The organism is Nocardia mexicana NBRC 108244, assembly GCF_001613165.1.
Classification (GTDB): Bacteria; Actinomycetota; Actinomycetes; order Mycobacteriales; family Mycobacteriaceae; genus Nocardia; species Nocardia mexicana.
Window position 1 is genome coordinate 1 of record NZ_BDBV01000036.1, and the last position, 115,343, is coordinate 115,343.

Genomic DNA, 115,343 nt, shown 5'->3' on the forward strand with positions numbered 1-115,343 from the left:
GCCGACCCGTCGAACGCGTAGATGAGCACTCCGGCGACGACGGCGAGCAGGATGATGCCGTTGGAGAAGGCCAGCCGGTCCCCGCGAGTGTGCAGCTGGCGCGGCATATACCGGTGTTGCGCGAGGATCGAATTGAGCAGCGGGAACCCGTTGTAGGCGGTATTGGCCGCAAGGATCAGGATCAGCGCGGTGGTCACCATCAGGTAGTAGAACGCGATGCTGTGGCCGCCGAACACCGCGGCCGCGATCTGCGCGATCACGGTGCGTTGCGGATCGCTGGTGCAGTCGCCGGGGAATCCGATGATGTCGCAGGTGTTCTCGGTGACCCTGGTGTCGGAGATCATCGCCAGCGCGGTGACGCCGGAGAACATCGTGATCGAGATGGCGCCCATCGCCGCCATGGTCAGACCTGCACACTTGGTCGTGGAAGTTGCGTCCGATGCTTTCTTCGGTCGTCAGGTCGTGACGCCGGCGGTCAGGGCGTCGATCGTCAGATCCAGTACGCGAGAGTAGGTGGGGCCGAACTCTTCTGCGTGCATGACCAGTAGCAGCGCGGTACGTAGCGCGCCCACCACCACCCAGGGATCGTCCCCGACGATCTCGCCGGCGGACTGTTTCGCCGCGATGAACTCGGCCAGCTCTGTCCCGCCACTATTTCCCGCGGCGGCAACCGCTTCCGGAGCCAGCTTGCGTCGCAACAGTGCGTTCTCGTCCGGATGCGACATCAATCTGCGGTACAGCGGGTCTTCGTCCAGCACCTGCACCACCGCCCGCAGATAGCGGCGCAACGCGTCGACGGTGTCGTGTCCCCGGTGCAACCCCTTGTCGATGGTCTCCACTTTTACGCGTTGGGCATGAGTCAGCAGCAGGTCGAGGTACAGGGCTTCCTTGGAATCGAAGAAGGCGTAGAAGGTCGACTTCACGATCCCGGCGTCGGCGACCAGTTCCGCCAGCGATGTCTTCTTGAGCCCGACTGTCGAAAACAGCCGCTGCCCCGACGCGCGCAACGCTTCGGTGATGTGTGCGCGCTCCTGCTCGGTGAACGCTACAGGCAAACCGACCTCCTACGGTAAAAACGATCCGATTCAATGTTTTCATGCTGAGCTCCGGCCGTCGGAACGTGGCCGGGCGTTACCGCGCCCGGCGCGAATCCGCAGCGAACTGCTGGGCTCCGCGCCGGTTCGGGTTTTCCAGGCGAACGCTGTCCTTCGTGCGCTACATCAGGCCGATTCGCGCGTCACCGGGGAATTCTTCCCAGAGCAGTCGTTCCTCCTCATAGGGTGCCTTCGCTACGTCCCAGTCGTCGCCGATCAGCATGGTCTCGCGGGCGGCGCCGTAGGTCGGCCAGTGCCCGATGCTCGCGCACGACGGATCGCCGGTCGCCGCGAAACTTGTCCAGGCATCCTGCATGCGCTCCGCCAACCGGTCGGCGACCGGACCTTCCCCGTTGAACACCTTGGCCTTTTCGTCGGTGTAGGTGCCGAACAGGAAGCCGAGTTCCAGAGCGTGTGCCGCGCCCAAGCGTCCGCCCATGGCTGGGGACTCGTAGGTGAAGATGAACTGATATCCGGGGCGGCGCCGTTCGTCGAGGGCTTCGGACAGTTTGATCGACGGATAACGCAGTACCCGGTCGGTCTCGAGGGCGAACATGACGTCGGTCGGGCTCGCCGGCTGGCCGCGCCTGGTGCGAAGGTCGGTGTAGGCGGCCATCATTCGCTCTGCCTCGTCGCCGAGGAAGACGCGGCACGCGGCGAGCGCTTGGGCGTAATTCAGCTGCAGTGGTGGCTCGGAGCCCAATGCCAACCGGGTCTCGTCCAGGGTGGTGCCGACCATGATCGAGATATCGTCTGCGGCACCGCCGCGCACCGCGTCGTAGGGGCGCATGGGCAGGAAGTCACCGTCGACGACCGGGTTGAAGTGCATTCTCCCCGAGTTCGGGTCCTCCTGTTTCATCCGGGCGAGCAGGTCGGTGGATGCCTGGACCAGCCGCGACGGTTCCACCGCCCGGAGTGCGTCGGTATCGCGAGGGTCGACGCCGAGGATGTCGAGGAACAATTCGCTCATCCGGTTGGCGTTGTCGATGGTCTGGGACGAATGGGTGGCGGTGCTGTGCAGCACAGCCCGCCGGAACAACCCCTTCGCCGGGGTGATCGAGAGCAGGGCGGCCACCTCGATGGACCCGGCCGACTGCCCGAAGATCGTGACATTGTCCGGATCACCACCGAACGCGGCGATATTGTCGCGTACCCAGGTCAACGCTGCGATCTCATCCATCCGGCCCTCGTTGCCGGTGGACGGGATCCCCCCGCCGGTGAGATCGGTCAAGCGGAGGTAGCCCAATGCGCCGAGCCGGTAGTTGATGGTCACCACGACCACATCTCGGGTCGCGGCGAGTGTGGTGCCGTCGTAGAGCGGTTGCGATCCCGACCCGTACTCCAATCCACCGGAGTGGATCCAGAACAGGACGGGACGCTTGGCGTCGTCGAGCCCGGGGGTCCACACATTCAGATACAGGCAGTCCTCGCTGTGCCTGCCGGGAACGTCCAGGATGCCCGTGTGGATCTCCGACGGCGGTAGCGGGTGTTGCGGACTGACCGGCCCGAAGGCCCGCGCCGATCGCACACCATCCCACGGCTGGACCGGTTGCGGTGCCCGCCAACGCAGTTCACCGACCGGCGGCGCCGCATAGGGGACTCCTCGAAAGACATTGACACCATTGCATGACTCGCCCTCGAGCTTGCCGTAGGTTGTCGAGACAATGACCGATTCGGTCGACACAGGTCTTCTCCTTCGCCGATGTTCAGCAACGCACTGAACTGGTGATATGGGGTGGGATTGAGCGGCTCGCTCGTCGTTCGGCCGGAACGCCTGAGCGTCACTACATTTCGGATCCGAGACGTCAGCTCTGGGGTGCGTCGGCGCGGACGGCGCTGTCGTAGATAGCGACGAAGCGGTCGATCTGCCACAGCTGGGAAATGAAGACCAGGGTCCAGCCGAAGACGGTGGGCCAGATCTGGACGCTCACCAGCCCCCACCCGATCAGCGGCAGCCCCACCCCGGCGATACCGATGATCGCCGAGATCGCACGCCGGTGCGGTTCGGCGGCCGGCGCCTTCTCCGTCCACAGGCGCTCCCCGTAGATCCCCCTCTCGTCCCAGCGGCTCGGGACATCGATGGGCCGGAACATGCGGGTGTTGGCGAACATGAACGCGACGCCGCCGACCAGGACGGCCAGGGTCCACCAGCCCAGCACATCACGCAGGTAGATCGCGGCGAGCATGACCGCGAACGCGGCCATCCGGCTCCACACGCTCCACGGGTTGGCGTGCTTGCGCCAGTTCTCGTCGTTGAGGCCGAAGGTGTTCGCAGTGATCTGGGTGGTGCTCATGGTTCCTACTCCTCGTTCGCGGGCTTCCTCCGCCCGTCTGAAACCATAAAAACACATTGGGATGTTTGTTTTCAAGTCCGCGCGTTCATAGAGGGGCGCCGGCGCACCGGACAGCTCGTCTATCCCAGGACGAAGTAGCGCAGCCACAGGTACGGCGCCGCGACCGCGATCGTGATCGCGGAGACAACGGCGCCTTTGCGAGTGAACTCCCAGAACGAGATCGGGGTCTCCGCGCGTTTCGCGATGCCGAGCATGACCACATTGGCGCTGGCGCCGACAGCGGTCAGATTGCCGCCGAAATCCGCGCCGGCGGCCAGCGCCCACCACAGCGTGTTCGCGTGGTCGTTCATGCCGCCCACGAGCTCGGCAACCAGCGGGCTCATCGTGGCCACGTACGGAATATTGTCGATCACTCCCGACAGCAGCGCGGACACCACGAGGATCAGCATGGTGGCTACCAGGGCATCGCCGCCGGTGGCATCGACCGCAAGTCGCGAAAGGTCTTCGATCACACCGGTTTTCACCAGCGCACCGATCATCACGAACAGCCCCGCGAAAAACAGCAGCGTGTCCCACTCCACCGCCGACAGGTAATCCCGCTGCGGCACACCGGAAATCAGCACCAGCACCCCGGCACCCAGCAGCGCCACCACCGACGGGTCGACATGGAACAACGCGTGCCCGACGAACCCGGCGAACACCCCGGTCAGCACGAGACCGCATTTGATCAGCAGTTTCGGGTCGCGGATCGCCTCCCGCTCGTTCAGCGACATGACGTCGGCAGCGCGGTCGGGATCGACGGTGAAACTGCCGCGGAACAGCCACGGCAGCACCAGCGTGAACACGATCAGCTCGACGATCACCAAAGGTGCCAGGTGCACCAGAAAGTCGTTGAACGCCAGGCCCGCCCGGCTGCCGATGATGATATTCGGCGGATCACCGATCAGCGTCGCGGCACCGCCGATATTCGACGCGAGCACCTCCGCAATCAGGAACGGCACCGGATTGATGTCCAGCCGCTCACACACCAGCAGCGTGACCGGCGCGATCAGCAGCACGGTGGTGACGTTGTCCAGGAACGCCGACGCGATCGCGGTGATCAGAGTCAGCAGGATCATCACCCGCAGCGGAGATCCCTTGGCGCGCTTGACAGCCCAGATCGCCGTGAACTCGAACACGCCGGTCTGCCGCAGTACACCGACAATGATCATCATCCCGAGCAGCAGGAAGATGACGTTCCAGTCTATGCCGGTGTCGTGGGAGAAGAAGCTGTCGGCCGAACCGACCACACCCGCCGCCAGCACGATCGCCGCGCCGCCCAGGGCTGCGGTCGTCTTGTGGATCCGCTCGGTCGCGATCAGCACATACGCGACAGCGAACACGACGACCGACATGATCGCGGACGCGGTCATCGGCCGCACCCCCGAACCGGCTCGGTGCGGCGATCTCGGACCGGATTCAGCAGTGCTGCAGCGACGCCTGCAACAATCGTGTCGCGGTGATCACCCCGACGAGCTCCTCGCCCTTCATGACGGCTACCAGCGGGCTGCGGTGCTGTGCCATCAACGCCGCGACCTCGATGATCGTATCGTCGTGCTTGGCCGCCGGCACCTTCACCAGCCGCTCCGGGATCACGTCGCGGACCTTCTTGTGCCGCAGCTTCGACACCGCGTGGTCGCACATCGATTCGCTGAGCACCCCGGCCAGCGACGGGTCGTCCTGCACATACGTCGGCACCAGGAACCGCACCACCTGCGACGCCGGCAGCACCGCCTCCGGACGTCCCTGGCCATCGGTCACGACGATGCCGGGCAGCCGATGCTCGGCCAGCAACTTGGCCGCGTCCAGCGCGTCGGTGTCCATTCCGACCACCGGGTATTCCTCGGCCATCTGTGAAGCATGCACACCCGCAGGATACGACCGAACCGGGCGTGATCACCCGTAGCGAATTCGTCAAGATCAATCCGGTGCTGCTCACCAGCGCGCCCTCCGTCGGTCGGACCTGTCTCACCCGAGGTCACGGGCACGACTCGCCGACCAGACTTCCCGGCACACCCGAGTAGTAAAGATGCCGTAAATGACCACGTCAGGGCAAATCGACGAGCCACGGCATCCGACTACAGTCACGTGTAGGGAGTGCCGGGAAGCCTGGTCGGCGACAGCAGGAACAACGTCGACGACAGGGAGCGACAGGTGCATTTGCGCAACGCACTCGCGGCACACTACGCACATCCACGCGGGACCCTCGGAGCGGTTGCTGGGATCGCGATGGCGCACCACCGCGGCGCCCGCGCCTGCGGACGATGGGTCCTCGACACCCTCACCCCAGGACCCAGGGCCCGCGTACTCGAGATCGGATACGGGCCCGGCGTCACCCTCGCCGAAACCTGCCGCCGGGTGCCTGACGGGCAGATGGCTGGTGTCGACTCGTCGCCGCTGATGCGACGCCAGGCAGCCCGGCGCACCGCCCGTTTCGCCACCACCGGGCTGCTCGACCTGCGCCATGGCGACACTATCGACCTCGACCCCGACCTTCGCGAGTTCGACCTGATCTACGGCATCGACATCTGGCAACACTGGCCAGACCCGGACCGGATCATCGCCGACCTGGCCACCCGGCTGCGAGCGGCCGGACAACTGAGTCTGGCCCACACACGAGCTTCCCCATCCACGCTCACCCCGGGCGCCGCCGCCAAGAGATTGGCCGAAGCCTTCGCCGCCACACAGTTGGTCCACATCGGCACCGAGTGGATGCCGCGCACACCGGCCGCCATCCTGGTCACCGGCCACCGCCCCGCCATCACCTGACCGACCGGACCCGGTCAGCGCCAACGACGTCGAACATTCGAGTCCGATGCGGATGGTCACTTCCGCTGGAAGCCCCGGCTCCGGGCAGTGGAGCCGGGGGCGAAACCGAGATGGGCGAGCACGCCCTCCAGGTCGAGCCGCTGCGGAAGGCGCTGTATCGAGGCTGTGGGTGTATCTTTCGGCTCGGCCACACTGCCGCGCCCTGACAGAGGGATGCCTCGTCCAGACTGGGTGCGCCCGCTGATTGTTACTTCTTGCCGAGCAGGTGGGACGTCGGGCAGCGGTTTCGCGGCGAGGAGAGAGGACAGCGCCCATGGAATCGGTGAGCTTGGTGGGGTTCGGCGCTTGTCTGGTGCTCATTTGTCCGATGTTGCTCGTAATGACGGTGCGCACGTGGAAACGTAGGCGTACTTGGACACACGCAGAGGCAACGGTCACATCCGTGAAGACCAAGCGGCAGAACACAGGTGAAACGCAGACCACCGTCCAATACCGATACGTCGACTCCTCTGGTCAGCAACGATCCGGCACCGATACGCCGTGGTTCCGCGAGCCGAAACGCAACTCCCGTATCGCTGTGATGTACGACCCTGATCGACCGGAGATCAGTGAAGCGTCGTCTATGACGTGGCTGTACGTTCTGCTCGTCTTCTCCGCGGTCCTACTCGTCATCGGAGCGGGATTGATCGTGTCGGGGTTGGGGTGCGACCTTCTCGGTCTGTAGGTGTCCATCAAAACGGACGCCGACGGCGACCGGGCCTACGAGGATTGGACTGCCGTAGCGTTCGTGAGCGCGCCGATGCCCGACCTCGCCGGTGCGCCGGATACCGGCGGCGTCGAGGTAAGCCGCAGTCTCGAGCCTGCGCAGCGACGACGTCGTATTCTCCCCCGACGACACCGCCGAACTGCTGGAAACCATCGAGGAATCCGTCGACCAACTCACCGGGCTCGTCGGCAATCTGCTCGACTCCTCACGGCTCGCCACCGGTGCCGTACAACCACAACCCAAACGCCTCTACCTCGAAGAGGTCGTCCACCGCGCAATCGTCAGCCTCAGCATGGGCAACCACACCCTCCGCCGCGCAGCCATGGACCGCATCAAGGTCGAGGTCGGCGACATCTCAGTACACGCCGACACCCGGCCTGCTCGAACGGGTACTCGCCAACCTCATCGACAACGCACTGCGCTACACCCCACCGACACACCAATCCGCGTCACCGCCGAACACACCGATGACCACATATCCATCACCGTCGTCGACCACGGGCCCGCCATTGACGAAAACGAGTGGATAAAAGCGGCATCAGCTCCGGCGAGCACAGCTCGACTAATACTGCCGCCGCGTTTGTCGACGCAGACTTTGCAGATCAGGACCGAACGAAGCCCGGCGCCACCGGCATCGTTCGAGGTGACGGCGTATTTGACGAGGCCGAGGACTGAGGGCTAACCATGACTCGCATGGACACTTCTTCAGTGTCCAGGAGCACCAAAAATGGGAGCTATTCCCTGATGGCGCACTCGCAAAATGCCCCTGATCAGCGCGAATCACTTCGCAGGGTCAGGGGCATTTCGTATGGGGCGAATTCACATTTGGGGAATCGGGTCTTCCGCGGACTCGTTGCCGAGGGCGATGTGCACATCGGTGACCAACTGCGCGACCAGGCGGGTGTGCTCGCCTGCGAAGTAGAAGTGGCCGCCGGGAAAGGTGCGGGTGCCGAGGAAGTTCGTGGAGTGTGGCGCCCAGTTCACGGTGTCCGCCGTGGACGCCACCGGATCGTCCGCCCCGCAGAATGCCGACATCGGGCGATCCAGTACCGCAGGGGTTCTCGGCCGCCAGCTCTCTGCCGCTTCCAGGTCCGCACGCACCACCGCCTGTATGCGCTCCCAGATCCAGTCGTCCCGCAGGATGCGTTCCGGAAGCCCGCCCATCGCGAGCAATACGCCGCGCAGGTCGTCCGGGGCCAGTTGATACAGCCGCGGACCCGACCGAGTGAGCGAATGAAACGGGCCGGGATGGCCGGAGACCCCGACCCACTCGGGCGGCCGGTGACCGCTCTCCTGCACCCGCAGCGCCGCACCGAATGCGGCGAGCGCACCCATACTGTGCCCGAACAACGCGTACGGTACGTCGTCGTGCCGCGCGGCGAGATGATCGGCCAACGCCGCGTTGACCAGGTCGAGGTCTCGTACCGCAGGATGCGCGGCCGCCTTCCCCCGGCCGGGTGCGACAACGAGCCGGATCTCCCAGGCCGGCGGGAACAACGGTATCCAGGAGCGAAATATCGTGTGCGAGCCGCCGGCGTGGTGCAGCAGGTACATGCACAGTTGCGGATTGTCGACCGGGCGCGGCCGCAGGACCGACAGCATCTGGTCGTTCACGAGGCCCGCCTCAGCTGGATCACGACGTACGACTTGGTCAATACCTTCGAATCACCCAGCCGAACCGACAGCCGGAACCGAATCCGATCCTCACCTAGGTGCTCGGCAACCGTTGCGGTCACCGAGAGGGTGACACCGTCGTCGTCGGGCACGACGACCGGGTTCGCGAAGGAGGCTCGATAGTCGACAACGGTCGCCTCGGGGCCTGCCCATTCGGTTACCGTCCGCACCGCCAGCGACATCGTGAGCATTCCGTGCGCGACCACGCCGGGAAGGCCGGAGCGCCGGGCGATCCGATCGCTCCAGTGGATCGGGTTGTAGTCGCGGGAAGCGCCCGCGTACCGGATGAGGTCGGAGCGCGAAACGACGAATTCTCTGCCCGGCAGCGCTGTCCCCGCTTCGGGCAGCGCGGCGGATCGGTGTGGGTTCATGCCACTCTCGCCTCCGCCGGCGTCGTGGCGACGATCGTGGACTTCGCAGTGCACACATCCGCTCCGCCGGCATCTCGGATATGGATGACCGCGGCGAAGATCGTCTTCTCGCCGACGGTCTCGATGCCTGTTATCTCGGCATCGGTGGTCAGCACGTCGCCGGCCACGATCGGACGTGCGAACGTGAATTGCTGACTGCGGTGCACCACATTCGCGAAATCGATGTCCACATCGCATCGGGATATCGCCTCGCGTATCGCGGGCATCGCGGCGACGATGGCGAATGTGGTGGGCGCACGAAGCCGACCGCTCTCGTGAATGTTCGGCCGCTCACCGATCGCATCGGCGAATTCACGGATATTTTCACTACCAACCTCGAACACTCTATCTACCTCGACCCTCGTTGAATCGGCCCTGCCTCGAAGGTATCCAACCGGTAGCGGCGTCGTGAATTAGTCGATGGATTCAACCGGATACCCATTACGGTTCCTCCGTATGCAACTTTCGATATATTTCGCGCGCGGAGCAAGCGTGCCATCGGCGTCGAGTGTGCGTCTCGATGTGCTCGAGCCCGGGTCAGGCCGAGGTGAAGTACGGTTTTTCCGGTTCCAGCAGCGCCGCCTCCCGTGCTTTGCGGACCGCCGCCATTCGGGAGTCGGCACCGAGCTTCTCGAAGCAATTGTGCAGGTGCCGCTTCACCGTGCCCTCGGTAATCGCCAATTTCTTGGCGATCTGGCGGTTGCTCAGGGCCTCCGCGGCCAGCGCCAGCACCTCGACCTCGCGTGCGGACAGGACGACGGTGTGCCCGGCATCGTTGCCGGCGCTCAACCCACCGGACACGACAACGATCACCGACTGTCCGTCGCGGACGCTGCGGATCGTCGTCACCAAATGCTGGCGGCTGACGTTTTTCGACAGATAGCCGACCGCTCCGGCGTCCAGCAGCTTGCGCACGATGTCGGCGCGGTCGTGCATGGTGACGATGATGATCTTGGGGCTCGGGGTCAGCGCGCGCATGGTCGCGACCGAGCGAAAGGGATTGTGCTGCGGCATGTCGAGGTCGAGCAATACGATATCGGGTTTCACACGCGAAGCGACAGCGAGGACTTCCTCACCGTCGCCCGCGACCCCACAGATCGTGAAGTCGTCCTCGATCTGAAGGGTTTCGCAGAGGGTATCCCGAAGTAGCGTGTGATCGTCCGCAACAACGATTCGAGTGGCCGTGGTGTCAGGCAGCATTGTCGCCCTCTCGGTTGGACACCCAAATGTCGATTCGGGTGCCGTTCATGGGTTGGGTGGACAGCAGTAACACGCCGTCCAACTGCTCGATACGTTCGCGCATCGAAATCAGCCCGGTGCCCGCCGCGGGATCGGGCTCGGGCGGCACGACGAATCCTCGCCCGTTGTCCTGTACTACCGCGCAAATCCGCTCACGGGACACGTCCACCATCACGGTCACATCGGTCGCGTCCGAATGATCGAGTGCGTTGCGCAGGGCTTCGCGCAGCGAGATGAACACTTCCGAGCGCACATGTGCGGGCACCAGGGTCTCTTCGCCTTTGACGAAGACGTTGACCGTCATTTCGTCGGGGTTGGCGGCTTCCACGAAGGCCCGGAGATCGGCCCCGATATTCGACACCGGTGTCGACAGCCTCAGATCGGCCGCGAATCGCCGGGCACCGTCGAACATACCGGCGAGAATGGTGTCGAGTTCTCGCAGATGCGGCCCACCATCGACATCTCCGAGCAGCTGGTAGAGCTCCAGCTTGCGCAACGCGATGCTGAGATTGCTGCCGAACCAGTCGTGGAGCTCGCGCGCAATTCGATTGTGCTCGACCGTTCGACAGCGTTCTATATGTTGGTTCAGCGCGGTTTCGAACCATGCCGAGGACATCCGGTTTCGCTCCGCCACGCTGTGGTGCAGGTACCGAATGCCCAGCATTTTCGCGGATTCGCTCCCGGTCTGCGTGACGATGTGCGGCAGGATGATCTCGAAGAGGCCGTTCCACGCGGACACCAACTGGTCCAGCGGGATCTTCGCCGAGGAGGCGAAGACACCGATGGTCGATGCCAGCGCGACCTTCTTCTCGTGCAGCACTATCTGCCCTTGCCGGAGGCTGTCCGCATACTCGGCCAGTATGTAGCCGATCTGCCTTCGAAATTCCGACTGAATCGCATTGTGATCGAGCAGCGCTTCGGCATGGTCTCGCTGAAAGGTGACGAATTCGATATATATGAGGCGCGCAGTCTCCACGACGTCCCGATCTGCCGAGGACCCGCGCGCGCCCGTTTCGGTTCGGGATTCGCCCGACAATTTCCGGCCGAGCGCCATAATGTTGTTGATCAAGATCATTTTCCGGCCCCCCGGCGATCAAATAACTCTTCGGTCCATCACTACTCTTGCACGATGAACGCCGTCGGTCACCGGTTCGTCTGGGCAGATGGGCCCCGGACCTGACTCACGTTCAGATCCCGAGCCCATCCTCGGTCGCGCCCAGCCGGTGCGCAATCCGTCAATCTGACTTGTTTGCGAATTTTGTCTTGTTTCCCAACGCCCCACGGCATGCCGCGGGTTCTGGCGATCCCGAAGATCTGTTCGTGCAGGTCAGCTGGATTTCGTGTCCTCCAGGGCGTTCGGGGCACCCGACCCGTGCGGAACGCGGACGTCCACCTCGTACCCAGCGCTGATGGCGTGTTGCGGGTTACTCTCGGCCTATGCTGCTGGGGAGGGACCGCGAGCTGCGTGCAATCCGAAAGCTCATCGATGACGCGCGCGGGGGTGACGCGGGCATCATGGCGTTGCGTGCGGAGGCGGGGATGGGGAAGACCGCTTTTCTCGACGCGGCTCGCGACATGGCGGACGGGATGACCGTGCTCGAATGCTCGGGCGTGGAGTTCGAGTCCGGGCTCGCGTTCAGCGGACTGCATCAGTTGTTGCTGCCGATCCTCGATGCCGTGGACCTGTTGCCCGACGGCCAATCGGTTGCCCTGCGCAACGGCCTGGGCCTGGCGGACGGGAACTCCACGGACCTCGCCGTGTGCGCCGCCACATTATCGCTGCTCGCGCTGGCCTCGGAACAGCGGCCGCTGCTGATCCTGGTCGACGATGTGCAGTGGCTGGACGGCTCCTCCCGAGAGGCGCTGATGTTCACCGCACGTCGGCTGCTCGCGGATCCGATCGCGATGCTGTTGGCGGTGCGCGATCCGAGCGAGGTCGATACGTCGTTCCTGCCCGAACTGCGACTGGGCGGCCTGGACCGGGCCGACGCCGCGCGACTGCTCGACCAGGCGGGGTGGGAATCATCGGACATCGTTCGGGATGCGTTGATCGAAGCGACAACCGGTAATCCCCTGGCGCTGATCGAACTCTCGAGGACGGGAGCATCGGGTCAGCTCGCGCTGGACCTCATGCTGCGCGGCACGGTCCCGCTCAGCCTGCGCCTGCAGGAGGCGTTCGTTCGCCGGGTCGACCTGCTCCCGGCCGACTCCAGGCTGCTGGCCCTGGTCGTCGCGGCGGAAGCGAGCGCGGACACCGGGTTGCTGCTGCGCGCGGCGGCGCGGCTCGGGGTGCCGGACGCCGCGCTGGCGCCGATCGAGGAATCCGGCACCGTTCGGGTCGTGGGGCCTCATGTCACGGCAAGTCACCCCCTGATCCGTTCGGCGGTCTACCAGCGGGCGTCGTTTCATGATCGGGCGAGGGTGCATGCCGCGCTTGCCGCAGAGCTCGCCGAACGCGGCGATCGGTTGCGGTCCGCACACCATCGCGTGCTGGCCGCCGATGCCCCGGACGACGCGCTCGCGGCCGAGCTGGAACAGCTGGGCGACGAAGTGATCCGGCGCGGCGGAGCGGCCGCCGCGGCACAGACGATGCAGTGGGCCGCTCAGCTCAGTTCCGATGCCGACGACGCACGGCGTCGGCGCACCGAGGCCGCCTATGCCGCTTGGCGTTCGGGCCAGGCCGACATGGCTCGTTCGATCATCGACCAGATCGGTCGTGACCACGCCGACTCGACCGACGTCGTCGCGGCTCGGCTCGGCCGGCTGCACGGACTGATCGAAACCGATGACGGCGATCCCGTCCTGGCCTACGCGCAGCTGTTTCGCAGCGGCGATGTGATGGCGACCGTGCTGCCCGACGAGGCGATGTGGCTGCTGTTTCTCGCCGTGGACGCGGCCAGTATCAGCGGGGATCTCGAGGGGCAGCTGGCTGCCGCTCGACGGATGGTCGCACTCGACATCGAGGAGGCACTGCGGACTGCCGGGGGTGGGCTGCTCGCTGTCGTCGCCGGAACTTCCGCACCGGAAACGACGGATCCGCACCGCGTTTTCGCCGCGATCCGCGGTGTGCTGCCTTTCGGCGATCCGCGTCCGCAGATGCTCGCCATGGCGATCGGGACCCTGGGATATGACTGGCGGCCGGCTCGCGAGTTCGGCATCGAGCTGTGCAAAGAGCTCCGAGCCCTCGGCATGACCAATGTGCTGACCATCATTCTGAACTGGGTCGCGGACATCGAATACCACATCGGTCTGTGGCACCAAGGGGTATCACATGCCGAAGAGTCCGCCCGCCTGGCCCAGCATTGCGGGCAGCGATCCCGTCGAGCGACCGCGCTCGGGTTGCTGGCGAGGTTTGCCGCCGTGATGGGCGACGAGCACGGCTGTCTCGAGCATGTCGAACAGACGATGGCGCTCGCCTCCCCGCTGGGCAATCGCACCGCGACAGCGCTCGCGCAGTGGTCGCGGGGGTTGAACGATCTGGCAAGGCGGAATCCGGACGCGGCCGTCGAAAGTCTGCTCCGTGTCGCGGCCGCGGATTCGCCGCACTCGAACCAGTTGACCGCCCGGGCCGCGATGGCGGATCTGATGGAGGCCGCCTACTACTGCGGGGGCGATGAGCGGGTGCGTACCGCATTCGAGGATTTCGAGCGATGGGCCGCGGCGTCGGAGATTCCCTGGGTGACTGTCCAACTCGATCGGTGTCGCACCTTCGCGCATTGGGAGTTCGACGAAGAACACGCGCGGCGAGTGCTGGATGACCCCGCGATCGGCCACCTTCCCTTCGAGCACGCCCGGGCACACCTGACCTACGGCGGTTGGCTGCGCCGCAACCGACGGCCGGTCGAGGCACGCGAACACCTGCGGACCGCGACCGAGCTGTTCGGCAGTGTCGGCGCCACCGTGTGGCGGGCGAATGCCGTCACCGAGCTGCGCGCCGCGGGAGGATCCGCCGAACCGCCGGCCAGCGACGTCTCCATGTTGACCCCGCAGGAACTGCACGTGGCGCATCTGGCCGCAAAAGGGTTCAGCAACAAGGAAATTGCGGCTGAGATGTTCATCAGCCCGCGAACTGTGGGCTACCACTTGTACAAGATCTTTCCGAAGTTGGGGATCGCTTCCAGGTCCGACCTGCGCCGGATCGGTTCGTTTGCGCGTGATGTGCCGCTCGCCGAGCGGCCGTGAGCCGCTCGGCGAGTAGTCCGGTCCGTCATGTTCGGACGGCGACCGTTTCCGGCTCGCTCTTCGCCGGACCCGGTGCCGGGCCCGCATCCTCTCGCAAGCCGTTCCGCTCCCACCACCGGGCCAACGGCGCCGGCGCCCACCATGCCCAGCGCCCGAGCAGCTTCATCGAAGCCGGCACCAGCAGGCCTCGAACCACGGTGGCGTCCACCAGGATCGCCACCACCAGCCCGACGCCGACCATCTTCAGCAAGGTGACGCTGGCGAACACCCACCCGCCGATGACCACCAACATCAGGAGGACGGCGCCGGTGACGATCCGCGATGTCTGCTGGACGCCGACGGCGATCGAGGTCTCCACATCCCCGGTGCGTACCCAGTGCTCCCTGATTCGCGCGAGCAGGAATACCTCGTAGTCCATCGCGAGTCCGAACGCGATCGCCACGATGAACACCGGGAAATTCACATCGACCGCACCCACCGGGACGAAACCGAGCTGATCGTGCAGAAAACCGTCTTGGAAGACCAGCTTGATCACTCCGAAGGCCGCCGACAACGACAGGAGGTTCAGCAGCATGGCCTTGATCGGCAACAGCACCGACCCGAACGCGAGGAACATCACCACGAAGCTCACCAGCGCGATATACAGCAGCATCAACGGCAATCGCGAACTGATCATCTCGATGATGCCGAAGCGCGATGCCGGCATGCCGGTGACGAGCACGGTCGCCCCGTCCGGCGGCGCGACCGCATGCACCCCGTCGACCATGGCGCGGGCCTGCCTGGACTGCGGATCGATCGAGTAGTGCAGGGTGATCCGCGTGAGGTCGTCGGCCCTTCCGGTCGCGGTGGCGTCGGCGATGTCCGGAACCTCCGCCAGCCGGCTCGCGTAGCTGTCCATCGCGGACCTGGTCGCGGGGTCCTCGGACGGGCCCGGCGTGCGAACCACCACGGTCATCACCCGAGCGGGATCTTGCTCGAAGTCGCTCGCCAACCGATCGGTGACCGCGCGCGCGTCCGCGGTCGGCGGCAGCACCCAGTCACCGGGGCGCGCCCAGTTCGCGGACAGCACCGGTGCGCCGAGGCCGAGCAGCGCGGCGACGATGACCACGGTCGCCACCACCGGACGCCGCATGATCATCCGGGCGACGCGGGACCAACGCCCGTCGGTGGCGTCGGGGCGACTGCGCAACGGCAGCGGGACCCGCAGCGAGTCGATCTTGCGCCCCACGATCCGCAACAGCGCCGGCATCAGGAACAGGGAGCCCAGCACCGCGAAGAGCGCGACCGAGATGCCGGCGTATCCCATCGAACTGAGGAAGTTCGCGGGGAACAGAGTCAGGCAACCGAACGAAGCGCCGGCGGTGAGTCCGGAGAACAGGATCGTCCGGCCTGCCGTGGCGGTGGTGATCCGGACCGCCTCGTCGACGCTCGACCCCAGGGCCAGTTGCTCGCGGAATCGGCTCACCATCAGCAGCCCGTAGTCGATGGCGAGGCCGAGCGCGAGAACGGTGACGATATTGATCGCGAACGCCGACACGTTCGTGAACATCGTGAACACCCGGAGGGCGACGAACGACCCGGCGGTCACTATGAGCGCGACCGCGAACGGCAGGATCGCGGCGACGAAGGACCGGAACACCACCACCATCAGAATCAGCAGGATGGGGATGGAAAGGATCTCGGCTCGCACGATGTCACGGGAGTTGCGTTCGTTGACCTGACCGGTCATCGCGGTGAGACCACCGAAACGCGTTTGCAACTCCGGCGAGGTCAGTCCCTCCTCGATCGCCCGGAACTGCCGCACCCGCTGGTACTCGTTGGTCGACGGCAACTGGATCGTGACGTAGGAAGCGTGCCGGTCGTTCGAGACGAACGCCGGGTCGTGTCTGGTCCAGTAGGTCTCGAGTGAGACGACGGCGCCGGACGGAACCGTGGCGACCGCATTCGCCACGGCCGTGGCGAACTCGGGCTGATCGACGGTCAGGCTCGGGTGTTCGTACAGCACCACCAGGTCGGCGGTCTGCCGACCGAGCGGGCCCGCGAGCGCGGCATCGGCCCGCCCCGACTCGCTGTTCGGATCCTCGAAGCCGGCTCCCGCACTCAACGAGCCGAACGCCCCGGTCCCCCAGAACGCGGCGAGAATGAAGAACAGAACCGACCCGATGATGACAAGCCGGCGCCGGCGGGCGCCGAATTCACCAATGGCGGAGAACATAATTGCCTTTCCTAGTGTGCGGCAGTGACGGCCTGCTCGATGGTCATGTTCTCGTGAGTCCTCGTCGCCATTCCTCTATGGCATCGTCCGCCTCACAGGGTTGAGGCTACGAGCGCGGGCCCTGCCCGACATCTGTCGAAATGACTGGCGCGCGATCGTCGGAAGATCACGGTCGGCGGTGGTGTCGATCATTGCCATGATCCGGCGGCTCGGAGATGAGAAGGCGGGCACGGCAACGACTCTCGGGCTGTGCCCGCCCCTCGACGACACGCCGCCGGAAGCACCGGATCAACCCTCACCCCATCAGAACATCGGTGTCTTGTACGGTGTCGGGGCCTTGGCGGCGGCGGCCGCGGCGGTCGCCTCGATGCTGTCCACGCGCGAGTACACGCCGAGCTGTTGAAGGATCCTGATCACGTCCCGCGAGCCCCAATGCTCGACGGCCTTGCCGTCGACGACTCGGTAGTAGTGCATCTGGGTGACCGAAACCTGCTTTCCGGTAGGCGCGTAGCCCATGTACTCGCCCAGTTGTGTTCCCGTGAACCGCACTCGAGCGAAGCAGCGGTCGTCGGTGGCGAACAGGTCCTCCGGTTCCCAGGCCGCGTCGGGAAACGATTTATGCACATCCTCCACGACCTTGATGAAACCGTCCGGACCGATCGGCAAATCCGGAGCCGATTCGTGGTCGATAAAGTCCGCGGTCAGGTGCTTGCGAGCACCCTCGAGGTCGGCATTCGCCACTACCTTGGCAATGCCGAATATCAGCTCCCGCATTTCCGGCGTCATCTTCAGTGCCCTCTGCCGGACTTCCTCGCTCACGCCGAGTTCATCTGTCTCCGCGGCCACATTCTCAACCATGGATTTCCCTTCATCGGACTCGCCCACTCCACGAAGCGGGTCGGCTTGCCGGCGAGATACCTCGTCGGCCACGAACATTAAACCCCGAATCACACCCGTAATAAGTCGGCCGCCGCATAGTTGTTTCGCATGACCGACGCCGCATTACACCTCGGTCGCAGTCGAATGTAACTTTCGATGAATATGACCACCCGGCCGTGACCACCGCCGGTAACGTCCTGATCCGGACGGCCGGAGGTGTATTACGAAAAATGCACACGACCATGGCCGGTAATATAGGAGAGTCGGGATGACGGCTAAGAGCAGCCGAGTTCTGTGGGCATTGCTTGCCACATCCATACCCATGTTCATGGTGGCGCTGGACAACCTGGTCGTCACCAATGCGCTCGCGGAGATGGCCGATGACTTCGGTGCGCGGCAGTCGACGCTGCAGTGGATTGTCAACGGCTATCTGCTGTCGTTCGCGGGCCTGCTGCTCGGAGGCGCGGCGCTCGGTGATCGCTTCGGCCGGCGACGAGTATTCGCCGGCGGCATCCTGCTGTTCACCGTGTCGTCCGCGGTCTGCGCGATGGCGGAGTCGGTCGGGATGTTGCTGGCCGCACGTGCGGTGCAAGGCATCGGCGGCGCGATCATCCTGCCCGTCTCGCTCACTCTCGCCGTCGCCGCGGTGTCCGAGAAGCAACGCAACATGGCCATCGGAGTGTGGGGTGGCGTCAACGGCCTCGGCATCGCACTCGGACCACTTGCCGGTGGCGCCGTCGCCGAATATCTGAGTTGGCACTGGATCTTCTGGATCAATGTGCCGGTCGGTCTGCTCGCGCTGCCGATGGTGGTGTACGCGATCGCGGAGAGCCGCGGTGCGGAGCGAAATATCGACGGAGTCGGCGTCGTCCTCGTCACCGGATCGGTGGTGTCGGCCGTTTGGGGAATCGTCGCGGCCGCCGACCACGGCTGGGGCGGGCCTCGCACCGTCGCCGGGATCGCGGTAGCGATAGTCCTGTTCATCATATTCTTGCGCTATGAACGGCACGTCGCAGAACCGCTGGTTCCGCTCCGGATGTATCGCATTCGCGATTTCATGTTGAGCAACGCCGCGTCATTGGCAATGCACTTCGGCGTATTCGGTTCGGTATTTTTCCTCATGCAGTTCTTACAGGGCCCGATGGGATTCGGACCACTCGAGGCCGGATTGAGCACCTTGCCCTGGACCGCCGCGCCCGTTCTGGTCGTGCCATTGGCAAGCTTGCTGATCGAACGCGTCGGGGGCGGCGCACTCCAGGCGTGTGGGTACGGCCTGCAATCCGTTGCGCTCGGATGGCTTGCGCTGACGATCGGACCGGACATGTCATACGGCGTCATGGTGGTTCCGATGGCCCTCGCGGGGATCGGGATGGGGCTGGCGTTCGCGGCGATACCGGCTACGGTGCTCGCGTCCGTGGCCGACTCCGAGCACAACAAGGCGTCCGGAGTGAACAGCACTATTCGGGAATTCGGCGGCGCTCTCGGTATCGCGGTAGCAACCCCGGTATTCACGCACGGATTCGACCGATCTGCGGACGGTTCCTCGATCGGTGATCAAGCAACGGCCTTCAGCGTGGGGACGCAGCACGCGCTGTGGCTCGGTGCGGTAATCGTCGCCGTCGCCGTGCCTGTCGCGCTGCTGATTCGCAGGCCGTCCGGCACCGCCTCGGGAAGTCCCGACGCGGAGGTGGCACCGGCTCGGCACAACCCGCTGCCGGCGGCCGCCGACTGAACAGACCAGCGAAAGGCTGACCAGACATGGCATGTATATCGCGCAGAGCGGCTCTCGCGGGCGCGACCTCATTGGCGGCGATGCTCCTCACGGCCTGCCAGGAGGCGCCCGGACCCGGCCCATCCGCCGACATCGCCGGTTCGTCGATCCGATCCGGCGGCGGTCCCGAGCTGATCACCGCGTCGTCGCCCGGCCTCTTTCCCGAGGGCGCGGCGTGGGACCCGCATCGCCGCGGCTTTCTGATCGGCTCGACCACGCGGGGCAACGTGTCGGTGGTCGGCCTGGACGGCAGCGTTTCCGAACTCGTCCCCAGCCTCGGCGCGGTGTCGACGTTGGGAATCGAGGTCGACCCGATTCGCAATCGCATCTATATCGCCTACAGCGATTACGAACTGCGGAAGGTATTCCCCACCGATCAGCCTCCGGTGTCCGGTGTGGCCGTTGTCGACCTGATAACGGGTGGAGTGGAACGGAAGATCGACACGGCGCTCGGGCGAGCCGACACGTTCGCGAACGACCTGGCCGTCGACACGGTCACCGGTTCGGTCTATCTGATCGATTGCGTCTACGACACCGTTCAAGTGATCGACCCGGCCGGAAGCGTCCGGCCACTGGTCAGTGATCCGAGGTTCCGCAGTCCGAGCGTCGGCCTGAACGGCATCGTCTGGCATCCCGATGGCTACCTGGTCACCGGGCGATACGACACCGGCGCACTGTTTCGAATCTCCCTGCAGGGTGCGGCGCAGGTCACCGAGGTCGCCACCGAGACGACGCTGCGCGGAATCGAGGGTTTCACGCTGCGCCCGGACGGAACCCTGCTGATGGCGCAGAACAGATTGGGCGTCACCGCCGGCGTGGATGCGGTCACCGGGCTCCGCAGCGAGGACGATTGGCGCACCGCGCGTGTGGTCGACCGGACCGACCCCTGGCCCGTCAGCGCGCCGACGTCGGTGGCGTTCGGTCCCTTCGGCGCCTATGCGCTGAGCGGACAGGTGGACCTCGCGATGGCCGGCCGGATGGACGCCACGGCCATCTGGCTGCGTCACGTACCGTTCTGACCCCGGCTACCCTGCCGTGACGAAGGACCGCGAGGCGCCGTCGCACCTCGCGGTCCCATTTCGGGCTCGTATCTCCGTCAGCCGGGCAACCGTCATCCTCGTCGCGATGCGCGCTTGACGTAGCGTCCGTAGAGCAGTTCACGCAGCACGTCGTCGCCGCCCTCGACGATCGCGATGTGCCGCATGTCCCGCAGGCACCGCTGGATGTCGTGGCCCGCGGTGTAGCCCAGACCGCCGAACGCCTCCGACGCCCGACTCGCGACCCGCCAGCCGACCTGACCACAATGCATCTTGGCCACAATCGCCGACTTCAGCACGCCGTCGGCATAGAACACCGCCGCCCGATCGGATCGCTGGTAGATGTCGTCGTATTCGGCCGCGGCGCACCGGCACTGGGCCTTCATCGTTTCGAGTTCCATCTCGAGCTGACCCATGCGGGCGCCGAAGACGGCGTTGCGGTTCAGCGGTTGCCCACCGAGCCGCTTGCTCGCCGCGTAGTCCATGCTCAGATCCCGAATCCGCCGGGTCAGACCGATCGCGATCGAGGCCATCAGGATCCGGCTCGCGTCGAGCCCGACCTCCAGGATCCGAATACCGTTGCCCGACAACCGATTTGCTGCCGGGACGACGCAATCGGTGAAAGTTGCCGGGTACGTGGCAGTACCGTGCAGGCCCGACATCGGCCACCGTTGGCCGACAACAAATCCCGGACTGTCCGACGGGACCAGGATCAGGGCGAAATCTCGGGGGTTGTCGACGTCGCGGGCCAGCACGAGGCAGAACCGCGCGAACGCCAAGTTGGTCGAGAACTGCTTATCGCCGTTGATGTGCAGCACATCGCCGTCGCGGCGGAACGTGGTCTGCGTACGGGCCAGCTCGCTGCCCGCCTCGGCCTCGCTGCCGAGTGCCGCCGCGAAGGATCCATGGGTGGCCATCTCCGCCAAGTAGCGGCGCGCCAACTCCTCGGGACCGTAGAGCTCGAGCATTCGTGACGCGAGGATCGGCAGAAACGCGGCGAACGCGAATCCGGCGTCGTGGTAGGAGAGTTCGGAGACGACGTTCACCGACTCGCACAGTCCGACACCCCGTCCGCCGTATTCGGCGGGCACCCACCAGTCGGCGAGGTCGGCCGATCGGAACTGCTCCCACAGTGGGTGCCGGTCGTCGTAGACGGTTTCGACATCCGGCGCCGGTGCGGCGGCGAGCACGGTCCGCCCGAAATGGCGGGCCTGCTCGACAATGTCGCCCACCGCGTCAACGACTTCCGACTCGGGACGGCTGCGGGGTGTCGCGCGACGATGCCAGCAGGTCGTTGAGCAGGTTCACGACATCGCCGATGGTGTCGACCTCGTGCAGGCGCTCGTCGGTGACCTGCACGTGATATCTCTTCTCGAGATACACCAGGAAGTCCATCAGGTTCAGCGAGTCCATCTCGAGGTCGTCTTCCAGCGACGACGTCGCGGAAATATCGACATTCTCGAGTTCCAGGTCCAGACGATCGGCGATGCTCCGCAGGCCCTCGGCGATCTCGGTTGTAGTTATCGCGTTCATTCGACTTCGCTCCACTCGATTCGTTTCGTTGTCACGATGAGATTCCGTCGGGCCAGCGCAGTACCGTCGCCCCCCAGCTGGCCCCCGCGCCGAAAGCGGTCAGCAACACGGTTTCCTTGCCGACCAGGACGCCGTTGTCGTGCGCTCTGCTCAACGCGATCGGAATCGACGCTGCCGCAGTGTTTCCGATGTCGGCGAGGTCGACCAGTGACCGCTCCGCGGGCACGTCGAGCTCGCGGGCGACCTCCTTCAGAATTCGCGCATTCGCCTGGTGTGCGACGAGCAGATCGACATCGTCCGCGGTCAGTGCCTCGTCCGCCAGCACCGCGCGGCAGCACTCGGTCATCCGCGCGACGGCCCACCGGTACGTGGCTCGACCGTTCATCCGCAGATACGGGTCGTGGGGGTCGTTCGTCGGCTCGTGCGGGGTCCGGCTGCCGCCGGACTCGACGTAGGCGAGATCCCACAGCCGCCCGTCCGACCCGAGCCGTACCCGACCGATGCTGCCCAGCTCGCCCGGATCGCCGCGGCGGATCACCATCGCCGCGGCGCCGTCGCCGAATATCGGTGCGGTGCCACGATCCCGGGGAAAGATGATCGAGGAGTACTTCTCGGCCCCGATCAGGAGCACGGCGTTGGCGTCCCCGGTCGCGATCAGCCCCGAGGCGACGCTCATGCCGGCGAGAAATCCGGTGCAGGCGGAGTTCAGATCGAACGTGGCGGCTCCCGACAGGCCCAGATCCGAGGCCACGATCGGTGCGGTCGCCGGGCATTTCATGTCGGGGGTGGTCGTGGCGACGATGACCGTGTCGACCTCGGTGGCGGCGGTGGCCCGGTCCAAAGCGGCGCGCCCGGCTCGCGTCGCGAGCACCGAGGTCGGCTCGTCGGCACCGGCACGCGACCGCGCACGGATGCCGGTCCGGGTGCTGATCCACTCGTCGCTGGTGTCTATCCGCTGTGCGAGTTCATCATTGGTCTCCCGCGCATCGGGCAGGTGGTGGCCGATGGCGTCGATCACCCCGGAAAAGGTCCTCGGGTCCTGAATTGCATTGTGTGTCATCTGATTTCCTTTCAACGCGGTGCGGTTCCGCCGCCGCCGTCGACCGGAAGCACCGCCGCCGTGACGAAGCTGGCGTCGTCGCTGGCGAGAAACCTGGCGGCCGCGGCGACTTCGTCGGGGGTGCCGGCGCGATTCAGCGAGGCCTTGCCGATGATGTGGGCACGTCGCTGCCCGGCGAGATCGGCGGTCATGTCGGTCTCGATCAAGCCCGGTGCGACGATATTCGCGGTGATCTTGCGCGAGCCGTACTCATGGGCCACCGACCGCGCGAATCCGATCAGGCCGGCCTTCGACGCCGCGTAATTGGTCTGGCCCGGGGCGCCGGTTTGACCGACCGTCGATGAGACGTAGACCAGTCGTCCCCAGCCGGCGCCGAGCATGTCCGGCAGGACGGCCTTGGTCATCCGTACCGCGCCGAGCAGATTGACGTCGACCACGCCGAGGAACTCGTCCTCGGACATGCGCAACAGGAGTTTGTCGTTGACCGTGCCCGCGTTGGAGATCATGACCTGGATGGCGCCCTGCTGCGCGCGGACCTCGTCGACCGCGTCGGCCACCGATTCGGTGCTCGAGACATCGCATCGGACCGCGAACAGGTCCGGCGGCGGTTCGCCCGACCGGTAGGTGATCGCGACCTTGTCGCCGTCGGCGGCCAGCGCCCTGGCGATCGCGAGACCGATCCCTCGGTTACCCCCGGTGACGAGTACCGACCGCGTCATGACACTGCTCCGTTCGAGATCGGCGACTGCAGCATGGGCTCGATCTCGGCCAGCGCCTGGTGCGCGTCGCCGAACACGACGGCCCGCCAGCCCGCCGCTTCGGCGCCCGCGCAGTTGTCCTCGATATCGTCGACGAGCAGGCACTGCTGTGGCGGAACGCCGGCGCGTTCGGCGGCGAGGTCGAACATCTGCCGCTGCGGTTTGCGGTGACCGACCCGGAAGGACAGGAGGACATCGTCGAAGAGTTCGGCGACGTCGACCATCCGCCGCCAATGCGTGTCCCAGGTCGGCACCATGTTGGAGACGAGCCCGACGAAAACCCCCGATGCCCGCAGCGTTCTCAGGGCGGCCACCCATTCGTGGTTCGTCTCGCGACCGTCGAACCAGGCGTCGGCGAGGGTGGAAAGGCCCAGGCGCACGTTGTGGTCCGCGGCGAGGACTTCGTCGACCTGAGCCAGCCACACGTCCTCGGCGACCAGCGGCGTGTCGAGCGGCTCCATGATGTCCTCGGTGCCGTACCGAGCGGTGACCTTGCCGACCGCTGCCATCAGCACCGCCACGTCGATGCCCCTCGCGGCGCAGAACGTGCCCATGGTGTGGCTGATCGGCGGGGTGAGCACACCCCCGAAATCTGTCCACACTGCCGCAATCTTGTTGCGTCCCATCACAATTCTCCTGTCAGTGCAACGAACTCGAGCGATACCTCCGCGACCGTCGAATCGCCCTGCAGGAATGTCACCTGCAGGCGTACGGCGCCCGGACCGGTGGCGTCGCGAACCACCGCCGCAGCGGTCAGCGGCTGGTCCAGTTCCGCGTAGCGTTCGAAGGCGGCGGCGATGCCGACCGCCGCATGACCCTCGAGACCCTGTTCCGTGTCGTCGTCGAGAACGATCAGCGCCAGCTGGCGAGCCGCCTCGGTCAGGACCATCCCCGGCAGGTGGTCGTAGTCGTGGTCGAACAGCGCACGGTTGCCGAAGTCGGGGGCTACCGTCGCGGTGGCGCCGCTGCCCCGCCGATGCAGATCGGCCAGCACGACGTTGCGTCCGTCCCAGCGTCCGACCCGGTGCGGGGGGACCCGGTCTCCGCCGCGCGCTCCGACGTAGTCGGCGGTGCTCGGCGGCGGGGTGCCGCGATGGAAGTCGCGGAGCGTCTTGTTCTCGCTCCCGGACACGATCATCGCGTTGATCTCGTGGGTGCCGATGTGGATCCCGTCGAGGTGGAGCTGTTGTTCGGCGCTGGCCTTGCGAATCCGGCCGCGCCTGTTCGGCGTTCCGAACAGGGTGGTCTCGATGGCGAGTTCGCCGGGATTCGGGCCGATCAGCATGGCGTCCGGGTCGGACACGTCGAGCTTGAACGCGCTCACTGCCATCGCCGACTCGAGTGGCAGCCCCAGCAACAGGTGCGAGCTGAGGATCGCCGCCTGGCGGGAACACTCGAGCAGCAGGAGTGGGTCGTACCGGGGCCGACGCATCGTGCTGTCGCTGTAGTAGCGGTGCGCCACCGGCAGTTGCGCACCGACCACGCACCGCCGCTCATCGAGTTCGGCGACGTCGACCGCGAAGACCTCCGCGATGGACGATCGGTGCACCAGCGATCGATCGACCGTGCGTCGGAAACTCAACGGGCGCTGCCCGGTGACCGGCGCAATGTACTCACTAACAGCCATCGGCAATTTCTCCCAGGGGATCTGAATCAGGTCCGTTCGACGGCGAACGTCGATGGACAAATTCTTACGGCACCGAGGTAGAGGCCGCATCGAATAAGGACCCCATTCGGCGGAAACTATTCGAAGGATCGCCCCGGTCGGATCGCCGGACGCAGTGCCACTACAACTTTGGATAGGCACCAGTTGATCTTCCGGTGCCAAATATTGCGTTGCGGCCCTGACACTAATTACCGTCGCTTTCGTATTCACACCGTCTGGCGAATCGAAAAGAATCGTCATCGCGGACACGGATGAGGGAGAATACTGGTGACTGTAAACCCCGCACAAGAAATGAGCAGCCTGCACATCGCCATTCGCGAAATCGTCGCCGCGGAGTTGGAGATCGACCCCGGCGACCTCGACCCGACGGCCGACTTCGAGAACGAGTACGAGGCGGACTCGTTGACACTGCTCGCGGTGGTGACGCGGTTCGAACGTGAACTGTCGATCGTCATACCCTCCGACGAGACGGTGGAGATGACGAACCTGGAGCGGGTCTTCGAACTCGTCGCACAGCACGGTCACACCGCCGCCACCTCGCCCGGCGGAACGGCGTCCGATGTCTGACACCGGGCATCGGAGGGTCGTCGTCACCGGGCTCGGGGTGGTCAGCAGCATCGGGATCGGGGCAGCGGCGTTCGGTCACGCGATCCGGGCGGGCCGCTCCGGGATGACCCCGATCAGCAGCTTCGACACGAGCCGGTTCCCCAAGCGCATCGGTGGTGAGGTCCAGGACTTCGACGCGGCCGAGCACCTGGAACGGATCGATCCGGCGGACTGGGGCCGCAGCGCGCTCTTCGCCGCTGCCGCGGCCCGGCTCGCGGCCCGTGACGCGGCCATCGACCCCGAGCTGCTGAGCTCATCGGTGTCCGGCTCCGTCATGGGCACCACCAGCGGGGAGTCGGCGGTCACGCAGCGGCTCGCCGAGCAGTCCCTGGCTTCCGGCATCAAGTCGATGGATCCGCGGCTGGTCCGCATGACCCCGGCGAACCGGATCGCCGGCGCCGTCAACAGCGAGCTCGGCCTCACCGGCGAGGCGAATGTCATCGCGACGGCCTGCTCGGCGAGCAACTACGCATTGGGATACGCCTATGACATGGTCGGAACCGGCGAGGCCGACTTCATGCTCGCCGGCGGCGCCGACGCGGTGAATCGGCACACGCACGCGGGCTTCCTGCGGCTCGGCGCGCTCGCCGACGATGTCATCCGCCCCTTCGACGTCAACCGATCGGGGATCATCACCGGCGAAGGCGGCGTTGCCCTGTTCCTCGAACCGCTACAGCATGCGCAGGCCCGCGGCGCGCGCATCTACGCCGAGGTGCTCGGTTACGGAGTCAACTGCGACGCGAAGCACATGGTGCATCCGGACGCGCACGCCCTGGCTCGGTGCATCGAAGCCGCACACACATCAGCGGGCGTGGTCGCGGCGGACATCGATTACATATGCGCGCACGGCACCGGCACGCCGGCGAACGACGAGGCCGAGATGGCCGCGATCCGTGCGGTTTTCGGCACGGACCTGCCGCCGGTCAGTTCCATCAAGTCGATGCTCGGGCACACGATGGGCGCCGCGAGCGGTTTCGGCGCGGCCGCCTGCTGCCTGGCGCTGCACGACGGATTCCTGCCGCCGACGGCGACCCTGGAGCAGGTCGATCCGGCACTCGGTGCGGACCTGGACTGCGTGCCCGGCACTGCCCGGCCCGCCGCGCTGCGGGTCGTGGAGAACCACGGCTTCGCCTTCGGCGGCAACAACGCCATCACACTGCTGGGGAGACCGACATGATCGCAACCGCACCGCTCGCCATCACCGGCTGCGGCGTCGTCTCGCCGGCCGGAACGGGAATGGAGAGGCTGGCCGAGCTGCTCGACGGGCCCGCAGTGACGGCGGCCGCCCCGGCGCCGGTCGATTCGGACACCCCGGACGGCGAGTCGTACCCGCCGATATCGGTGCACATGGTGCCCGAGATCGCGCTCGCCGACCATGTCGGCCGCAAGGGCACCCGGCGTCTCGATCGGATGGTCGGGCATGCGCTCATCGCGAGTCGGCTCGCCCTGGCCTCCGCTGGGCGATCCGACGAGGCCGCGCCGCGATCACGCACGGGCGTCGCGGTGGGCACGAGCACCGGGAGCATCCGCAGCCTCACCGAGATCGCGACCGACACTCTCACGCAGGACGAGCCGTACAACATCGCACCGTCCCGTTTCCCGAACACCGTGCTCAACTCGTGCGCGGGCCAGATCGCGATCTGGAACTCGCTGGGCGGCGTCAACTCGACACTGGCCGGCGGCCACGTCTCGAGCACGTCCGCGCTGCGGTTCGCGCACAATGCGATCCGGCACAACCACGCGACCAGCATGTTGGTCGGCGGAATCGAGGAACTGAGCCCGCAACTGGCGTGGGCGTGGCATCGGTCCGGCGTACTCCGGGCCGACGCGTCGCTGGGTGAGGGCTGTGCGCTCCTGGTCGCCGAGCATCCGGAGGTGGTCGGCGATCGCCGGGTGCTCGCGGAACTGCTCGGCACCGAGGTCGGCTACTTCGGATCCCAGCCGCGGCGCACCAGCATCGCACGCGGTCTCGCGGCCCGGATCGAACGGCTGCTGGCGCGGGGCGGGGTCTCGGCGGCCGAGATCGACGTCGTGTCGTTGGGTGGCGGCAGCCAGATCGGCGTACGCGGAATCGAAGAGCAAGCGGTTCGCATCGCGCTCGGATTCATGCCCGAACGGTCGCGGATCACCGACGTGCTCGGTGAATGCTTCAGCGCCGGCGGTGCGCTGCAGGCCGCTGCGCTGCTGGCCAGGTGGGACGGCGAGCGGCGGCCGAGCGAGCGGCATGCCCTGGTCACATCGCTCGGCCGAGACGGGACCGCGGGCTGTTTCCTGTTGCGCCGCACCGGGTAGCGGCGCGCGCAGGGCCCTGCGAATCCGCTCTTGACTCGGCGTCCTAAGCCTGCGGATAATCTCTACGCGAGAGTAGAAATATTTTCTACTTCGAAGTAGAAGTAGGACGGGGAGGCGTGATGGCGTCGTTGCGTGAGTGGTTGTTCCTGCCGAAGGTCGAGCCCGCGGAGGATTACGGGTTCTTCGGGCCCGACTCCGTCGCATGGAAGGTGTGGAGCTACCCGACCGGGCTGACGATCGGGTTCCAGCGGGCGGTCGTCATCGAGGAGCTCGATCCGGCGCTCGTCGCGTCGGTGGATCGGACCCAGGCCATCTACGACCGTCCTCGGACGCGTTACGACCGCACGCTGCGGTACTTCGCGATGGTCATGTTCGCCGACAGCCGGTCGACGGCGAAGGTCGCCGACGTGCTGGTCAAGATTCACTCCAAAGCCGTTGGCACAGACCCGGTTACGGGACAGCAGTACGACGCGAACGATCCGCACTCGCAGCTGTGGATCCACCTGACCGCCTGGCATTCGATCCTGGTCGCCTACGAGAAGTACGGGCCGGGCCGACTCAGCCCGGCGGAAGAGGGGAAGTACTGGGAGGAGTGCGCCCGCGCCGCCGAACTGCAGACCTGCGATCCGGCGGATGTACCGCGCACCCGCGAGGGGATCCAGCAGTATTTCGAGCAGATGCGGCCCCAGCTCATCGGGTCGGATATCGCGAAGAAGGCGATGCGGCATCTGCTGCGCGCCGACGTGATGCTGCCGCCGATGCCCCTGCTGTTCCGGCCGTTCTTCAAGATCGTCACGGCCTTCCTGCGGCGCGGGACGCTCGCGACGATGCCTCGATGGATGCGGGAGATGTCGGGCCTGCCGACCAACCGGCTCCTGGACCTGCTGGTGACCCCGCTGCTGAGTGCCGCGTTCACCCTGGTCGGTTTCAGTGTGCGGCTGGAACTGATTCTGCTGCGGCTGATTTCGCCTATGACGGTTCCGGTCGCCGCGCCGGTGCTGATGAAAATCCCACCGGTGCAACCGGTGACGATGACGCCCCGGCAGGCACAGGAACGCTACGGCTACGACGTTCCGAGCGAGGCACACCTCGAATTGCGGGAGAAGCAGCGAAATCGCGTGCTGGGCAACGGATTGGCGCCCAGCGACGAGGGCATCGTCGAGTCGCAGCCGATGCTCGGCCAGATCGCCTGAACGCGAGGTCGCTGCCATGATCAAGGAATTTCTGGACCACCGGCTGAGCCTGCGTCAGATCCTGCACCTCGCCGTCGCCGCCGCGCTCGTCATCGGCATCCCCTACCTCGGTATCGGGCTGTACTGGCTCTCGGCACACAACGACCACCTGGCCGAACTGCACGGCTTCGACAGGTTCGTCTCGATCCTCGGTGAGGTGCTCGTCTGGCCGCTGCTGCTCGTCTCGAACATCTCGTTGCGCTGAGGACAGGTCGGCATCATCCCGAGCCGCGGCGCCGGGCACGACGCGCCGCCGATCCCGGCAGAGTGCGGCGGGCCCGAACCAAGGCCACGATCCCGATTCCACCGGCCACGACACCGGTGAGCAGCACGACGACGGCGGTAGCGAGCAGGGCGAGCCACCGCGGCATGACGGTGTCGAGCGCCGCGATACCGAATCCGAGGAACAGTGCGGCACCGCTGAGGAGCGCGATCGCAGCGAAACCGAGAGCGACCCCGGCCAGCACGATGAATCCGAGTTGGTCGCGAAGCCGTGACCGCCAGCGTAACCATCGCTGACGCAGGCACTTTCGGATGGTCGCTGTTCCGGCGGTGTGAACAGTCACAACTGGTCCTCGGTTCTTTGGGGCAGGTCAGGGCCGGATCATCCAGCCGAGCGCGACACGGGCGAAGGGCCGGATGAACAGCGCGGTCCAGCTGAGCGGAAGAAAGGCGAACACGGCCGGACGGCCGCTGACCGTCCACGCGAGATCGGTGCCACCGTCCGAGGTCGGGGTGAGCTCGAAGTCCTGGACGTAGGACTTGGCGAACAGCGGGATCGAGGTACCGATCCCGACGGCGGTGAGGCGCTGGTGCGGGCGACAGTGTGTGACCTGCTCGTCTGCGGCGAACAGCGGGGTGTCGAGTTTGCGCAAGGCCCCTACACCGCGGTCGCTGCCGGTGTAGCGGATGCCGTTGATGAACGGCAGCCAGGAGAACGCGCCGTCTTCGAGTGCGTTCCATACGCGTTGCGGCGGAGCGTGGAGGTGGCAGGTGGTGGTCATCGCGAAGGTCGGACGGGCAGTGAGGATGGCCTCCAGATCCCGATCCGGTAGCGGTGTCGCCTTGTGCGACAACAGGGTTCGAGTGCGCCGCCGCAGTACGACGAGCACGGCGACGGCGATGAGACCGGCCAGGACCGCAAGGGCGACAACGGCCGCGATGACGAGTCGGATCATGATGATGAAGCTCCGTATCAGGATTGCGGGAGTACGGGTGAGTCGACCTTGTTGACCAGCCAGACACCGCTGGCGTTCTGCTCCAGGGACACGGTGATCGACAGTTGCCCCGGACGGGGCTGGTTGCCGGTGCCGACGCTCGTGATGGTCTGACCGATGACGACGACGGCTCGCGCGGTGTGGGCGTCGGCCTTCTCGATGGCGCACTGCACGGTGCTCACCTTCGACACGACCTGTCCCTGCCGCAGCACCTCGCGCAGGTCTTTGCTGGTGGCATCGAATTCCTTCCGCCAGTCGCCGGTCGCGCCGCGCAGGACGCCGGCGAAATAGGAGTCGAGGTCGCCCGCGTCGTAGTTGGCTATGACGGGCCCGTACTCGCAGGCCGCCCGCTGCGCCGCGGCACGGGCGTTCTCGAGGTCCCGGACATGTTCGTGCTGGACGTAGAAATAGGTCCCGGCCGCGGCTCCGGCAATGCCGATCACGCCCGCGACTGTCGGCGCCACGATCCGCAGTCGCCGCCGCATCGGTTGTGCCGCTGGTTCATTCGCGGTCTCGCCGGGGTCGCCGGTGGAATCAGGGTCGCCCATGGCCGGGCCTCCTCTTCGGATCGATGGGTACGCATTCAGTTGGCGGGCAGGGGAACCGAGGCTTCGTCACCACGGATGCCCAGTGGAGGACCCGCGCCGTTGTCGGGTCCCGGCGGGCGGGGCGCATTCGCCGACCCGCGGACCTGCAGGGCGGGATTCGTGGTGACGCAGTAGTTGTAGAGACGGCTGCGGCCGTCGGCGACCGTCGCCGGAGACACCGGAATCGTGTCGTATTCACAGGTCGGACGTGGCCAGATATCCATCATGGTGTGGAAGGCGTTGTCGTGAACGGGAACCCCCATCGCGTCGGTCCCGGCGCGGAGTGCGGGAAACAGCGCCGCCATGGCCGGGGTGCGCAGCCTGGCGGCCCGGGTGATGGCGACGAAGTTGGTGACCAGGTTGGTGACGGGATCGGCGGTCTCAGCGACGACACCGCCGAGCGCGGCCAGCTGCCCGGGGCCGAGGTCCAGCAGTCGGCGAACCTCCTGGTCGGCCGCGGTGAGCTGATCGAACAGTTCGCCGGAGCCGTGGACGAGAGTGGTCAGGTCCGGCTGGGCATGGGAGGTGGTCTCGGCGATGACGCCGAGATTGGCGACGAGTTTCTCGGTCTGCGGCAGCAGTCCGGTCAGCCCGGCCAGCGCTTGGCTGATGCCGCTGATCACCGTGCGCAGCCGATCGGGTCCGTCGGCGAGGGCACGGTCGAGTTCGTCCACGATCACCGTGAGGCGGTGGGGGTTGAGGCCCGAGATCAGCGCGCTGGTGTTGGTGAGGAAGGAGTTGATCGTCACCGGGGTAGCGGTACGGGAGGTATCGATCACGTCCCCGTCGGACAGGTAGGGGCCGTCGTCGGTATCGGGCCGGAAATCGAGATACTGCTCCCCCGCCGCGGACAGTCGTTGCACCGCAACGGTACCCGAATCCGGGATGCGTATCCGCGCGTCGATGTCGGCGACGGCGGTGACACCGCGCGCGGACAGCTGCACGGCCCGGACGGTGCCGACACGGACGCCGCGGAACATGGCGTCGTTGTTGGGCAGCAACCCGCCCGAGACGGTCAGTTCCACACGGACGGTGTAGGTTTCGCGCAGCGGATTGATCCGGACGACGTCGACGAGCAGGTACCCGGTTCCGGCCAGCAGCATGGCGATCATGCCGATCGTAGCGAGGCCGAACACGTGCCTTCGGGCCCAATCCCCCAGCTGGAGTGCGATATTCGCCACGACATCCGAAAGGAAGTCGACAAGCGTGAGCAGTTGTGCGAACAGCGACGGTTTCCCCGGCGGCGGAGCGGTCGGCGGTGTCATCTGTGGCCCCCTTGCAGTCGCCCGATGACGCGCTGGATGACCTCGGCGAGGCTGCCGACGAAGGCGGTGACATCGCTGCCGTCGGGTAGCTTGCTGCCCTGCGGATCGGTGAGCGCGCCGATACCGAGATAGGAGATGGTGGCGCCCACGGCCAGGGAGTTGCCCCGGGTGGTGGCCATCAGCGACGGGTACAGGGTGTGCAGTCCGTCCAGGGTGCCCGCGAGATTGCCACCCATGCGGGTGAAACCGTCCATCAGTTGCTGCACGCTGTTGAAGAGACTGACGAACTGCGGTCCCGTCGTCGCCGTGAAGTCGCCGACCGCGGCCATGGTGCTCGACACCTTGGTCGTGAGATCGGCTATGGCACGGTTGTTTTCGGCCAGGACGCCGATCAGTGGCGAGAAGGTGTCGGCGGCCCGGCCGAGCTCGACCCGGCGCTGGTTGAGCATGGTACTCAGATCCGCGAGGCCGTACAGGAGACCGTCGATTTGAGCGGTACGCGCGTTGAGCGCCGACAGAGTGGCGGTCAGTTCGGTGAACAGGTGCCCCAGCTGCGGGCCGCGCCCCGCGACCATCGAATTCATCTCGCTGGTGATGCGGGCGACCTGATCGAGTGCGCCACCGTTGAGCAGCATCGAGATCGACGCCATCAGCTCCTCGACCGACGCACCGGCGGACGTGTGACTGCGATCGATGAGATCGCCGTCGCGCAGCACGCGAGTGCCCTTCTCCGGCAGGGTTATTGCGACGAAGATGTCGCCGAGTGGGGTGGCCTGCCGCAGTTCGGCGCGGGTGCCCTCCGGAAGAGGGATATCGGCGCGGATGCGCATGCCGACATCGGCGAGGAAGTTGGTCGTCTCGATGCGGTCGACGACGCCGATATCCGTACCACCGATCTTGACACGGGCACGTTCGGGCAGATTCAGCGCGTTGTCGAACACCGCATGCAGCCGGTAGCTGGGGCCCTCGACGCCCGGTTTGGGCAGCGGGACGTTGTCGACCGTGACGGCGCATCCCGCGATCGACAGCGCCGCGAGGGCCGCGGCGAGGATCCTGCAGGGCCCGGTCATCGCGTCAGTCCCAGTACGGCGAACATCAGACCGAAGTCGGGCCCGAAGTCGGCGAGCCTGCCGGTGCGGCAACCGTCGGCGCGCAACTGCACGCGCTCGCAGAAGGTGGACAGGGTTTCGTTGTCCAGCAACGACTTATCGGTCAGCAGGTGCAGCCGGGCCGCCTGGTTCTCACGGCTCATCGAGTTGGCGAAGTTGCCGAAGAACAGCGGCCCGACGTCGACGATCTCGGTGAGGCCGCGCGCGTTGTCGCGCAGCTGCCCGGTGATGCCGATCAGCCGGTTCAACGCGTCGGTCAGCGGCTGCCGATTCTCGGCGACGACGGTGCCGGTGTTGGTGACGAAGTCGTTGACCTGCGCGAGGACCGCGTGCAGGCCCGGCGCCTGGGCGCGCATCAGGTCGACCAGCTCGGTCAGGCGGGCGCTGAAGTCGCGCACGGTCTGGTCGTTGTCGGCGACGATGGTGGTCAGGTCGTTGAGTTCGACTATGGCACTGGAGATCTGGTCCTTGTTGGCCAGTCCCACCTCGAACGCCGAGGACAGCGCGTTCAACGTCTCGCGGATCTTGTCGCCGTTGCTGTCGAGCAGCGGGAACAGGACGCGGCTGGCCATCGGCCCGTCGGTCGAGCTGCCTTTCAACGATGCGCCGAGCTGTTCGAAGTTCTTCAGGATCCGATCCAGATCGACCGGAGTCCGGGTGCGTTCCAAGGGAATATGCATGCCGTCGGCGAGGGTCGGCCCGGTGCCGGAGTAGGCCGGGGTGAGTTCGATGTGCCGATTGGTGATCAGCTGCGGTGACACCAGCGCGGCCATGGCATCGGCCGGTAGCACGACATCGCCGTCGATGGTCATCCGGACCTGCACGTAGTGGCCCTTGGCCTCGATGGCGTCGATCTGCCCGACCGGCAGGCCGAGCACCGATACCTCGTTACCGGAGTACAGACCGGCGACATTCTCGAAGTCGGCGCTGAGGTGGATCTGCTTGCCCAGCAAACGATCCGGTAGGGACGTCAGGGCGTGGGGCAGTACCGAGCAGGCCGCAGCCAGGATCGCGACCGCGCCGATAACCGTCGCGCGCAGCAGCATTCGGGTTCGCGTCATCGGCAGCCCTCCACCACCGCGACCACGCACAGCCAGTTGTCCGGGAACACCCATGGCAGGTACACCTCTCCGTACGGCCCGTTGCCGAAGGCGTTGTTGAATTGCCGCAGTGTCGGCGGCATGATCTGGTAGAGCCGGTCGAGGTTCTCGCGGTTGCGCTCCAGGCCCTGCGACATGGTGTTCAGATTCTGAATCAGCGGAGCCAGCTGCCCACCGTTCTCGATGCCCATGTCCTGCAGCGTTTTCGACACCGCGGCGATGTTGTCGAGCAGTTGCCGGATCAGCTCCCGGCGCTGGGCGACCGCATCGCCGATGGCCTGGCCGCGGGTCAGCAGCATCAGCACGCTGTTGCGATTGTCGGAGACCAGCCTGGATACCGCGTCGACATTTTTCAGCAGTCCGTCGACCTCGTCGCGGCGATCGCTGACCACCTTGGCCAGGACCCCGACCGCGTCCAGGGCCTGGGCCGTCAATTGCGGCGAGTCGCCCATCTGCGCGGCGACCGCGTCCAGCGACTGCCGGAGTTTGCCGGGGTCCAGGCGTTCGACGTGCTCGAACGAATGCTTGTAGGTGGGGTCGTTGACGACCTTGGACAGGTTGTACGGCACCGACGTCTGCGCGAGGGGGATGGTGGTGCCCGCCAGCGGCTCTCCCGTTCCGGGCTCGAGCTCGACGTGCATCTTGCCGAGGATGGTCGACATCTTGATCGCGGCGCGGGCGTCGTGCCCGAGCTCGGTATCCCGGTCGATCGACATCTCCACCACGACCCGGTCGCGTTCCAGGTGCGCGGATTTCACCGTGCCGATCTCGATGCCGGACATGTCGACGCTGTTGCCCGGCCGCAGACCGGCCGCCTGCGCGAACTCGGCCCGCACCACACGGTCGCCGATACCGGCCCGGCTCAGCAGGCTGGATCCGGCCAGCAGCAGGACGACGACGGCACCGGCGGCCATGCCCAGCCAGAAGTGGCGATTGCGCCGATAGGACGGGACCGCGGTCCACATCGCGGGCAGCGTCGGGAGACCGAACCGGCTCAGCAGCCGGTTGACCGGGCCCAGCCGGCGCAGGAATCCGAGGATCATCGGCACACCTCCGAATGCGCGTTGCCGCCGATGCGGGAGAACAACCCGCGCGGGAACAGCACGCCCCACAGCGAGACGTCCAGCCCGCAGACGTAGGAGTTGATGTAGGTGCCGTTGCCGCTGATCCGGGCGAGCCCGGCCAATACGTACGGCAGCTCGACGGCGGCCTGATCCAGGCGAGAACCGTTGGCCAGCAATAGGTCCACGCCAGTGGTCGCGTACCGCTGGGCCTGTGCCATACCCGGCGCGACCTGCGCTATCAGGTCCGCCAGTTGCGTCGTGGATGCCGATACCTGTTCGACGGCCGGTTTCAGTGCCTCGCCCTGTTCGTACAGGCCGGTCACCAGGGCGCGGGACTGGGTGATGAGGGTCTCGAGTTCTCCGCTGCGGTTGGCGAGCCCGGCCACGACGCCGCTGAGGTTGGTGATCACCGCACCCAGAATGTCGTCGCGTTGCTTGAAAGTGCTTGCCAGCCCGGCGGCTTGGGTGATCAGGGCGCTCAATGACACGTTGTCGCCCTGTAGCGCCTGCACGAGTGTTTCCGACAGCGAATTGACGTCGTCGGGTTGCAGCACGCTGAACAGTGGCTCGAATCCGGCGAGCAGGGTCGACACGTCGAACGACGACTCGGTGCGCCCCAGCGGGATCGCGCCACCCGGTGGCAGCGGATCGACGCCGCCGGTTCCGGGCAGTAGCGCCACGTAGCGCTGCCCGATCAGGTTCTGATAGCGGATCGCGGCTTTGGTCGCGGTGGTCAGGTGCTGGCGGGACTGGATCCGGAACTGCACCCGCGCCTTGCGATTCGGGTCGAAGTCGATGGCGTCGACGCGTCCGACCCGCACCCCGGCCATGCGCACGTCGTCGCCGGTGCGCAGGCCGAGTACATTGTCGAATGTGGCCGCGTACCGGTGGGTGTCGCCGGGCACCGACCGCTGCAGGGTGGACCAGATCGTGTAGGACGCGATCAGCGCCAGCGCGACGAACAGACTGAAAACATGCACCGCGGTGCGGGTTTTGATCATCGTCAATGCCTTCCCGAGGGGGTCACGGTGACCGAACCATCGGCCAATACCGGTGCCAGGAGCAGCAATTGGGCCGTGGTGGGCCTACCGCCGACCATCGCGGCGATCGCATCGGCGCCACGCAGCGGCGCAGCGGCCGGTGCCGTGGACTCCGGGACGGGACCCGCCGCGGGCACACCGTCCGCCGAAGGCGGTCCGGGCGGTGCCGGAGGTCCCGGCAGCGCGGGAAGTCCGGGCAGTGATGGTATGCCCGGAAGTGTGAGTCCGAGTGGCGTCGGCGGGCCCGGCACCGGCGGACCCGCCGCCTCCGCTCGCCGGGGCAGCAACTGGGGCGGAAATTGTTGCGGTACAGCGCTATCCGGAACCGACGGACCACCGCAGCGCGGGCCGTACAGGTATTCGTAATGCGGACAGTCCTGAGCCGTGTACTGCTTGAACGGGGTGAAGGTCACGGTGATCGCCCAGTTCATCTGCTTGGACGGACCCCAGTTGAACACCGTGGCCAACTTGCTCAGCGCGACGTTCAGGTTCGCCACCGACTCCGCGATCGCGCCCGGATCCGCGGCCAGCGCACCGAAGGTCTCGTCCAGGCCGGACACCAATTCCTTACCGGCATCGGGATTTCGGGCGAACAGCGAGTTGGTCGCGTCGACGGCGGCACCGGCGCCGGACAGCAGCGCCACCACGCCCGCACGCCGGTCGATGACGGTGCGCGCGGCGGTCACCGATTCGGCGAGCACGTCGACCAGCTCCGGGGTGGACCGGCTGATCGCCGCCGAGGCGGCACCGAGATTGCCCAGCAACTCGCCGATACCCGGGGTGGCGCGGACCGTCGTGGTCCACTGGTCCAGGCGTTCGATGGTCGAGCCGGGCACCCGGGCGGCCGGGTCCAGGGCGTCGGCGAGAGTCCCCAGCACCCGGCCGAGCTTGTCCGGCTGGATGTTGTCGAGGACGGTGCGCAGCGTGGTCAGGGTGGTCTGCAGCTGGGTGGTCTCCGTGCTGGTGTCCTGCCGAATCGTCGCTCCCGCGCGCAGGCCCGCGGCGGGCCCGTTGTCGACCAGTTCGATCGCGGTGACGCCGAAGATGTTGGCGGGCACCACACGTGCGGTCACGGTCTCCGGAATAGACTGCGCGACATCGGCATTCAATGCCAGTCGGACGTTCTGCCGCTCGCCCCTCGCGACGATGTCCGCCCCGTCGGCACGGCCGACGAGCATGCCGCGGAATTTCACATCGGCGTGTTCGGGCAGGCCGTCGCCGGTCCCGGTCATCACCGCGGTCACCGCGACGTCGTCGCCGAAATGCCCGGTGTAGCGCAGGCCCAGCAGGTACACCACGGCGGAGACGGCCGCGGCGACGGCAACACCGCCCAGCACCAGGGCACGAGGCGACGGCCCGCGCCCGGTCGGATCGATCATCATCGAGGCCCCCTACCCGGAGATCCGAATGCCGGGGTCGATGCCCCAGATGGACATGGTCAACAGCAGATTCGCGAAGACGACCACGATGATCGCCATCCGGATCGCGCGGCCCGCGGCCACTCCGACCCCCTCCGGACCACCCGCGGCGACGAACCCGTAATAACATTGGATGAACGTCGTAAGCACCACGTAGACAACGACTTTCAGCGCCGAGTAGGCGATGTCGACCGGGTTGAGAAACTGGTGAAAGTAGTGGTCGTAGGTGCCGAGCGTGGTGCCGCCCAGAAACAGCACCGCCACCCTCGTCGTCACATACGCCACCGCCAGGCCCACGCTGTACAGCGGCAGGATCGCGACCGTCGCCGCGAGCATGCGGGTGGTGACCAGATATGGCAGCGGGCGGATGGCGATCGACTCCAATGCATCGATCTCCTCGGAGATGCGCATGGACCCGATCTGCGCGGTGAATCGGCAGCCGGCCTGTGCGGCGAACGCCAGCGTCGCCAGCAGCGGCGCCAGTTCCCGGGTGGTGGCGAATCCGGATACCGCGCCGGTCAGCGGGCTCATGGTCAGCAGATCGAGCGCGGTGTGCGATTCCATGCCGACGGTGACGCCGCCGAACCCGCACAGGATCAGCACCACGCCGATACAGCCGCCGCCCACCACCAGCGACCCGTTGCCCCAGGTGACATCGGTGATCAGCCGCAGCAGTTCCTTGCTGTAGTGGCGCAGCACGAACGGGATCGCGGCCAGTGCCTGCAGGAACAGCAGGCCCTGATGCCCCAGGCGGGCACTGACTCCGGCCGGCGCCAGCACCATGCCGCGGATCCGCCGGACGGGTCGCGCCAGCGGCGGCACATACTGGGTCATCTCAGATCACCTTGGTCGGGAACAGCGTGTTGTAGATCTGAGTGACGACGATGTTCGTCGCGAACAGCACGATCGCGGAGTTGACCACCGAGGAGTTCACCGCGTTCGCCACCCCGCCGGGCCCGCCCTTGGTGTTGAGCCCGGTATCGCAGGCGATGATCGCCGCCAGCGCGCCGAAGATCATCGCCTTCACCAGTGCCACCGCCAGGTCACTGGCCACGGCGAAGGAGGCGAAGGTGCTGATGTAGGAGCCGGGCGTCCCGGACTGGATGTAGATGTTGAACACATAGCCGGTGGCGAACCCGACGAAGACGACCAGTCCGCACAGCAGCACGCTGACCAGCATCGATGCCGCCAGCCGAGGGGCGACCAGCCGCCGGACCGGATCGACGCCCATCACGACCATCGCGTCGATCTCCTCCCGGATCGTGCGCGATCCCAGATCCGCGCAGATCGAGGAGCCGACCGCGCCGGCGATCATGAGCGAGGTCACCAGAGGCGCGCCCTGGCGAATAATGCCCAGCCCGTTGACGGCGCCGATGAACGTGGTCGCGCCGACCTGCGAGACCAGCGAACCGACCTGGATCGACACCACCACCGCGATCGGCACCGCCACCAGCAGCGTCGGCGTGGCCGAAACGCTCGCCATGAACGCGCACTGCTTGACGAACTCCTGCCACGGAAACCGGCGCCGCGCAAGGGAAGTCGCCAATTCGGTGGTGGCACGGCCGGTCATGACCACCTGGCGGCCCGCGGTCTCGACCGATCGCTGCGGGTGGTCGCGCCAATAGTCCAGAACGGATCGGATCACCCGAGCCCGATCGGAAAGGCCGCGCTCGATGCCTGTCGACACCGTCATCGGCGTCGCCTCCTTCGTAGCCGCGCCCCCGAACGTGCGGGTGGCGCGGCACCCTCCCTATAACTACGGTTACGTAGAACTTGTTTTCTACGCTCGCGTAGAAGTGTGATCGACACGGTAGCAAGCGGGAGGCAGGGCCGCAGCGGTTTGAGGGATGATTTCTTGGTGAGTGTTGAGCGGAAGTCCTCGGGCGTGTGGCAGGTCTCGCCGGAGGCACGGACCGGTCGCCGGCGGCGCAACGGCCCCCGGCTACCGCCGGACCAGCGGCGTGAGCAGTTGCTCGACGCCGCGTTGGCGGTCGTCGGCCGCGACGGCCTGGCGAACCTGACGATGCAGGCGGTGGCCAAACAGGCGGGCGTCGCGAAGCCGGTGCTGTACGCGATGTATCCGACCGCGCCGGAACTTGTTGCGGCACTGCTGCATCGCGAGCATGCGCGCGGGATGTCGCAGGTGTTCGACGCCCTGCCGCAGCAGGATTTTCACGAATCGGATCCGGATCAGGCGTACCTGGAAGCGGTCATGATGTTCCTCGGCGCTGTCGCCGCCGCCCCGCACCGGTGGCGGCTGATCCTCATGCAGCACGACGGCGCGCCCGCCGACTATCGCGAATTGCTCGCCGATGCCCGCGGCGGCCTGCTCGACCGCTGCGCACAACTGCTCGACGCCGGTATCGCCGTGCGCGGCGGCCCGAAGGACGCCGACGTCGAACTCATCGCCCACGTCATGCTCGGCTTCGTCGAGGTCCTCGGCCGCCTCGTGCTCTCGGATCCCGGCCGATTCCCACCCGAGCGGCTGCGCTCGACGGTCCGGGCACTCATCCGGACGCTGCCCAACGGACCTGCCGAGTCCGCCGGAACGCCGGGCAGGGAATCGGCCTCCCCCGCCGCGGCCGAGTGAAAAATTGAGTCCGCTGCCGACCTCCAGCTCCGCTGGTGATTCCCGGGAAGACCCCGGGAAGGTCCTCGTCGTCGGAGACCTGCACGGCAATGGCACCCATGCCAGGACTCTCCTGCGCATCGCGGCCCGGCGGGGTTGCCGGGCGGTGTTCGCCCTGGGCGACTTCGGCGCCGTCGAACACACCCGCGCCGGGCGCCGCTACTTCGATCATGTCGATCGCGCCGCCGCCCGTCACGATCTCACCGTGTACTTCCTCGACGGCAACCACGACAATGCCGCGCTGCTGTTGACGTACTACCGCGACGTTCGCGACGCGGACGGATTTCTCCGCTGCCGCAACCGGATTCGATATGCACCCCGCGGCCATCGCTGGACCTGGAACGGCACCCGGTTCGCCGCATTCGGCGGCGCCTACTCCGTCGACAAACCCCGCCGATTGGCCGAACAGGCTCGCCGTGCCGCGCGGGCCAGACGGCATCGCCGTCCGCCCGAAATCGACAGTCACACACTGTGGTTCCCCGACGAACAGATGACCGACGACGACCTGAAAACACTGCTGGCCGCCGACTCAGCACCGGTCGACATCCTGCTGACGCACGACAAACCCCGCGCCGCACAGCCCGACCACAACCGCAAGACCGCCCCGGAATGCCTGCCCAACCAGGACCGAATCCAACTACTGGTCGACACCTTGCATCCCGCGCTACTACTGCACGGGCATCTGCACTACCGCTACACCGACCTACTCACCGGCGGTACCGGTCGACCGACCCGCGTCGAGGGCCTGGCCGCCGACCCCGACGTCTCCTGGCACCCGGGCTACCACCCCCGCGACTCCTGGCTGGAACTCCCCCTGCCCTATCCCCCACACACGGCGGGAGCTTGACCAACTCCGGTTGCTGCTCAACGCAACCGAATCGGGCGTTGCTGGCTAAGGTGAAGGTCATGGGTCCCGCGAAGATCGTGATCATCGGCGGTGGTTTCGCCGGCGTCGAGTGCGCTCGCTACCTGGAGCGGCACCTGCGTCCGGAGGAGGCGTTCGTCCAGCTCGTCACGCCGGACGCCGGGCTGCTCTACCTGCCGCTGCTGCCGCAGGTCGCCTCGGGCGTGCTCAATCCGCGGTCGATTTCGGTGTCGCTGCGGCGGGTGCTGCGACGCACCGAGGTGGTGCCGGGGATGGCGGTGGGGGTGGATCCGAAGACCCGGCAGGTCGTGGTGCGCCGGTCGGCGGGCACCGAATGTGCCCTGGACTACGACCATCTGGTGCTGGTCCCCGGCAGCATCACCCGCGTGCTCGACGTGCCGGGCCTGCACGATCACGGATTCGGCATGAAGACCCTCGCCGAGGCCATGTATCTGCGCGATCACGTACTGCAGCAGCTGGATGTGGCGGCCATGCGCGGCGAGGAGGACCTGGACCAGGAGCGGCTCAATTTCGTCACCATCGGTGCGGGGTACGCCGGGACCGAAACGACCGCGGTGCTCAACAAGGTCACCCGGGCGGCCGCGCGCCGGTTCTTCCCGGAGGCAGAATCCCGCATGGTGCGTTGGCATCTCGTCACCCGGGGTGACCGGATCATGCCCGAACTCGGGGAACGGCTGGGCGAGCGAGCTAAACAGAACCTCGCGGAACGCGGCATCGAATTGGTATGCGGCGCTTCGGCGAAGGAGGTCACCGCGCACGGCGTGACACTCACCGACGGACGGTTCATTCCGTCGCGCACCGTGGTGTGGACCGCGGGGGTCGCGCCCAGCCCACTGGCGGGACATCTGGGCGCCGACACGGCGAAGGGGCGCATCGTCGCCGACGCCGATCTCACCGTGCCCGGACTCTCCGGCGTGTGGGCCTGCGGCGACGCGACCGCGGTGCCCGACCTGACCGCCGACGACGGCGCCGTATGCGCGCCCACCGCCCAGCACGCCATGCGGCAGGGCCGCCATCTCGGCAAGAACCTGGTGGCGGAGCTCCGTGGCGGGCGGCGGACGCCGTATCGGCACACCGATCTGGGCATGGTCGTGGACCTGGGCGGCAAGGACGCCGTGGCGCGCCCGCTGAAGATCCCCTTGCGCGGTGTCCCAGCACAATTCGTGACCCGTGGCTATCACCTCATGGCACTGCGGACGATCGTCGCGCGGGCTCGCGTGGCCTTCGACTGGGCCATCCACGGGATCACCGGCGACGACTTCCTGCGCATCGGCTACGGCGACCACGACACGCACACCATCGGCGGCTTCGAACAGACCGACTGCTACCTCCCCGCCGAAGAGGTCCCGCTGGCCCTGAAAGCGCTCTGCCGCACCGACTGACGGCCGCTGCCGCGGCGCAGGGACGCATCAATCCCCGGCGGGGAGTACCGCGAGGTCGAGCCCGCGCAGCCGGACGGGGTCGGCGACGACCTCGTAGGCGGCGATGCGGTTGTCGGCGACGGTGACCCGCAGGGCCAGCAGGAGGCGGCCGCGCGGGGCGACGACGATGCCGACCGCGCCGTCGACGAGCGCGAGGGCGGCCACACCGGAGCGGCGGCGCAGGACGACGGTTTCCTCGGCCACGGCCGCCGCACCGCGCACGACGGTGGCCATACCGGCGGGCAGGGCGGCGGGGTCCGCGGTGCGCACCACGTCGGGCGCCAGAATCTCCAGCAGTCCGTGCAGGTCACCATCGCGGGCAGCACCGAGGAAGGCGTCGACGACCGCGCGCTGGACGGCGAGTTCCGCGGCCGGGAGGTCATCGGCACGACGGACCCGCAGGCGGGCGCGGCTGGCGAGCTTCTTGGTGGTGGCGGCGCTGCGGCCGAGGACCGGGGCGATGTCGTCGAACGAGATGCCGAACAGGTCGTGCAGGACGAAGGCGACGCGCTGGTCGGGGTTCAGCGTGTCCAGGACGACCAGCAGTGCCCGCCCGACCGAGTCGATCAGGACGGCCTCGTGTTCGGGGTCGCCGTCGTACGCGGCGTCACCCACATCGCCCAGCCGGTCGGTCGGGTCCTCGCGGCGCGCGGTCCGGGTGCGCAGCATATCGAGGCAGATCCGGGATACGACCGTGGTGAGCCAGGCGGTGAGGTTGTCGATATCGCGGGAATCGTTGCGGGCCAAGCGGAGCCAGGTCTCCTGGACCGCGTCGTCGGCATCGGCGCTGTCGCCCAGGAGGCGGTAGGCGACGGCCCGGAGTTGGTCGCGCCGCGCCTCGAAGTCCCGCGCCGAGATTTCCTGCTGGTTCACGCGTCACCTTTCTCCGTCGGGATCCGTCGAAGTGGTGACGGAAACAATCACCCGAGGGCCGACGGCGCGCCGCTCCATCGTAGGCGGCGCGGCGGCGAGGGACTCGGGAGGAAATCGAGGAGTGTCATGTTTGCTCTGTACACCGCCTTCACCCTGGTGACCGCCACCGCGGCCGGCGTGGGTTGCTGGATGAACTATGTCCGTCATCCCATTCCGACCGCGGCGGCCGAGGTGGTCCGGGTGCCGCAGTCCTGGATGATCATGCTGGGCACCCTGATGGGCGCCGGAGCGCTCGGACTGCTCGCCGGGTTCGCCCTTCCCGCACTCGGTATCGCGGCCGCGACCGGGCTCGTGCTGTATTTCATCGGGGCCGTCATCGCCCACCTCCGCGTCCGCGACTACGCGCTGGGCCGGGTCTCGGCGTTCCTGGCGTTGACAGTGATCACCCTGGCCGTCACGCTGGCCTACCATCTCGACTGACGGCCATCCCGCCTCGCGCCACGGCCGGATGAGCCAGCGAGCGGGAACGGGCCGGGATGGTCTCGGCCCGTTGGTTTTCCGACATCGAGTCGGCCGGTCGACACCGGCCGCTCAGCAGGACGTATGTCGATCAGCCCGGAACTTGAAGGCCAGGGTGCTAACCCGTGTCGAAGTACCGGATGAACACGCGACCATCGTGCTCGGTGTCAGGACAATATTTCCCGTTCGAGCGCGGTTGCCGGGTTCTCCAGCCCGAGTGTTGCGATGGTGTCGGTTGCGCCTGGGAACGATCGGCCTGCTGACAGCCGAAAGCGCACGGTCCAACGAGAGACGTTGTGGGGCAATAGATTAAGAAGGAGTGAAGAGGATGGTTTCAGACGGTCGCCGGGCTGTTGCCAGCGATCTATTCGCGATAGAATTCGAACATGCATTCGAGCAGAGCGGAAGGTGCGGAGCGGGCATCCGGCCCGCTGCACACCGCCGCCACCACACTGCTCGACCTGCCCCTCACACCCCTGACCGACGACGAGGCCGTCGACCTCATGCGCGAGGTGGAACGGTGCGCCCGGATACTCACCGCGATGCAGCATCGACTCCTGATCGAGGCCCGCGAACGCTGCATCCCCGCCCGCACCGGAGCGAAATCACTGAAGAAATTCCTGATGGAAACCCTGCGCCTGGCCAGCGGCGACGCCGGAGCCCGCGTACACCAGGCCGAATGGGTCGGCGTATTTCACGACATGGCCGGCGAGCCCCTGGATCCACCACTACCGTCCGCCTCGAAAGCCCTTGCCTCCGGCGATATCTCGGCCGACCACGCCCGCGGTATCGCGACCGTCGTGAACCGCATGCCCCGCGGAGTCACGAACGACGACCGCGAAGCGGCCGAACAGATCCTGACCGAATTCGCCCGCTCCGGCTCCCCCGACGACATCGCCAAGATCGGCGACCGCATACTCGCCCACCTCGACCCCGACGGCCGCCTCACCACCGACAACGACCGAGCCCGCAGGCGAGGCGTCACCCTGGGCCGGCAACGACCCGACGGCATGTCCCCCATCCGAGGCGACATCGACCCGACCCTGCGCGCCCTACTGGACCCGCTACTGGCCAAATACGCCCGCCCCGGGATCTGCAACTCCGAAGACCCGGACAGCCCCAGCATCGCCGTCGACAGTGCCGACCCGGCACGGCTCGCCGAAGCCACACGGCGAGACCACCGCTCCACCGCGCAACGCAACCACGACGCACTCACCGCGACCCTGTCCTCCGGTATCGTCGCCGAGGAACTGGGGACGCACCGCGGCCTGCCGGTGACGACCATCCTGACACTGAAAATCGAAGACCTGGAACAGATGTCCGGCGTCGCGACCACCGCGACCGGCGGCACCGTCCCCCTCGGCGACGCACTGAAACTCGCCGAACGCTCCCGCCCATACCTGACCGTATTCGACCACGCCGGACTCCCACTCCACCTGGGCCGCACCAAACGACTAGCCTCCCGAAACCAGCGCCTGGCACTCATCGCCGCCCTGAAAGGCTGCTCCCGCCCCGGCTGCGACGCACCCGCCAGCCTCTCGGCCGTCCACCACACCCTCGAATACCACAACAACGGCGCCACCGACATCGAGAACCTCACCCTCGCCTGCGACACCTGCCACGCCCTGATCCACGACGGCCCAGGCGGCTGGAAAACCCTTGTGAAAGAACCCAATTCACCCTACGCGGGCCGCACCGCATGGATCGCACCCCCACACATCGACCCCAACCAAATCCCCGAGATCAACCACCGCCACCACGCCAACGAACTCTTCGCCGAACTCCTGGCCCGCATCCACCCCCACAACACCCACGAACGCGAAGAACACCCGCAATGGTGGCACGCCCACAACGAAACCCACCGCCCACGACCACAAGCCCGTCAACCGGACGCCGCGGCATAACCCTCGGGCATGGCCCCTGGCCGCCGTGAAATCCCTGTCGCCCAACACCTCCCACACCGACTCCAGCAGCAATCTGTGGTGTTCACGTGGCCATTCGACCCTGTCGCGTTACTGCTCGGGATCGGTAATGTGCTCTGCAGCCACGAGTTCGGCGACACGTGCCCCGTCACCGGAGAAGCAGCGGGTATCAGGCGGCGGCGAACTCACCGGCGCGAATGCCGGACAGGTAGGCGTCCCACTCTGCACGCGTGTAGGACAACGAGATTCCGTCCTGCGTGCGGAGGGTGACGCCGCCGTCGCGGTCGTGCTCGATGACGGGCAGTCCGGGGGTGATATCCGCCAGGCGACCGGTCGCCAGTTGCAGGAAGCTGGGCCAGGCGGCGGCGGTGACCGCGATGATCGGCTGGCGGGACGGGTCATTGACCACGACAGATGGAGCGTGGCGGCGATCCACGCGCGGGTCGAACGTGAGCGCCGCAACCGGTCCGCGTACCTGCGGCACGGCACCGGGCACGGGTAGCCGATGCGGCTCGAACAACTGGGCATCGACCTCGGCCCGGAACGCAGCAACCTCGTCCTCCCCACCGGCTTCGGCCGCCACACTCACGAAGGCCGCTGGTGGGCCCACGCACCCCAACGCGACGAACCGCTACCACCCCTGTCCGAAGTCTTGGCCGCCGGCAAGGGCGTGTCGGAGCCCCGGCAAAGCTGATCACGGTCCGATCGGGTCTCGGCTCCCGGCCGCCGCCTCGCGGCGGATCCACTGGAGCAGGGTGGGGTTGTCGACGGTGGTGATGACGCCGAGGGTGGCGCGGACGTAGCGGTCGTCGTCCAGCAGGGACAGCAGGCTCGCGGCCAGGTCCGCACGCGCGGTGAACCTGCCGTCGGCGTGGCCCTCCACGAGGGTGTAATCGGTGGCCGACGGCAGGTGGTAGAGCCCGCTCGGCCGCACGATCGTCCAGTCCAGATCGCTCGCGCGCAGCAACGTTTCCATCCGGCGCATGTCGTCGTACAGCGTCTTGCCCAGCACCCGCGTCACGTACGGCAGGAGCACCCGGTTGAACAGGAATCCGCCATCGGAATACGGGCGCGGGTCGACACCACTCGAGCTGACCACGGCGAGCCGCCGTATCCGATGCCGCCGCATCGCGGCGACGATATTCGTCACGCCCTGCGAATAGGTGCTGATCGGCGCCTTTCCGGCGGGCACCCCGAGCGTCGACAGCACCGCGTCCCGGTCCGCCACCGCGGCATAGACGGCCACCGGATCGAACACGTCGGCCCCGACCACCTCGAGCCGATCATGCTGCAGCGGAAACGATTCCGGCCGCCTGGTGACCGCGGTGACCTGATGTCCGGCGGTGAGCGCCCGGCCCGTGAGCAAGCGACCGGTGAGACCGTTCGCGCCGAAGATCGTGATCCGCATGGTGGCTGTCCTTTCTCTGGCCGGGCCGAGGTGTCGGCGCGGCGGGATGGACACAAGACGCGGACAGGAGCGTCGTTGTGACAGGTGCGGTGGCGTGATGTACGCCACGGGCGGTGCTGTCAATCGCGTTCGGCCAGGCGGTCGTTCAGGCTGCTCTGGATCCAGTCGCGGATTCGGTCGGATATTTCCAGGACGGTTTCGGCGTCGTCGGCTGCTTCGGGGCCGAGGTGGGCGGTGGGGATGGGCTCGCCGAATTCGATGGTGAGGCGGGAGCGCCTCGGGATCAGGCCGAGCGGGCCGAGCCAGGGCAGGGTCGGTGTGATCGGAAAATACGGCAGGCCGAGGAGTTTCGCCAGGGGGCGGGCCTGCGACAGCATCGGGTAGAGTTCCTCCGCCCCGAACACCGCGGCGGGGATCAGCGGGGCCCCGGAGCGCAGCGCCGCCTTGACGAAACCGCCGCGCCCGAACCGCTGCAGCCGGTAGCGCTGCGAGTACGGCTTGCCCAGTCCCTTGTAACCCTCGGGACATACCACCACGACCTCGTCCGCATCCAGCAGGCGGGACGCGTCGTCGTGACAGGCCGGTACGCAACCCATCCGGTGCAGCACATCTCCGATGTAGGGCACGGCGGCGACCAGGTCACCGCCCAGCACCCGCGCGGTCCTGCGGGCCGGATGCAGAAACCCGACCGCGTAGCCGAGGCCGACCATGTCGAGGGGGAACGTGCCGGAGTGGTTCGCCACGATCATGACGCGTCCCGAGTCCGGGATGTGGTCGAGCCCGACCGTGTCGAGTCCAAGGTAGTCCCTGAATACCGGTGTGAGGAACCACTTTTCGGACGAGTCCAGAAACTCGCGATCCAGTCCGTACTCGTCCGTCTCGTGCTCTCTGCGGATCTGTTCGGCGAGCGTTCGGGGATACCGGCCGACCCTCCGCACCACGTCGGCCGCACTCGGCAGTCCAAGGCGTTTCGCGGCGGTGTCCGCCACCCGCCGGGTCGTCGCCGTCACCTCGTGCGCGTCGGTGAGTCCGGCGAATTTCGCCGCGGTATCCGCCACCCGGCCGGTCGTCGCCAGCACCGTGTTCACGCCGGGTAGTTCGGCGAATTTCGCCGCGGTATCCGTCATTCGGGCCGCCTGCTCCAAGGCCTCGGTCGCGCTCGGCAAGCCCATCCGCACCGCCACGGTGTCGACGGCGCGTCGTGGCGCGACGCCCCCGCCGAGGAGGTCCAGCAGGACCGCCGCGACGGGTTCGGACGTGGGCGGATTGGCGCGGATGTGGTCGTCCACCGCCGCGGGTGTCCCGTAGGCCGGGGTGAATCCCAGCACCCGGCGCGCCCGCGACACATCGAGGCAGCGCCCGAATCGCAGCAGCGCCACGTCCTCGGCCGTCACCTCGCCCACACCCGCCAGTTCGGCGATCCGGGGCAGTAGTCCGTGCGGGACCGCGACGGGCACCCGGCCTTGGCGCAGCGCGACCTGTTTCATCGTGACGATGCCCGGCGCGGCGATGTTGAAGACACCGTCGGCGGATATCGTCGCCGCCCGGGTGACGGCCGCGGCCGCGTCATCGACGTGCAGCAGTTGCAGGCGCGCATCGTATCCGGCCGGTTTCAGGGGAATCGCGGACGCCAGGAGGCGGGCGAGCACGGTCTCGGTGCCCGGGCCGATCACGGGCGCCAATCGGAGGACCACGACCTCGACATCGGGCCGCGAACGCCCGGCTCGCTGCGCCAGCCGCTCGATCTCGGCCACGTCCCCGCCGTTCGTGGAACCCGTTGCCGTCGGGTGCTTTTCGTCGAAGAAGGACGGCGACAGCGGCCCGCAGGGATACACGGCGGCGTCGGAGACCACGACGATCTTCCGCACCGAGGCGGCGCTCCGGCACGCGGACATCAGCCGCATCGCCGCCAGAACCGAACCGACACTGCGCCTTTCGGACCCCACCGCCGGGGGCACCATGACGACCGCGCCGACGTCCTCCCGGACGAGAAGATCCGACCACGTCGGGTACGAGGTGTCTCCGCCTTCGAGTTCGAGCCGGTCGTGCGCGCTGTCCCACCGTCGCTCCCGCCGGGTGGCCGCGCCCAGTGCGCCGTCGCCGTCGTGTCGGACGCACAGCAGCCGATGCAGATCGGACGACGCCGCCATGCGCTCGGCCGCGGCCTCGGCCACCGGACCGCCGCCTACGAGCAGTACGGACAGCCCGCCGGTCGCGCCGTCGATCGGAACCTCGTGCGATGGCGGGTTCGCCGAATCCTGTTGCGCCCCACCGGACACGGTGGAATCCGGGTGAGCCTTCATAGCCCGCCCCGCGAGGTCGCACCGAATCCCCGGGCCGCCGCCTCGACATCCGCGGCCGCGCATGCGCAACGGTCGGCCTGCACGAACAACAGCGACCGCACGTCGTGGAACCGATCGTCGGCGAGATCCACGCCGTCCGCGCAATCACGCAATCGCTGTGCGTGGTCACGCAACCGGGCCGCCGAGGCGGCGGCGAGTTCGCCGTATCGCCCGGGGCGGTTCCCGCGCATTACCAGGTCCTCGACCGACCCGGTATCGAACATCAGCACGGCGCTGTCGCGCGGCAGCGGGTCGCGGGCGATGAATTCCATGCGGATCCGGTCGGCATCCAGTCGCGCCGGGAGGCATTCCGCAGATAACGTCCGGGGCTCGACCAGGGTGGGGTTGCTCGCGGTGGTGATCGTCTCCAGAAAAGCCGTCAGGGTTTCCGAAACCAGCTCTTCGGCAGGGCAATTCGTGGTGCCGCCGCATACGCGCGCCGCCGGGAAGGCGGCCGCGCGGCGCCTGTCCTCGCGGCCGGGGGCGTACCGATCGGGATCGGTGAATGCCCGATCGTCCCGTAGCAGCCACGCGACCGGAACGAGAATCGGATCGCCGCAAGAGAATTCGAATCCGCGCCACCGGAAGGGTGCCGCCACGACGTAGACCATGTGCGACCAATCCGGCCACAGCCGCCCCGATTCGGCGACGGCCGCGGCCGGAGCACCCCCGGCGGTGGCCCACAGCGCCAGCGCCCGGGCGCCCCGATCCAGCGACCTGGTCAGCGTCAGCAGCATATGCGCCGACACCTGGGCCGCCGCGGAGGCGTCGACCACGGCCGCCAGCGTCCCGGCCTCGGGTGCGCGCAGATAGGGTTCGATCCGCTGGTTCAATGTCTGCTCGGCCTGCCCCAGCGCCGTGAGCGGCGCCTGGTAGCGGGCCCGAATGTCCCTGTGCAGCAAGGCGTCGTCGGCCGCCGCGTCGCCGAGAACGATGCGACGGCACAGCCGATCCCACCCGGCGAGCACGATGTCCCAGGGCAGCCTGTCGTCGAACCGCCGCTGCCGCAGCAGCCGTTCGGCCTCCGCCGCCGCCAGCGCCCGGAGGTGGTCGCGCGCGGGCGTCCAGTCCCACCCGTGCGGCGGGCAGGAGTGCCGGACCTGACGGCGGCCGTCGGCGGATACGGCCATCTTCAGCGAGCCGGGTTCGCCGTCCAGCACCGCGCGGGCCAGCTCGTCGGCGTCGTCGATCGTGCACGGCAGCACGACCGGCCCTGCGGGAGTGGGGATTCGGACCGGCGCCCCGTCGTGAGCGGCACCGACACGTTTCAGAAAGGCGCGGGCGAGCCGCGGGGTGCTCGGCGCGAGAGCGGCCAGCGGGCCCAGCGGTGGCCGCGGCAGGCGAGGCCCCGCGGTCAGGGCGTGGAACGCCGCCGTCTCCCGCGGTGACGCGGGCGGCGGGGTGCGCGGCTCCGGCGCGTCGGCGGAGTCGGCATCGACAACGTGCAAACGTCGGGAGTTGGAGTCCCCCAGCGGATCAGGCATCGCAGTCTCCTTCGCGGAGCGGGTATCGGGGATCTACCGGGCAGCGCCTACTTGTCGCGCACCGCGTACGTCCAGTCGGCCACGACGTCGCCGTCGTACGGCGAGATCAGGGCGTTGGTCTCTTCACGGATCTCGGGAACGATGCTGCGCAGGGTGGCCGAGTAGGTCTGCGGCGCGTGGCTGAGCGGAAAGTCGTATGTCTCGTCGCGCCAGGTGAATTCGGACCAGCCGGTGGGGACCTCCACCGGGCAGGCCGGGCCGCGGCCGTCCATGCAGGGGAACACGTCGTACTCGTTGACCAGGCTGATCACCTTCGTCGCCGGGTCGGCGGTGCGCTTGTTGTCGATCGGGGAACCGACCGTCACCACGTGGGACAGCCGGTACATCGAGGCCAGCACCGGATCGCAGGCGAGATTGACCGCGGCGATCCCGCCGAGGCTGTGCCCGATGAGCATGGCCTCCGAACCCTCCGGGACCGCGGCGTCGGCCAGCAGTTTGCCCACGGCGCGGGTGTAGGTGGTGTCGGTGTGCACCAGGTTGTCGAAACAGCCGACGACATCCTGCGGCGTGGCATTGGACAACCGCGCGAACGACGTCCCCGGCAGCAGCACGACATGGCGGACAACATTGTCGCGGCACCGGATTCGCCGTAACAGCACCAGCCCGTGATTTCCCATGGCGGCGATGTTGTTGACGTAGTCGACGATGTCGTTTCCCTGATTTCGCTGCATCGCCACGCGCAGAATGCGATCGGGTTCCACCCGGTACGCCCGGCCCTGTCCCCTGTTGACCATCGCCAGCACCTTCACCGGCAATCCGACCACCGGATCCGCGCGCGGTGTGCCGCCCATCAGAACCACCCACGCAACGTCGTCGTTCCATGGATTGGCGTCCAGCAAACCGCCCATGGCGAACAGTTCGATCGATACCGGCGCCAGCACGGTCAACGCCCGGGTAATGCCGAGCCGCCCGACCATGGAACGCAGGGCCAGCGCCGTCCCCACCGGATTGGCGGCGGTGATCGACGAGATCAGATTCTGCACATCCGGGGCGCCGAGATCCGGATTCTGCGCGGTGGCGGCCTGCAGCCGGACCCGGAACGAATCGACCGCCAGACCCACGCTGAGCGGACGGCGCCGACCCAGCACCTCCATCGCCCGCAATGCCCCGCCGACCACACCGCCGCACGGCGAATAGCCCAGGTTACCCACGGTCAGGGCCTTTACTGTGCCGAGTACGCCGCGGCCCGCGGCGAGCGGGTCGGCGAGCGACGAGGGCGACCACAGGCTCGCCAGTCCGGCAGTGATCGTCGCCGAGGCGCGCCTCGCCTCGACCGCCGCCTCGGCGAGCGCCACCGACGCCGCCATGAGCGGATCGGGTTCGGCGGGTATGCCGCGCTGTTCGATGACAACGTCGCGAACCGGGCCCGCGGCGGCCCTCGCGGTACTGCGCTGCGTCGAAGCTGTCGTCATTTGCTGCTCCTCCCGGCAAACGAGTGGTGCGAGCGGGTGGTCGATTTCAGACCTGGGTAGCTATCCGATGGCTACCTTACTTCGAACAATTCCGAACAGAAGTGATATGCGGACACTATTTCTTTCGCTCCGAGAGGTACCCACAAATTTCGAAAAAAGTCGGTCGATAGACCTGGATCCGGCGACCGGAAAAGGGCCCGATCGCACCGGTCGATATCCGGCAACAGCCGCCCGGCTCCGGAATGCCGGGCGGCTGTTGCCGAGTCACGGCTGTAGCGAATCAGCGGCGGCCGGAGCGGGAGGGCGCGTCGGCCCTCCGCGAGCGCGCGGCTTGTCCGCGACCCGATCCGGCATGCGAGCGGCTGCCGCCGGAACTCGTGTTGTGAGCGCGCTGGTCGCCGCGGTTCGCGGTGCGACCGTTCGCACCGCCCGGGGCGTGCTGCCGGTTCGCCGCCCGGCGGCTGCCGCGGGTCTGCTCGGTGGCATCCCCCGCGCCGCGCTTGCCGCCGCGCTGGTCGCCCCGGCTCGCGTCCGCCTGCTTCACCCGCGGGCTCGACGCACCCTGCGGACGGCCGGTACCGCGCGCCCTGCGGCCGGGCGTCCCCTGCCCGCCGCCCTGTTTGGCGGGCTGCTTCCTCGGCTCGGACTTCGGTGCGGCGGAAGGGGTTCGGGGCGCGACGAGCGGCGCGATGGCACCGACCAGCGCCGTCACCGACGCCGACTGCGCCGTCACGCGCTGCGGGGTGACGTCGAGACCGGCCTTGCGCAGCAGCGCGGCCACGTCCTTGCGCTGATCGGGCAGCACCACGGTGACCACGTCCCCCGCGCTGCCCGCGCGGGCCGTGCGGCCCGAGCGGTGCAGGTAGGCCTTGTGCTCGGCGGGCGGATCGACATGGACCACGAGCTCCACGTCGTCGACGTGCACGCCGCGGGCGGCGATATCGGTGGCGACGAGGACCCGGGCGGTGCCGTCGGTGAAGGCGGCCAGGTTGCGATCGCGGGCCGCCTGCGACAGATTGCCGTGCAGATCGATCGCCGGAATCCCCGCCGTGGTCAGCTGCTTGGCGAGCCGGCGCGCGTGATGTTTGGTGCGCATGAACAGGATTCGGCGGCCGGTGCCGGACGCCAGGGTGTGCACGAGGTCGCGTTTGGCGTCGGCTTGCCCGATCTCGAATACGTGGTGGGTCATGGCCGGGACCGGAGAGGTCGCCTCATCGACGCTGTGCGACAACGGATTCCGCAGGAATCGCTGGACCAGCTTGTTCACGCCGTTGTCGAGGGTCGCGGAGAACAGCAGCCGCTGCCCGTCCGTCGGGGTCGCGGCGAGGATCCGGGTCACGCCGGGGAGGAAACCTAGGTCCGCCATGTGATCCGCCTCGTCGAGCACGGTGATCCGCACGGAGTCCAGCGTGACGAGCCCCTGCTTCATCAGGTCTTCCAGGCGACCGGGGCAGGCGACCACGATATCGGCGCCCGCCTTCAGCGCCCGCGCCTGACGGTTCTGCGGAACGCCACCGAAAATCGTCGTGACCTGCAGCGATGCGGCAGCCGCCAGCGGTTCGAGGGTGGCGGCGATCTGCGTCGCGAGTTCGCGCGTGGGGGCGAGGATCAGGCCGACCGGACGGCCCGGGCGGCTGCGACCGCCCTCGGATAGCCGGTCGACCATGGGGATGGAGAAGGCCAGCGTCTTACCGCTGCCGGTCTTGCCGCGGGCGAGCACATCGCGGCCCGCGAGGGTGTCGGGCAGGGTGGCGGCCTGGATGGGGAACGGCGCGGTGATGCCGTTCGCCGTCAGGGTGTCGGCCAGGCGCTTGCGCACGCCGAGGGCGGCGAAGGACGTGGCAGGGCTCGATGAACGAGTCGTCATGAGAGGTCAGGGTGCCTTTCGAGCATCAGGGTTGAACCGCAGCGGCGTGCGGGGCTCTCGCCCGCGGGGTGTTGACCGCTGGGTGGCCGACGCGAGACGAAGACATCCACGACGGAGCAGAGTTAGCAAGATCGCTACTCACCGCCCACCACCATAGCCCAGAGGTGGCGCTCGCTCGTCGTCGCCCGGGCGTGATGTCGGACAACCTGGCGCCATAGGTGGTGTGCATCACAGTTTGACCCGGTCTTCGGCGCTCGATTAACCTCGCGCCAGTGGCTACGAAGGACAGCGCCAGGGCCAGGCGCCACTACGGCGGTCGCACCGCCGAGGAGCGAGCCGGGCAACGGCGGGCGCGATTGCTGCAGGCAGCGCTCGAACTGTACGGAAATCAGGGATTCACAGCCACGAGTATCGAGCAATTATGTTCTGCGGCAAGCATTTCCACGCGTAGTTTCTACGAGGAGATGGGCAGCCAGGAAAGCCTGCTGGTCGCCCTCGCCGATCACATCACCGGACAGGCGGCCGGCGCCGCGCTGGCCAGTCTCGGCGAGACCGCGGAACTCCCCATCGCCGAGCGGATCGCGCGCGGCTTCCGTGCCTACCTCGCGGTGACCTGCCGGACGCCGCAGTCCGCGCGGGTCTGCTACATCGAGGTGGTCGGCGTCAGCGATGCCGTCGAGCGGTGGCGGGAGGGATGGCGCACGCGGATGGGCGCCCTGCTGCAGAGCGAGGCCGAGCGGGCGGTGCTGCGCGGCGCCGCCCGGCCGCGCGACTACAGCCTGTTCGCCATCGCGGTCATCGGGGCGGTGAACTCGCTGGCACAGGAGCTCGCCCGCGGTGACCGGGACGCGGAGCGCACCCTCACCATCGATGACATCTGCGACGAACTCACCGCCTTCGTTCGCGGCGGAATCGCCTGAGCCGCCCGGTTATCGGCCCTCGGTGACCCCCTGGATGCCAAGATGCATCCATGCCGCCCCGCACCCCCGCTCCGACCCCGGACCTGCCGATGCTGCTGCTGGCGGCCGCCGCGGACGTCACCGACGCCCTGCGGGCCGGGGTCGCGGCGGCGGGGTTCGCCGATGTGCGGCCCACCCACGGCCTCGCCTTCGCGCGCATGGCGTCCGCGGGCGCCACGGTCGGCGAGATCGCCGCACACCTGGGCGTCACCAAGCAGGCCGCGAGCCAGCTGGTGGACGATCTGGTGAATCGGGGCTACGCGCAACGGAATCCGCATCCGCACGACGCCCGCGCCCGGCTGATCACCCTCACCGACCGCGGCCGGGCCGCCACCCGCGCCACCGAGGCCGCGGCGGCCGAGTTCACCGCGCGCTGGGTGGCCGACCTCGGCGAGCGGCAGGCAGGCGATCTGCGCGACGCTCTGGCCGGTATGGTGACGCACGGCAGGGTGCGGCCCGCGGCACGCTGAACCGCTACGCTCGACGCCACCCCCGCGCGATACCGAGTCCCCCATGACCGATTACGCACATACCGACCACGCCTCGAAGGGCCGCGCCGAGAAGGCCCGGCGCCTGGCCGCCTACGTCTGGCAACGTGGCATCACCGGCTCCGAACTGCTGGCCCTGCCCGCATCCACCAGACGCAAGCTCGCCCGCGCCGCGGATACCAACCCGCCGAGCACCGACGAGACCTGGGCACTGGTCGGGCAACTGCTCGACGAGAAGGACGGCTGGGCCGCGCGCAACCCGAATCATCCGGCGGCCCGCCGCGATCACCTCGACGAGAAGATCCTCTGGGTGAAGCCTCCGGTCAGGCCGTGGACCGGGGGCTCTTGACAGCAAGAAATGAATAGGGGTTCACTTCTTGATGTGGCCCCCGATTACGAGCACCATTCCGGCACCCGCCCGGCGGCGTGGCGCGAGGACGCGACCGCCGGCGACGATTCACCGTTCGCCGGACGTCCCGCCCCCGACGCCGACATCGCCTATCGCACACTGACTTACGAGGTGACCGGGCGCATCGCGCGGATCACCTTCGACCGGCCCGAGCGCGGCAACGCGATCACCGCGGACACCCCGGTCGAACTGGCGCATGCCGTCGAGCGCGCGGATCTGGATCCGCGGGTGCACGTCATGGTGGTGTCCGGGCGCGGTAAGGGCTTCTGCGGCGGCTACGACCTGTCGATCTTCGCCGAGGGTGGGTTCAGCCCCGCGGCGTCGGCGCAGCCCACCGAGGGCACCGTGCTCGACCCGGCGGTCCAGGCCGCCAATCACAACCCCTGGGCCACTTGGGATCCCATGGTCGACTATCAGATGATGAGCCGGTTCAACCGCGGCTTCTCCAGCCTGCTGCACGCGAACAAGCCGACGGTGGCGAAGCTGCACGGCTTCGCGATCGCCGGTGGCACCGATATCGCGCTGTTCGCCGACCAGATCATCTGCGCCGACGACACCAAGATCGGCTATCCGCCCACGCGGGTGTGGGGCATTCCCGCCGCGGGCATGTGGGCGCACCGGCTCGGCGACCAGCGCGCCAAGCGCCTGTTGTTCACCGGCGACTGCCTCACCGGCAGGCAGGCGGTGGAGTGGGGCCTCGCCGTCGAATCCTGCGCCGCCGAGGAGCTCGACGAGCGCACCGAGGAACTGCTGCACCGCATTTCGCAGGTCCCGATCAACCAGCTGATCATGGCGAAGCTGGCGCTCAACAGCTCCCTGCTGGCGCAGGGCGTGGCGAATTCGGGCATGGTCAGCACGGTGTTCGACGGCGTCTCGCGGCACACCCGCGAGGGCTACGCGTTCCAACTGCGTTCCGCCACCGCCGGTTTCCGCGAGGCGGTACGGGAGCGCGACGAGCCCTTCGGCGATTGGAAGCGGGCACAGTTCGAAAAGGGCTCGGGCGCGGTGGAATAGGAAACCACAGCGTCATCCCGACCTGCTCCACCCTCATTTCCCGGCCTGCTCCACCCTCATTTCCCGGCATGCTTTTGGCCGGGATCCACGCATGCACCGATGGATTCCGGCCAAAAGCATGCCGGAATGACGAGCGGGCGGTCAGCCCAGGCCGATGTCCGTAGTCCGCTCGGCCTCGGCAATCACCTTGTCCGCCAACGAGCGCACCGCCTTCGCCTCATCCTCCGTCAGCTCGTCGACGAACAGGCGGCGTACCAGCTCCACGTGGTTGGGGGCGGCCTGTTCCAGCGCCCGGCGCCCGGAGGCGGTCAGGCGCACCAGGATTCCGCGCGCATCTTCGGCGGCGGGGGTGCGGGCGACCAGCCCACGCTTGTCCATGCGTCCCAGATGCTTCGAGAGCCTGCTCTTGTCCCAGCAGATCTCCGCGGCCAGTTCCTTGGCCCGCAGGCAGCCGTCCGGCGCCGCCGACAGCGCCACCAGGATCTCGTAATCGGACATCGACAGCCCGTCCCGCGCCAGCCCGGCGGCCATCGCCGCGTCCAGCCGCTGCCGCATCCGGATGTAGGCCGACCAGGTCGCCTGCTCCCGTTCGCCGAGCCATCGCACCATGGGAATGATCCTAGCCGGGATTTGGTTGACATGGACACCAACCATCCGAGGAGGCTCCGATGCCCGCCGTCACCGTCGACAACATCCTGGTTCTGCCGCGGCTGTCCCGCCCCGACGACACCGCGCGGCAGCGGCCGGTCCGCTCCGTCAGCACCGCCCACGCCCAGCGTGAGGGCGCGGGGTTCGAGGTGCGCCGCCCGTTCCCGAGCGTGGACCTGCGCTCCGCCGATCCGTTCATCCTGCTCGATCAGATGGGCCCGGTGGCCTACGAGCCGTACGAGGCCAAGGGCGCGCCGTGGCATCCGCACCGCGGCTTCGAGACCGTCACCTACATGCTCGACGGCACCATGGTCCACCACGACTCCAACGACGGCGGCGGCGTCATCAGCGAAGGCGACACGCAGTGGATGACGGCCGGATCCGGCATCCTGCACGACGAACTACCGGCCGAGGACCTGGTGATCTCCGGCGGGCTGTTCCACGGCATCCAGCTGTGGGTGAACCTGCCGCGGGCGCAGAAGTTGGCGCCGCCGCGCTACCAGGATCTGCGGGCGAGTGAGCTGACGCTGGTGAGTTCGCACGACGGCGGTGCGCTGCTGCGCATCATCGCCGGGGAGATCGGCGGATTCGCCGGTCCGGGATCGACCTACACCCCGATCGCCTACGCCCACGCCTCGATCAGCCCCGGCGGACGTCTGGAAAGCCCGTGGCCGCAACGGTTCTCGGCCATGGCCTACGTACTCTCGGGCAGCGGCACCGCCGGCGCGGAGGGCCGCCCGCTGGGCGAGGGTCAGCTCGCGGTGTTCGGTCCGGGCGACGCGGTCACCGTGACCGCCGACGACCACCAGCACACGCCCTCCGGTGATATGGAGGTGCTGCTGCTCGGCGGCGAGCCGATCCGCGAGCCCGTCGTGCAGTACGGACCGTTCGTGATGAACTCCCGGCACGAAATCATCGAGGCCATCGAGGATTTCAACGCCGGGCGAATGGGCCGCATCCCCGCCGAGCACCTGTCCGGGAAACGCCTGGGCGAGTAGGGACGCGTGCGCGGCTCTCGGCCGCCCAGTTGACAACCGGGCCGGGCATCAAGACAGTAGACTCGGCGCGCCCGGCCCTGCCACCGCGGGGAGTGCGGCCGGACCCGTCGTAGTCAACCCAGTAGACATCGAGGAATACATGAACGTTCGCAGGCTAATCGTGACCGCCGGCGCGGGACTGATCACCCTCGCAGCCCCGATCACCCTCTCCGCACCGGCTCACGCGGATTTCGTCCCCTCCGGCTCGGCCGGTACCGGCTCCTCGGGCATCGACGATGCCATCGGAGCCACCGGCTCGGCCGGTCTCGCTCAGACCGGTTCGGCCGGCGGCACGTTCAAGAACTGCGACGACGCCCGGGCCGCCGGTCGTGCGCCGCTGTTCCGCGGCGAGCCGGGCTACTCCCCCCACCTGGACCCCGACGGCACCGGAATGGCCTGCCCGACCGTCTGATCGGTCCGAAAACAGCGACACCCGGTGCGGCACAACGCCACACCGGGTGTTCTGTATTCACGCTCAGCGGCGGAAGATCCGCAGCAGCACCAGCAGCAGGATCAGCACGCCGCCGCCGATCAGGCTGTACTTCACCTTCGGCTCGTTGATCTTCGCGACCACCGCGTGCTTGGTGTTGTCGGCGATCCGCTGCGGATCGGCCCGTACCGCGAGTTCGTCGAGTGTGTTCGCGAGCCGATTGCGCGCGGCTTCGATCTCCCGCTCGATGCCCTCGGTATCCTTCGCCACGTTTATCTCCTGAAGTTTCTGTCGTCGGTCGGCGTGCGTCGCTAGTGGTCGAGTCTATCCGCCGCCCGGTGGTGATCGCCGATGTCACCGCCGTCGGTTACCGTGCTTGGAATGACCGAGAATCGACTCAGTCCCGGCGATACGGCGCCGGAGTTCACACTTCCCGATGCCGACGGCAAGGAGGTGTCCCTCGCCGACTACCGCGGCCGGAAGGTGATCGTGTACTTCTACCCGGCCGCCAGCACGCCGGGGTGCACCAAGGAAGCCTGCGACTTCCGCGACAACCTGGCCGAGCTCAACGGCGCCGGGCTCGACGTCGTCGGCATCTCCCCCGATAACCCCGCGAAGCTGGCCAAGTTCCGCGACAACGAGAAGCTCACCTTCCCGCTGCTGTCGGATCCCGACCGCGAGGTCCTCACCGCCTGGGGCGCCTACGGCGAGAAGACGATGTACGGCAAGAAGATCACCGGCGTGATCCGCTCCACCTTCCTGGTCGACGAGCAGGGCAAGATCGAGGTGGCCCAGTACAACGTGCGCGCCACCGGCCACGTAGCCAAGCTGCGCCGCGACCTGTCGGTCTAGCGAGTCCCCCCTCCCTGTCATCCCCGGCGAACGCCGGGGCCCGGCTGCGAAAAACGCTGCCGGGCCCCGGGTTCCGGCGTTCGCCGGAATGACGTCGTGCGCGTCAGGCGCGCGGCACCATCTGCGCCGCCCACTGCACCATCATTCGCCAGTGGTTCTCCCACCACTGGCCGAACTCGGCCGTGCCGACCGCCGGCGGCGCCGCCTCGCCCGGGAACAGCAGCGACCCGTTCGGCGCCCCCACGGGCACGGTGGGCGCCGGGATCACCGACGACTGGGCGGCGGGCGCCGACTCCGGATCGGAATGCCGCACCAGCGGCTGTGAGGTCTCGGAATCGGCGGGGGCGGAATCGAAGTCGCGCACCCCGAGCCGCTCGGGATCCGAATGCCCCCAGCTGACGGTCGAGGGATCGACGGTAACCACATCGGTGGCAGCCTCACCGGGCGCGGCACCCGGGTCCACCGCCACCTCGCCCGACTGTCCCCTGCCCGACTGAATCCCGCCCGGCTCTTCCTCGGCCGCCGGGACCGGGCGCACCGCAGGATCCCGGACCGGGTATGTCCGCTGGGTGTCGGCCGCGATGCGCGCATTGGTCAGTGTCGTCGCGGAGTCCGTGCGCGACTTGCCCGCCACCTGGTAGACGCCGCCGACGACCAGCCCGCCGGCCAGCACGCTCGCCGCGGCGAATACCGCGGTCGTGCCGCGGGTCCGCCGTGCCCGCCCCGGCTCGGCACCCTCCGTCGCCTCCGGCTGCACCACGAGGGCGGCGCCGATCGCCGACCCCGCCGCGGCCACCTTGCACGGAACGATGGAGGCGCCGAATCCGGTGCCCAGCGCCGACGAGACCGCGGTGTCGCCCGCCGCGGAACCGATCAGCACCACCGCGTCCGGGCGGACCCCGGCCGCGTCGAACTGGTCCCACGCGGCCGTGACCGCCGGGCGCATCGTTTCCTTCGAGATCGTGCCGCCCGCCGTGGTAAATCCGGCCACCACCCGATCGCGGTCGGGAGAGATCAGCGAGAAGCCCTGGTAGCCGGGCACCACGTCGCAGACCACCAGATTGTCGAACTCGGCCACCCAGGTCATCGCCCGGGCCAGGGCCAGATGCGCGGATTTCGCGGAGACCAGCGACGCCGTGCGCCACGGCCCGGACGCCAGCCCCGTGACGATCGCGCGGCGTTCGGCCGCGTCGCGGTAGGTCACCGCCGCCCCGGCGTCCTCGTAGTCCGCGCCGATCTCGGCCGCGAGATCGTCCAGGGCGGTTTCGACCGCGCGGGCCAGGTCCTGCTTGCCGTCGCCGCGAATCTGCTGCGTCCGATGGTGCAGTATCCGCTCGGGCAGGTTGTCCGTACCGGCGAGGAGCGCCACCGCCTGGACGGCGCCGCGCTCGGTGGAAACGCCGAATGTCACCACAGATCGAGCTACCACTGATCAGCCTTCCGACATATCGAGGTACGCCATACTTGGTTATGTGTTCGTCACCACATCGGGCGTGGATGGGTTATGAGTGACGACCAAACCGAGCACGAACGGCGCCGCCGCGTGTCATCCGCGTGTCGCTACCGCTAGCCTGGGGAGGTGGTGGAAGCGCGTACGGCATCGAGGTCGAACCGTCGTCCCGACCCCGCACTGGAGTTGCAGGACGACCCGCAGGAGTTGATGCCGCGACGGCGCCCGACCCAGGAGCGCAGCAAGCGCAAGTTCGACGCCCTGCTGCAGGCATCCAGGGAGCTGCTGGTCGAGGTCGGTTTCGAATCGTTCACCTGCGAGGAGGTCGCGGGCCGCGCGGAGGTGCCGATCGGCACGCTGTATCAGTTCTTCGCCAACAAATACGTCATCGTGTGCGAGCTCAATCGCCAGGATCTGGTGGCGGTATCGCGGGAGCTGGCCGATTTCCACGGCGAGATCCCGTCGATGGACTGGCTGCGGCACATGAACAAGTTCGTCGACCACCTGGCCGACCTGTGGATGACCGACCCGTCGCGGCGCGAGGTCTGGCTGGCCATGCAGTCCACGCCCTCCACGCGGGCCACCGGCGTCATCCACGAGAAGGAGTTCGCCGAGGTCGTCCAGCAGATGCTGCGGCCGCTGATGCCCCGCACGCCGCGCGTCCGCCGATCCATGATGGCGCAGGTGCTGGTGCACATGGTGTATTCGATGATGAACTTCTCCGTGCAGGACGGGCTCAGCCACGACGCCGCCGTCACGGAGCTCAAGCGGCTCATGGTCGCGTATCTGCTGGTCGCGGAGAAGGAATCACGGTCGGGCGGGCAGCGGGACCCCGGCTGAGCGACTAACGCTCGCGGGACTCGATCAGGTCGGCTAGCTCGCCCGGGTCTTCCAGGACCACCATGGCGGCGGCCGTATCGCCGTCGTGCGTGAGGGACAGGTGCACGCGGACGCGGGGGAGGAATTCGGCGGCCAGGCCGTGCAGCTTGATGCTCGGGCGGCCCCAGGCGTCGTTGGCCACCTCGATCAGCGGGTACGGGTTGTCACCGACCTGGGGACTGCGCGCGAACCTGGAGGACGCCCAGGCCTTGATCACCGCCTCCTTGGCCGCCCAGCGCGCCGCGTAGCTGCGCGCCGGATCGGTGCCCTTGCTCTCGCAGTAGCGCCGCTCCCCCGCGGTGAAACTCTCCCGGAGCATGGTGGTTCCGGCCCGCTTCAGCTGCTCCGCGAATTCGGAAATGGTCACCAGGTCCAGGCCGATCCCCAGGATGGTCACAGTGTCTGCAGCTCCTCAACCGTCAGTGGGCCACGGCGGCGATGGCCGCCGCGGTCCGTCCAGCGAATCCGAGCCGGTAACCACCCTTCGTGACAGCGGTCACCGGCTCGGCTGCAACATACCAGCGCAGCACAGGGCTTCCCGGGGAAACAGACGCACGGGCCCCGACCACCGCCGAGACGATGGTCGGGGCCCGGTCGGCGCCGGGTTACGTGCGGGGCCCGACTATCGGCAGGCGGGCCCGGCGTCGGCGGCGTAGGTGCCGTCCGCTGTCAGCCGGGCGTTCGGCGACAGCAGCACGTCGGCCTCCAGCTGCCGAATCTGCTTGGCGGGGGTGCCATCCGAGCCCAGGCGGCGGTCGGCGGGCCGCTCGTACAGCGGGGCGCCGCCGCACATGGCCTCCACGAACCGCTGCCGCCCGTCGAGCTGCCGCTGCTCGGCGCGGCGCTGGTACTCCTCGCGCCGCTGCGGGTCGATGGCCTCGATGAACGCCTGCGGATGCACGACCGCCAAAAGCCCTGACACATGCCCGAATCCGAGCGAGGTGACCAGACCGGCCTTGAGCGCGAACCGATCTCCGAACCGCAGCGGCTCGCGCGCCCACACCAGGTGCGGGTAGTCCTGCATCTTGTCGTCGACACAGTCGAGGCTGCGGTTCGGCGGGATCACGCCCTGCTCGAGCACCTGGCACAGGCCGATCAGCTGGAATGCCGCCGCACCGCCCTTCGCGTGCCCGGTCAGCGACTTCTGCGAGATCACGAACAGCGGGGCGCCGTCCGTGCGGCCCAGCGCGCCTGCCAGCCGCTCGTGCAGCTCGGACTCGTTGGGATCGTTTGCGGCCGTGGAGGTGTCGTGCTTGGACACCACACTGACCTCGTCCGCCGAGACACCCAGCTTCCGCAGCGCGGCCGCCAGGCGGGACTCCTGACCGCCGCGACCGGCGCCCAGCGCGCCCAGGCCCGGCGCCGGGATCGAGGTGTGCACCCCGTCGGCGAACGACTGCGCGTAGGCGAGAACACCCAGGACCGGCAGGCCCATCTCCACCGCGACGTCACCGCGCGCCAGCAGAACCGTTCCGCCACCCTGCGATTCGACGAATCCGCCGCGGCGGCGATCGTTGGCGCGGGAGAAGTACCGGTCGCTGATGCCCTTGGCGCTCATCGCCGCCGAGTCCGCGGTGGCCGACATGTCACCGAAGCCGACGATGCCCTCGATACCGAGGTCGTCGTAGCCGCCGGCGACCACGACGTCGGCCTTGCCGAGCCGGATCTTGTCCACGCCCTCCTCGACCGATACCGCCGCGGTCGCGCACGCCGCGACCGGGTGGATCATCCCGCCGTAGCTGCCGACGTAGGACTGAACCACATGTGCCAGAGCGACATTCGGCAGCGCCTCCTGCAGGATGTCGTTGGCGCGCGGCTCGCCGAGCAGGTTGTCGATGTACAGCGACCGCATCGACGACATGCCGCCCATGCCGGTGCCCTGGGTGTTGGTCACCAGCGAGGGGTGCACCCAGCTCATCAGCTCGGCCGGGCTGAAGCCCGAGGACAGGAACGCGTCGACGGTGCAGACGATGTTCCACAGCGCGACCCGGTCCACCGAGCTCGCCATGTCCGGGGAGATGCCCCACTTGGTGGGATCCCAGCCCGCGGGGATCTGGCCGCCCACGGTGCGCGACAGCTTCGCCTTGCGCGGCACCCGAATCTCGGTGCCCGCCTTGCGCGTCACCTGCCAGTCACCCGAGTCGGCGACCGGCGTGATCACCGTGTGCTCCGGATCGGCGGCGTGGAAGGCGCGGGCCTCGGCCTCGCTGGTGACCGCGAACGACAGGTCCTTGTCCAGGAACACCGACGTCAGCAGCGGCGCGGCGTTGTCGACCATGGCGCCGTCGTCGCCGTAGCGGCGCACGCCGCAGCGTTCCACGACCGCGTCGTGGTAGCGCTCGGCCAGCTCGGATTCGTCGACGTAGTCACCGGATTCGGCGTCGTACCAGCCGGGCTTGGGATCGTTCTCCCAGGTGACCAGGCCGGTGGTCCACGCCAGTTCGAGCACGCCCGCCGCCGACAGCTCGTCCGCGACCTCCATCTCGAAGCGGGTGCGCGCCGAGCCGTAGGGACCGAGCTCCCCGGCGCCGACGATCACCACCATATCGGCGAGATCGGTTGTGACGGCGCCCCATTCGGGCACCGGCAGCGCCGAGGTCAGCGTCGGCGGGGCCGGGAGGGCCGCGATCGTGGCAATGTCATCCTCGGATTCGCCTGCGGCGGCCTCGGATTCAAGGGCCTCCGCCTCCTTGGCGAGCGCGGGCAGGTCCAGCTTGGCGCGGGCCAGGCCGCCGGTCAGGTCGATCTGCTGCGGTCCGGACGCGGTGACCACGCGAGCCCGGCTGGTGCACCACTTGAGCAGCTCGTCGGCGATCTCCGGCGTGGACCAGGTGTGCACCCCGGCCTTCTCGACGGCCGCGACCAGCGGATCGTTGTGGCCCATCAGTCCGGTGCCGCGCACCCAGCCGATCAGCGCGTGCACCAGCGTGACCCGCTGCGACCACGACTTCTCCACGCGCCACTTGGCGATCACCGCATCCAGCGCGGCCTTGGATTCGCCGTAGGCGCCGTCCCCGCCGAAGATGCCGCGGTTGGGCGAACCCGGCAGCACCACATGCAGTTTCGCGTCGACGTCGTGATCGGCGCCGAGCTTCGACAGCCCGCCGATGAGGCGCTCCACCGACCACAGCAGCACCCGCATCTCCATCTCGGCGCGGGCACCGGCATCGGTCAGATCGCCCGCGACGCGCGGCGCCGCGAACGGCAGCAGCAGCGTCGGGGTCATCGCCGGCTTGACGAGAACCTTTGCGCCACCGGCATTGTCGCTCTGCTCATTGCCGACCCACTCGATCAGCGCGTCGACGTCGGAGTAGGAGGCCATATTGGCGGGGACAACCCAGAGCGCGGCGCCGTGGCGGGCGTTCTCGCGGTACAGCTTCTTGTAGAAGCCGAGCCGGTCGTCGTCGAGCCGGGACGTGGTGACGATGACGGTCGCGCCGCCGCCCAGCAGGCGCCCGGCGGCCGCGGCCGCGATGGAACCCTTGCTGGCACCGGTGATCACGGCGATATCGGAGGACCAGCCACCGGCCTCCTCGGTGTCCAGGGCCGCCTCGGCGATCCGCTCGTACACACCGGCGAGCACCGAGCGGGCCTCGGCCATCGCGCGCTGCCGCCACCAGTTCGCCTGTGCCGCAACGGCCGCACCGGAACCCAGATAGCCGTCCACGGGCAGGTCGGCGGACTCGGCGTCCGCACCCAGCCACAGCCGCGCCAGATCCTCGCGGGCGGTGGCCCAGCGGTCGTCGATCAGCACCGCCTTGCGGCCGTCGAACGCCGGGGCGACCAGACGCGGCCAGTCCGAACCGAGTTCGGCCGACACCAGATCCACCAGCGACTCGTCGCTGGCCTCGGGCGCCGACACCTGCTCGTCCAGGCCCAGCTGCTCCAGCACGACCCGGGCCGCGGTGGCCAGCACGCCGTCCCGGCCGGTGATCTGCTCGGTGAACTCGCCGAGCGCGGCCGCGTCGACGGTGGCTCCGCCGCCGCCTCCGGCCGCGGGCAGCGCCACGCTGACCCCGCGCCGCGCGGCGACCGACTGCACGGCGGCGTCGATCGCGGCATCCACCGCGGCGCCGTCGCCGAGCGCGCCCGACACCAGGCCGCCCAGGTCGCCGCCGCGCACGCTGGCGCCCTCGCGGGTGCCCAGCGACACCTCGGCGGTGACGTGGTGGGCCCAGCCGTCGCCGAGCTCCCACACCTTCTTCACCCGATCCGCGATCGCGGCGGGACGCTTGCCGGAGGGGCCGAACACCTTGCGCAGATGATCGCCGACGGCATCGGACAGCACCGAGCCGAAGGGCTTGTAGGTGCGGGCGAGCCGCTCCACGGTCGCCGACAGCGCGCCCATGTCCGCGTCGGCGGCGCCGTCGATGGCGCCCAGCGACAGCTCCGAGCCGAGGTCGACCAGCAGCTGGTTACGCCGCGAGGAGACGCCGTCGCAGAGGCCCTCGATGGTGTCCACCGGACCGATCTGGTCCAGGCGCAGCTTGGTCCACAGGGCGATCAGCACGCGGGTCGCGTCGGCCGCGGTGAACGGGATGTCGTCGGGACGCGGACCACCGGCCGGGGCCGCCGCGGGGGCGGGGGCCGCTGCCGGAGCCGCGGCGGCGGCAGCCGGAACCTGTTCGGCCACGGTCTCTTCCGGCTCCTCCACCGGCGCCGGATCGGTATCGGTGGAGTACACGACACCGGCCTCGCGCTCGATATTGAGCACCTCCACCTTGGCGGTGGCGAACTGCGGCAGCTTCAGCGTGTTGGTGGCGAGATTGGCGACGGTCGGCGTGGCGGCCAGGCCGATCTCTACGAACCGCTCCACCGCCAGCCCGCCGTGCGCGGGATCGGTGAACAGCAGATCCTGGGTCTCGATCCAGCGCACCGGACTGGCGAACTGCCAGGCCAGCAGCTCGATCAGCACCACCCGGCACAGCTCGCTCGGGCGGGCCGACCAGTCGTCCCAATCCGCCAGCACCCGCGTGAGCGGCTCCGACGGCACCAGATCGGCGATCTCGGCGATGAACTCGCGCTCCAGCGAGAACGGCCGCGGCACCAGGTTCGGAATGTAGCGCCCGGCAAGGATTTCCGGATGCAGATCCTCCGGCAGCAGGTCCTCGAGCTTGTGCCGGAACTCCGGCACGCCCTTGCGCAGCACGGTCGAGTGGAACGGCACGTCGATGCCGGGCACCAGCACGAACGCGCGCTTGCCGCCGAATTCCGCACGGCGGCGCTCGATTTCGGCCTCCAGCTCCTCCAGGCCCTTGACCGTGCCCGCGATGGCGTACTGCGAGCCGCGCAGGTTCAGGTTGACGACCTCCAGGAACTCGTCGGCACGAGCCCCCACCTCGGCGACGAAGTCGATGACCTCGGCGTCGGGCAGCCCGATCTGCGACGGCCGGATGGCGGCCATCCGATAGTCGCTGCGGCCCTGGGCATCCCGGGGCACCAGCTCGTGCATCGCCGAACCGCGCTGGAACACCACCTCCAGCACGGCCTCCAGCGGCAGCACCCCGGCCACGGCGGCGAGCGCGTTGTACTCGCCGACCGAATGCCCGGCCAGCATAGCGCCCTCGACGAACGCACCGGCCTCGCGCAGCTCGGCCACCTGGGCGACACCGAGGGTCGCCATCGCGACCTGCGTGAACTGGGTCAGGTGCAGCACGCCCTGCGGGTGCCGGTACTCGACGCCGCGGGCCTTGAGATAGGTCGGGTTGTCGCGGACCACGGCGAGGATGGAGAAGCCCAGCGCCTCGCGGGTGTGCTTGTCCGCGCGATCCCACACGTCCTTGGCGGCCTTGGAACGCGAACGCGCGTCCAGGCCCATCCCCTTGCTCTGGATGCCCTGGCCGGGGAAGGCGTACACGGTCTTCGGCGGGGCGAGCCGCGCGGTCGCGGTCATCACCAGATCACCGCCGGTCCGGCAGGACACCTCGACCAGCTCGGTGCCCTGGTCGACCGCGATCCGCTCGACGCGCACGTCGATCTCCGCGCCGGGCCGCACCATGCCGAGGAACCGGGTGGTCCACGCGGTCACCGTCCGTGCGGGCACCGGGGATTCGGGATCGACCGCCGAGACCGCGTGCTGCGCGGCCGCCGACAGCCACATGCCGTGCACGATCGGGCTGCCCAGACCGGCCAGGCGGGCGGCGTTGGCGCTGGTGTGAATCGGGTTGTGGTCGCCCGACACCGCGGCGAAGGCGCCCATCGCGCGCGGGGCGACCATGCGCACGTCGCGGCGGCGGCGACGCGGGGTATCGGTGGCCTCGGCCGAGACGGTGCCCGCGGCCCGCGGCGGATCGGACAGTTCGCCGTCACCGTTGCGGCCGCGAATGGCGAAGCGCTCCACCAGCTTTGCCACGGTCGGGGTCTCCAGGCCGTGGTCGCGCATGACGCCGACCTCGACGCGCACCTCGACGACGCGGCCCATATCGGTGTCGAGCACCGACGCCGATTCCGCGCGGACCGTGAGAACCGCGGCGTTGGAAGGCAATTCGTTCACCAGCTCGATCCGGTGGTCCAGGTGGACCAGATCCAGCATGCCCTCGATGACGCTGCGGGCGTCCTCGGTGCGGGTGGCGCCCAGGACGGCGAAGACGGCGGGCCAGCAGGCGCCCACGAGCACGTCGGGCACGGTGCGGCCGATGGTGCTCAACGTCGGGGGGAGCCCGGAGCCGGTGACACCGGCGTGATCGGCGATCAGATCCGGGGTCCAGGCGAGATTCACGTGCGCGACGTGCGTTCCGTCGGCGGACCGCACCTCCGGGAGCGACTGTCCGGCCGCGACGGCCAGCAGCGCCGACATCGCGGCCTCGGCATCGTCTTCCGTGATCACCGGCGCCCCGCCGTTGTACACGGAGGCGGGCACCGTGATGCGAATGCGCACCGCGTCCTTGCCCAGCAGCGGCACCGCGAGTTCCACGTAGGCGTGGTCGGTTTCGGGGCCCTCGGTGGCGCGCAGGGTGGCGCCCGTCGGCGGGTGCACGGCGCCCTTGCCGTTCATGGTCCACTCGTGCAGATCGCCGAGCCGGTGGATCGGGTTGACCGTGGTGCGGCCGGACCACTGCACATCCGTTGCGGCGAGCACGATGTCGATCGCGCCCGCGGCCACCTCGACGCGACGTCGGCCGTCCACCGCCTGCGGCGTGACCCCGCCGCGCATCAGCGAGTAGGCGGTGTCCTGCTCGAACCGGTCCAGCAGCTCGCCGACCGGCTCGTCCACCCGGGTGATGCCGGCGACCGACACGGTGCCCGGGATGACGCACACCTGATCGGCCGCGTAGCGCGAATCATGCGCCTGCCACAGCGAATCCGAGCGCCACCAGCGGCGCACGTCGGCGTCGACGACCGGCACGAAGTTCACCGGCTTGCCCGGCGTCTTGCACAGCGCGACGAAGAACGGAACGTCGGCCGGGTGCAGCACGGTGCCCGCGGCGGCCGGGTACTGCTCCTTCAGCGCGCAGATCGCCCGCACCGGCTGCTCGAACGCGGCGTCGTCGGCGAACAGCGTCGGGATCTCGCCGCGGTCGGCCGGATGCAGCCGGGATTCGGTGCGGCGCATCATCTCCGCGAACCGGTCGCGCCAGGTGATGTCCAGCCACACCGAGCGGGTCGCGTCGGCGATGGCGTCGCCGAGGTCGGTGCCGCAGTCGAAGTCCTTGCGACGGTCCAGCCCGACCGCGAGCTCGACGTAGCGCTCCAGCCATTCCAGGTAGGTCATGGTGGCGACGTCACCGAAATACGGCTTGGCCGTGCGGTCCAGCGCCTCGATGATCTCCGCGCGCCGCTCGGAGACGGCCTCCGCATCGCCCGCGACCTCGTCGAGCAGGCGGCCCGTGCGCGAGGCCGAGTTGTCGATCTCGTGGATGTCGGCACCCAATTGGCTACGCCCCGAGGCCATTCCGGCCGCGGCCGTGCCCGCACCGACCCAGTTCGGGGTGCCGGGGGTGTCGACCAGCAGCTGCTTCACCTCGGGCGCCGTGGTGGCCTCCAGGGTGGCCATGGCGGCCGTGCCGACGAGCACGCCGTCCAGCGGCATCGCCGGATAGTCGTACGCCACCGACCATTCGCCGGTCAGATACTCGGTGGAGCGCTCGGGGGTGCCGATCCCGCCGCCGACGCAGACCACCACGTTGGATCGGTTGCGCAGCTCGGCGTAGGTCTCGAGCAGCAGGTCGTCGAGGTCCTCCCAGGAGTGGTGGCCACCGGCGCGGCCGCCCTCGATGTGCATGATCACCGGGTAGTCCGGCACGGCGTCGGCGATGCGCAGCACCGCACGGATCTGCGCGACCGTGCCGGGCTTGAACGCGACGTGGGTGATGCCGACCTCGCCGAGCTCCTCGATCAGCGCCACGGCCTCCTCGAGCTCCGGGATGCCCGCGGTGACGATCACGCCGTCGAACGGGGCGCCGGCGGCGCGGGCGCGCTGCACCAGCCGCTTGCCGCCCAGCTGCAGCTTCCACAGGTACGGGTCGAGGAACAGCGAGTTGAACTGCACCGCGCGGCCCGGCTGCAGCAGTGTCCGCAGCTCGGCGACGCGGTCGGCGAAGATCTGCTCGGTCACCTGACCGCCGCCGGCCAGCTCCGCCCAGTGGCCCGCATTCGCCGCGGCCGCAACGATTTTGGCGTCGACCGTGGTCGGCGTCATACCCGCCAGCAGCACGGGCGAGCGACCGGTGAGGCGGGTGAAGGACGTCTCGACCACGACGCGGCCGTTGGGCAGACGCACCGGCTTCGGCGCGAACTCCGACCAGGCGGGGGCCACCTCGGGCGCCGCGCCCGGCGTGAACAGGCTCCGCTGGCCCGCGCGGGTCGCGGCCGGGACCGCGCCGACGCCGGTGCCCTTCAGCGAGCCCTGGGTGAGACGGGTCAGCAGATCGCCGGGACCCAGGTCCAGAATCCACTGTGCGCCGGCGGAAACCACGTCGTCGACGGTCTGCACCCAGTCGACCGGGTCGACCAGGATGGCCCGGGTGAGCCGGGTGGCCAGCTCGGCGTCGATCCCGCACTGGTTGGCCCAGGCGGTCACCAGATCCACGGTGTCGGCGAGCGCCGGGTGATGGAACGCGACCTCGACGTCGACGTCCTCGAATACGGGCGCGAACACGGCGCCGCCGCGCTTCTTCGCCTCCCGGTCGCGGGTCTGCTCGTCGTGGATCTCCGTGCAGCGCCGCCGCACCCGATCCAGCTGAGTCACGGTGCCCGACAGCACCACTCGGCGGCGCCCGTTGCGAATCGACACCACCGCGGCCGTGGCCGGGTCGACACCCCGCGCGGCCGCGGTGACCACGTCCCGCAGCTGCTCCGGATCCACGTTCGACACCGCGACCATCGGCGACTTCTCGCCGACCGGGATCAGCCCGCGCCGGCGCGCCACCAGGGTCGCCGCGGCGCCGATCAGCTGTGCCAGCGCCAGCAGCTCCGCATCGCGGGCGCCGCGGGCCTCGGCGGACTCCGCCGCCAGCAGGCCCTGCGAATGCCCGACGATCGCGACCGGCGCATGCTCGGCCGCGTCGAGGCCCTGCAGCCGCAGCGCGCGCAGCGCCGCCACCTGCGCCAGGAACACGCCCGGCATGGAGATCGCGGCCGAGCGCAGCACCGGCTCCGGCGGCGCGGCCGACACCTCCCCTTCCTCCAGGTCGGCGAGGTCGTCCTCGAGCATCCACGCGACCGGGTCGAAGCCGACCGGCCGCACCACCAGCAGCTGCTCGGCCACCGGCTCCAGCGTCGCCGCGGCCTCGTTCACCAGCGCCGTCAGCTCCGGTTCGAGCGCGCTGTCGCGCCCGATCTCCTCCAGCTCGCGCAGCCAGCGCGCGCCCTGGCCGCCGAAGGCCAGCGCATAGGCCTCCCCCGCGCGCAACCGGTCCAGCAGCGAGGCCTTCCTCGCCGTATCCGAAGTTGCCCCAACCATCTTGGCGTTCGATCCGGTCTCGGTGCTCTCGTTGATCGTCAAGACGTTCGACTTCCTTCTCGTGGCGGCTCGTCCCTCGGGTGGTCCCTCGTGGGGGCCGCTCCTCCGTGCGCAGGCGTCCCTCGCCCCTGAGGACCTGATGAAACCGAGGATCGCACAAAATCATGAGGGAATCCTCACGTTTCCCCCCGCCCCCTACGGCTACCACTCAGTATTCAGGTACGGACGTACCAGAATAATCCGAAACATGACTCTCCCTCATGTTTGAAGCCGCTGGTCCGGCCGGTTACACCCCCGAAGGAAAGTTGAGGGTCCCTCACATTGCCCGTGACCCAATCGTTATAATCGCAGGTGGGGTTACTCGTGGGTACGAAACGCCCATAGGGAACTTCGCGATGCCGGTCAAGCCCGGTAGAGTTTGGACGGTCGTACCATCACGCGCGAGTGGCGGAATTGGCAGACGCGCTGGATTTAGGTTCCAGTGTCCTCGGACGTGGGGGTTCAAGTCCCCCCTCGCGCACGAAAACTGATCACCGGTGTCACATCCACGGACAGCGTGTTCGAGTGCACTCGCACACGCGGAAAGGACACCGGTGACCCGGACGTTTTCCTACGACCAGCGCCGATTCGTGGCGTCTCCGCCAGCATTGCGGCGCTCTGTCTCCCCTGCCTGCCCCGCTTCTTGGTCGCGGCGGTGGCCGCGGTGATCGCGCCTGTCGTTCCCCCGCAGGCTCCGCTCCAGGAGCTGATCCACGGACCAATGACGCCACCGTCGCCCGTCCGCGCGCCGAGCGCGGATGTGGTCTGCGGGTTGTGCACCGTGGGCGAGGCCGGGCGTGTGGTGGACCGCCTCGTGTTCGCGAATCTCGGCTGGGCGCCGGGTGCGCGCCTGGAGATCCGCGCCGAGGAGCATGCCGTCCTGGTGGTGTCTCGCCGCGACGACGGCCCGATCGCGATGCGCGACGGGTTCTTCCGGATTCCGTACCGGATGCGGCGGCGGGTGAGCCTGTTCGTCGGCGACCGGGTCCTGCTGGCGGGCAGGCTGTCCCGGGATCGGCTCGCGATCCTTCCACCGGCGGCGATGCAGGAGTTGCTCGCCGACGCTCTGCGGCTGCTGGAGCGGTGATGCCTGTGACCACAACCACGCTGTCACCGCATTCCCCGACGGCCGATACCCTCGCCGCGGCCCGGCTGTTGCTAACGCAGATGGGGCTGTCCCCGGCCGACCTGGTCGGGACCGCCACGCCGGTGCCGACCTTCGCCGAGGTGATCCCGCAGGTCCGGGCAGCTCTGTCGCCGGGCACGTTACGCACCTACAGCGTCCACCTCACGCGGCTGGAAAACGAATGGGGCACACACCGTCTCGATGAACCGTCGAAGACCGACCTCGAGCAGATGGCCCGCACCGTCCGGGCTGCGGCGCGGGTCAACCGCGCCTCCCGAGGAGGAAGCAGCGCCGTGGAACATTTCGTCGGCGCCGCCCGCTGTGTCTACCGCTACGCTGAAGGCCAGGGCTGGATACGGCCCGCCGACAACCCGGCTCGCGCGGTAGCGAAACCCACTCGGAGAGCCTCGCACCGGTATGCGATCCCGTCGCATCAGCTCGCCGAGATCTGCCACATCGCCGCGCACACCGGCAACGACCCGGACCTCGACGCGCTGATCCTGCGCCTGCATATCGAAACCGCCTGCCGTCGCAGCGGCGCGCTGGCCTTGCGTCCGCACGATCTCGACCCCGACCGCTGCCTGATCTGGTTGCGGGAGAAGGAGGTGGCCGACCGCTGGCAACCGGTCTCGCCCACCTTGATGCGGTACCTGCAGCACCACGCCCACGACCGTCACGCCCCGCACTCCGGGCGCCTGCTGCGCTACCGCAACGGCAAACCCATCACCGGCCGCCGCTACGACCACCTCTGGGCACGCATCGGTGAAGAACTGCCCTGGGTCGCCGTGCAGGGCGTCACCGTGCACTGGCTACGCCACACCACCCTGACCTGGGTGGAACGAACCTTCAGCTTTGCCGTCGCCCGCGCCTACGCCGGCCACCACGGCAAGACCGGTGGCACCACGACCACCTACGTCAAGGCCAGCCTCCTGGAGGTCGCCGCCGCCCTGTCCGTGCTCACCGGCGAACCGCATCCCCTCGCCACCGCGACAGGAGGGACCGCATGACACCTGACACCGTGCACACACCGACGGCACCGTGCGCAGAACCATCACCAGTGCCCGCATCTACGGCCGGAACGATCGTGGCCGTACGCACAGCGACTTCGTCCGACGAATCTGCGGGTACGCCCCGACCGCACCGTGCGCACATGTTTTTCTGGTGTGTGCTGGCTGCGTCGGCGGCCGTCAGCGTGACCGGCAACGCCGTACACGCCACCTTCAACACCCCCGCGGCACCTATCGCGGCCGCCGTCGCAGTCGTCCCTCCGATCGCACTGCTCACTGCCGTGCACGGGGTCACCGTCCTGTTGCGCACCCAGACCCGAGCAACCGCAATACACCTGCTAGCAATGGGCCTGACCGTCCTCATCGCCGCAGGCGCATTCTGGCTGTCGTTCACCGCCCTCCGCGACCTCGCCGAACTCGCCGGAATTCCCCACCAGCAAGCCTGGCTCTGGCCCCTGATCATCGAAGGATCCATGACCCAAGCCACCATCGCCCTCATCGCCCTCGCACGAAACCAGTTCCACCACACCACCGATGACACGGCTGCTCCCGACGCCACCACGGTCTCACCGCCGCCCGAGCACCTATCGGACAGCCCCACCGAGGGTGACCACAGCTCCGCACCGGCGCAAGCACGATACGACCAAGGCACGCATCACTGGTCCGAAGTGGCGACAGCCATCTGCGAGGCCGATCCGGCACGTCGTCGGGATCCCGGTCAGATCGCACATATCCTAAAACTGCACTATGCAGACGGCCTCAACCCCACCGAAATCGCCTGCCGAACACAACGCAGCCGCTCCACCATCAGCCGAATAATCGCCCGCGCGACAGAGCTCGAGACCGGCTGCGCTGAAGACGGTCTTGTCCCATCCAAATCTGGGGGACCGCAGTGACTTCGGCGGTGGGTGTCGTCACCAATCGTGGCATTGATCCGTCCGATCAATCCCTGGCCGCTGGCCTGCACGGCTGAGACCCACAGCCGGGAACCGGCCTTCGCGCTCAATGTCGTATGCAGCAGGGACAACGGGGGCCGACGCCTCATCCAGGTCGAACGTATCGTCGTCGCCGAACCCGGCGGCGCAGGCACCGGCACCCGATCTCATCGAGATGGGAGACCCCCAGAAAACCCGAGTACGCCGCAGACCCCCATCGCCCAATCTCTGAACACACTCGAGACCGACAAGCACGCACGCCGTTCGTCGGAGACCGCGATTCATCAACGTCGGAAATGGGCCGATGTACCAGCTTGCCACCTACGTGAAGGAGTCCAGATGACATCCGAAGCGCCTTCCGCTATTCCCACTCGACAGCAGCCGCCTCACGGTGTTCGATGGGTTCAGCCATCGCAGCACCGGGAACGATCAGATACGCTGTTGCGCAGTCACCGTCACCACCGCAGCGCAGCCGCACCGGGAGGGGACACCGCCGTGGGAATCGACATCAGCTGCCCCCAATGCGGGTACGAGGACTTGGTCCAGAGCGTACCTGCAATATGTGCTGCAGGGACGTCCACGGTCTCTGGGACCGACTATTACTCCGGCGTTGGGATCGCCTCAACAGGTTTCGTCCCGGTCGTAGGTTCGGCAACGGTTCACCACACTCGCTCCACTGTGCTTGCCACAGAACTCGCATCTGAACCTTATCAGCGCAGCGCAACCCGATTCAGTCTCTTCGGCGTTCTCTTTTCCTTGCCTGCGCTCGCCTACATTCCTATTGCCTTCGCCGCAGCCACTGAGCCGGGCTATGAGGTTTCGATTCCGTGGACGATCGGCGCATCAGTCGGATTAATCCTGATCCTGGCTGCACCGTCGATCGCGATGTTGTGGGTGGCGGCTCGTCGTGCCCGGCGCAATGGCCGGATCATTCGTGGGCGTCCTACGGCTCGTGGCGTCTGGAGTGCTGCCTTCTATTGCCATCGGTGCCATGTCGGGTATTGGCCGGTGGCTCCGGCTCCGGGTGTGCCTGTGCGGCAGCCGCTTCCGCCTGCCCAGTTCCGGTGGGTGGTGTGGGATGCCGGAGGTTACGCCAACGCGTAGCCATCTCGTCGGCGACGTGTGAGCACAAAAACATTCGTCGACGTTCTCGTCGGGTACCTCCACACTTCACGCCGTGCCTTCGACTCGTTGATCATCCGATCTAAACCAAACCGGTAATCAGCTGCTGCCTGCGCCCTGACGCCTGCCAGTACGCGGACTGTTCTTTCTTGCCTTTCTTCTCTTCGACGCCGTGACGGAATTCGCTTCCGCCGCGGCGTTTTTCGTTTTTCCACCCCCTCTTCCGTGATTGGGAGGCGATGTGCCGTGTCTTCTCCGCTAACCACCGCGCCACAGTGCGTGGTGTGTCATTCCCGCGATCCGGGTGACCGGTTGACGACGGTTGACGACGAGTTCGTGTGTCTGGGTTGTTGGTCGCGGTTGGATCGATGCGACCGCTGCCATACCCGGGGTCGTCGGCTGCCCGCAACGTTCGACGGCCAACGACTCTGCAGTCGGTGCGCGACAGGCTGGGTCGACTGCGTCGGCTGCCGGTATCTGACCCGGCAGACGTCGCGCACCGACCGGAACGGGTTCGTGTGCCCGACCTGCGCGCCATCGTGGTTCGAGCACTGCACCTTGTGTTTCCGCTACACCGATGCCTCCCGGTACGTGGCCGGTGGCCTGCGGGCGTGCCGGGTGTGCGCCGACGGCTTCGACGCCTGTGGAGAGTGCGGCACGCTGCTGCCCGAGGGCGTGGACTGTGATGGCTGCCGCCCGGACGGCCGGGTGTGGAACTACTCCTACAAGCCCAATCCACGCTTCTTCGGGAGCGGTCGTCACCGGCTGTTCCTGGGCGCGGAGCTGGAAATCATTGTCCCCGACGACACCTACGCCGAGTGCGTGGACACGGTGTGTGACCGGGTGGGCCGGTTGGCGTACCTGAAGCGCGACGCGTCGATCGAACCGCGGGGTTTCGAGCTGGTCACCCATCCGATGGATTACCGGTTCGCGATCGAGGAGTTCCCGTGGCCGCTGCTGGGCGAACTATCTGATCTGGGGTGTCAGTCCGATGATCGGGTGGGGCTACACGTGCATGCGTCCCGGGCCGGGTTCTCCTCGCCCGCGCATATCTATCGGTGGGCGAAGCTGGTGTACCGCAACGAGTCTCACACCGTCGCGCTCGCGCGTCGTCGCTCGGACTACGCGGGGTTCTCCCCGGCAGCGCGGGCGCGGGTCAAGGATTCGGCGAAGGGGGATCTGCGCCGGTTCGGGCTCGACCGGTTCCAGGCGATCAACCCGCACCCGCGCCACACACTGGAGTTGCGGGTGTTCGCCGGATCCCTGGACCCGCAACGAGTCCAGGCAGCGCTGGCGTTCACCGCCGCCTCCATCGAATACACCCGCGGCCTGACCACCGCTGATGTGGTGCGCCGCGACGGCTGGGCCTGGTCACGGTTCACCGCCTGGGTTGACTACCACCCCGAGTACGCGCCGCTGTCGGCGGAGATGGAGGCCCTGGAATGTGCCTGCTGACCTTCTACCCCGCCGGGACCGCACCCGACACCGATGCGCTCGCCGTCGGAGCCCAAGTGAACGACGACGGCCACGGATTCGCGGTGGTCACCGGTTCGGAGATCGTCGTCGGCCACGGCCTGCGCGCCGCGGAGGTGATCGGCGAGTTCGCCGAGGTCCGGGCGCGGTTCCCGGACGGTCCGGCGTTGTTCCACAGCCGCTACGCCACCCACGGTGTCGTCGATGTCGGCAACTGTCATCCGTTCTGGCTGGGGCGGGATCGGCGCACGGTGGTGGCGCATAACGGTGTGCTGCCCAAGCGGGTACGGCCGGGCCCGTACGACCGCCGCTCGGACACCCGCATCGCCGCCGAGCAGTATCTGCCCCGGCAGCCGTTCGGCTCACCGGACACCCGGCAGGGCCGTCGCGGACTCGAATCCTGGCTCGGCACCAGCAAACTCGTGCTGCTCACCGTGAACCCGGCCTACCGCGAACACGCGTACGTCTTCAACGAGCACGCCGGGATCTGGGACGAGGAGATCTGGTACTCCAACACCAGCTACCTCCGCGACCGGCTGCGCCCTGGTTTGTGGCTGTACACGTGCGGCTACTGCCGCACTGTCGACGCCTCTCGCCGCGGCCGCTACTGCGGCCGCTGTGGCTGGTGCTTCGTATGCCTGACGCCGTATCCGGATTGCGACTGCGCCACGTTCGCGCGTGGTGCCACGGTCACGGCGCTGCCGCGTCGCAGCCATCGGCCGCACGGTTCGGCGCGCTCCGGTGTGCGTCGTCACCACCGCTGACCGGATCACGTTCGACCCCTCCGTCCTGACGCGCCCCGCCATCCCCATACCGGGGGTCGGCGGGGCGTTGTCGTGTCCACCTTTCTCTCTTTTGGGAGGCGATTGCCTTATGCCTGCTGTGCTGACCGAGCGGCGGTGCTCGGTGTGCTCGAGCGCGCTGCTGCCTGACGATCCGCCCACCACGGCGGTCGCGGTGTGTGGCGCCTGCGCCGCCGTGCCGGTGTGTGATGGGTGCGGCCTGCCCGCGCCCGACCCACATCACACCGTCGACGACGGGGTACGGTGCGCTGATTGTGCCACCGGGTGGCACGAGTGCGAGGCGTGCGACTTGTATGCCGCCGACGGCGCCGATACCGCGACCGGCGGAATCGTCTGTGCCGGTTGCGAACCCGACTACAGCACCTGCGATCAATGTCTGCTGCCGGCGCGGGAACTCCGCGAAGTCGACAACGGCGCCTGGGTCTGCGACGACTGCGCTGGCGACTTTCATTCCTGCGATATTTGCGACGACCTCACCACCAGCTACGACTACTGCAATCACTGCGTACCCCAACGCCGTCACCTGCACGACTATTACTACAAACCCGCCCCGGTGTTCCACGGTGACGAGCAGCCGTATCTCGGGTTGGAACTCGAGATCGAAACCGACGGATACGGTTTCGACGACTGCGTGGACCTCGCCAACGCGCGCCTCGGGTCGTTGGGTTACCTGAAACAGGACGGCTCGATCTGCTGTGGGTTCGAGCTGGTCACCCATCCGATGTCCTATCGGTACGCGATCGAGCGGTTCCCGTGGGATCTGTTGCCGGAGCTGGCCTCTCGCGGCGCGCATGCCGACGGCGACGTCGGTATCCATGTGCACGTGTCACGGGCCGGGTTCGCCTCCCCCACGCATGTGTACCGGTGGATGAAGTTCGTCTACCGCAACGAACGCCATGCCACCGCGCTGGCGCGCCGCTGTTCGGACCAGTGGGCCAGCTTCGCACCGGACGCCCGCGCGGGCATCGGCGACCTCGCCAAGGGGCACCCGCAGCGGGGCCTGGGCAATCTCGGCCGCTTCCAGGCGATCAACACCCTGCCCGAGCACACCTTCGAAGTGCGGATCTTCGCCAGTTCCCTGGACCCGCAGCAGGTGCAGGCCGCGTTGGCGTTCGTCGCCGCGTCGGTCGCCTACACCCGCACCCTCACCAGCGGCGACATCGCGCGCCGCCGCGGCTGGGAATGGACCGCGTTCGTCACCTGGCTGCGCGGCCGTCCCGAATACGCGCCGCTGCTGGCTGAATTGGAGGACCTCGCATGTGCATCCTGACCTTCTATCGCCCCGGCGTCACCCCCGACCTCGTCGCCCTACACGCCGGAGCGATCGTGAACCCGGACGGTCACGGCTACGCCGTGGTCGCCGACGACCGCATCCTCGTCGGTCACGGCCTCGACCCCGACCGCGTCATCGACGAATTCGCCACCGTCCGAGCCGAATTCCCCGACACCCCCGCCCTGTTCCATTCCCGGCTTGCCACCCACGGCACCGTCTCCGTCGACAACTGTCACCCATTCATCGTGGGCGGTGATGAGCGGACGGTACTGGCGCACAACGGGATCCTGCCCACCCTGGTCCAACCGCCGAAGGGTGATCTGCGGTCGGATACACGCATCGCCGCCGAGGACTTCCTGCCTACCCAGCCGTTCGGCTCCCTGGATGCGTGGACCGGGCGCAGCGGCCTCGAGCAGTGGCTACGCACCGACAAGATGGTGCTGCTCACCATCGATCCCGCCTACCGGCACACCGCGTACGTGTTCAACGAACACCTCGGCCACCACAGCGACGACGGCGCCTGGTACTCCAACACCTCCTACCAATGGCCGCTGGCCCTCTTGGACGGCAACGCCGAGGACGCCTACTGCGGCATGTGCGGCGAGTTCGATCCCGAACGCCCCGGCACGCATTGCGTGTTCTGCGGATATTGCCAGGACTGTATCCGGCCGTTCCCGCACTGCGAGTGCCCCGGATACGACGGCCTGAACCGTTACGCCGACCTCGACTACTACCTCGACCAGGTGGCCTGACCGCTCTCCGCCACCACCGAGCCCGGGCCAGATCACACCGGCGCGGGCTCGGTGTACCGCACGCCGTCACACCGCGCAAATAGCCGAAATTACTGTCTTGCAGGAGGATCCGTGCCCTACGTTCATCTCGTCGTACCTCATCTGATCCGGGCCTCCGCAGCTCACCTCACCTTCTCCCGGGAACTGCTCCAGTTCGCCACCGGCCTCGCCGACGCGACCGGCGGCGAGCCACAACAGCTCGCGGCACAGCTCCGCGGCATCGGTGCCCGGCTCGACGCCACCCTCACGGCCGAACTCGATGCCGCGGACGCGGCCCTGACCGACTATCTCGACCAGGACGGTGCCCGCCGATGAGCGTCGATCTGGGCTCCTACACCGCGCGGGTGCGAGTGCAGTCCGGCTACATCGGCGCGGTCGCCGACCCCGGGCCCGACACCGCCGTGGTCGTGGTCGGGTACCGGGCCGCCTTCGCCACCCATCCCCGGCCCGGCACCCCGATCGCGGCGTTCCCCGGTATCGATACCGCCGAGGTCGCTGCCGGTGGCGCCGCGCCGGTGGCGTTGATCGCGGTGGAGATCGCAACCCAGGTCGTCACCCCCGGTATCAGCGAAACCCGGTGGGAGCACGACCCGTTCGGCATCTACGGCACCACCGGATTCCACTGGTACCTCGCGCCGGTCGACCCGACACCCGGCGGATTCGTGCTGACTGCCGGGTCGTGGGCCGCCAGCGGCTACGAGGCCGCCCTCACCACCACCCTCACCCGGCAAGCACCTACCGCCCCTGCGGTGGTGCGGCTGCACGACAAGAACCCGCACACCGGGACCCGCCGCCGGTGGCCGTGATCACCCACGCCGCAGACCTGGTGGCGTGGATCGAAACCCATCTGCCCGACCCGGGCCCCGGCTTCGGCGCGTGGACCACCGACCCGCCCGCCGCGGGCGCGGTCACCGCCACCCTGCACGTACGCATCCACCCCGCCCAGCACCCGCCGGCGGCCGTCGCGGTCGCCCTGTCGACCTTCCCGGATGTCGAAACCGTCGGCCCGCCACCGGCTTTCCGGCCTCGTACGCCTGTCTCTGCCTTCGATTGAGGAGGTCCCGATCGTGGATTCCGTTACACCGTCCCCCGATTCGGCGCGCCCGCCGATCCTCGCGCGCCTGCATGACGCGCCGTCCGCGCAGGGCTTGACGATCCCGTTCGTCACCCTGTGTCACCGGGGCGGCCGCATGCCCGTGTGGGGTGCGCTCGATCCCGCCGACCTGCAGCTGGTGCTGTCGTTTTCGCTGTGCCAGGTCTGCGGTCACCCGTTCGGTGACCGGGTGGTCGTGCTGCTGCGCCCCGCCGACTGGCTGCGCGGCATCGGACCGGAACCGGGCCTGCACCCCGAATGCGCCCACTACGCGACAGCAGCCTGCCCGGTCTTGGCCGCGCGCGTATCGCATTATCGGTCCCGCGCCACCGCGGCCCGGTTGACCCGCTGCGACGACCCGCAATGCCAGTGCGCGGTCTGGAAACCGCCTGTCACCGGTTCCGACGAAGACAAGCGGGCCGGTCAACCGATCGAGGCCTGGTACGCGGTGTGGATCGACCGCGACCACTACCGCATCGCCCGCCATCCCGGCGACGAGGACACGCCCCCGATGGCCGGGGTCCTGCTGCGGGACGTGCCGCTGCTGGCGATCCGCAAGGTCCGCGACGCCACCCCCGACCCCGGTGCCCGCTCGGGCGAGCGGACTGTGCTCGACGTGCTGGCCGCCGTTATCGCGCTCGATCGATACGCCACCGGAAAGGGAGCGAGCCCGCTGTGAGTTCCGATGAGCTGGCCCGGGTGGGTGCTCTGTTGCGGCAAGCCGAATCCACCGATAATCCGCACGAAGCCGACGCGTTCCTCACCGCCGCGCAACGCATCGCCACCGCCCGGTCGATCGATCTCGCCGTCGCCCGCGCCCACACCCGCCGCGGCCGGAATGCGGTGCCGGTGATGCGGCAAATCCACCTCGGGGAGCCCGGCACGCGGGGGCTGTCGACGTATGTACTGTTGTTCGTGGCGATCGCCCGCGCCAACGACGTCCGCGTCGACGCGGCACACGATTCCAGCTGGGTGGTGGCGTTCGGGTTCGCCACCGATATCAATACCACCCGCCTGCTCTACACCTCGCTGGTGCAGCAGATGGTCCGCGCCTCCGCCGCGTATCTGCGCTCTGGGCAGCACCGGCGCGCCACGCCGCCGGTTGCGGGGGTCACGGCCCGGATCCGGTTCCAGGAGGCGTTCGCCGCCCGTGTCGGTGACCGGCTGCGCCGCGCTCGTGACGACGCCCGCGGCGACGCGCTCGCTCGCGCCATGGATTCGGCGACCGGCACCGCGATCGCGTTGCGCAGCAAGAACATCGCCGTGCGCGACTTCCACCGCGAACACTCCGCGGCGACAGGCACCTGGCGGGGCGGACGTCGTCGCGGCCCCGACGCGCCGCACGCGACCGCCGCCGGGGACCGCGCCGGGCGCACCGCGCGACTGGGCACCGATCCCGAACTGGGCACGCCGCCGCCCGGGTTGCCGTCGTGACCCGGGCCCGGGACACCCAGCGGCACAAGGTGTATGACGCCGAGCAGCGACTGCGGTGGCTACTCGACCAAGCCGACACCACCGCGCACCGCACGGTGGAGGTATTCGGGTCGAGGGTCACCCTGCCCGTCGAGCGCCGCATGGGGTCCCTCGACGCCGTCACCGTGTATGTCGGGCAGGTTCTCGCGCTGGGCTGGGTGCGGGCACGGTGGGCACGCGCCCGGATCCCGGTGGGGGTGCGGGAACGCCGCAGCGACGCCGCGGCGCATTACGAGTTCGCGACCGCCACCATCGCCGTGCACACCCGCACCCAAACCTCGCTGCGGGAAGTGGTCGTGCTGCACGAACTGGCCCACCACCTCCAGCCACCCGCAACCGCGAACCACGGCCCCGAATTCTGCGGCGTCTTCGCCGACCTCACCGGCGGTGTCCTCGGGCCCGAAGCCCAGTGGCTGCTCCGCACCCTCCTGCACGACGCGGGCGCCGCCATCGGATGACCCGTGCCGCAGATAGCATCCGAGGCGCAGCCCTGCCCGTACACGCCACCAAGGGGCCGCCGTTCGCGATATCACCAGTTCGGTTGCCCACCAACGGCATCGGCGGCCATCGACACTGAAGCCCGGGCGGCCGCACGCGCGCGTTCCCGCCGCACTCAGGCCGCCTCACGCACGGTGGCTGTGCCGGTTCCACCCGGCCGACCCGACGCTGCCCGACTCGCTGCAACACCATCAGGAGGCCGCAGCCACCCGGCCCGCCACCTATTCCACGGCCCTCTCCACGTCCGCGCCCCCGCGACCACCGTCACCATCCCGACGGACGGCCCTGGATGCCCGGACCTGCGACGGGAGATCAGCATCGTCACCTCCCTCGACGCCGCTGCCGTGGTGGTCACTGTGGGTGCTGCCACGTGGATCTGGGTGCTGCACAGCATGTTCGGTCCGGTCTCCTGCGTCCTTGTCGGCGCGGTGTGGCTTGGTCGCGCTCGGCACGGGCGGCGACGGCGCGGGCGGAGTGGTGTCGGATTTGCGGGCGGTGGCGAGTAGTTGCCGGGCGCGTTTCACCGTGATCTCCAACAGTTCGGCGATCTCCTCGTCGCTGTGTCCTTGGGCGTGGATCGCGGCGGCGGCGAGTGCCTGCTCGTGTTCGTGACCGGCGATGTCGCTGGTGGCGTCGGCGGTGACGTCGGTGATCTGCTGCTGCAGCCGCTCCACATCCTGGTCGCGGCGCTGCGCGGTCAGCCCGATCGCATGCCAGGCTGCCAGATAGTCACGGACCGCGGCGGTGACGGCTTTCTCCCGTTCCCGTTGCGCGGCACGCTGATCGAGGATCCGGCGGCGCAGCCGTTCCTGCCGCGCCACCACCTCCGGGGACCGCGCCCGCGAACGAGACCGGCGCGGGCGACGGGGACGGCGGGGACGATCTGAGGGCATCACAAACTCCTGACTAGCCTGACGGGCCGGTCAGTCCCTCACACCACCACGATACCGGCACCGTCACCCGCGGGCTCCGGCCACGATCTCGGGACACCCCTATTCACCGCTGGGATTCCGAGATCCCGCGTCGGCGTGGCGGTTACGCACGGATCCACGCCGTCTCCGCGAGAGTGTCTCCGGACCGGCGCCAGGCCCGCGCCACCGCATCTCTTCGCTGCGGCCGGCGCGTCGACGGTGGGCGTGCCTCCCCTTCGCGCGCCCACCGTCCCCTTTCTACGCCAAGTCATTCGGGCGTGATCCGTGCTCCCCCGGCCGAGGCCACGGGTCGTCTCCTGTGCGTCGCAGCGCGCTACCTCCGATGTTGTTGCCGTCTCCTGTTGTCCGAAAGGTGATTTCGCATGTTGTCCATCGAGAATCCGGGTGCGGTGATCGCCGCTATCCGCTCGTGGCTGGCGTTCATTCCGCGCCGGTCGGTGGTGCTCATCCTGCTGTCGCACACCGACACTCCCGAAGGCCTGGTCCGCGCGACCCATGCCACTCGAGTCGACCTCTACACCCCGGGCGGCGCGGTGGACAACCAGGGCGTCGCGATGGCGGCATTCCACGACTGCGCGTACTACCGGCCGGACACGATCTGCGCCGTCGTCATCGACGACACCCTCGACACCACTGCCACCACCGCGCCGGTGGAGCGATACCACGACCTGATCGTGCTGCTGCGCGACCGCGCCGCGGTCTGGCGCGTACCGCTGCTGGATGCCTGGGTCACGCCGGAGATCGAGGCGGGTCAGCCGTGGTGGAGCCTGGTGCATCCCGACCACGACGCCCAGCCTGGCCCGGCCCCGCAGGTGCCCGGCGTCCTCGCACCCGAACCCGACCGCACCGCCCGAACCGCCGCTCACCTCGCGGACCGTCTCCGCGACACCTCCGCACAGGTCGGCAGTGAACCTCGGCGGCAGGAGCGGATGCGGTTCGTGCTCGACCTGATCCGCGGGATCGCTGCCCAGACGTGGCCGTCCCCGGCCGAGATCGCCGAGCTGGCAATCATCCTGCAGGACCCGGTGATCCGGGACTGCTGCTTCGCGCTGATCGACACCGGTCATGCGGGCGCCGCCGGGCAACTGTGGACCCTGGCGTGGGAAACCCTGCCGCCCGGCCATCGCGGCGACGCCGCGCTACTGGCCGCGGCCGCCGCGATCGCCGCCGACGACCTCGGCGCAGCTGCGGCCGCGTTGCGCGCGATCGGGGTCGATCACCCGGGCAGCCGCCTTCCCCAGCAGCTGGCTCCGACGTCCGCGCGTCGCCTCGAGATCGTGCGGTTCCTCGTTCACTCCGGACGCGCCGTCGCCACCGCCCTCGGCCTGCACCTCGACTGACAACGGCCGAACGACGCCCGGCGCACGGCGTCATGTGTGGCTTCGGTCCGGTGCCGGTTGTCCAGTGCCTCACCCTCTCTTGTCAGGAGTGCCCGATGCATTCTGTTGTGCCCGAACCCAGACCCGAACCCGGTTCCGCGGCGCGGCGCCGCGCGTGGGCGGTGCTGTCGCGCGCCGCTGTCCACACCCCGCAGCGGGTTCATCAACTGCTCGACGAGTACGGCCCGGAGGAGGCGGCCGATCAGATAGTCACCGGCACAGCCGAATACCCGGCCGATCCCCACGCTTTCGCCCGTGCGGACCGCGATCTGGAGTCCGCCGCTGCTGCGGGTGGCCGGTTGGTAGCCCGCGACGACCCGGACTGGCCCGCCCGCCTGGCCAATGTGGGCGCATGCTGGGGCGATTCGTCGGTGCCGGTGGCGTTGTGGGTACGCGGCTCCGCGCCGCTCGACACGTTCGCTCGGACGGTCGCGGTCACCGGGGCCGCGGCCGCCACCGACTATGGGCTCCACGTCGCGGCCGATCTCACCCGAGGTCTCGCCGCACACGACCGGACGATCATCAACGGCGGTGCGTTCGGCGTGGACGCTGCCGCGCTCACAGCCGCGCTGTCCGCTGATGCGCCCGCCATCGCGGTCTTGCCCGCGGGTCTGGACCGTCCCCATCCGCACCAGCAGGCCGACCTGTTCACCCGCATCGCCGACCACGGAGTGCTGGTGTCGGAGTATCCCCCGGGTACGTTGCCGCGGCGGGCTCGGTTCCAGGACCGCCACCGCCTCGTCGCCGCGCTGTCGACGGGTGTTGTCGTCTGCGAGTCCGGGGTCCGGTCGTCCAGCCTGCATGCCTTGAGATGGGCGCGGCGCCTGCGCCGTCCGGTCGCAGCCATTCCCGGCTCGATCTACTCCGCCTCCTCGCGCGGCTGCCACCAACTCATTCGCGACGGCCACGCCCACCTCGCCACCAGCGTCGACGACGTTCTCGACCTGGTCACCGGCCGACACACCCAGGGCGGCAACCGATGACCGCGACCACCACAGCGTCGGAGGCGACGCTGGACCGGGCGCTCATCGCTCGCGCGCTCAGCTATTCCGAACACGGGGCCCGCACGATGTGGCTCGGCCAACCCGTCGCCGCGGTCGCGGACAGGATCCGCGCCGGGAGAACGCCGTTCCCGGTGCCGTCCGATGCCGTCGACCTCGCGCGCCGCGACGTCGACCTCTTGGCCGCGGTCGGCGGTCGTCTGGTCACCCGAGACGATCCCGAATGGCCCCGGCTGCAACTCGCGCCGCTGGACCGCACCCCGTCGCCGAGCCCGTTCGCGCTCTACGTCCGCGGCCCCGCCCGCTTGGACGTCACCGCCGGGCATGCGATCACCGTCACCGGCACCCGCACCCCGACCAGCTACGGCCGCACCGTCACCACCACCCTGGTCGCCGAGCTTGCCCAATTCGGTTGGAACATCGCCGCATCCAGCGGCTACGGCATCGCCGCCACCGCACACCGCGCCGCCCTCACCCACCAGGCCACGCCGGTCGCGGTCCTGCCGTGCGGGCTCGATATCGCCCATCCACCCGGCAACGCCGACCTGCTCGCCGCCATCGCCGACACCGGCCTGCTCATCTCCCCGTACCCGCCCGGGACCAGGGTGACCCGGGCCCGCCGCCGCGCGCACGCCCGCCTGTTGTCCGCTCTCTGCGCGGGTGTCGTCGTGATCGAATCCGCGCACGCTGGGGAACCCGCCACCACCGCCGCGACCGCGATCCGCGTCCGGACCCCGGTCTTCGCGGTCCCCGGCCCAGTCACCTCCGCGACCTCACGGCTGCCCCACCAACTCCTCGCCGATGGCCACGCTCGCCTGGTCACGTCCGGCCGCGACATTCACCACTGGTTCGACTAGACGTCGGCCCGCACCGTCCGGCTGGCGCGTTCTCCCAAGACAATTCGGCCCAGCGGCCGTGCCGCCAGCACGGGGCACCCGCGTGCTGGCTCGCCGTCATCCCTTGTTGTGTTCATCGCTGACCTGAAGGAGGTCTCGCTCGTGGCGTCCCCCGCTCCCGCGTTCCCATACGACAGTCAGCAGTTCCGCGTGGTGTTCCTCTCCGTCGACCACACCACCGTCCTCGGGCACATGTCGCCGCACACCCACGGGCAGAGCGAGGCTCTCGCCCTGCACGGCGGATTCGGCAATCGCTTCGTCGCCGCCGTCGAGCAGGCCCTGACCTATCCGGCGCGCGTCGTGTGGGCCGGAGAACACCAAGACCCCGACACCGGGCGGGACAAGAATCTGTTCACCGAGGCACTGGCGGCGCCCGAGGGGCATACGACACGGTATGCCCCCGGAGCACCGCTCGGCCGCTACCTCATCAACTACACCAAACACCAGTACGTCGACCACGGCGATGTCCCGGGCGACGCCGACTATATTCATGCGCTGCCCGCGCTGCCCGCGCTGACCGCGGAAGGCAACGGGCTCAGCGACACCGACTTCGTCCCCTGGCTCGAAATCGGGATCTGGGCGCGCGACCTGATCAGCATCGCCGACACCGTCCCCGACGGCTACCGCGAGCTGGCGTTCTACGACGACCCTGATCCGTCACTCACCCGGCTGCACACCGTCTCCGTCAACGACTACGCCGACCTCGTATCCCGTGGACTCGCGGGCACAGTGCGCAAACACTCCTACTGGCTGCCTTTCGTGGCTCCCGGGTGGGTCGACCGGCACCCGGACTGGGAATGTCGGCACTGGCAGTTCGATTCCGATCACCACGGAGTGCTCCGGCCGGGCCCGCTCAATGTCTCCCGCACCCGCGCCGACGGCACGGGTGCGGGAGCGGTCCGGCCATGACCGGCTCGCATCGGTGCGCATGCGGGTGCGGACGTGCCACCGGCCGCGACTATCTGCCGCTGCACGACCACCGCGCCGTGCAAGACCTGGTGCGGCGCATGTTCGGCGGCTCGACCGGACGCCTGATCGCCTACGTCGAGCGCATGGCCGCTGAACACGGCATCCCCGACTCCGTTACCGGCGACCTCCGCCCGATCCGACCTCCGCTGGCCGACGCCGTCTGCGACCTCGACCACGGGTGAACCCCACGACAAAGCCGCCGAATTCGTTGTTTCACTGCACCCTTCCACCCCTCAACTATGCCGTTGACGCCTAACCGATTCCGGTTTCCCACCACGCCCCGGCCCGTTCCCGAGGGGGCCCATCGGTTTCCTCATCCCTTTCCCTAGGAGGTTTGTTCATGCCTGCATCGACCGTGACGCGTTCGGAGTTCGAACGGCTCGCCCACCGCGGACTCGCTGGCGACGCACCGGTGCTGGAATCCGCCGCCGCGGAGCGGTGGCGCGCGGAGCATTCCGGCTGGCGGGGCCGTCACTGGACCTACGTCGAAGACGAGTCCGGTGTGCTGCGGCTGCAGCCGCTCAACGTCTCGCGTACTGCCGGGCGACGGCCCGCCGCCTAACCCCGAACCCGATCCCGCGCACCACGTTTCTACCCGTCACGGCGGGGTCATCGCTGACCGGAAATCGTTTCCGGTCGGTGGTGGCCCCCCCGCTGTCATGTCAGGAGACAATCCGTGTCATCGACCGAACCCGTCACCGGCACTGCCGTTCTCGACCCTGCCACCGGCATCACACCGGATCGTGCACCGGCAGATGTACTCCATCGCGACCCGTTCGACCCTGGCCCGGCCGTCACCAACGGCGAGGAGTCGCAGACGCCTGCGCCGCGCGCGGAGGCGTTGTGGGTCCGGCCGTCGGACTTGGTGATCGCCGAGAACGTCCGCCGCAGTTTCGATCTCACGCACTATCCCGAAATGCTGGAGTCCATCCGGCAATTCGGAGTTCTGGAAGCCCTCCTTGTCGAGCGGCAATCCGACGGTGCGTTGTGGGTGCTCGACGGGCAGATCCGCACACTGCTGGCGTTGGAGGCCGAGGCTGCGTGGATCCCGGCGTGGGTGTCCGACGTCGACCCCGAACTGCCGGACAACGAGCGGCGCATCCGGACGACGTTGATGCAGATGAACGTCAACCACCGCCGGGTGCCGATGACCCAGGCCGACGACACCGCCGCCGTGGCGTTGATGCTCGACCTCGGCGCGTCGGTCACCCGCGTCGCGAAAGGGCTACAGCTCAAACGCGACAACGTGAAAAAGGCCGCCGCGATCGGCGCGTCCCCGACCGCCAAGGGGCTGGCCGACTCCCGTACCTTCAGCCTCGACCAGCTGGAGGTGATCGCCGAGTACGAACGGCTCGGTGACACCGACGCGGTGGAGCAGCTCAGTACCGTGCGGTCGTTCGACTTCACCTACCGGGCGAAACGAATCGCGAGGGAGCGGCGGGAGACCCGCGCCCGGCTGGAGGCGTCGCTGTTGTATGCCGCCTACGGGTTCGGCGTGCTCGCCGACGAACCCGACACCAGCACCACCGATGCCCGCTTCATCGCGACCGAGCAGCTGGAAACCGAGACCGGTGCTCCGGTGACCGAGGACCTGATTCGCGGGGACGCCGCCCGCTGGGCGGTGTGGGTGGACGTCGAGGAGAACGTCGACCTGGTCGACCGCGACAGCGGTGATCCCGTCGACCCCGACACCGTCGACTGGGACACCAACGGCGACAACGGGACCGAACCGGCCGCCGGGCTGCGACATGCCGATAGTGTCGCCTGGCGCGACCGCTGGACCCCGGCCTACTACCTGCTCGCCGACCAGCTCCCCGGCTCGGGCCTACGGCTGCGGGAACCGGAGATGTCCGGCACCGAAGCCGGAGGCGGCGAGGATGATTCGCCTGCCGCGCGGGCCGAGCGGACCCGCCAGGCCGCAGCCGCGGCCGCAGCGGAGCGGGAGTTGGACCGGCTGGAACGCAAACGCGTCCGAGTGCTCAACACGCGGGGTGAAGCCGCGAACGAGCGCCGCCGCGAGTTCCTGGTGCGGGTGCTGAATCGGCGCAAACCGCCAACGCAGGCCGCCGCGTTCGTCGCCGAGTCGCTGCTGCTGTTCCCCGATCTGCTCAAATCCGACGGCGCGGTACGCACGGCACGCGACCTCCTCGGCACGTCGGTGCCCACCGACGAACTCGCCACCACCGCCGCCTCGGCGACCACGCAGCGAGCGCAGGTGATCACCCTCGGATTGGTGCTCGGGGGCTACGAGACGCTGATCGACAAGTCGTTGTGGCGCAACCCCTACGGCCGCCTGCCCCGATACCTGACCTTCCTCGCCGAGGTCGGCAAGGAACTCGCCACCGGCGACGAAACCACCGACTACACGCTCGTCGACGTCGAACAGGCCGCCGCCGCACTCATCGACTACCGCCACATCGACCTCGACACCTAACCCCCGCAGGTCTGGCCGGGTGCGCCGCCGTCCACGTCCTCCACGACGACCCGGTCGGCGGCGTCCCTTGCTCCGGCGGAAATCAGCAGCGATTCACCAACACTCATCGAATGGAGGCCGCTCACTATGGCTGGCGATACACGGTTGACCATCACCGGGAACTTGACGGCGGATCCGGAGTTGACCTTCGTCCCGCGCGGCGATGCCGTCGTGAACTTCACGGTCGCGTCCACGCCCCGCTACTTCGATCGCACCTCCGGCGAGTGGCGTGACGGTGAGGCGCTGTTCCTGCGGTGCAGCCTGTGGCGGCAGCCCGCGGAGAATCTCGCCGAATCCCTCACCCGCGGTTCGCGAGTGATCGTCACCGGCCGCCTGAAGCAGCGTTCGTTCACCACCCGCGAGGGCGACACCCGCACCGTCGTGGAACTCGAGGTCGACGAGGTCGCCGCCTCGCTGCGGTACGCGACCGCGAAGGTCACCCGCAACCCGTCGGGCCGCTCCACCGCCACGGCGACGTCGCCGCGGCGGACCGCGACCAACGGCAGCGGGTTCGGCCGCCCAGGCTCGGGCGGTAGCAGCGATGCCGGGGAGCCGGTCACCACCGTGGCCGCCGACGATCCGTGGTCGGCCCCCGCACTCGCCGGAGTCGGCGCCGGCGGCTTCGGCAACCCGGACGACGAGCCCGGATTCTGACCCACTCCACCGGATCTCACTCTCACCCCGTCGCCGTGCTCAGGCACGGCGGCGGGGTGAGGTGTCGGTGAGGGGTGGGATGTCCGGCTGGTCCACACGACCAGCCACCCGAGGGCTACCAGCCCGGGACGCGCCACGCCAGCCGTGCCCGCGCACGGCGCACCCGAATTCCCCGGGCGCGGCGTCGGCTCCGTCCGCGCCCAGTCGTGCTGTCTGCGCGCGGAATTCGCGCGCGCACGCCCCGGCGCGTTCCCGGCCGGCGCGTCGCGTCCCGGCCCGGTTTCTCCGCCCTCGGCTGGTCGTCCGGACCAGCCGGACATCCCGCATGCCGGGGCCTTCGCGCTGCGGGCGGGTGTCCATCCCGTGAATCACGAACCAGAACAGGAACTTTCGACGTGTCCGAAACCAATGTCTCCGACTCCAGTGCCTTCCTCGACGCCATCGCCGACCTCGACTACACCTTCACCCGCGACCGCCGCGCCGCCCGCCGCCGCTTCGATGACGCGCTCGCGCTGGCGAAACCCGCCGATCGTGAGTTCCTCGACGACCTGGTCGAGACCTTCACTCGCTACCCGTACGAGACCGCACTGCGGCGGCTGGACGCGCAGTGGGCCCACGACGAGTCCCAGCATGCGCGGCTGCTGCGGCTGGTGCCTGACACCGACCCCGGCCTCTACGTCCGCGACCGCGCCGACCGGATCGCCGCGCTCGAGCGGCAGGCTCGCCGCAACGGCACCTCCGTCGACGACGAAGCCTTCGCCCAGCACGCCCAGCTGCCCGCCGCCGAACTGCCGCGCCAATCGATCCGGATGTGGCGCAACCCTCCGGGCCGCACATACCTCGCCCCCTCAAGGGAGACCGACAAGTCGCGCATGAGCCCCGACCGGATCCGCGCTCGCGTCCAGGGCCGCGGCAAGCGCCGCCCCGCCGTCTCTGAGCCGAAGATCGTTGGCACCTACGTCGCGGAGAACCTGTACGTCGACACCGCCGCCCGCGAACTCGCCGACGCCCGCGCCCGCGAGGAGCACCTGCGCGCCGAGGGCCTGCTGCCCACCCCCGAGCCCGGCCAGTGGATTCGCCGGTGGCCCGGCGACACCCCACCCGCCGACGCCGACGAATCCCGCGAGATCTGGGACTGCCAGCTTGTCGGCTACGTCGCCGAACAACACATCCGAGCTGCCGCGCTCGCCGGGAAGCGTCCGGTGCCGGAGGAGCGCGCACTCGCCTACGCCGACAAACGCACCCAGCTGCGTGGGGATCGCCGCCCCGAAATGCCCGTCGGCGGCAACGGACTCGACTACGACACCGAAGCCATGACCCCGGTCTCGGGATGGCGGTGCGTGTCCTGCTTCATCGAACGCCCCACCACCGATCAGCGCGCACTCCACACCCGCGACGGCCACGTCCGCAGCGACGACGGCCTGTGCGACCACTGCCGCGCCGACGACCGACCCGGCTTGCCGGAACTCCCCGCCGGATTCGGTGCCAGCGACCTCGCGCACGCCTACTGCCAATTCCTCGCCGACACCTACCCGACCTCGGCACGGGCGATCCTGGCCGAGGCCCGCCGCCGCGCGCCCCGCTGGCTCACCGAGCTGATCGACCAATTCGCCAGCCAGGCAGACCTTCCCGGCGCGACCCCCGCCACCGACACACCGGACGTCGACACCGAGCAGCCTCCGGCCCGGCCGCGCCGTCGGCAGGGCCCGCTGCTCGGGGCCGGACAGCGCCAAGCCCGCTGCGAGGGCTGCACCCGCATCCGCGCCATCCACGACGACGGGTTCTGCACCGAATGCCGCGTCTGGCTCGGCCTCGTCACCGCCGCACCACGCCAGCCCACCGCCGCCTGACCCAGACGGCATCCCCTGCTCCGGTCCGCCGCGGTGCCCACTCCCGCGGCGGACCGGATCACCACCATCTCCCTCCGGGAGGAACCCGTGCACGACTTGATCTTCGTAATCCTCGGTGTCATCACCGGCTGCCTCGCCTCCGACCGCAAGCCGCTGATCTCCATTCACCACCATTACTGCGACCAGAAACCCGACAACCAGCGCCCCTGGCCGTAGGCCGGACCGCGGCGGGGTCCAGCGTCACCGGCCGCCGCTCGCCCGCCGACCTGCGGGCGAACCCTCAGACGGCGCATCACAATCCACTGCCACCCACCAGTCCACTCATCTCCCCAATCACCCTCTCGCAATCCCCCATCGCACCCAACCCCCTCCTCCACACTCATCTCTCACAACCTCGCCTCCCTCCTTCCTCCTTCTCACTCCCCAACCACCCTCTCTCACTCATTCACGACAAGCAGACCTCTTGCATTCAGGTAACGATTCAATAACGACCAGCGGAAATGGCGGAATTCGTAAAAACGACCCGAATGCGAACCCTGGCATTCAGCACCGATTCTAGCGCTTCCTGGAAGTGTGACAGCGACGCTGCACAAGGTGCTTGCCGGGAACGGCTATCTCTACTACCTGCGGCAGATCGCCGCGGGTGATTCCACCGACCTCGGCCCCGATCCGCTGGCCGATTATTACTCGGCACATGGTGAGGCGCCGGGCCGCTGGCACGGCTCCGGGTTGGCGGCGTTGGGGATCGAGCCGGGTGAGCAGGTCACCGAAGACCAGATGAGAGCGCTGTTCGGGGAAGGCCGGCACCCGAACGCCGATGTCATCCAGGCACAGGTGATCGATGCCGAGATGGCGGCCGGTCAGAAGCGCCGTGACGCGGTACGGATCGCGGAAGCGGCGACACGGTTGGGGAATCCGTATCGCGTCTATTCCGGGGATAACGAATTCAGGAATCGGTGCGGGAAAGCGTTCGCGACACACAATACCGAGCACGGAATAGACCCGCATGCGGCAATTCCCGATGAGGTTCGTGCGCGCATTCGCACCGAAGTCGCGGCCGGAATGTTCCGCGAAACCTACGGGCGTGCACCCCTGGACGATCGTGAATTGTCGGGGTGGGTGGCACGGATTTCGCGGCCGCCCTCGGCGGCGGTGGCCGGTATCGACATCACTTTCTCGCCGGTGAAGTCGGTGAGTGCGTTGTGGGCGATCGCCCCCAGGAAGGTCGCCGAGCGGATTGCGGCGGCGCACGACGCCGCGGTCGATGACGCGATCGGGTGGCTGGAGCAGCACGGGATCTACACCCGCTTGGGCCGCAACGGCATCCGGCAAGTCGACGTCGAGGGCATCATCGCGGCCCGCTTCACGCACCGGGAAAGTCGTTGCGGAGACCCGGATTTGCACACACACGTTCTATTAGCCAATCGATCGCGCACGTTGGATGGCCGTTGGCGGACCCTGGATGCGTCGATGATCTACCGGCTGCTGGTCACGGTGTCGGAGATCTACAACACCCGCCTCGAACAACACCTGGAAGCCGATCTCGGTGTGCAGTTCGCCGAGCGTTCAGGGACGGATCCGGCGAAGCGGCCGATCCGCGAGATCGTCGGGGTGCCTGCGGCGCTCACGGAGTTCTGGTCGCGGCGCGATGCCGCGATCACGGCGCGGCTGGGTGAGCTCGCCACCGCGTTTCAGCGGGAGGTCGGGCGTGAGCCGATGTCGAAGGAAATGTTCGGATTGGCCGAGCGCGCGACGCTGGAAACCCGACCCGTCAAGCATGGGTTGCGGTCGTGGGCGCAGCAACGCGCCGCCTGGCGCGCACAAGCCGAGGCCGTCCTCGGGGGCCGGAAAGCCGTCGCCGACACCGTGTCTCAGGTGTTCCGACCTCCGCCACGGACACTGCCAAGAGTGGATGCGGCGTGGATCGCGAGCACCGCCGGACGGGTGCTGGCAACGGTGTCGGCGGAGCGAGCAACCTGGCAGCGCCATCACATCCGGTCGGAGACCGAACGCCAACTCCGTGGCGTGGTGCCGCGAGATCGGTGGGAGCAGGTCGCCGAAGCCGTTGTCACCGAAGCCCTGTCGCCGTCACATTCCATCGCGCGCGGCAACCCCGACATCGCTGCGGAACCGGTCTTTCGTGACGTCCCGGCGGTGTTCGCTCGTCGTTCCGGAGCCAGCGTGCACACCGTCGCCGGTGCACAGTCCTACACCTCGGCGCACCGTTTACAGGTCGCAGCCCGGCTGATCGACCTGTCACTGCAGCACGGCGGGCGCACGATTCCGCAGCGGTTTGTGGCCGAGGCGGTGCGCGCCTACAACGCCGATCCGGCCAACAAGGACCGGCAGTTGAACCCCGGCCAGGTCGCCGCGGTGACCGGGTTCGCGTGCTCGCCGCTGCGGATCGAGACCACCAACGCACCCGCCGGCTCGGGAAAGACGACCGCGATGCGCGTACTCGTGAACGCGTGGCGTGCCTCCGGCGGCACTGTGTTGGGTCTCGCGCCACGCGCTTCGGCGGCCGCGGTGCTCGGGGAAGCGACCGGCGCGCGGGTGGAAACGGTCGACAAACTGCTCACCGTTCTCGATGACCACACCCCGAACTCCCGTCGATTCGTACGCACCGTTGCGGCCGATCGCGTGCCGTCGTTGCCGCAGTGGGTGCTGCAGATCGATACCAGCACGTTGGTGATCGTCGACGAACACGTGCAACTCGGCGACGACAAACGCCTGCGTCTGTTCGAATTCCTCGCCGCGCGGGACGCGACGATCCGATGTGTCGGCGACGACAAGCAGCTGCCATCGATCGAAGCCGGAGGCACCGCCGCCGAAACCGCCGACGCCCACCGCGCCTCCACCCTCACCCAGGTAGTGCGGTTCGCCGACCGCGCCGAAGCCTCCGCCACCTTGTATATCCGCGACGGCGACCCCGCCGGACTCGGCTACTACCTCGACCGCCAACGTGTGCACGCCGGCGCCCACGGCGCGGTGCACGACGACGCCTACACCGCCTGGATCGCCGACCACATGGGCGGCCGGGACACCATCATGCTCGCCCGCTCCCACGACATCGTCAGCGAACTCAACCAACGGGCCCGCGACGACCGCCTCGCCCGCACCGACCTGCCCGCCGGGCCGGAAACCCGGACGGCGGACGGCCTTTCCGCATCCGCAGGCGACATCATCTGCACCCGCCACAACGACGCCCGCCTGCGCGTCGGCAGCACGGATTGGGTGCGCAACGGGTACCGGTGGGTCGTCGACACCGTCCACCCCGACGGCAGCATCACCGCCACCCACCTCCGCCCCGGCCGCCAACTCGGCCACACCACACGCCTCCCCGCCGCGTATGTGGCCACGCACGCGCGACTCGGCTACGCCGCGACCATCGACTCCGCGCAAGGTGTCACCGCCGACACCTGCCATATCGTGCTCACCGGCTACGAGTCGTGCAACCAGCTCTACGTCGCCCTCACCCGCGGCGCCCACACCAACCACCTCTACGTCCCGACTGCGATCGACGGCAGCGAAGCCTCCTTCTGGACCGAACCCGGCCTCTACCCGACCACCGCGATCGAAGTGCTGCAACGCATCCTGGCCCGCGACGCCACCCAGATCTCCGCGCACACCGAACTCCGCGATGCACTCGACCCGCACCGCCGTCTCGGCTCAGCGGTCGACATCTACCTCGACGCCACCGGACTCGCCGCCGAAGGCATGCTCGGTCCCGACGCGCTCGCTCGTCTCGACGCCGCCGCCGAACGCCTCGTCGCCGGATTGCTCGACGCACCCGCTTACCCGGTTCTGCGGCAGCATCTGGCGACCCTCGCGCTGGCCGGCCGCGACCCGGTCACCGCGCTGCGCGACGCTGTCCAAGAGCGGGAACTCGACACTGCGAAAGATCGCGCCGCCGTGCTGGATTGGCGCCTGGATCCCTCCGGCGCGCACTCCACCGACACCGGGCCCCTGCCCTGGCTGCGCAGTCTCCCCGGCCGACTGCCCGATGAGGTGGTCGCGGAACAGTTGCGGGCGCGGGCCCGCATCGTCGCCGATCTGGCCGGCCAGATCACCGCCGACGCACAATCGTGGACCGCGTCGACAGCGCCCGTGTGGGCACGACCGCTGCTCGGAAACCCGCGGCTGGTCTCAGATTTGGCGGTGTGGCGGGCCGCCCACCACCTCCCCGACACCGATCTACGCCCCTCCGGCCCCGCCCGTTATCCCGTCCTGGAACGCGAGCATCAGCAACTGCTCGACGTCCGCGTCATCGACACCGTCGGCGACCTCACCACCGCCGTGCACACCTGGAGTCCGCTCGCCAAACGCCTCGACACCCATATCCTCGCCGACCCGTGGTGGCCGGTGCTCGCGGACCGTCTCGACACCGCCGAGTCGGCCGGTCTCGACGTCGAGGACCTGCTCACTCACGCCGCCGCCCTGCGCCCGCTGCCCGACGACATGCCCGCCGCCGCGTTGTGGTTCCGCCTCGGACTCGACCCCTCCGCCCTCGCCACCACCGCAGCGGGCCGGAACCTACGGCCGGAATGGACCACCCACCTGCGACGCCTCCTCGGTGACGAGGTGGCCGAGCAGGTGATGGCCGACCCCGCATGGCCCCGGCTCGTGGCTGCGGTCGACCACGCCACCGGCACCGGCTGGACGGCCACCGACGTTCTGTCCACCGCCTGCGAACTGTTCCACGCCGCACACCCCATCCCCACGACACCCCGGCCCGGCGCGTACGCCACCGCCCTGGCCTGGCGCATCGAAGCACTCCTCCACCCCACCAACCACACCCACGAACCCGACACCGAAACCGCGACCCCGGCAACAGAGATGGACACCACAAACTCCACCCCAGACGACCACCAGCCCGACGCACCCGCGGCCGAACACCTCGGCCGCAACCCGGAACCAGCGGTGCCGCAACGACTACGCGACGTCGCCGAACTGTTCCGCACCGGCCGCATCAACGACGCCACCACCACCTTCCGCGCCCTGACCCGGGACCTCAGCGCCGAGGAACGCGACATCCTCGACCGCGTCACCACCACCCTCTACCGCAACAGCTGGCCCGTCGCCCAGGCGCGGCTACGGTGGGCCGCCGACCGATATCCCGAGCACCGCGCTCTCATTCATGCGTGCACTCCCGCCGACGACCCGCACGTCTACCAACCCACCACCAGCACGTCCGAGCCTGGCTACCGGCGCAGCGCCAGCCATGAAGCCGCCCACGACCACACGGAACGGGTCGATCCGCGCCGCCGTTCCACTGGCCGGAAACCGGACCGGCGTGCTGATTTCACCGAGGCGTATTTCGCCGACCGCGCCGCCGCAGACGACGACCCGAGAAATCTGCCGGTGCCCGAGGGAATCGACCACCACTACCGCACCTCCGGCCACCGGGCCGATAGACCGGACGCCTACCGGGTCGACTACGACCGCGCCGCGGTCCCGGGAAACCGCGGATTCGGGTGTGCGCATTGCGGAATCGAACGCGCCGTCACCGACACCCAACCCCTGCCGGGGCGGCGCGGCGACGACGGATTGTGCGGCGACTGCCGCGATGACCACCAGCCCGCCATCCCCGACCACGACCCCGCCGACCACATTCCCACGCGCTGCACACACATCACCGCCACCTACCCCACCGAACAGGCACGCGCGAAGCTCCGCCGCGACTGGCACGACGCCCCCACACGACGCGCACGCCACGCCATCACCGACTGGGTCCGCATCCACAACCCCTTCCCCGACACCACCCCGCCGGACGCCGCGACATTCGATCCCTCCGACCCCGTGCAGGCGCTCACCGACCGCGAACTCACCCAATACATTGGCGACCTCCACCGCTGCGTCGCCCTGCACGCCGACGAGGAAACCCTCTTCGGCCCCGCGCCAGCGGCCGGCCGCGACGACAACACACCACTCATCGCGTACCAGGGATGGCTACGCAACGAACTCGCCGACCTCGAAGCCGAACACCACCGCCGCAGCCAACTCACCCCCGACCAAGCCGCCGCGCGCCAATACCGGCGAACCGACGCGGATACAGCCGCGTCGGCCGGCAACCCGATCGGTTCCGTCGCCGATCCGCTGCGCGGACACGACGACGACCTGGGCCTGTAACCGGCAGTGCTGTGGGTATGCTCCGGTGCGGCAGTTGCGAGCCTCCCCGCGCCGAAAACGACGTGCCCACGCCACCCCGGCTCGGTCAAGGTCCCCCGCAGATCCCGCCGAACATCCCGCTGAGGTTCCGACTTATATCTCCGGTAGCGGTTTCGTGGTCGGGGTAGCTCCCCGTAGCGTGCCGCAGCGGGCCGGGTGGTTTGACTCCTGAGGTTCCTGTCGCCGAAGGGATTTCGGCTGACTCCGTGGGGGTATGTCGCGCCACCCGGCCTGCGTTCGCGGCGTGACTGAAGAGATGCATGACCACAAGCACGGGCAAGGTACTTGAAGTCGGATTGTCCGCCGCGGATCCCGCCCCGCAGATGTGAGAAGGGACCTGTCGTTCATGCTCGTCATCGGAGTCGATCCGCACAAGCGCACCCACACCGCGGCCGCGGTGGATCCGGCCACCAACACCGATCTCGGCTCGATCCGTGTCGAGGCCACGCTGGCTGAATACCGGCGGTTGATCTCGTGGGCGAAGCCGTGGCCGCGACGGCGATGGGCTATCGAGAACGCCGACGGCCTGGGACGCCACCTGGCACGGTGGCTGATCGCGCGTGGTGAGACGGTGGTGGACGTGCCGACGACCGCGACCGCGCGAGTGCGGGAGCTGTCGCGTGGCGGCCGACGCAAGAACGATCGGATCGACGCCGCGGGCGCGGCCTGTGTCGCCGCGCTGCAAGGCGATTGCCGGCCGGTTGTCCCCGACGAGCACTCCGAGGCGTTGGGGCTACTGGACGAGCGACGAAACAATCTGTCCGCCAACCGAACTCGATCAGTCAATCAGTTGCACGCGCTGCTGCGGGAACTACTCGCCGGAGGCGCCCCGGTGAACTTGACCGCGAACACCGCCGCTGCTGTGCTGCGCGGATTCCGCGCGCTGACGTTGTCCGATCGTGTCCGCGTCGGCCTGTGCAAGGACCTGATCGCCGACGTGCGCAGGCTCGACCGGCAATTGGCGGCCAACCAGAGTGACATGGATCAGCTGCTCGACGAACACGGCACCCGATTGCGGGACCTGGACGGCGTCGGTCCGATCCTGGCGGCGCGGCTGATCGGTCGCACCGGCCTGGCGACACGCTTCGCCACGGCAGCGGCGTATGCGACCTACAACGGCACCGCACCGGTCGAGATCGCCAGCGCCGACCGCAAGGTGCACCGGCTCAGCCGCTACGGCGACCGGCAGCTCAACGCCGCGATCCACACCATCGCGATGGTCCAGGTCCGAATGCCGGGCAGCGCCGGTCGCGCCTACTACGACCGCAGAATCACCGCCGGAGCCTCCCCACGCGCCGCCATGCGCTGCCTCAAACGACACCTGTCCAACGTCGTCTGGCGGATCATGACCGCCGACGACACCAGACGCCACCGCAGATCGGTCACCGAGACCTATTCTGCGACTTGACAAACAGATAGTCCCCCCCGCTGAGCCGGAGAGCGGATTATCCGGTTCCGGCTGGAACTCGTTGATGGTAGCTGGCCTCGTACTCGTCCGGTGACCGCCAATCCAGCTTCTTCTGGATGCGCTGGGTGTTGTACCAGCCGTCGATGTAGGAGAACAGCGCGTTCTCCTCGTCTTCCCTTGTGCACCAAAAGTTCCGATAGACCAGCTCGGTCTTCAGCGTGGAGAAAAAGTTCTCCATGAGCGCATTGTCGTAGCTGTCGCCGACCGATCCCATCGACTGAGCCATCCCGTTGTCGACCAACCTGTTCGCGAAACGAATCGCCGTGTAGGTCTCAGGTTCAACCAGTCGTCGCAACACAATCCTGTGGGAGTGAGCGTAATTGGGCGGCGAGAGCTTCGGCGGGGGTTCGCCAGCCGAGGGTCTTGCGCGGTCGGGTGTTGAGTGTGTGCGCAACTGCGGCGAGGTCGTTGGCGGAGTGCCGGCTGGGGTCTGTTCCCTTCGGGAAGTATTGACGGAGAAGGCCGTTCGTATTCTCGTTGGTGCCTCGTTGCCATGGGCTGTGCGGTTTGGCGAAGTAGATGGGCACTCCGGTGTCGGCGCGCAGCTGGGTGTGCTGGGACATTTCAGAGCCCTGGTCCCAGGTCAGAGAGCGGCGTAGCGACGGGTGTAGCATCGCGAACGCTGCGGCGATGGCTTCGCGGACCGCATCGGCGCCGTGGCCTGCCAGGGGTGGGCCGTTCTTGATGCGCGGCTCGGTGCCGTGGCCGTTCATGCGCGGCAGATGCAGCAGCATGGTGAACCTGGTGGTCCGGTCGACGAGAGTGCCGATCGCGGAGCTGTCGGCACCCAGAATGTAGGGGTCGGACCGGGGCGCGGTGCCTGGATTGCTCCTGGTCCGTTTCCCCGGCCCGCCCTCCGCACCGGACGTGCGACTCTCATCGCATCCGGCGCTCCACGGACTGCCACTGTTATGCGGGAACTGTGATTCCCGCGGTGCCCGACCATGGTGTGGGGATGTTGCCCGCCCGCCACCGGTAGCGGGTGACCGCGACGGCGGTGGTGTCGAACATGGCGATCCCGTCTGCTTCCGGTCGGTTGCCTGGCCTGCCGGTCAGAAACCGCCGGTAAAGCTCCGCCCACGTGATTCGCTTGTGCCGCTTGAGCAACCATTGGGTGACCCGATGCCAGGCGAAGGCATCGAGATACCCGAACGTCGCTTTCGACACACCGTGGCGGAAATATGCACACCATCCTCGAAGCACCGAGTTGAGGCGCCCGAGGAGGTCAGCGAGGCCGTGATGACGTGCCTTCTTCGTCAGCGCCCGCACCTTTGCCATGATCGAGGCCAGAGCCTTCTTCGACGGATAGGTGTAGACACTCATCTTGGCGGTTCCCCTCTTCCGGCGCCGCTGGATGCGAAACCCGAGGAAGTCGAACCCTTCGTCCAGGTGACAGACCCGGGACTTCTCGACCGACAGGCGTAACCCCAACGGGGCGATCACCTGCGCGACCTCGTCCCATAGCGCTTCCGCGTGTGTTCGGTTCCCGGCCACCATGATCACGAAATCATCTGCGTAACGGACGATTCGATAGGTGGCACCGCCGCGTTTGCGGTGCGCCTCGCGCTGGTAGGGAGTTGTGTGGGCCTCCCATTTCGCGACGAAATGCGCGTCCAACACCGTCAGAGCGATGTTGGCCAGCAGCGGTGAGAGTATGCCCCCTTGGGGTGTGCCGGTGTCGGAGTTCCTGACCGTCCCGTCGCCGGACATGATGCCCGCCTTCAGGAACGCCTTGATCAGGGCCAGGACACGTTTATCGGCGATGCGTGTGCGGACCCGCTCCATGATCGCGGAGTGGGCCAGCTCGTCGAAACACGCCGCGATGTCGGCCTCGAACACCCAGTGATAATTCCGGGTCCCCAGAGCATGGATCTCGGCGATCGCATCCTGAGCACGACGCTTCGGACGGAAACCGTAGGAAACCGGTTCGAAATCCGCCTCGAAGATCGGCTCCAACACCAGCAACAACGATGCTTGCACCGTCCGGTCGGTCGCCGTGGGGATACCGAGCCGCCTGAGCTTGCCGCTTCCCGGTTTGGGAATGAGTCTCTCCCGCAACGGCATTGGCGTGAAAGTCCGAGCCTTGACCTGCTCTCGGACCTTGCCCAGAAACGCCACGACCTCCTGATCCCCGACCACCGATGCCGGTGCCAGCCGATCGACACCGGCTGAACGAGCACCCTTGTTCCCCTGCACCCGTTCCCACGCAACAGTGAGGAAATCCGGGTGATGGACGAGGTTGAACACGTCATCGAACAGGCGGCCCGAATCCTCGACCGCCCAGTGGTGCAGCTTGCGTTGCATCTGCCGTACCCGCCATGCCGCCCGATCTGGATCGGGCCATGACAGCTCGCCGGTATTCACCAGCGCCTCCTTCTCTACCCGCTCACTGCGTCAAATCCGCTGGGGCCCTTCGCCATGTACGAGGCTTTCCCTCGCTCGGACTACTACGGCCCCTCCGCCCCACCGCACGGCCATCGATCGACGACGGATCAACCCGAGACCGCCGCTCCTGGCCGGAAACGGTCGGCTCGGGGAGCCGCGCGGCGGTTCCCACGTTCACTGCAAACCGATCGAGGAGGGAGGTGCCCAGCTATGCCCCTGCGATATCGCCACGGTTACGCCGCAGGCATTCACCGTGGCCTCCGAAACCGGCGACCTAAACCGATCCCGGAGTTCCCAACACCGCGAAAGGTGTTAGTGCGCATCGCAGACCAGCCCGAATCCACCGGGTTGGAGCTGGCGGGAGACTTGAGAGGCGTTAGAACACTGGTTCCTCGCGTACACCTTCTCCTCTTGCTTGCCGGACCCGGACCATCCGGTAGTACTGGCCCGTCCCGTCGTTGTCGGGGCTGCTTGCCACCCTCACCGGCGTCTCCCGGGTCGGGCTGCCCCCAGCTTCGCTATGCTGCTGCGACAGCACAACGGCGCAGGTCTCTCACCTCCGCTCGGTTACACAGCGCCTCGTGGCGCACCAAGTCTCCTTCCCAGTGCCCGGCGACGCGGCGGGCGTTGGCCTCGGCGGGACGCTTGTCGATCAGGACGTCGGGATTGACGAATTTCTTGCCGCGCCCGCGAGTTCGGGCTCGCGGGACTCGCAGTGCCCTCCCGGTCCGCAGGCATGCGGTCGCGTCGCGAGCCAGCCCGCCGCGACCGGCGATATAGAGGGCTTGGTAGATCGCCTCGTGCGAGATCCGCATCGAATCATCGTCCGGGAATTCGGTTTTCAGCTTGTGGGAGATCTGCTCCGGGCTCCAGGACCTGGCCCACCGGCGATCCTTGCGAGGACCGTGGCGGCGGCCGATCCATTCCACCGCCGGACCCGCCACCATGGCCCCGTCTGGCCCGGTGACGGTTCCTGACAGCCGTTGCTGGACATATTCGCGCAGCCGGTCGTTCGCGGCCAGCTTGGCCGGTCGAGGCCGGCACGCGCGCCGCTGTGCATGCCATTGGGCGGTCGAGGCCCGATAGTGCAGGTATCCACTGCGGGTTGCGGCGTTGCGCCGCAGCTCTCGTGAGACCGTCGACGGTGAACGACCGATCCGCCTTGCGATCTCGCGCACGCCGAGACCCTGGGCCCGCAGCAGAGCGATTTCCTCGCGCTCCTGTAGGGATAGGTAGCGTCCCGATAGCGGGTCCATGCTGATCGACGGCATTCCGCCAGCTTCGCGGAACAACCGCGATCCCACCGCCGATGAGAATCCGGCCTGCACCGCCGCATCCTCACTGGGCATCCCTGCCGCGATGTTCCGCCAAAACTGTTGCCGCTGCTCGCGACTCAAACTCGACGGCCGACCAGGCGACCGCATCTTCGGTCGCGTCGCCCGATCAGAGGCCCGCTGCCTCGGTACACCCATCGCAACTCCTCATCCATGAGATGTTGCGACGACCAGTTGAATTCACCGGTCGAGCCACGATCGGAATGGTGGACCAGCAGCCCGTCACCCACATCCCGCACCCACACCGCATACTCGCCCGCCCCGAGCACCAGTTCGGTGTCACAGCGGTCCGAGCATTTCCAGCCCACGATCCGGTTGGAGAACGCATCGCGCACCGCGCGGCCAGCCAGACCACGCCCTCACCGGTCGGAATCCGCGTCGCATCGGCCACCCACAACCGATCCGGGGTGTCTGCGGTGAAGTCGCGGTTGACCAGATCCGGCGCCGGCGCGGCGCGGCGATCCTGCCGAGTCGAGGGAATACGCCACTTCTTCCGCAGGAACGCGCCCTGCAACCCCGCGGCCCGCATCAGCCGTTCCACTCGTTTACGGCCGACCGCGATACCACGGCGGCGCAGCATCGCGTGCACCCGCGGCGATCCGTAGGTGCCGCCGGAACTGGTGTGGATATCGACGATCTCAGCCAGCAACTGTTCATCGGCCAGCCGCCGCGACGGGTTCTTCGCCTGCTGCAACCACCCGTAGAACGTCGACGACGCGATGCCCAGCACCCGCAATACGAGCTCGACCGAGTGCTGCGGGTGATCCTTCACGAACCGCACGATCACCTCCGGGTCTGGCCGAGCTCCGACGCGAAATACGCACTCGCATCACGCAATACAGCATTCACGCGTTCGAGTTCGGCGACCCGCTTGCGCAGCTGCTTGTTTTCCTCGGCCATGTCGGTCGTCAGCCTGTCATGACGTTCACCGGCATCGGCCTGGAGGATCCCATTCCGAAGCGCCTCGTGATGCACCCCCAACTGCGCGGCCAGCTTCCGGACCGTCGGCTTGGGATCCGACTCCCGATACAACCTGACCGCCCGAGCCCTCAACTCATCGGGATATTTCTTCAGTGCTGCCACTGATGAACTCCTTCCGGGCCCAATAGGACCACGTCAGAGCTCTCCGTGAAAGCGGTGGAACCTCAACTCGGCACGCCCCGCGCGACAGCTTGCAGCCGTTGGGCATCACCGGATAGGTGAACGCCACTATAGTTTCCGCGTGCCAGGCGCCGATCTGCCTGGTCTGCGTTCTACGCTTACTGTAGCACTCCGGCATTTCGATGTAGATCTGATGAAGATAGAGGAGCGAAAGCCATGGCGAAGAAGGTCACCGTCGAACTGGTTGACGACTACGACGGCAAATCCAAGGCCGAGGAGACGGTGCGCTTCGGCATCGACGGCGTGGAGTATGAGATCGACCTGTCGGTGAAGAACACGGGGAAACTCCGCGAGGTGTTCGAGCAGTGGACTGGGCCTGCCCGGAAGGTGGGGCGAATCCCCAAGGGCAAGAGCAAGATTGGCGCCCGCACCGCGGCCGACAAGGAGCAGACTGGCGCGATTCGGGACTGGGCCCGAAAGAATGGCTATGACGTATCGAGCCGAGGCCGCATCTCGGCGGATGTGGTTGCGGCGTACAACAAGGCGAGCTGAGGCTCCCGGCGCCGATAACGGGCGGGCGAGCCCGGCGGATCTGGGAGTCGGCTCGCCGCCCATCGCAGCCTTCATCGGTGTTCTAGGTCGGCGCCTACTTATAGATCTTCTTCAGCTCATCCATACCACTCGCAAAGCGCCCAAGCGCCACCAGATACGAGGCGACGAAGTCAAAAGGAGTGCCCGGCGTCAATCAGTGTCCTGATCGGCGGCGTGTAGCGGTTCCTGAAGAAGGCTTCCTTGCCGCGGCCGTAGCCGTTGTAGCCCGCATCGTGAAGGTCCTCAAGCGCTTTCCGGATATCCGGTGAGACGCCTGGTGTTGGCTCGCCCGTATCACGGTTCAGGGCGTTGGTTGCTGCTGCCCAGCCGCTAACCTCCCGAGGACATGCCCCACCACACCAAGGGCTGGTTATCTGCGAGGCGTATCGACTTCTTTAGAAGTTGATGCGTCGGCACGAAGGCGAGGACGGTCCACCTGGCGTTGCCGAGTCCCCCTGGTCAGTGCAAAGTGAGCGAAATTTCAGATTCGACATGGGTCAGCTTCGCAGGGTTGCGGACGTAGTACAGGCCAGTGATGCGACCACCCTCCACTTGGGCCGCCAGCACACCGTCGAGCTCGCCGTCCACGTGGAGCACGAGCGCCGGGTTACCGTTGACCACTGTCGAACCGAAGGTGACCACTACATCGGCCCGAGCAAGACCGCCGAGGATGAAACGGGCCGCCTTGTTCGCGCCGGTGATCGAACGCGGCGGGGCGTACTTGACACCGCCGCCGTCGCTGATGATGACAACGTCCGGAGCGAGCACTTCGAGCAAGCCTTGCAGGTCCAGGGTTTCGAGCGCACGCTGAAACGCCTCCAACGCTGCCCGGATCTCGGCTGGTGACACCTCCTGCCGCGGACGCCGAGCCTCCACGTGTCGACGGGCACGGTGCGCGATCTGGTGCACGGCCGCCGAGGTCTTGCCCAGCACGGCAGCAATCTCGTCGTAGCCGATTCCGAATGCCTCGCGTAGCACAAACACCGCGCGCTCGGTAGGAGACAACGTTTCCAGCACCAACATCAACGCCATCGATACACTCTCGGCAAGTTCGACGTCCTCTGCGATATCCGGGCTTGTGAGCAGTGGTTCAGGCAGCCATTGGCCGATGTAGGACTCCTTCCGCCGCCGCATGACACGCAGCCGGTTGAGCGACTGCCGTGTAGTGATTCGGACCAGGTAAGAACGCTGATCGTGTACGTGTCGAAAATCAACCTTGACCCATCGCAGCCAGGTTTCCTGCAGGACGTCCTCGGCATCGGACGCCGATCCGAGCATCTCGTAGGCAACAGTGAACAACAGGTCCCGGTGTACCATGAAAACCTTGGTCGCTTGGGCGGCAATGTGATCGCTCATCTGTGGACCCGCACTATGTGACTAACACTCCTCGCCAGCGTCCTTTGCGCAATGCATTCCTCCAACGTCGCCTACTCTCGACCGGAATCGACTATCACTACATCGTGGCGCTCAACGACTAGCCGAAGCCTCGCCGTACTCCAGCAGTCGTTGCCGGTGCTTATCATCCGTTCTCCAGGTGTTCGAACCAGGTTTGCGTGCCTCTTTTGTCAGGTGTTTGACAGCTGCATTGCAGGCAAGCTCCTTAATCGTCGCACCGGGGCGACCCCGCAGCGAGAATTTGTTCGCTGTGTCGTCCTTGGCGGCGAATTGGAAGATGCCAGCCCCGCGCCCCAGGCTGATGCACATCCCGTTGAACCGCAGGTGGAGTGAGTCGGGCTGCACACCGGCCATCCGATTGAGTACCGTGTCAGCGGCATGCGCGCCGAGGCAGCCGGCTGCATATGCACTCATCCGGAACGGTTGAGCAGAAGGAGCCGCCGAGTCTCCTGCCGCTATGATCCGCGAGTCATCAACACTGGTCAACGTCTCATCTGTGAGCAGGCGACCCGCCGAGTCTGTGCTCAGCCCACTGCGCGCGGCCAGGTCGGGGATGCCGAAGCCAGCGGTCCAGATGGTCACCGCGCTAGACAACGTGTGGCCCCCACTGAGCTGCACCGTATCGCGGGTGACGGCGGTCACCCGCGACTCACCGCCCTCGAGCACAGTCACCCCCAACTCGGTCAGCCGTTTGGCCACCGAGCGCCGACTATTCACATGCAAGTACGGCCCCAGCACGCCGCCGCACAGTAGGGTCACCCGACGGCCCTGCTCCGCCAGTTCTGCCGCGGTTTCGATCCCGGTGGGACCGGCCCCAACAACCGTGATCGTCGCGGTAGCAGGCGTAGCGTCAACCACCGGCCGCAATCGCTGCGCGCCTTCCAGAGTGTCAATCGGGTATGCGAACTCCGGACCTCCCGGCACACTCGGTACCGCGCTGCCACTGCCGACTGCATAGATCAGATAGTCATAGGCGACCGTCTCGCCCGAAACCAGCTCCACGCTGCTCTTACCCGCATCAATCTGTGCTGCGGTACCGATGACCTGCTGAACACGCTTGCTCAGAACTTCCTCATAGTCGGTGACCGCGTCATGCGTGCCAGCCACCAACTGGTGCAGACGCAGCCTTGCCACAAAGCGCGGGCGTGGGTTGATCAAGGTCACGATCACGTCGTCACGCTTCGTCAGTCGGTTGGCTGCCATGACGCCGGCGAATCCACCGCCGATCACAACTACGTTGTTCCCGGTCATCGGTATCTCCTTCGTTCGAGGGGGTCGGGCATAAGACACCTCGCAGTCGAACGTTCTGACATGATGTGAGACATATCACCCCCAGGCACTGGGACGTGGACACCGAGCCGGATGCATCCATCCCACAAAACGGAGCGAAGTTAACTGTTACGCCCCCTCGCACCGACGCCACGACGCAGTGCGATATAGACACCACTAGACGTGTTAATACTGCAACGACATTCAGGTGAGTGGGTGTCCGCAGCGCCAGTATTGGGAGAGGTGGCCTTGGTATTGGCGGCGGCGCCGCCATCTACCGGCTGCACAGCACCCGGCAATTCTATGCGCCACAGCTTCCTGCTGCTTCGGACTCATCATAGACGCACCCCTATCACTGTCGAAGGTAAATCACATGCGAACCGTAAGCCTATCGGTTCACAAAGAGCGGCTCCAATCTTGCCTTCTAGGTGAGATATCGGACCCAGTCCGTGCATCCCCATGAATTTTCATCTGTGTCGCACACAAAAAAGAAGACCCACTTGTCTCCGTCCGGATTTCGCACCGGAAACTTCTCCCCGGCCTCGTATGTTTCACGCTCCCAATACGGCTCATAATCCGCCTTGAACGAGTAACGGACCTTACATCCTCTCTCTTCGGGATGGACCTTGTTCAGAACAAAAGTATTTACGCCTGAGAGCCATTGAGCTGTACAGGTCCTGGAGAAGGATTCAATCGGTGGCGAATCGGCCGATGCCGATCCGCCCGTCGCAGTCCCGAAGGTCAGAACTGCCATCACCGAAAGAACCACACCAACAGATCGTTTGATAGCACAGTGCACCGCTGCGGCCACGCCAGCCTCCTTACCTTTCGATTCATGGAAAACTAGCCACGGTCCCCATAATGCGGAGGCGCACAATGTGGTCACGCCAACGCATCGGGGCTCCACTTTGAACGTCTTGACGACCGTGGTCGCCACACAGCGTTCCCTGCGGTTGAAAGATTGTCCACTACAAGAACGGTGGATTCATAAATCCTTCAGAAAATAGAAGACCGACAGTGACTCGACCTCAGCGAGATGCGCTACGATGGCGGCGAGTTTCACTCAGCCCACATGCAACTGCTTACGCGCACCACGTGGGTCGCAGCACAGGCAGGGCATTGTCTCGGATTCGACCCGGGCAGCGATGCGAGCATCCTCGACTCGGGCCGCCATTACACCATCGAGTTCACCGTTCACATCGACGGCAGGCGCCGGGCTTTCATTGACCATAGTCGGACGGAGTGGATCATGGCATCGGCCTGAGAAGCCATCCGGGGATGAGTTGGGCCACCCTGTCAGTGTCGGTGATTGAACTGGCGGGCCTCACGACGCGGACTTCGGGCGCCAATGTGACGGCGGGTGCGGTGCGCGTTCTGGTGGACCGCCGGAGATGGACGAGCTCCGTGACTCCTGTCTGGATTCGATGGGCCAGGACGAAAGTATCGACCTCGCCTCAGCCATCGACGACGCACTGGCCCCAATCTCCACGATGCAGCCCGGCAGTTCAACTGAGCCGGAGGTCCAACTCCACCGTCAGCTTCCCTTCCCGTATATCCTGATCGAACTGTTCTGCATATGTTTCCCGGTCACGTAGCAGCCCTCGAATTTGTTCCGCGGTATCAGGTCCGGATGGCCCTTCAAGACTGTCTACTATGGACAGCGATACCTCGTCACCGAACAACTCCCGTATTTCAGCCAGCCACGGCCGTAGGCTTTCATTAACCTCCTCCGCCCGGCGCGCCGCGACCTCCACGGGAGTATCGTCAGGCCCCATTTCGTCCACCGGCGCGCCTCGCCGCAGCAGTAGCACCAGCTTCCACAATGTGACGGCCATGTCTTCGATCCGCGGCTGCGGCGCCAACCAGATCGTTCTCGTCCGCCAGTCGACTAGGGACTCACCCACATTCGGCTTCAACCGGCGCTCTTCCTTCGGCAACCAGTGCTCTGCGGGGACCGCCTCCCGGCTGGTGAGTAGCCGGGTGCGGTCCTCTACTTCGGCGAGCATCGAGCGCACATCCCCGGCGGAGATTCCCAACTGCCGACCCAGTGCTTCCGCACCGTGCTCGGCGAACCCGAATACTCGTTCCTTCCACTCCTCGCGGCCAGGGAAAAAACCAGGCCGCAGTTGCTCGGACGGGTCCGCCGTTCCCTTCTTCACGATTCCCCGCGGGGCACGCTGCTCCTGCTGCGCAGCGCCATCGTCCGGGATCTCCTCCGGATCTCGCCGAAGAACGTCGAGCACGTCCGTCATGTTTCCGGGGACAGCAATGCCCGCCAATTCGTCGCCAGCGACGACGTCGGCTACCAATTTTCGCAGCAGGCTCTCACGTTCCCGGCGGAGCCGGTTAATGACCATCTCGACAGTTTTTGGCGGATACACGATGTCGTGATGCGCGATTCTCTCGAACTTCTCAACGGCCCACGTCGTCTTGTCGTCATACTGACGATCTATCCACGCCTGCGCTATACCGTCGACGAGACCGGCCCCCAACAGTGCCGCGTCTCCAGCACCGGATCCTCCTTGGCCTCGGCTGGCGAGCCCACGCTCCACGCCTGCACTGCCCGTCGCTACCCCTACGTCGTAGCCACGCGATCGCGCAAGCATCTCGCTGAACGGGGAAGCATGCCATTCCGTCAACCAGGCTTGGAACAGGTCATGCAATCTCGGTACATCCTCATGGTCGACCACGACGAGCATTCCCACGGAAGCGTACTGTTCGGAAATTGGTATCATCATGGTTCCCGCGCCAGGAACACCCAGCACAATCAGCAGAAACACCCGACGTGGCGGCAGATTTCCAGAACGCGCTATATCGAATTGAACAACACCGGACCTGCCGATCCCGTCCATATCGACCTTGTATTCGACGTCGCCCTTCGCCTGTTTCAGCACCTTCACGGCGTCCTCAACCTGTTCTCGCAGCGGGCGGGCGGCCATCACAGCAGGTTTGGACCACTCGTCAGCGCGTTCTCGAAGTTCGGGCCTGTCCTTGTGCGCGTTGGCACGCTGTTCCAGCCGTGCTGCAGCCGCGCAGATAATGCTGTTGGTTTGGCGAAGCGAGAGTTCCCAATCTTCGAGGAGCGTACGAATGGTGCCCCGGGGCGGCGTATAGGCCTTCCCCCGATTCCTCAAGGTGCTCTGCTCCTCCGCCGTGTTGAGGATCATGTCGAGAAACTCGTTCGTCAGGGTGATCCCCCCGTTCGTGAGTCCCTGGAGGGCGAGCGCGGGGTTGCCGAACAGGGCGAGCAACCCAGGTGCTATGTCCTGACCTAGGGCACGCAGCGTCCCCCGTCGAATCAGCTGTTCTACCGGCACGCCGTGCATCAACCGCTGGCGAGCGAGCACATCACCCAGGGTGTGATGCACCCTCTCCAGGTCGGTCTCCCACAAGTGTTGTCGCCACGGTGCAGGCAGCCGGGCGTCGATGAGCCGATGCCGCAAGCCCCCGGTCGACGTCGCGCTGCGGTCGTAGCTGGCACCCGCCAACGACACCAGCGGCACGTCGTATTCCCTGTCCGTGTTGACAGAAAGGGCGAAATGGGTTTCCAGCGGACGACCATCATCCATTTCTGTGCGAATCGTGACCACCTGGACATTATCGGCTCCGCCGGCTACATCCTTCCGCGGAACGCCCGCAATCTCGTCCACCGCCATCTCGCTGAGGCTCTCGACCCTTACACCGTCAATCCCTTCATGCCTTTCGACCCATTCCCGGAAGTTACGGGCTACCACCGCGAGGATATCCTCACCACCCGCGAGCATATCCGTGGACTGGGGGCCCACAGGCACTCCGAAAGAGGAAAAAATCGCCTGCCACTGTTCACGCTGAGCACGGTTCAGCTTCAGAGACTTTCGCATCAGGGCCGGACTCAGCCCGGTGGAAATATCGCCCCCCAGCCGCCTCTGCACATCATAGAAGACTTCTTTTCTCGTGTAGATCCTTGCCATTTGGACCCACAGGTCCACAGGGATCGCACCGAATTCACCAAATAACCGTGCCAGGATAATGGGTGCCGCAAGCGGTGCGACCCCAAGTATATTCGCCAATACAAGCGTGGCAGGGGCGTTGATGGCACTCACGATCGCCGGTTGCTTCGCCCCTTCTCCCAGTTTGGGTAGTTCGACATATGCGCTACCGACCGTAGCCAGCAAACCGCCCAGCCTCAGGTGGATCGTTCGCGCCAGTTCCTCGTCGGTCGCCATGGCCAGCTTCCGTGACAAGAGAATCGTGAAGTCGAACGTGTCGAGACGATCCGTGCCGTCTCCACCCGTGTCGCGAGACACGATAAGAGTATTCCCTCCGTCACCCTCAGACGGATCGCGAACCCCGAACTGAACAGAGAGGATCAACTGCTTGGCAAGCTGATTGCCCAGCATCGGAATCTTGAACGTACCGGCCTCCTCATCCGGCCCCGGGGTGCCCCGCAACAGTTCAAAATGAGGCTTGAGCGACCGGTTTTTCCCCAGTGCCGGTACCAGTAGATCCAGGGTGTCCTCTCTCACCGCCTGAATGACCCTACGCATCGTGTCTTCTGCCCGCTGCTTGAGCCGGGTCTGATCGTCCTCCGACAGCTGCTGTGCATCCCCATCCCCCGGCGGCTTGAAGTCCAGCGGCACCAGGCCGAGAGCTTTCCTGA

General features: G+C 67.7%; 99 protein-coding genes, 1 tRNA gene and 4 pseudogenes (1 of these 104 running past the window's edge). 51 read left to right on the forward strand and 53 right to left on the reverse strand.

Features of this window, described 5'->3' with window-relative positions; translation table 11 throughout:
- From NM1_RS14860 to NM1_RS14885, 6 genes and pseudogenes are all read right to left on the reverse strand, one after another.
- Positions 1 to 413: pseudogene (locus NM1_RS14860) on the reverse strand (amino acid permease); the annotation flags it as partial.
- Positions 414 to 455: 42 nt separating this feature from the next.
- The gene (locus tag NM1_RS44630; protein WP_068019825.1) at positions 456 to 1,055 is read right to left on the reverse strand and encodes a TetR/AcrR family transcriptional regulator; all 600 of its coding nucleotides are present in this window, start codon (positions 1,053 to 1,055) and stop codon (positions 456 to 458) included.
- A gap of 160 nt (positions 1,056 to 1,215) precedes the next feature.
- A complete protein-coding gene (locus NM1_RS14870) occupies positions 1,216 to 2,778 on the reverse strand; it encodes a carboxylesterase/lipase family protein (protein ID WP_068019826.1) in 1,563 nt (520 codons plus the stop codon).
- A gap of 121 nt (positions 2,779 to 2,899) precedes the next feature.
- The gene (locus tag NM1_RS14875) at positions 2,900 to 3,388 is read right to left on the reverse strand and encodes a DUF6653 family protein (protein ID WP_068019827.1); all 489 of its coding nucleotides are present in this window, start codon (positions 3,386 to 3,388) and stop codon (positions 2,900 to 2,902) included.
- A 119-nt stretch (positions 3,389 to 3,507) separates the two neighbouring features.
- Positions 3,508 to 4,800: an ArsB/NhaD family transporter gene (locus NM1_RS14880; RefSeq protein WP_068019828.1), complete on the reverse strand. Its 1,293-nt coding sequence runs from the start codon at positions 4,798 to 4,800 to the stop codon at positions 3,508 to 3,510.
- Positions 4,801 to 4,846: 46 nt separating this feature from the next.
- Entirely contained in the window at positions 4,847 to 5,293 is a 447-nt protein-coding gene (locus NM1_RS14885) for a CBS domain-containing protein (RefSeq protein ID WP_068019830.1), read from the reverse strand.
- A gap of 363 nt (positions 5,294 to 5,656) precedes the next feature.
- Between NM1_RS14885 and NM1_RS14890 the strand changes: the two genes are divergently transcribed.
- The 3 genes and pseudogenes from NM1_RS14890 to NM1_RS43975 form a co-directional block, all read left to right on the forward strand.
- A complete protein-coding gene (locus tag NM1_RS14890; protein WP_147289085.1) occupies positions 5,657 to 6,196 on the forward strand; it encodes a class I SAM-dependent methyltransferase in 540 nt (179 codons plus the stop codon).
- A 442-nt stretch (positions 6,197 to 6,638) separates the two neighbouring features.
- A complete protein-coding gene (locus tag NM1_RS41085; protein ID WP_425454317.1) occupies positions 6,639 to 6,920 on the forward strand; it encodes a hypothetical protein in 282 nt (93 codons plus the stop codon).
- A gap of 121 nt (positions 6,921 to 7,041) precedes the next feature.
- A pseudogene (locus NM1_RS43975) lies at positions 7,042 to 7,473 on the forward strand (sensor histidine kinase); the annotation flags it as partial.
- Positions 7,474 to 7,781: 308 nt separating this feature from the next.
- On the opposite strand, the gene NM1_RS14895 reads toward NM1_RS43975, so the two are convergent.
- From NM1_RS14895 to NM1_RS14915, 5 genes are all read right to left on the reverse strand, one after another.
- Positions 7,782 to 8,576, reverse strand: coding sequence for a thioesterase II family protein (locus tag NM1_RS14895; protein WP_068019833.1), 795 nt, complete (start codon positions 8,574 to 8,576; stop codon positions 7,782 to 7,784).
- Positions 8,573 to 9,007 (reverse strand): MaoC/PaaZ C-terminal domain-containing protein, encoded by a 435-nt coding sequence (locus NM1_RS14900; RefSeq protein WP_068019835.1) that lies wholly within the window; start codon positions 9,005 to 9,007, stop codon positions 8,573 to 8,575. Before NM1_RS14900 ends, NM1_RS14895 begins: the two co-directional genes overlap by 4 nt.
- Positions 9,004 to 9,390, reverse strand: coding sequence for an FAS1-like dehydratase domain-containing protein (locus NM1_RS44635; RefSeq protein WP_068019837.1), 387 nt, complete (start codon positions 9,388 to 9,390; stop codon positions 9,004 to 9,006). The genes NM1_RS14900 and NM1_RS44635 overlap by 4 nt, the downstream gene beginning before the upstream one ends.
- Before the next feature lie 193 nt (positions 9,391 to 9,583).
- A complete protein-coding gene (locus NM1_RS14910; RefSeq protein ID WP_068019839.1) occupies positions 9,584 to 10,246 on the reverse strand; it encodes a response regulator in 663 nt (220 codons plus the stop codon).
- Positions 10,236 to 11,360, reverse strand: coding sequence for a sensor histidine kinase (locus NM1_RS14915; protein ID WP_068019841.1), 1,125 nt, complete (start codon positions 11,358 to 11,360; stop codon positions 10,236 to 10,238). Before NM1_RS14915 ends, NM1_RS14910 begins: the two co-directional genes overlap by 11 nt.
- A 362-nt stretch (positions 11,361 to 11,722) precedes the next feature.
- Between NM1_RS14915 and NM1_RS14920 the strand changes: the two genes are divergently transcribed.
- A complete protein-coding gene (locus tag NM1_RS14920; RefSeq protein WP_068019843.1) occupies positions 11,723 to 14,467 on the forward strand; it encodes a helix-turn-helix transcriptional regulator in 2,745 nt (914 codons plus the stop codon).
- Positions 14,468 to 14,492: 25 nt separating this feature from the next.
- On the opposite strand, the gene NM1_RS14925 is transcribed toward NM1_RS14920, so the two are convergent.
- Positions 14,493 to 16,682 carry an MMPL family transporter gene (locus NM1_RS14925; protein ID WP_068019846.1) on the reverse strand — a complete coding sequence of 730 codons (2,190 nt, stop codon included), beginning with the start codon at positions 16,680 to 16,682 and terminating at the stop codon, positions 14,493 to 14,495.
- A gap of 303 nt (positions 16,683 to 16,985) precedes the next feature.
- Positions 16,986 to 17,612, reverse strand: a complete 627-nt coding sequence (locus NM1_RS14930) for an ester cyclase (RefSeq protein ID WP_169814259.1) — start codon at positions 17,610 to 17,612, stop codon at positions 16,986 to 16,988.
- Positions 17,613 to 17,829: 217 nt separating this feature from the next.
- Between NM1_RS14930 and NM1_RS14935 the strand changes: the two genes are divergently transcribed.
- Together NM1_RS14935 and NM1_RS14940 are read left to right on the forward strand one after the other, a co-directional pair.
- On the forward strand, positions 17,830 to 19,293 hold the full coding sequence (locus tag NM1_RS14935; protein ID WP_068019850.1) for an MFS transporter: 1,464 nt from the start codon (positions 17,830 to 17,832) through the stop codon (positions 19,291 to 19,293).
- Between the two features lie 80 nt (positions 19,294 to 19,373).
- Entirely contained in the window at positions 19,374 to 20,351 is a 978-nt protein-coding gene (locus tag NM1_RS14940; RefSeq protein WP_147289086.1) for a hypothetical protein, read from the forward strand.
- Between the two features lie 92 nt (positions 20,352 to 20,443).
- Here NM1_RS14940 and NM1_RS14945 read toward each other — a convergent pair whose 3' ends face one another.
- Genes NM1_RS14945 through NM1_RS14970 form a run of 6 tightly spaced genes read right to left on the reverse strand, consistent with a single transcriptional unit; the run spans position 20,444 to position 25,407 of the window.
- Entirely contained in the window at positions 20,444 to 21,601 is a 1,158-nt protein-coding gene (locus tag NM1_RS14945; RefSeq protein WP_068019852.1) for an acyl-CoA dehydrogenase family protein, read from the reverse strand.
- A gap of 4 nt (positions 21,602 to 21,605) precedes the next feature.
- Positions 21,606 to 21,902, reverse strand: coding sequence for an acyl carrier protein (locus NM1_RS14950; RefSeq protein ID WP_068019854.1), 297 nt, complete (start codon positions 21,900 to 21,902; stop codon positions 21,606 to 21,608).
- A 31-nt stretch (positions 21,903 to 21,933) separates the two neighbouring features.
- Positions 21,934 to 22,962, reverse strand: a complete 1,029-nt coding sequence (locus NM1_RS14955; RefSeq protein WP_084519644.1) for a beta-ketoacyl-ACP synthase III — start codon at positions 22,960 to 22,962, stop codon at positions 21,934 to 21,936.
- Between the two features lie 11 nt (positions 22,963 to 22,973).
- Entirely contained in the window at positions 22,974 to 23,681 is a 708-nt protein-coding gene (locus tag NM1_RS14960) for an SDR family oxidoreductase (RefSeq protein ID WP_068019857.1), read from the reverse strand.
- Positions 23,678 to 24,346 carry an HAD family hydrolase gene (locus NM1_RS14965; RefSeq protein ID WP_068019859.1) on the reverse strand — a complete coding sequence of 223 codons (669 nt, stop codon included), beginning with the start codon at positions 24,344 to 24,346 and terminating at the stop codon, positions 23,678 to 23,680. The genes NM1_RS14960 and NM1_RS14965 overlap by 4 nt, the downstream gene beginning before the upstream one ends.
- Positions 24,346 to 25,407 (reverse strand): AfsA-related hotdog domain-containing protein, encoded by a 1,062-nt coding sequence (locus NM1_RS14970; protein ID WP_068019861.1) that lies wholly within the window; start codon positions 25,405 to 25,407, stop codon positions 24,346 to 24,348. The genes NM1_RS14965 and NM1_RS14970 overlap by 1 nt, the downstream gene beginning before the upstream one ends.
- A gap of 246 nt (positions 25,408 to 25,653) precedes the next feature.
- Here NM1_RS14970 and NM1_RS14975 point away from each other — a divergent pair, with 246 nt between their 5' ends.
- From NM1_RS14975 to NM1_RS14995, 5 genes are all read left to right on the forward strand, one after another.
- A complete protein-coding gene (locus NM1_RS14975; protein WP_147289087.1) occupies positions 25,654 to 25,953 on the forward strand; it encodes an acyl carrier protein in 300 nt (99 codons plus the stop codon).
- Positions 25,946 to 27,169 (forward strand): beta-ketoacyl-[acyl-carrier-protein] synthase family protein, encoded by a 1,224-nt coding sequence (locus NM1_RS14980; protein WP_068019865.1) that lies wholly within the window; start codon positions 25,946 to 25,948, stop codon positions 27,167 to 27,169. The genes NM1_RS14975 and NM1_RS14980 overlap by 8 nt, the downstream gene beginning before the upstream one ends.
- Positions 27,166 to 28,284 carry a beta-ketoacyl synthase N-terminal-like domain-containing protein gene (locus NM1_RS14985; RefSeq protein ID WP_068019867.1) on the forward strand — a complete coding sequence of 373 codons (1,119 nt, stop codon included), beginning with the start codon at positions 27,166 to 27,168 and terminating at the stop codon, positions 28,282 to 28,284. Before NM1_RS14980 ends, NM1_RS14985 begins: the two co-directional genes overlap by 4 nt.
- Positions 28,285 to 28,403: 119 nt before the next feature.
- The gene (locus NM1_RS14990) at positions 28,404 to 29,477 is read left to right on the forward strand and encodes an oxygenase MpaB family protein (RefSeq protein WP_068019869.1); all 1,074 of its coding nucleotides are present in this window, start codon (positions 28,404 to 28,406) and stop codon (positions 29,475 to 29,477) included.
- Positions 29,478 to 29,493: 16 nt separating this feature from the next.
- Positions 29,494 to 29,721, forward strand: coding sequence for a hypothetical protein (locus NM1_RS14995; protein WP_068019872.1), 228 nt, complete (start codon positions 29,494 to 29,496; stop codon positions 29,719 to 29,721).
- Positions 29,722 to 29,734: 13 nt separating this feature from the next.
- Here NM1_RS14995 and NM1_RS15000 read toward each other — a convergent pair whose 3' ends face one another.
- The 11 genes from NM1_RS15000 to NM1_RS15050 form a co-directional block, all read right to left on the reverse strand.
- Positions 29,735 to 30,082 (reverse strand): phage holin family protein, encoded by a 348-nt coding sequence (locus tag NM1_RS15000; protein ID WP_114699759.1) that lies wholly within the window; start codon positions 30,080 to 30,082, stop codon positions 29,735 to 29,737.
- A 27-nt stretch (positions 30,083 to 30,109) separates the two neighbouring features.
- Positions 30,110 to 30,694: an SRPBCC family protein gene (locus NM1_RS15005; protein WP_068019876.1), complete on the reverse strand. Its 585-nt coding sequence runs from the start codon at positions 30,692 to 30,694 to the stop codon at positions 30,110 to 30,112.
- Between the two features lie 17 nt (positions 30,695 to 30,711).
- A complete protein-coding gene (locus tag NM1_RS15010) occupies positions 30,712 to 31,281 on the reverse strand; it encodes an Rv1363c family protein (RefSeq protein ID WP_068019878.1) in 570 nt (189 codons plus the stop codon).
- Positions 31,282 to 31,316: 35 nt separating this feature from the next.
- Entirely contained in the window at positions 31,317 to 32,432 is a 1,116-nt protein-coding gene (locus NM1_RS15015) for an MCE family protein (RefSeq protein WP_246011589.1), read from the reverse strand.
- A 149-nt stretch (positions 32,433 to 32,581) separates the two neighbouring features.
- Positions 32,582 to 33,655, reverse strand: a complete 1,074-nt coding sequence (locus tag NM1_RS15020; protein WP_068019880.1) for an MCE family protein — start codon at positions 33,653 to 33,655, stop codon at positions 32,582 to 32,584.
- A complete protein-coding gene (locus NM1_RS15025; RefSeq protein ID WP_068019882.1) occupies positions 33,652 to 34,755 on the reverse strand; it encodes an MCE family protein in 1,104 nt (367 codons plus the stop codon). The genes NM1_RS15020 and NM1_RS15025 overlap by 4 nt, the downstream gene beginning before the upstream one ends.
- Positions 34,752 to 35,837: an MCE family protein gene (locus NM1_RS15030; protein ID WP_114699769.1), complete on the reverse strand. Its 1,086-nt coding sequence runs from the start codon at positions 35,835 to 35,837 to the stop codon at positions 34,752 to 34,754. The genes NM1_RS15025 and NM1_RS15030 overlap by 4 nt, the downstream gene beginning before the upstream one ends.
- A complete protein-coding gene (locus NM1_RS15035; RefSeq protein ID WP_068019883.1) occupies positions 35,834 to 36,859 on the reverse strand; it encodes an MlaD family protein in 1,026 nt (341 codons plus the stop codon). The genes NM1_RS15030 and NM1_RS15035 overlap by 4 nt, the downstream gene beginning before the upstream one ends.
- 2 nt (positions 36,860 to 36,861) lie before the next feature.
- Positions 36,862 to 38,280: an MlaD family protein gene (locus NM1_RS15040; RefSeq protein WP_068019885.1), complete on the reverse strand. Its 1,419-nt coding sequence runs from the start codon at positions 38,278 to 38,280 to the stop codon at positions 36,862 to 36,864.
- A 9-nt stretch (positions 38,281 to 38,289) separates the two neighbouring features.
- Entirely contained in the window at positions 38,290 to 39,150 is an 861-nt protein-coding gene (locus NM1_RS15045; protein ID WP_068019887.1) for an ABC transporter permease, read from the reverse strand.
- A gap of 1 nt (position 39,151) precedes the next feature.
- Positions 39,152 to 40,009 (reverse strand): MlaE family ABC transporter permease, encoded by an 858-nt coding sequence (locus NM1_RS15050; RefSeq protein WP_084519647.1) that lies wholly within the window; start codon positions 40,007 to 40,009, stop codon positions 39,152 to 39,154.
- A gap of 165 nt (positions 40,010 to 40,174) precedes the next feature.
- Here NM1_RS15050 and NM1_RS15055 point away from each other — a divergent pair, with 165 nt between their 5' ends.
- Genes NM1_RS15055 through NM1_RS15065 form a run of 3 tightly spaced genes read left to right on the forward strand, consistent with a single transcriptional unit; the run spans position 40,175 to position 43,213 of the window.
- Positions 40,175 to 40,906: a TetR/AcrR family transcriptional regulator gene (locus NM1_RS15055; protein ID WP_246011576.1), complete on the forward strand. Its 732-nt coding sequence runs from the start codon at positions 40,175 to 40,177 to the stop codon at positions 40,904 to 40,906.
- A gap of 4 nt (positions 40,907 to 40,910) precedes the next feature.
- Positions 40,911 to 41,792, forward strand: coding sequence for a metallophosphoesterase family protein (locus NM1_RS41095; RefSeq protein WP_169814260.1), 882 nt, complete (start codon positions 40,911 to 40,913; stop codon positions 41,790 to 41,792).
- Positions 41,793 to 41,851: 59 nt separating this feature from the next.
- Entirely contained in the window at positions 41,852 to 43,213 is a 1,362-nt protein-coding gene (locus NM1_RS15065; protein WP_068019893.1) for an NAD(P)/FAD-dependent oxidoreductase, read from the forward strand.
- Between the two features lie 27 nt (positions 43,214 to 43,240).
- Here the strand turns inward: NM1_RS15065 and NM1_RS15070 are convergent, their stop codons facing one another.
- Positions 43,241 to 44,125, reverse strand: coding sequence for a sigma-70 family RNA polymerase sigma factor (locus tag NM1_RS15070; protein WP_068019895.1), 885 nt, complete (start codon positions 44,123 to 44,125; stop codon positions 43,241 to 43,243).
- A 126-nt stretch (positions 44,126 to 44,251) separates the two neighbouring features.
- On the opposite strand from NM1_RS15070, the gene NM1_RS15075 reads away from it, so the two are divergent.
- Together NM1_RS15075 and NM1_RS15080 are read left to right on the forward strand one after the other, a co-directional pair.
- Positions 44,252 to 44,605, forward strand: coding sequence for a DoxX family protein (locus NM1_RS15075; protein ID WP_068019897.1), 354 nt, complete (start codon positions 44,252 to 44,254; stop codon positions 44,603 to 44,605).
- A gap of 425 nt (positions 44,606 to 45,030) precedes the next feature.
- Positions 45,031 to 46,548 (forward strand): HNH endonuclease signature motif containing protein, encoded by a 1,518-nt coding sequence (locus NM1_RS15080; protein ID WP_068019898.1) that lies wholly within the window; start codon positions 45,031 to 45,033, stop codon positions 46,546 to 46,548.
- A gap of 187 nt (positions 46,549 to 46,735) precedes the next feature.
- On the opposite strand, the gene NM1_RS15085 is transcribed toward NM1_RS15080, so the two are convergent.
- From NM1_RS15085 to NM1_RS15110, 6 genes are all read right to left on the reverse strand, one after another.
- Entirely contained in the window at positions 46,736 to 47,155 is a 420-nt protein-coding gene (locus NM1_RS15085) for a hypothetical protein (protein ID WP_068019900.1), read from the reverse strand.
- A gap of 105 nt (positions 47,156 to 47,260) precedes the next feature.
- Complete coding sequence (locus NM1_RS15090) at positions 47,261 to 47,974, reverse strand: NAD(P)-dependent oxidoreductase (protein ID WP_068019902.1); 714 nt, start codon at positions 47,972 to 47,974, stop codon at positions 47,261 to 47,263.
- A 119-nt stretch (positions 47,975 to 48,093) separates the two neighbouring features.
- Positions 48,094 to 50,277, reverse strand: coding sequence for a 1-acyl-sn-glycerol-3-phosphate acyltransferase (locus tag NM1_RS15095; RefSeq protein WP_068019904.1), 2,184 nt, complete (start codon positions 50,275 to 50,277; stop codon positions 48,094 to 48,096).
- Positions 50,274 to 51,800 (reverse strand): cytochrome P450 family protein, encoded by a 1,527-nt coding sequence (locus NM1_RS15100; protein WP_147289088.1) that lies wholly within the window; start codon positions 51,798 to 51,800, stop codon positions 50,274 to 50,276. Before NM1_RS15100 ends, NM1_RS15095 begins: the two co-directional genes overlap by 4 nt.
- A 47-nt stretch (positions 51,801 to 51,847) precedes the next feature.
- Positions 51,848 to 53,272, reverse strand: a complete 1,425-nt coding sequence (locus NM1_RS15105; RefSeq protein ID WP_068019908.1) for an alpha/beta hydrolase family protein — start codon at positions 53,270 to 53,272, stop codon at positions 51,848 to 51,850.
- Between the two features lie 280 nt (positions 53,273 to 53,552).
- Positions 53,553 to 55,139, reverse strand: a complete 1,587-nt coding sequence (locus NM1_RS15110) for a DEAD/DEAH box helicase (protein ID WP_084519649.1) — start codon at positions 55,137 to 55,139, stop codon at positions 53,553 to 53,555.
- A gap of 272 nt (positions 55,140 to 55,411) precedes the next feature.
- Between NM1_RS15110 and NM1_RS15115 the strand changes: the two genes are divergently transcribed.
- Genes NM1_RS15115 through NM1_RS15130 form a run of 4 tightly spaced genes read left to right on the forward strand, consistent with a single transcriptional unit; the run spans position 55,412 to position 58,009 of the window.
- The gene (locus NM1_RS15115) at positions 55,412 to 56,059 is read left to right on the forward strand and encodes a TetR/AcrR family transcriptional regulator (protein ID WP_068019910.1); all 648 of its coding nucleotides are present in this window, start codon (positions 55,412 to 55,414) and stop codon (positions 56,057 to 56,059) included.
- A gap of 50 nt (positions 56,060 to 56,109) precedes the next feature.
- On the forward strand, positions 56,110 to 56,568 hold the full coding sequence (locus NM1_RS15120; protein WP_246011577.1) for a MarR family winged helix-turn-helix transcriptional regulator: 459 nt from the start codon (positions 56,110 to 56,112) through the stop codon (positions 56,566 to 56,568).
- A 43-nt stretch (positions 56,569 to 56,611) separates the two neighbouring features.
- Entirely contained in the window at positions 56,612 to 56,935 is a 324-nt protein-coding gene (locus tag NM1_RS15125) for a hypothetical protein (RefSeq protein WP_068019912.1), read from the forward strand.
- 33 nt (positions 56,936 to 56,968) lie between these two features.
- The gene (locus tag NM1_RS15130) at positions 56,969 to 58,009 is read left to right on the forward strand and encodes a crotonase/enoyl-CoA hydratase family protein (protein WP_246011579.1); all 1,041 of its coding nucleotides are present in this window, start codon (positions 56,969 to 56,971) and stop codon (positions 58,007 to 58,009) included.
- A gap of 141 nt (positions 58,010 to 58,150) precedes the next feature.
- Here the strand turns inward: NM1_RS15130 and NM1_RS15135 are convergent, their stop codons facing one another.
- A complete protein-coding gene (locus NM1_RS15135) occupies positions 58,151 to 58,618 on the reverse strand; it encodes a MarR family winged helix-turn-helix transcriptional regulator (RefSeq protein ID WP_068019915.1) in 468 nt (155 codons plus the stop codon).
- Positions 58,619 to 58,677: 59 nt separating this feature from the next.
- Here NM1_RS15135 and NM1_RS15140 point away from each other — a divergent pair, with 59 nt between their 5' ends.
- Complete coding sequence (locus NM1_RS15140) at positions 58,678 to 59,655, forward strand: pirin family protein (RefSeq protein WP_068019917.1); 978 nt, start codon at positions 58,678 to 58,680, stop codon at positions 59,653 to 59,655.
- Between the two features lie 139 nt (positions 59,656 to 59,794).
- On the forward strand, positions 59,795 to 60,106 hold the full coding sequence (locus NM1_RS15145; RefSeq protein ID WP_068019918.1) for an excalibur calcium-binding domain-containing protein: 312 nt from the start codon (positions 59,795 to 59,797) through the stop codon (positions 60,104 to 60,106).
- Between the two features lie 63 nt (positions 60,107 to 60,169).
- Here NM1_RS15145 and NM1_RS15150 read toward each other — a convergent pair whose 3' ends face one another.
- Positions 60,170 to 60,394, reverse strand: coding sequence for a DUF3618 domain-containing protein (locus NM1_RS15150; RefSeq protein ID WP_068019921.1), 225 nt, complete (start codon positions 60,392 to 60,394; stop codon positions 60,170 to 60,172).
- A 111-nt stretch (positions 60,395 to 60,505) separates the two neighbouring features.
- On the opposite strand from NM1_RS15150, the gene bcp reads away from it, so the two are divergent.
- Positions 60,506 to 60,976 (forward strand): thioredoxin-dependent thiol peroxidase, encoded by a 471-nt coding sequence (bcp, locus tag NM1_RS15155; protein ID WP_068019923.1) that lies wholly within the window; start codon positions 60,506 to 60,508, stop codon positions 60,974 to 60,976.
- A 103-nt stretch (positions 60,977 to 61,079) separates the two neighbouring features.
- Here bcp and NM1_RS15160 read toward each other — a convergent pair whose 3' ends face one another.
- Positions 61,080 to 62,405: a DUF7159 family protein gene (locus NM1_RS15160; protein WP_147289089.1), complete on the reverse strand. Its 1,326-nt coding sequence runs from the start codon at positions 62,403 to 62,405 to the stop codon at positions 61,080 to 61,082.
- A gap of 231 nt (positions 62,406 to 62,636) precedes the next feature.
- Here NM1_RS15160 and NM1_RS15165 point away from each other — a divergent pair, with 231 nt between their 5' ends.
- A complete protein-coding gene (locus NM1_RS15165) occupies positions 62,637 to 63,266 on the forward strand; it encodes a TetR/AcrR family transcriptional regulator (RefSeq protein ID WP_373864044.1) in 630 nt (209 codons plus the stop codon).
- A gap of 4 nt (positions 63,267 to 63,270) precedes the next feature.
- Here the strand turns inward: NM1_RS15165 and acpS are convergent, their stop codons facing one another.
- Positions 63,271 to 63,702, reverse strand: coding sequence for a holo-ACP synthase AcpS (acpS, locus tag NM1_RS15170; protein ID WP_068019927.1), 432 nt, complete (start codon positions 63,700 to 63,702; stop codon positions 63,271 to 63,273).
- Positions 63,703 to 63,927: 225 nt separating this feature from the next.
- Entirely contained in the window at positions 63,928 to 73,248 is a 9,321-nt protein-coding gene (locus tag NM1_RS15175) for a type I polyketide synthase (protein WP_068019929.1), read from the reverse strand.
- A gap of 396 nt (positions 73,249 to 73,644) precedes the next feature.
- On the opposite strand from NM1_RS15175, the gene NM1_RS15180 reads away from it, so the two are divergent.
- From NM1_RS15180 to NM1_RS15245, 14 genes are all read left to right on the forward strand, one after another.
- A tRNA-Leu gene (locus NM1_RS15180) sits at positions 73,645 to 73,726 on the forward strand.
- A gap of 240 nt (positions 73,727 to 73,966) precedes the next feature.
- Entirely contained in the window at positions 73,967 to 74,332 is a 366-nt protein-coding gene (locus NM1_RS42240) for an AbrB/MazE/SpoVT family DNA-binding domain-containing protein (RefSeq protein WP_114699762.1), read from the forward strand.
- Positions 74,332 to 75,378 (forward strand): tyrosine-type recombinase/integrase, encoded by a 1,047-nt coding sequence (locus tag NM1_RS15190; protein ID WP_068019931.1) that lies wholly within the window; start codon positions 74,332 to 74,334, stop codon positions 75,376 to 75,378. The genes NM1_RS42240 and NM1_RS15190 overlap by 1 nt, the downstream gene beginning before the upstream one ends.
- 143 nt (positions 75,379 to 75,521) lie before the next feature.
- Complete coding sequence (locus tag NM1_RS15195) at positions 75,522 to 76,274, forward strand: DUF2637 domain-containing protein (RefSeq protein WP_068019934.1); 753 nt, start codon at positions 75,522 to 75,524, stop codon at positions 76,272 to 76,274.
- A gap of 1,719 nt (positions 76,275 to 77,993) precedes the next feature.
- Positions 77,994 to 78,890: an amidoligase family protein gene (locus tag NM1_RS15200; protein ID WP_246011581.1), complete on the forward strand. Its 897-nt coding sequence runs from the start codon at positions 77,994 to 77,996 to the stop codon at positions 78,888 to 78,890.
- Positions 78,878 to 79,672, forward strand: a complete 795-nt coding sequence (locus NM1_RS15205) for a class II glutamine amidotransferase domain-containing protein (RefSeq protein WP_068019936.1) — start codon at positions 78,878 to 78,880, stop codon at positions 79,670 to 79,672. Before NM1_RS15200 ends, NM1_RS15205 begins: the two co-directional genes overlap by 13 nt.
- Positions 79,673 to 79,781: 109 nt before the next feature.
- A complete protein-coding gene (locus NM1_RS43985; protein WP_246011582.1) occupies positions 79,782 to 80,981 on the forward strand; it encodes an amidoligase family protein in 1,200 nt (399 codons plus the stop codon).
- Entirely contained in the window at positions 80,969 to 81,736 is a 768-nt protein-coding gene (locus NM1_RS15215) for a class II glutamine amidotransferase (protein ID WP_068019938.1), read from the forward strand. The genes NM1_RS43985 and NM1_RS15215 overlap by 13 nt, the downstream gene beginning before the upstream one ends.
- Before the next feature lie 111 nt (positions 81,737 to 81,847).
- Positions 81,848 to 82,090, forward strand: a complete 243-nt coding sequence (locus NM1_RS15220; protein WP_068019941.1) for a hypothetical protein — start codon at positions 81,848 to 81,850, stop codon at positions 82,088 to 82,090.
- Entirely contained in the window at positions 82,087 to 82,581 is a 495-nt protein-coding gene (locus tag NM1_RS15225; protein WP_068019943.1) for a hypothetical protein, read from the forward strand. The genes NM1_RS15220 and NM1_RS15225 overlap by 4 nt, the downstream gene beginning before the upstream one ends.
- On the forward strand, positions 82,572 to 82,829 hold the full coding sequence (locus NM1_RS15230) for a hypothetical protein (RefSeq protein WP_068019945.1): 258 nt from the start codon (positions 82,572 to 82,574) through the stop codon (positions 82,827 to 82,829). The genes NM1_RS15225 and NM1_RS15230 overlap by 10 nt, the downstream gene beginning before the upstream one ends.
- Positions 82,830 to 82,842: 13 nt before the next feature.
- The gene (locus tag NM1_RS42245) at positions 82,843 to 83,547 is read left to right on the forward strand and encodes a hypothetical protein (protein WP_068019947.1); all 705 of its coding nucleotides are present in this window, start codon (positions 82,843 to 82,845) and stop codon (positions 83,545 to 83,547) included.
- The gene (locus NM1_RS15240; RefSeq protein WP_068019950.1) at positions 83,544 to 84,302 is read left to right on the forward strand and encodes a DUF2786 domain-containing protein; all 759 of its coding nucleotides are present in this window, start codon (positions 83,544 to 83,546) and stop codon (positions 84,300 to 84,302) included. Before NM1_RS42245 ends, NM1_RS15240 begins: the two co-directional genes overlap by 4 nt.
- Entirely contained in the window at positions 84,299 to 84,799 is a 501-nt protein-coding gene (locus NM1_RS15245) for a TIGR04338 family metallohydrolase (protein ID WP_068019954.1), read from the forward strand. The genes NM1_RS15240 and NM1_RS15245 overlap by 4 nt, the downstream gene beginning before the upstream one ends.
- A gap of 261 nt (positions 84,800 to 85,060) precedes the next feature.
- Here the strand turns inward: NM1_RS15245 and NM1_RS15250 are convergent, their stop codons facing one another.
- On the reverse strand, positions 85,061 to 85,732 hold the full coding sequence (locus tag NM1_RS15250; protein WP_147289090.1) for a hypothetical protein: 672 nt from the start codon (positions 85,730 to 85,732) through the stop codon (positions 85,061 to 85,063).
- A gap of 401 nt (positions 85,733 to 86,133) precedes the next feature.
- Here NM1_RS15250 and NM1_RS15255 point away from each other — a divergent pair, with 401 nt between their 5' ends.
- The 12 genes from NM1_RS15255 to NM1_RS15310 all read left to right on the forward strand — a co-directional run bounded on the left by NM1_RS15255 (position 86,134) and on the right by NM1_RS15310 (position 102,569).
- Entirely contained in the window at positions 86,134 to 87,111 is a 978-nt protein-coding gene (locus tag NM1_RS15255; RefSeq protein WP_068019958.1) for a DUF4192 domain-containing protein, read from the forward strand.
- A 95-nt stretch (positions 87,112 to 87,206) separates the two neighbouring features.
- On the forward strand, positions 87,207 to 88,133 hold the full coding sequence (locus tag NM1_RS15260; protein ID WP_169814261.1) for a DNA-processing protein DprA: 927 nt from the start codon (positions 87,207 to 87,209) through the stop codon (positions 88,131 to 88,133).
- On the forward strand, positions 88,130 to 89,008 hold the full coding sequence (locus tag NM1_RS15265) for a DNA-processing protein DprA (RefSeq protein ID WP_068019963.1): 879 nt from the start codon (positions 88,130 to 88,132) through the stop codon (positions 89,006 to 89,008). Before NM1_RS15260 ends, NM1_RS15265 begins: the two co-directional genes overlap by 4 nt.
- A 141-nt stretch (positions 89,009 to 89,149) precedes the next feature.
- On the forward strand, positions 89,150 to 89,956 hold the full coding sequence (locus NM1_RS15270) for a hypothetical protein (protein WP_147289091.1): 807 nt from the start codon (positions 89,150 to 89,152) through the stop codon (positions 89,954 to 89,956).
- Positions 89,953 to 90,198, forward strand: coding sequence for a hypothetical protein (locus NM1_RS15275; RefSeq protein WP_068019968.1), 246 nt, complete (start codon positions 89,953 to 89,955; stop codon positions 90,196 to 90,198). Before NM1_RS15270 ends, NM1_RS15275 begins: the two co-directional genes overlap by 4 nt.
- 158 nt (positions 90,199 to 90,356) lie before the next feature.
- Positions 90,357 to 90,578: a hypothetical protein gene (locus NM1_RS15280; protein WP_147289092.1), complete on the forward strand. Its 222-nt coding sequence runs from the start codon at positions 90,357 to 90,359 to the stop codon at positions 90,576 to 90,578.
- A 114-nt stretch (positions 90,579 to 90,692) separates the two neighbouring features.
- Positions 90,693 to 92,450: a ParB/RepB/Spo0J family partition protein gene (locus NM1_RS15285; RefSeq protein WP_068019972.1), complete on the forward strand. Its 1,758-nt coding sequence runs from the start codon at positions 90,693 to 90,695 to the stop codon at positions 92,448 to 92,450.
- 126 nt (positions 92,451 to 92,576) lie between these two features.
- Complete coding sequence (locus NM1_RS15290; protein WP_068019974.1) at positions 92,577 to 93,143, forward strand: single-stranded DNA-binding protein; 567 nt, start codon at positions 92,577 to 92,579, stop codon at positions 93,141 to 93,143.
- A 395-nt stretch (positions 93,144 to 93,538) separates the two neighbouring features.
- Positions 93,539 to 94,993 (forward strand): hypothetical protein, encoded by a 1,455-nt coding sequence (locus NM1_RS15295; protein ID WP_068019975.1) that lies wholly within the window; start codon positions 93,539 to 93,541, stop codon positions 94,991 to 94,993.
- Positions 94,994 to 95,026: 33 nt separating this feature from the next.
- Positions 95,027 to 95,209, forward strand: a complete 183-nt coding sequence (locus NM1_RS15300; protein ID WP_068019977.1) for a hypothetical protein — start codon at positions 95,027 to 95,029, stop codon at positions 95,207 to 95,209.
- Positions 95,210 to 95,566: 357 nt separating this feature from the next.
- Entirely contained in the window at positions 95,567 to 101,122 is a 5,556-nt protein-coding gene (gene mobF, locus NM1_RS15305) for a MobF family relaxase (RefSeq protein WP_068019979.1), read from the forward strand.
- Between the two features lie 385 nt (positions 101,123 to 101,507).
- Positions 101,508 to 102,569: an IS110 family RNA-guided transposase gene (locus NM1_RS15310; protein ID WP_068019982.1), complete on the forward strand. Its 1,062-nt coding sequence runs from the start codon at positions 101,508 to 101,510 to the stop codon at positions 102,567 to 102,569.
- Positions 102,570 to 102,606: 37 nt separating this feature from the next.
- Here the strand turns inward: NM1_RS15310 and NM1_RS15315 are convergent, their stop codons facing one another.
- The 6 genes and pseudogenes from NM1_RS15315 to NM1_RS15335 all read right to left on the reverse strand — a co-directional run bounded on the left by NM1_RS15315 (position 102,607) and on the right by NM1_RS15335 (position 107,431).
- The gene (locus NM1_RS15315) at positions 102,607 to 102,855 is read right to left on the reverse strand and encodes an IS3 family transposase (RefSeq protein ID WP_157123921.1); all 249 of its coding nucleotides are present in this window, start codon (positions 102,853 to 102,855) and stop codon (positions 102,607 to 102,609) included.
- 52 nt (positions 102,856 to 102,907) lie between these two features.
- A pseudogene (locus NM1_RS41100) lies at positions 102,908 to 103,423 on the reverse strand (IS30 family transposase); the annotation flags it as partial.
- Positions 103,424 to 103,538: 115 nt separating this feature from the next.
- Positions 103,539 to 104,993, reverse strand: coding sequence for a group II intron reverse transcriptase/maturase (ltrA, locus tag NM1_RS15320; protein WP_068019985.1), 1,455 nt, complete (start codon positions 104,991 to 104,993; stop codon positions 103,539 to 103,541).
- A gap of 608 nt (positions 104,994 to 105,601) precedes the next feature.
- A pseudogene (locus tag NM1_RS15325) lies at positions 105,602 to 106,486 on the reverse strand (transposase); the annotation flags it as partial.
- Positions 106,458 to 107,129, reverse strand: a complete 672-nt coding sequence (locus NM1_RS15330) for an IS3 family transposase (RefSeq protein WP_169814263.1) — start codon at positions 107,127 to 107,129, stop codon at positions 106,458 to 106,460. The pseudogene NM1_RS15325 and the gene NM1_RS15330, both read right to left, overlap by 29 nt.
- Before the next feature lie 2 nt (positions 107,130 to 107,131).
- Entirely contained in the window at positions 107,132 to 107,431 is a 300-nt protein-coding gene (locus NM1_RS15335) for a transposase (protein ID WP_068019987.1), read from the reverse strand.
- Between the two features lie 234 nt (positions 107,432 to 107,665).
- Here NM1_RS15335 and NM1_RS15340 point away from each other — a divergent pair, with 234 nt between their 5' ends.
- Positions 107,666 to 108,001, forward strand: coding sequence for a histone-like nucleoid-structuring protein Lsr2 (locus NM1_RS15340; RefSeq protein ID WP_068019989.1), 336 nt, complete (start codon positions 107,666 to 107,668; stop codon positions 107,999 to 108,001).
- A 498-nt stretch (positions 108,002 to 108,499) separates the two neighbouring features.
- On the opposite strand, the gene NM1_RS15345 is transcribed toward NM1_RS15340, so the two are convergent.
- The 4 genes from NM1_RS15345 to NM1_RS15360 form a co-directional block, all read right to left on the reverse strand.
- Positions 108,500 to 109,396, reverse strand: a complete 897-nt coding sequence (locus NM1_RS15345) for an RNA polymerase sigma-70 factor (RefSeq protein WP_068019991.1) — start codon at positions 109,394 to 109,396, stop codon at positions 108,500 to 108,502.
- 111 nt (positions 109,397 to 109,507) lie between these two features.
- The gene (locus NM1_RS15350) at positions 109,508 to 110,686 is read right to left on the reverse strand and encodes an NAD(P)/FAD-dependent oxidoreductase (RefSeq protein ID WP_068019993.1); all 1,179 of its coding nucleotides are present in this window, start codon (positions 110,684 to 110,686) and stop codon (positions 109,508 to 109,510) included.
- 442 nt (positions 110,687 to 111,128) lie between these two features.
- Complete coding sequence (locus tag NM1_RS42250) at positions 111,129 to 111,515, reverse strand: hypothetical protein (protein ID WP_147289094.1); 387 nt, start codon at positions 111,513 to 111,515, stop codon at positions 111,129 to 111,131.
- Between the two features lie 694 nt (positions 111,516 to 112,209).
- On the reverse strand, positions 112,210 to 115,343 hold the end of the coding sequence (locus NM1_RS15360; protein WP_068019996.1) for a GNAT family N-acetyltransferase. Its footprint extends 28,666 nt past the window's final position; 3,134 of the gene's 31,800 nt are visible here — the last part of the coding sequence; its start codon lies off the right edge, out of view; the stop codon is at positions 112,210 to 112,212.

Excerpts from the sequence above, each read along its gene's own strand:
- NM1_RS14875 (WP_068019827.1), bottom strand. The coding sequence starts at position 3,388 with ATGAGCACCACCCAGATCACTGCGAACACCTTCGGCCTCAACGACGAG.
- NM1_RS14880 (WP_068019828.1), bottom strand. The coding sequence starts at position 4,800 with ATGACCGCGTCCGCGATCATGTCGGTCGTCGTGTTCGCTGTCGCGTAT.
- NM1_RS14890 (WP_147289085.1), top strand. The coding sequence starts at position 5,657 with ATGGCGCACCACCGCGGCGCCCGCGCCTGCGGACGATGGGTCCTCGAC.
- NM1_RS14900 (WP_068019835.1), bottom strand. The coding sequence starts at position 9,007 with ATGAACCCACACCGATCCGCCGCGCTGCCCGAAGCGGGGACAGCGCTG.
- NM1_RS14910 (WP_068019839.1), bottom strand. The coding sequence starts at position 10,246 with ATGCTGCCTGACACCACGGCCACTCGAATCGTTGTTGCGGACGATCAC.
- NM1_RS14915 (WP_068019841.1), bottom strand. The coding sequence starts at position 11,360 with ATGATCTTGATCAACAACATTATGGCGCTCGGCCGGAAATTGTCGGGC.
- NM1_RS14920 (WP_068019843.1), top strand. The coding sequence starts at position 11,723 with ATGCTGCTGGGGAGGGACCGCGAGCTGCGTGCAATCCGAAAGCTCATC.
- NM1_RS14925 (WP_068019846.1), bottom strand. The coding sequence starts at position 16,682 with ATGTTCTCCGCCATTGGTGAATTCGGCGCCCGCCGGCGCCGGCTTGTC.
- NM1_RS14935 (WP_068019850.1), top strand. The coding sequence starts at position 17,830 with ATGACGGCTAAGAGCAGCCGAGTTCTGTGGGCATTGCTTGCCACATCC.
- NM1_RS14940 (WP_147289086.1), top strand. The coding sequence starts at position 19,374 with ATGCTCCTCACGGCCTGCCAGGAGGCGCCCGGACCCGGCCCATCCGCC.
- NM1_RS14950 (WP_068019854.1), bottom strand. The coding sequence starts at position 21,902 with ATGAACGCGATAACTACAACCGAGATCGCCGAGGGCCTGCGGAGCATC.
- NM1_RS14955 (WP_084519644.1), bottom strand. The coding sequence starts at position 22,962 with ATGACACACAATGCAATTCAGGACCCGAGGACCTTTTCCGGGGTGATC.
- NM1_RS14960 (WP_068019857.1), bottom strand. The coding sequence starts at position 23,681 with ATGACGCGGTCGGTACTCGTCACCGGGGGTAACCGAGGGATCGGTCTC.
- NM1_RS14965 (WP_068019859.1), bottom strand. The coding sequence starts at position 24,346 with ATGGGACGCAACAAGATTGCGGCAGTGTGGACAGATTTCGGGGGTGTG.
- NM1_RS14980 (WP_068019865.1), top strand. The coding sequence starts at position 25,946 with ATGTCTGACACCGGGCATCGGAGGGTCGTCGTCACCGGGCTCGGGGTG.
- NM1_RS14985 (WP_068019867.1), top strand. The coding sequence starts at position 27,166 with ATGATCGCAACCGCACCGCTCGCCATCACCGGCTGCGGCGTCGTCTCG.
- NM1_RS14990 (WP_068019869.1), top strand. The coding sequence starts at position 28,404 with ATGGCGTCGTTGCGTGAGTGGTTGTTCCTGCCGAAGGTCGAGCCCGCG.
- NM1_RS14995 (WP_068019872.1), top strand. The coding sequence starts at position 29,494 with ATGATCAAGGAATTTCTGGACCACCGGCTGAGCCTGCGTCAGATCCTG.
- NM1_RS15005 (WP_068019876.1), bottom strand. The coding sequence starts at position 30,694 with ATGATCCGACTCGTCATCGCGGCCGTTGTCGCCCTTGCGGTCCTGGCC.
- NM1_RS15010 (WP_068019878.1), bottom strand. The coding sequence starts at position 31,281 with ATGGGCGACCCTGATTCCACCGGCGACCCCGGCGAGACCGCGAATGAA.
- NM1_RS15015 (WP_246011589.1), bottom strand. The coding sequence starts at position 32,432 with ATGATCGCCATGCTGCTGGCCGGAACCGGGTACCTGCTCGTCGACGTC.
- NM1_RS15020 (WP_068019880.1), bottom strand. The coding sequence starts at position 33,655 with ATGACCGGGCCCTGCAGGATCCTCGCCGCGGCCCTCGCGGCGCTGTCG.
- NM1_RS15025 (WP_068019882.1), bottom strand. The coding sequence starts at position 34,755 with ATGACGCGAACCCGAATGCTGCTGCGCGCGACGGTTATCGGCGCGGTC.
- NM1_RS15030 (WP_114699769.1), bottom strand. The coding sequence starts at position 35,837 with ATGATCCTCGGATTCCTGCGCCGGCTGGGCCCGGTCAACCGGCTGCTG.
- NM1_RS15035 (WP_068019883.1), bottom strand. The coding sequence starts at position 36,859 with ATGATCAAAACCCGCACCGCGGTGCATGTTTTCAGTCTGTTCGTCGCG.
- NM1_RS15040 (WP_068019885.1), bottom strand. The coding sequence starts at position 38,280 with ATGATGATCGATCCGACCGGGCGCGGGCCGTCGCCTCGTGCCCTGGTG.
- NM1_RS15045 (WP_068019887.1), bottom strand. The coding sequence starts at position 39,150 with ATGACCCAGTATGTGCCGCCGCTGGCGCGACCCGTCCGGCGGATCCGC.
- NM1_RS15050 (WP_084519647.1), bottom strand. The coding sequence starts at position 40,009 with ATGACGGTGTCGACAGGCATCGAGCGCGGCCTTTCCGATCGGGCTCGG.
- NM1_RS15065 (WP_068019893.1), top strand. The coding sequence starts at position 41,852 with ATGGGTCCCGCGAAGATCGTGATCATCGGCGGTGGTTTCGCCGGCGTC.
- NM1_RS15075 (WP_068019897.1), top strand. The coding sequence starts at position 44,252 with ATGTTTGCTCTGTACACCGCCTTCACCCTGGTGACCGCCACCGCGGCC.
- NM1_RS15080 (WP_068019898.1), top strand. The coding sequence starts at position 45,031 with ATGCATTCGAGCAGAGCGGAAGGTGCGGAGCGGGCATCCGGCCCGCTG.
- NM1_RS15090 (WP_068019902.1), bottom strand. The coding sequence starts at position 47,974 with ATGCGGATCACGATCTTCGGCGCGAACGGTCTCACCGGTCGCTTGCTC.
- NM1_RS15095 (WP_068019904.1), bottom strand. The coding sequence starts at position 50,277 with ATGAAGGCTCACCCGGATTCCACCGTGTCCGGTGGGGCGCAACAGGAT.
- NM1_RS15100 (WP_147289088.1), bottom strand. The coding sequence starts at position 51,800 with ATGCCTGATCCGCTGGGGGACTCCAACTCCCGACGTTTGCACGTTGTC.
- NM1_RS15105 (WP_068019908.1), bottom strand. The coding sequence starts at position 53,272 with ATGACGACAGCTTCGACGCAGCGCAGTACCGCGAGGGCCGCCGCGGGC.
- NM1_RS15110 (WP_084519649.1), bottom strand. The coding sequence starts at position 55,139 with ATGACGACTCGTTCATCGAGCCCTGCCACGTCCTTCGCCGCCCTCGGC.
- NM1_RS15120 (WP_246011577.1), top strand. The coding sequence starts at position 56,110 with ATGCCGCCCCGCACCCCCGCTCCGACCCCGGACCTGCCGATGCTGCTG.
- NM1_RS15125 (WP_068019912.1), top strand. The coding sequence starts at position 56,612 with ATGACCGATTACGCACATACCGACCACGCCTCGAAGGGCCGCGCCGAG.
- NM1_RS15135 (WP_068019915.1), bottom strand. The coding sequence starts at position 58,618 with ATGGTGCGATGGCTCGGCGAACGGGAGCAGGCGACCTGGTCGGCCTAC.
- NM1_RS15140 (WP_068019917.1), top strand. The coding sequence starts at position 58,678 with ATGCCCGCCGTCACCGTCGACAACATCCTGGTTCTGCCGCGGCTGTCC.
- NM1_RS15145 (WP_068019918.1), top strand. The coding sequence starts at position 59,795 with ATGAACGTTCGCAGGCTAATCGTGACCGCCGGCGCGGGACTGATCACC.
- bcp (WP_068019923.1), top strand. The coding sequence starts at position 60,506 with ATGACCGAGAATCGACTCAGTCCCGGCGATACGGCGCCGGAGTTCACA.
- NM1_RS15165 (WP_373864044.1), top strand. The coding sequence starts at position 62,637 with ATGCCGCGACGGCGCCCGACCCAGGAGCGCAGCAAGCGCAAGTTCGAC.
- NM1_RS42240 (WP_114699762.1), top strand. The coding sequence starts at position 73,967 with ATGACGCCACCGTCGCCCGTCCGCGCGCCGAGCGCGGATGTGGTCTGC.
- NM1_RS15190 (WP_068019931.1), top strand. The coding sequence starts at position 74,332 with ATGCCTGTGACCACAACCACGCTGTCACCGCATTCCCCGACGGCCGAT.
- NM1_RS15195 (WP_068019934.1), top strand. The coding sequence starts at position 75,522 with ATGTTTTTCTGGTGTGTGCTGGCTGCGTCGGCGGCCGTCAGCGTGACC.
- NM1_RS15205 (WP_068019936.1), top strand. The coding sequence starts at position 78,878 with ATGTGCCTGCTGACCTTCTACCCCGCCGGGACCGCACCCGACACCGAT.
- NM1_RS43985 (WP_246011582.1), top strand. The coding sequence starts at position 79,782 with ATGCCTGCTGTGCTGACCGAGCGGCGGTGCTCGGTGTGCTCGAGCGCG.
- NM1_RS15215 (WP_068019938.1), top strand. The coding sequence starts at position 80,969 with ATGTGCATCCTGACCTTCTATCGCCCCGGCGTCACCCCCGACCTCGTC.
- NM1_RS15225 (WP_068019943.1), top strand. The coding sequence starts at position 82,087 with ATGAGCGTCGATCTGGGCTCCTACACCGCGCGGGTGCGAGTGCAGTCC.
- NM1_RS15250 (WP_147289090.1), bottom strand. The coding sequence starts at position 85,732 with ATGCCCTCAGATCGTCCCCGCCGTCCCCGTCGCCCGCGCCGGTCTCGT.
- NM1_RS15255 (WP_068019958.1), top strand. The coding sequence starts at position 86,134 with ATGTTGTCCATCGAGAATCCGGGTGCGGTGATCGCCGCTATCCGCTCG.
- NM1_RS15260 (WP_169814261.1), top strand. The coding sequence starts at position 87,207 with ATGCATTCTGTTGTGCCCGAACCCAGACCCGAACCCGGTTCCGCGGCG.
- NM1_RS15265 (WP_068019963.1), top strand. The coding sequence starts at position 88,130 with ATGACCGCGACCACCACAGCGTCGGAGGCGACGCTGGACCGGGCGCTC.
- NM1_RS15275 (WP_068019968.1), top strand. The coding sequence starts at position 89,953 with ATGACCGGCTCGCATCGGTGCGCATGCGGGTGCGGACGTGCCACCGGC.
- NM1_RS15280 (WP_147289092.1), top strand. The coding sequence starts at position 90,357 with ATGCCTGCATCGACCGTGACGCGTTCGGAGTTCGAACGGCTCGCCCAC.
- NM1_RS15290 (WP_068019974.1), top strand. The coding sequence starts at position 92,577 with ATGGCTGGCGATACACGGTTGACCATCACCGGGAACTTGACGGCGGAT.
- NM1_RS15310 (WP_068019982.1), top strand. The coding sequence starts at position 101,508 with ATGCTCGTCATCGGAGTCGATCCGCACAAGCGCACCCACACCGCGGCC.
- NM1_RS15315 (WP_157123921.1), bottom strand. The coding sequence starts at position 102,855 with ATGGCTCAGTCGATGGGATCGGTCGGCGACAGCTACGACAATGCGCTC.
- NM1_RS15340 (WP_068019989.1), top strand. The coding sequence starts at position 107,666 with ATGGCGAAGAAGGTCACCGTCGAACTGGTTGACGACTACGACGGCAAA.
- NM1_RS15345 (WP_068019991.1), bottom strand. The coding sequence starts at position 109,396 with ATGAGCGATCACATTGCCGCCCAAGCGACCAAGGTTTTCATGGTACAC.
- NM1_RS15350 (WP_068019993.1), bottom strand. The coding sequence starts at position 110,686 with ATGACCGGGAACAACGTAGTTGTGATCGGCGGTGGATTCGCCGGCGTC.